Source organism: Bacillus sp. CR71 (assembly GCF_003429245.1).
GTDB lineage: Bacteria > Bacillota > Bacilli > Bacillales > Bacillaceae_G > Bacillus_A > Bacillus_A thuringiensis_S.
The window spans coordinates 5039530-5127983 of record NZ_CP031748.1 but is presented as its reverse complement, the minus strand read 5'-3'; the positions used below and the strand labels follow the sequence as shown (position 1 = coordinate 5127983).

Here is an 88454-nt window from a genome sequence, read left to right as displayed (position 1 = left end):
TGAGAAGAGTCATCTTGCTTAGAGTTTTGCTGTTTCTCTTGAGAAGAGTCATCTTGCTTAGAGTTTTGCTGTTTCTCTTGAGAAGAGTCATCTTGCTCGTTATTTTTACCTTTAGTATGTTTCATACTTCTAGTCTGTTCTTTGTTATCGTCATCTGGATTGTTAGACTGCTGCTCCCAGTTATCGGCTTCTTTTGCCTCTGTTGTATTTGATTTTTTTTTCTTACGAAACCAATTCCAAATCATATGTATGCCCTCTTTAATTGTGTAATATAGTGCTATTTTGTGGCTAATTTTGTATATTATTCATTTATTTATGAAAAGAAGGAGGAGATTGGTTTACATAGAAAAAAACCTTTAGTAAGCATTTCATACTATAACGGGGAGAGGGAGAGTCTGTGCAAATTGTAAAAAAGGAGAAGTTTGTTTTAAAAGAATTTACGTTTGAAAATGGTAGGGAAATTCCTGTTCAAATGGGGTACGAGACATATGGTACGTTAAATAGAGAAAGGTCAAATGCAATTTTGATTTGTCATTACTTTAGTGCAACAAGTCACGCAGCGGGGAAATATACAGTGCATGATGAGGAGCTTGGTTGGTGGGATGGGCTCATCGGACCTGGAAAAGCAATTGATACAAATAAGTATTTTGTTATATGTACAGATAATCTTTGTAATGTGCAGGTGAAGAATCCATATGTGATTACAACGGGACCGAAATCAATTAATACAGAAACTGGAGAAGAATATGCAATGGATTTTCCGGTTTTTACATTTCTTGATGTAGCTCGTATGCAATATGAGTTAATAAAAGGTATGGGAATTTCAAGGTTACACGCTGTAATGGGACCTTCAGCAGGAGGAATGATTGCGCAGCAATGGGCTATTCACTATCCTCATATGGTAGAGCGGATGATTGGCGTTATTACGAACCCACAAAATCCAATTATTACGTCTGTAAACGTAGCACAAAATGCGATTGAGGCAATTCAACTGGATCCAAGTTGGAAAGATGGAAAATACGGAGAAGAGCAGCCGATAAAGGGGCTTCATTTAGCAAATAGAATGATGTTTATGAATGCGTTTGATGAGCATTTTTATGAAATGGCATTTCCTCGTAATAGTATAGAGATAGAACCTTATGAAAAGTTTTCTACATTAACATCATTTGAAAAAGAGATAAATAAAGCGACATATAGAAGTATAGAGTTAGTAGATGCAAATTCATGGATGTATACTGCGAAGGCAGTTTTATTGCATGATATTGCACATGGGTTTTCTTCACTAGAAGAATCTCTTTCTAACATAGAAGCGAATGTACTTATGATTCCGTGCAAACAAGATTTGCTTCAGCCGCCACGTTATAATTATAAAATGGTAGACATTTTGCAAAAACAAGGAAAATATGCGGAAGTGTATGAGATAGAAAGTATAAATGGGCATATGGCAGGAGCATTTGATATTCATTTATTTGAAAAGAAAGTTTATGAATTTTTAAATCGGAAAGTATCTAGTTTTGTGTAGGAAATAAATTATGTGAAAAAGGTGCAATATGTGTAGTAGGCACCTTTTTTTACATGATTTGTAGACGGAATATATATGTAGCGATTGCTATGCCGAAGAACGCTATACTAAGTAATAGAAATAAGAATGACATTTCTTGGGGAGATTTTATCTTTTTATTATTTTGCATACTAAGTGCAATAATTGCAGCGATTAAGAACACAATGCCCATAATGAAAAGAAAAAGCGACATTTTAATCGACTCCTTTCATAAAACAAGTATATTGAGGATACAATGTGCTAGTTATGTTTGTAAAGAATAAGTTTTGCGAGAAAATTGAGAAATAGCTTTTCGATTCTTTGCGTTCTTTCTTTTGCATGCTAAAATTGGTAGAGAATGTTTGTGGAAAAGAAACTAAAGGTTTTATTGTATATAAGGAGGAACTACATATGACAGAAGTTAAAACAATTACTACAGAAGAGGTACAAGTGCGTTTAGAAAATGGAGAAACGTTATTTCTAGTAGACGTAAGAGAAGATGAAGAAGTAGCGGCAGGAAAGATTCCAGAAGCTGTACATATTAAAATGGGCGATATCCCACATAAAGTAGACTTCTTTAATAAAGAGAATGAATATATCTTTATTTGTCGTTCAGGAATGCGCAGTGAAAATGTATGTCATTATTTAAATGAGCAAGGATTTAAAACAGTGAACATGGTTGGCGGTATGCTTCAATATGAAGGTGAAACGAAATAGTTAATAGTTAAAAACTTGAAACGAGTCTGTTTCAAGTTTTTTTCTTTTGCATACAGTATAAAAAAGGAGGAGGAGTAAATGGGGGTTAATTTGCGTAAAGTAAAAATTATTAATAATACAGGAGCTGTTAATGTTGGTGACTGTTATGATATCTCGCCTTTAGCTGTGGCGAAAGTATATGCAGGAGCTGGAGGATCGAGTGCGGCTATTTTTTTAAATGGAAAAAGACAGCCAGAAGCGGTGATTAGAACATCGGTATTTCTTCCGCCTTTGGCAACGAGTACACGTACGTTAGGTTCATAAAGGAAAGGTAGAGTGTAATTATGCCTGCGCATATAAAAGAGTTTGTTATTGTTAATAATACTGGGAATATATTTACAGGTGATAATTTGAGTGATACTTCATTTACTGCTACGAAATCGTATAGTGGTTCAATGGGGTGTACTTGGATTGATGTTGTTACAGTAATAGGGACAGAAACGAAGCTTTGTTTACAGCCGGGAGATTCGGTGACGACGACATATACAAGGGGCACCCCTGCTGGTACTGTAACAGGAACAAATATGGGGCAAAGTGTAAATACATCGGGTATAGCGCAAGCTGTCCCTAATACAGATAATATGGATTCAATTGCAGGACTCCCTTAAGGAATTAAGGGAGTTTTATTTATTTGAAATAAAAATAGTCTTGGAGATTATTTTTGTAAATAGATTAAGAAGAGGTTTATTTATTATGAAAAAGACGGTTTGTAGGTGGTGAAAGTGTGAAGAATCGTGATAATAAAGGGAAACAACAATCTAATTTTAGAATTCCACCAGAACTTATTGGTCCTACTTTTCCTCCTGTTCCAACTGGATTTACGGGTATAGGGATTACTGGTCCAACAGGTCCACAAGGTCCGACTGGACCGCAAGGACCGAGAGGATTTCAAGGTCCAATGGGAGAGATGGGTCCGACTGGACCTCAAGGTGTGCAAGGGATTCAAGGTCCAGTTGGACCAATAGGTGCAACTGGACCAGAAGGGCAGCAGGGAGCACAAGGATTGAGAGGACCACAAGGAGAAACTGGAGCGACAGGACCTCAAGGTGTGCAAGGGTTACAAGGTCCGATTGGTCCAACGGGAGCGACTGGGGCACAAGGTATACAAGGGATACAGGGATTGCAAGGGCCAATTGGAGCGACAGGACCTGAGGGACCTCAAGGAATTCAAGGCGTCCAAGGGTTACCGGGTGCAACTGGTCCACAAGGAATACAAGGAGCACAAGGGATACAAGGAACACAAGGACCGAGTGGAAATACAGGTGCAACCGGAGCAACGGGTCAGGGGCTAACAGGTCCGACTGGAATAACAGGCCCAACTGGGATAACTGGACCATCTGGAGGACCTCCTGGCCCGACGGGGCCAACTGGTGCGACAGGTCCGGGTGGCGGACCGAGTGGGAGTACAGGTGCGACTGGAGCAACGGGGGATACTGGGACTACAGGAAGTACAGGTGTAACAGGAGCAACGGGAACTACAGGTCCGACTGGAAGTACGGGAGCACAGGGCTTGCAAGGAATACAAGGTATTCAAGGGCCAATTGGCCCAACAGGTCCAGAAGGACCGCAGGGGATTCAAGGTATTCCTGGTCCGACAGGAATAACTGGTGAACAAGGAATCCAAGGGGTTCAGGGGATTCAAGGAGTAACAGGAGCAACAGGAGATCAAGGTCCACAAGGTATACAGGGGACTATAGGACCTCAAGGAGCGACAGGGGCAACAGGAGATCAAGGTCCACAAGGTATTCAAGGAGTACCAGGTCCATCAGGAGCAACAGGACCACAAGGTGTTCAAGGGATACAAGGTCCGATGGGTGATATAGGACCAACAGGTCCAGAAGGCCCAGAGGGACTTCTGGGCCCGCAAGGAATACAAGGAGTGCCAGGACCAGTTGGAGCAACGGGTCCAGAGGGTCCTCAGGGGATACAAGGTATTCAAGGACCGGTAGGAACAACAGGCCCACAAGGTCCACAAGGAATACAGGGAATACAAGGTGTGCAAGGGATAACGGGAGCAACTGGAGTACAAGGAGCAACTGGAATTCAAGGGATACAAGGGGAAATAGGAGCAACGGGTCCAGAGGGTCCCCAAGGAGTGCAAGGTGCTCAAGGGGAGATTGGTCCAACAGGTCCGATGGGTCCCCAAGGTGTGCAAGGAGTACAAGGAATTCAAGGAGCGACGGGCGCACAAGGAGTGCAAGGTCCACAGGGAATTCAAGGAATCCAAGGTCCGACGGGGGCAACAGGAGATACAGGAGCAACAGGTGCGACAGGGGAAGGAACTACAGGCCCAACTGGAATAACGGGAGCAACAGGGGTAACGGGACCTTCTGGAGGACCAGCAGGACCGTCCGGCCCAACAGGGCCATCAGGTCCGACGGGAGTAACTGGTCCATCGGGTGGACCACCTGGCCCGACAGGAGCAACTGGTGCGACAGGAGTAACAGGGGATACTGGTGCGACAGGCTCAACTGGAGTGACAGGAGCGACAGGAGAAACGGGAGCAACCGGAGTGACAGGGTTACAAGGTCCTCAAGGAATACAAGGTGTGCAAGGAGATATTGGTCCAACTGGTCCGCAAGGGATACAAGGTCCGCAAGGGATACAAGGAGTAACTGGTGCGACAGGAGATCAAGGACCACAGGGAATCCAAGGCCCGCAAGGAATCCAAGGTCCAACCGGTCCCCAAGGAATTCAAGGGGAACAAGGCCCTCAAGGGATTCAAGGAGCAACCGGAGCCACGGGAGCACAAGGCCCACAGGGGATTCAAGGAATTCAAGGGATCCAAGGTCCGACCGGTCCTCAAGGCCCAACAGGAATACAAGGGGTACAAGGAGAGATAGGTCCAACCGGTCCTCAAGGTGTGCAAGGATTGCAAGGTCCCCAAGGTCCTACAGGGGACACAGGGGCAACGGGAGCGCAAGGTCCCCAAGGAGTTCAAGGGATACAAGGCCCAACGGGAGCTACAGGAGCAACAGGAGCGACAGGTCCACAAGGAATTCAAGGCCCGCAAGGAATCCAAGGCCCAACAGGGGCTACAGGAGCAACAGGTTCCCAAGGACCAACTGGAAATACAGGTCCAACAGGTTCACAAGGAATACAAGGTCCAACTGGTCCAACAGGAGCTGGAGCAACCGGAGCAACAGGAGCGACCGGGGCGACTGGAGTCAGTACAACTGCAACATATGCATTTGCGAATAATACATCAGGAAGTATTATTTCTGTTTTGTTAGGTGGCACGAATATTCCGTTACCAAACAATCAAAATATTGGACCAGGAATAACCGTTAGTGGTGGAAATACTGTATTTACAGTTGCGAATGCAGGAAACTATTATATAGCCTATACAATTAATTTAACGGCAGGATTACTTGTAAGTTCCCGTATAACTGTAAATGGCAGTCCGCTTGCGGGAACGATAAACTCTCCGGCAGTGGCTGCAGGTTCATTTAGTGCAACAATAATCGCTAACTTGCCTGCTGGAGCTGCAGTTAGTTTACAATTATTTGGAGTAATTGCGTTGGCTACATTATCTACGGCAACGCCAGGGGCTACTCTAACGATTATTAGATTAAGTTAATAAGCAGAAAACCTTGAAACTTTTATGTTTCAAGGTTTTTTTATCCTTGTATCTGGAAGTAAACCTCATTAACCAGGGGGAGTGGATACCCTCTAATTATTTAAAGTTTCACTTTATTCCCTTGAGCAAAAACATCGCAGTTCGAAAATATATTATAATAGAATGAAAAGAAAGAAATTTGGCAGAAAGGGAGGGTGGCGATGCAGGAGATGGTTAAAGATTTTTTTGGACGCCCACTTCAAGATTTACGTATATCTGTCATTGATCGTTGCAATTTTAGATGTACATATTGTATGCCGGCGGAAATATTTGGGCCAGATTATGCTTTTTTGAAAGATGAGTTTTTACTAACTTTTGATGAAATTGAGCGTTTGGCAAAATTATTTGTTAACATCGGTGTACGAAAAATTAGAATTACTGGCGGTGAGCCACTGCTTCGTAAAGATTTAACAAAACTGATTGCACGTCTCGTGAAAATTGATGGGCTAATAGATATAGGGTTAACGACAAATGCTATCCATTTAACGAAACAAGCGAAGGCATTAAAAGAAGCTGGATTACATAGAGTGAATGTTAGTTTAGATGCGATAGATGACGACATATTTAGGAATATTAATGGTCGAAATATTAATACGAAACCGGTGATTAAGGGAATTATAGCAGCTAAAGAGGCGGGGCTGGAAGTAAAGGTAAATATGGTTGTGAAAAAAGGGATGAACGATCATCAAGTACTTCCGATGGCTGCGTATTTTAAAGAGCAAGGAATCACGCTTAGGTTTATTGAGTTTATGGATGTTGGTAGTACAAATGGGTGGAATTTTGATCAAGTGGTTACAAAACGAGAATTGATTGAGATGATTCATAAGGTGTATCCGCTTGAGCCAGCTGAAGTCCATTACTTTGGTGAAGTTGCGAAGCGATATCGGTACGTTGGAACAAATGTTGAAGTTGGTTTTATTACATCTGTTTCTGAGTCATTTTGTGCCTCTTGTACGAGGGCAAGAATTTCGGCAGATGGAAAGTTTTATACGTGCTTATTTGCGACAGAGGGTTTGAATGTAAGAGAACTTCTTAGAGGAAATCTTTCGGATGAGGAGTTATTAAGTGTTATACAAGATGTATGGATGAATAGAAAAGATAGGTATTCGGATGAACGGACAGAAGAAAGTGCAAAAAATCGTCCGAAAATCGAAATGTCTTATATAGGAGGATAAGAAAGGGGGCTATCGCATGCAGGAGCGATATTCAAGACAAATATTATTTTCTGGTGTTAGAGAAGAAGGACAGAGAAAAATAAGAGAGAAGCATGTGCTTATTATTGGTGCTGGTGCTCTCGGTGCGGCAAATGCAGAAGCGATTGTTAGAGCAGGTGTTGGAAAAGTAACGATTGCTGATCGTGATTATGTAGAATGGAGTAATTTACAAAGACAACAACTATATACGGAAGAAGATGCAAAGCAGTATAAACCGAAGGCGATAGCGGCTGCAGAACATTTACAAGCGATTAATTCTGAGGTGGAAATAAATCCAGTTGTGACGGATGTAACGGTGCAAGAAATGGAAGAGCTAGTGCGTGATGTAGATTTAATATTAGATGCGACAGATAATTTTGAAACGCGTCTTCTTATTAATGATATTTCACAAAAGTATAATATTCCGTGGATATATGGTGGGTGTGTCGGAAGTTACGGAGTAACGTATACAATTTTACCAGGGAAAACACCGTGTTTTCGCTGTTTAATGGAGCATCCGGCGAGCGGAGCAACATGTGACACAGCTGGTATTATACAACCGGCAGTACAATTAGTAGTTGCGCATCAAATTACGGAAGCGCTGAAAATATTAGTAGAAGACTTTGGGGCGCTTCGTGAAACGATGTTATCATTTGATCTTTGGAATAATCAACAGATGGCATTTAAAGTGAATAGGCAGAAAAAAGATACTTGTTTATCTTGCGGAAGGTTACGTACATATCCGAGTTTAACATTTGAAGCACAAACAAAAACAGAAGTGTTATGTGGGCGAAATACAGTACAAATTCGCCCGGGTGTGCGGAAGAATTTTAATTTAGAAGAAATTAAAAAGCGCTTACAAAGAAGTGTAGAGATAAAGGCGACACCTTATCTATTATCATTTCCGGTAGAAGAATATCGTTTTGTTTTATTTACAGATGGCAGGGCGTTCATTCATGGGACGAATGATATGAATGTAGCGAAAAGTTTATATGCAAGATATATAGGTTGAACCTAAAGGAAATCCTTTAGGTTCAACGGAGAGAGGATTATGAATTTCTCGTATAATCTCCACTTTTTCCACCTGTTTTTTCAAGTAAGTATGTTTCGCCGATAATCATACCTTTATCGACAGCTTTACACATATCATACACAGTAAGAGCGGTAGCGGAAGCAGCTGTTAAAGCTTCCATTTCAACACCGGTGCTACCTTCTGTTTTAACTTTTACTTCAATGAGTAAACGATATTGTTCTTCTGATTGTTTCCAATCAAAAGAAACGTCAACACCTTTTAATAATAAAGGATGGCACATTGGGATAATATCAGAAGTTCGTTTCGCAGCCATAATGCCTGCGATTTGCGCAACTGCTAATACGTCACCTTTCCCAATTTCATTGTGAGAGATTTTATCGTAAATTTCTTTCGTAACGACAATGCTAGAGCACGCAATTGCTGTTCGAACGGTTGCTTTTTTGTCGCTTATATCAACCATTTTTGCGCGTCCTTGGTCATTAAAATGTGTAAATGAAGACATGGAATTCCTCCTTGAAGTAATTTCTATTGAATACATAAAGTTTAATCGAGATAAAAAAAATTGCAAATATGAGGTGAGAAACGATGGTAGAAAAACGAATTCCAATTCAAGTTGCTGAAGCAGTAGAACGGGTAATGAAATATGCGAAGCATGGTGAAGTAGAAGAAATTTCTATTACGGAAAGTTACGGGAGAATTCTCGGGGAAGATGTTGTCTCAGATCATGACGTTCCTCATTTTGATCGTTCCCCTTACGACGGTTTCGCCATTCGAGCAGAAGATACGAAAGGAGCAACCCAAGAGAATCCAGTTGAATTTGAAGTAATAGGAGAGATCGGGGCGGGTTCTGTTTTTTTAGAAGAAGTAGGAGATTTTGAAGCGATTCGAATTATGACAGGAGCAGCTATTCCAGAAGATTGCAATGCAGTTGTAATGCTAGAGCTGACAGAAGGATTTGAGAAGAACGGAAAAACATATATGAAGTTAAAACGCCCTTTTAATAACGGTGACAATGTGTCGTTTAAAGGAGAAGATATAAAACAAAATCAAGTTCTCGTTAAGAAAGGTGTGGCAATTAATCCAGGAGTTGCGGCCTTACTAGCAACGTTTGGATATAGCACTGTGAAAGTTATAAAACAGCCTGTTGTCGGTATTGTAACGACAGGGAGTGAATTATTAGAAGTACATGAGCCGTTAGAACCGGGGAAAATTAGAAATAGTAACTCGTATATGATCGCAGCTCAAATTATGAAAGCTGGCGGGAAAGTTCGTTATTATGGTCAACTCGCGGATGAGTTAGATGCATGTTTTACAGCTATTCAATTAGCGATGGATGAGGTCGACATTTTAATTACAACTGGCGGTGTATCGGTAGGAGATTATGACTACTTACCAGCTATTTATGAAAGGTTACAGGCGAATGTACTCTTTAATAAAATAGCCATGAGACCTGGAAGTGTAACGACAGTAGCTGAATTTGATGGGAAGTTACTTTTCGGTTTATCAGGAAATCCGTCTGCTTGTTATGTAGGCTTTGAATTATTTGTGCAACCAATTATAAAAACGTATTTGTATGCGAAGGAACCTCACGTATATAGAGCGGATGCTATTTTACAAAAAGATTTTCCAAAGCCAAATCCATTTACTCGTTTCGTAAGAGCAAACGTAACGATTGTGGACGGGGCGTTACAAGCGATGCCGGTCGGTTTAGATAAATCGAGTGCAGTATCTTCACTTGCAGATGCGAATGCTTTTATTGTGTTACCTGGAGGAACGAGAGGATTTGAGACCGGGATGAAAGTATCTGTATTATTGTTAGAGCACTCTGAGGGATGTGATTGGCCATGGGCAAAGCCACTTCAATCTTACAAATAGTAGGATATCAAAATAGCGGAAAAACAACGCTTGTGGAGAAAATAGTGCATGCATTAGCTGAACGGGAAATGAAGGTTGCTACCATTAAACATCACGGGCACGGAGGTTTTCCAGAAGTAGCGCAAAAAGATAGCGAAAGACACCGTAAAGCTGGTGCTGTCGTAAGTAGTGTAGAAGGTGCTGGATTGCTTTCACTTTCTTCACTAAGAAAGAAATGGTCCTTGCAAGAAATTATTCGCTTATATGAGTTTTTTGAAGTGGATACAATTTTAATAGAGGGCTATAAAAAAGAGAACTACCCGAAAGTAGTGTTACTTCGTTCTGCGGAAGACGTTGAGCTTTTACATAAAGTAGAAAATATAGTAGCGATTATTACGTGGTATGATGCCCCGGCAAATATACGAGAAGAATATAAAGTATTTCATATAACAGAAGAAGAGTTGTACATAGACTGGTTTTTACAAACGGTTAGGAGTGCGAAATGACAAATACATATTATGAAGTAATTAATACAGAAATCTCGATTGAAGAGGTAACGAAGAAAGTGATTCGACGTGAATGCGGTGCTGTTACAACATTTATTGGAACCGTTAGAGAGTTTACGAAAGGGCGTCGTACATTATACTTAGAGTATGTTGCTTATAAGACGATGGCAGAAAAGATGCTAGAGAAAATTGGCCTGGAAGTGAAAGAGAAATGGCCGGATACATATGTTGCGATTACACATCGCATCGGTACGTTGCAAATTTCTGATATAGCGGTTGTTGTTGCTGTTTCAACACCACACCGTAAAGCGGCTTATGAAGCGAACGAATATATTATGGAACGCATAAAACAAATTGTTCCGATTTGGAAAAAGGAGTTTTGGGAAGATGGTGACTCATGGATTGGTGATCAATTAGAAAAAACACCATATCCGGCGGGAGAGCCTGGGAAGGAGCTATAAGTATGATTCGAGTATTGTTATTTGCGCACTTGCAAGAAGAAGCAGGGACAAGTGAATTACAAATAGAGAAAGAAAATATTACGGTTGCAGAGTTAAAAGATGTTGTTGCGAAAGAATATAATGTACCAGTTTCAGAGCCAATTATGGTTGCGATTAATGAAGAATACGCAAATGAAGATGACAGGGTCCAATCTGGTGATGTTGTTGCACTAATTCCACCAGTGAGTGGTGGTTAATATTGGATTCATTAAAACGACTTTCCTAAGTAGGGGAAGTCGTTTTTTTATGGCGTTTTTGAGAACACTAACTTATAGGATAAGGAGGACGTTATGAAAAAAATATGTGTAATTATTACAGTGATATGTTCTATCTTTTTCTCTTCTCCAAGTGATTCTTTCGCGAAAGAATCAAGGGAACAGCTTTTAGAGAGTGCTTTATTGAATAGGTACTATTCGGTTATTAGACAAGTGACAAAAGATCAATATGAATGTGATTCAGTTATAAATATAAAGCGTCTCGGCAGGAAAGATGAATTTGTTCCTAGATTTGAAGTGACGCTACAATTTCTTACTTTTCAAGGGGCGCATAATCCCCCAAATGACAAAGTTACACTTACTTTGGAGGATTATTTAGATCATATAAAGGTAAAAAATGTGGAGCGAGAAAAGAATGTTTCTAATGATGTTGTAGAAAAGATTTGTGCTCGCAAAAAAGAAAAAATGAAAGCTCATTCTAATGATTGAGAGTGGTAACTTATTCCGCTATTTTGCGGGATGATTAAAGTTTCAATTTATGACATTTTACAGAGAAAGGTAATGGGCGATGGATATATTTTTAGCAATTTTACCAGCTATATTTTGGGGAAGTATTGTGCTATTTAATGTAAAACTGGGCGGGGGACCGTATAGTCAAACGCTCGGAACAACGTTTGGAGCACTTATTTTCTCAATTGTTGTTTATATTTTTATGAAGCCAGTATTAACACCTACCGTTATTGGAGTTGGAGTTGTTTCAGGTTTATTTTGGGCGCTTGGTCAGGCGAATCAATTAAAAAGTATTGATTTAATGGGTGTTTCGAGGACGATGCCAATTTCAACAGGACTTCAATTAGTTGCGACGACTTTATTTGGCGTTATCGTATTTCATGAATGGTCCACGACAATATCGGTCGTCCTTGGGATTTTAGCGCTCGTTTGTATTATTATCGGTGTTATTTTAACATCGCTTCAAAGTGAAGAAGAAAAAAATGCAGAGCAAGCAGCAAACTTTAAAAGAGGTATCGTAATTTTATTAATTTCAACAGTCGGTTATTTAGTTTACGTAGTAGTGATTAGACTATTTAACGTAGATGGTTGGTCAGCTTTGTTGCCACAAGCAGTTGGTATGGTGTTAGGTGGGATTTTGCTTACCTTTAAACATCAGCCATTTAATAAATATGCAATCCGAAATATTATTCCAGGATTAATTTGGGCAGCTGGAAATATGTTTTTATTCATTTCGCAGCCGCGTGTTGGAGTCGCAACAAGTTTCTCGCTATCGCAAATGGGAATTATTATTTCCACGCTTGGTGGGATTCTTATATTAGGTGAAAAGAAAACGAAACGCCAATTAACGGGTATCGTTGTCGGTATCGTTTTTATTATTGCAGCCGGAATTATGTTAGGTATAGCCAAAAGTTAAAGGAGGTATAGAAATGTATAGTGATTTAGCAGGGAAAGTTGTCGTTATTACAGGATCAGCAACTGGTCTCGGAAGAGCGATGGGAGTGAGGTTTGCTAAGGAAAAAGCGAAAGTGGTTATTAATTATCGCTCACGAGAATCAGAAGCAAATGGTGTGTTAGAAGAAATTAAAAAGGTAGGCGGCGAAGCGATTGCTGTAAAAGGTGATGTAACGGTCGAATCAGATGTTGTGAATCTCATTCAATCTGCTGTGAAAGAGTTTGGTACGCTTGACGTTATGATTAATAATGCAGGGATAGAAAACGCGGTACCGTCGCATGAAATGCCGCTTGAAGATTGGAATAGGGTAATTAATACAAATTTAACAGGTGCTTTTTTAGGAAGTCGTGAAGCGATTAAATATTTTGTAGAACATGATATTAAAGGGTCTGTCATTAATATGTCTAGTGTTCATGAGAAAATTCCGTGGCCACTATTTGTGCACTATGCAGCAAGTAAGGGTGGTATTAAACTGATGACAGAAACGTTAGCGCTAGAATATGCGTCAAAAGGTATTCGAGTAAATAATATTGGGCCAGGTGCAATTAATACGCCGATAAATGCAGAAAAATTTGCTGATCCAAAGCAGCGTGCTGACGTAGAAAGTATGATACCGATGGGCTATATTGGAAAACCTGAAGAAATTGCAGCGGTAGCAACTTGGCTTGCTTCTTCAGAGGCGAGTTATGTAACGGGAATTACGCTATTTGCAGATGGTGGAATGACGTTATATCCATCGTTTCAAGCTGGGCGTGGGTAATATGAAAAGGACAAAGAGTTTTATCTCTTTGTCCTTTTTACAAAAAAAATAGCGTTCAGCTATTTTAAATTTAATGATTAATTGTATCTTGAAGAAATTCTGTTGCTTGATGTTCAGTAACATTTTGTACGAGCGCGACTTCGCTAATCATCATTTTTCGGGCATTATCTAGCATTTGTTTTTCGCTCGCATTTAATGTTCTCTCTTTATTACGGCGAAGTAAATCCCGAACCACTTCTGCGCTATCTTGTAAATTGCCATTTTTCATTTTTTCCATATTCATTGTATATCTTTGTTTCCATGAGAGTGATGGGTCTGACTCCCCGTTTTGAAATTCAAGAAGTATATCATCTAACGTACCTCGATCAACGATATAACGAATACCTGATTTTTTTAATTGTTCCATCGGAAGCATTACTTGCATATCTTTACTAATGATGCGTATCACACAATATTGACGTGAAGTACCTAATATTTCTTTCTCTTCAATTGCTTCGATAATTCCTGCACCGTGCATTGGATAAACGATTTTATCACCAATTTGAAACAAATCATCCACCTCCATATGTGGTAACCACTTTTAATGATAGCATACGTATGTAAAAATGTCAAATTTTATATAATAACATAATATTTATATTCGAGTCAATAAGGTAAAGTGCTTTTTTTATGTTTTTTTGGGGATTTTATTTATAGTGATTTTTTTAGAAAAATAGTACAGGTGAAGAAAGAAGGCATATCCACTTATTTTTAAGCATAAAATGTAAAAGCGCTAATACAATATACCTAAATCCGTTCTTTGCAAAGGAGGGAGAGAAGGTGGGGCGCACAATAAAAATTGATATTACAAATAAAGTTGTAGCTAAATTTAGACCAAATTATTTGGAATTATATACGAGTAAATTTATGATAGGTAAGTTTTATGTCTATACTGAAGATAAAAAATATGTGTTAGAAGACGGATATATATATGAGAATGGAAAGTTTTATCGCATCATAGATACGCACCGTGGCAATAATCAAGCGGCGGAGGGCTGCGATCTAGGATGGTGTTAACATGATTCGTGTGAAAGTGTTTGATGAAAGTCACGAAAAAGACTTAGAAGACGCTGTGAATGTTTTTTTGAAAAAGATTGATGATAGCAACTTTGTAGATATTAAGTACCAAGTTGGTGTTTCCATTAACGACGATGAAAACCAAATTTATTGTTTTTCAGCAATGATCGTTTATAAAGCATAAAAAAGAGCTGGCTCATCCAGCTCTTTTTTATGTTTTATGTTGGGACAACATGTGTCGGTAATACGTTCATAATAGATTGGGTTGTGCCTGATTTCTTTGTCGTTAAAAGAGGCTCCACTGTTTCATGGTTTTGGGCATCTTTACACATACCAAGGTGATAACGATCACCTAAAAATGGATCAATATAAAAACCGTTTTTGAATACTTTATCATTCGGATGTTTTTCATGATGAATATCAGAGCAGTTAATGCAATAGAACATAGCGTTCAACCCCTTTTTATTTTGTTTGAAAAAAGTGAGTCGGTAGTCATTTCGCTCCTAAGGAAATGTTGAGGAGAAGAGAAATAACTACCTACTCAAATGGTGGGCATATTCCTTCTGATTTGTCATATCTCGCGTATTGTCCCTGAGGGAAGGAGGAGAGACGAAGTACGCATGATATAAGTAAGGCACTTCTTTCAATATGAATGATGGAGTTTCATGTTGAGAGAAGTTTTTATTTTGTATTGCCTTTGTGAGTATATTATGAGGAAATGCTAAGAGGGTGTTTGTCCTGTTGAAAAAATGTTGAGAATTTCTCAACAGTAAAAGAATTAGCGTTGACATGAAACCAAAAGGTGTTATATCATCAAAGTACAACCAAAAGGTGTTATGTTATAACGCGGAGTAAAGGAGAATGAAAATGGAACAACAAAATACATTAAATGATATTAAACAAACAATCGTTTTTAACGCGTCTATTCAAAAGGTATGGAGTGTAGTATCAACTGCAGAAGGGATTGCGTCATGGTTTATGCCAAATGATTTTGTATTAGAGGTAGGACATGAATTTCATGTGCAATCACCATTTGGGCCATCACCATGTAAAGTGTTAGAAATTGATGAGCCAAACCATTTATCTTTCTCATGGGATACAGATGGCTGGATTGTTTCATTTAATTTGAAAGACTTAGGAGATAACAAAACAGAATTTACGTTAATTCACGGCGGCTGGAAACATCCTGATGAAATTCTTCCGAAAGCAAATGCGAAGAGCTCTATTATTCGCGATAGAATGAGCGGTGGTTGGGTAGCGATTGTAAATGAAAAACTGAAAAAGGTTGTCGAAGGCTAAGTGTCCTCGTCAGCAGCGAAATATGATGTATTTCAAGCAATTGCTGATCCAACCCGCCGAGAAGTAATACGGTTATTAAGTGACAAAGAGTTACCGATTTCCAAAATAACGGATCATTTCCCGATGAGTCGTACTGCGGTTGTAAAGCACCTTCATATTCTTTCGGAAGCGAATTTAGTAAGTGGAAGAAAAAGCGGAAGAGAGAAGATATATCGTTTGCATCCAGAACCATTAGAAGAATTACAACAGTGGCTCTCGTATTATGAGCGTTTTTGGGATAATAAATTATCCATGCTGAAACATATTGTGGAGAATGAAGAGTAGATGTTATGTAAAAAGGATGACCAAAATGGTCATCCTTTTTATTGTTGCTCACTTGTTTGTGTAGCTGGCTTTAATAAAATCCAAGCGATAATTAATGTACATACTGCTAATACGAAAGTGCTCATATAAATGACGTGTACGCTTGATGCTAATGCGGATTGTGATTCGGTTACTACGTTTGCTGTAGTACCGCCATGTCCACCAGATACAAGATCAAGATTTTTAATACCACGTGCGTGAATCATCGTATTGAAGATTGTACCGAATATTGCAGCACCTAACGTTTGACTAAATGTATTAATAAATGTGTTTAAACCAACAGCTGTTCCGCGTGTATGAGCTGGGACTGCTGCTTGAATTGTTACCATATAAATCGGTGTCACAAGCCCCATTCCTAAGCCGAATAATCCAACTGCTACATAAATAAGGAACGATGGTGAATTGGTTGATAGTGTAAATAATAAGAACGTAGCGACTGATAAAATGCTAGCCCCAAGTAAAATGATTTGTTTCGTTTTTAATTTGCCTACTAAGTTACCAGAGAAAATAGCGCCAAATGTCCACATAACAGGGATTGGCATTAAAATAAGTCCAGCTTCTGTAGCGTTTTTTCCTAATACACCTTGGCTCCAGATTGGTAGGTACATTGTAATACTAATAATCATTGCGCCAGCAATAAGAGTTAATATATTTATCGTAGATAATGTACGGTTAGAGAAAAGTGTTAAAGGAATTAATGGTTCCGGAGATTTTTTCTCGATGAACAAGAAAATAATGAATGAAATAGCGGCAAAGATTAATAGGCCGATAATTGTCATGTCTCCCCAGTTTTGCTTACTGCTACCTGTTAATAATGCATATAGTAGAGCGATTGTACTTAATGAAAAAACTGTTGCACCAAGATAATCGATATGGTGTTTAGCGGGCTTAATAGATTCTTTGTAGTAAATTGCAATCATTAAGCAAGCGATAATTCCAAATGGAACGTTTAAGAAGAAAATATAGCGCCAAGAAAGGGAATCAACTAAAAATCCACCTACTAACGGTCCGATAACACCGGATACACCCCAAACGGCACTCATCCAACCTTGTGCTTTCGCGCGGTCTTTCGCTTCGCTATATAAGTCTCCAATTATCGTCATTGTGATTGGCATAACAGCACCAGCACCGATACCTTGAAGAGCGCGGAAGAAAATTAATTGTTCCATCGATGTAACGACTCCGCAAAGTGCAGAACCGACTAAAAAGATTGTAGCTCCGATCAGTAAAACTTTTTTACGGCCGAATAAATCAGCGAGCTTTCCGTATATTGGAGTCGAAACAGCTGTTGCAAGCATATAAATTGCATATACCCAACTAACAAGTTCGACGCCTGACAAATCACTCGTTATACGAGGGATTGCTGTACTAACAATCGTTCCTTCTACCGCAGAAAGAAACGTCATTAACATTAAAGACATCATGACTTTTTTTCTCATTTGTTTTCCCCTTACCCTTTTTTAAATATTCAACAATATAAAATATAAAGGTACTAAGGTATATAAAGCAACAAAAAAGCAATGGAAAGTTACATGGAGCAGATGTTTGTCGCTTCTTGTCGGTAAGTCGATATATTTGAGAAATCGCCGATAATGATTTCATGGCAATATTAAAAAAAGAAACAGGAATCCCTGTTTCTTTTTTAATATTGCATTTTCGCGTTTTCTCCAGCTGTCGTTCCAGCAATTCTACCAGTAACGAGGGCTGATGTAATATTATAGCCACCAGTATAACCGTGGATATCAAGAACTTCTCCGCAGAAATATAAGCCGTTCGTGAATTTAGAAGACATTTCTTTCGGATTAATTTCTTTCACGGATACACCTCCGCCAGTAACGAATGCTTTTTCAATTGACTGCGTACCATTTACATTCACAGTAAACTCTTTAAAGTCTTTCACAAGTGCACGAATCTTTTCGTGAGAAACTTGTCCAGCTTGTTCACTACCGTCAATTTCATTTTTTTCTAATAAGAATAGGAAGTAACGTTCAGGGACATAACCTTTTAAAACGTTTTTAATTCCTTTTTTCGGATCTTCTTTCATTTGTTTCAGCATGCGCTGAAATAGTTGCTCACTATTTTCCTCTGGCAATGCATCAATACTCATTTGTATTGTGTTCGTTTTAAACTTTTTCAGTGCTTTCACGACGAATTGACTACAGCGAAGAGCAGCAGGACCAGATAGGCCGAAATGAGTGAAGAGCATGTCCATTTTGTGAGAAATGATAGCTTTTCCTTTCGGGTTTAATACGCTTAAGTTTATATCACGTAAAGCAAGACCTTGTAATGAGCGATCACGTATAAACGGCTCGTTTGACAGGATAGGTACTTCTGTTGGGAATAATTCTGTAATTGTATGACCTGCTTTTTCAGCCCAAGCGTATCCGTCTCCAGTGGAACCAGTTTGAGGAACGGATTTTCCGCCAACAGCGATAACGACATGATTTGTTTCTAACACTTCGCCTGTTTGCAGTACAACTGCCTTCGTTTGACCATTTTCATATTCAATCGTTTCAACAGGCGTATTTGTACGGATTTTTACACCTAAGTCTTTTAATCGTGTTAAAAGTGCATCTACAACAGATTGCGCTTTGTTTGACACGGGGAACATGCGACCGTGGTCTTCTTCTTTCAATTTAACACCAAGATTTTCGAAGAATGTAATAATATCTTCATTATTAAAAAGAGAAAAAGCGCTGTATAAGAAGCGACCGTTTCCTGGTATATGTTTAACAATTTCATCAAGTGGTAGACGGTTCGTTACGTTGCAGCGTCCGCCACCAGAAATCGCAAGTTTACGCCCAAGTTTATTTCCTTTATCAAGAAGCAGGACATTTGCGCCTTCTTCTGCAGCACCAATTGCAGCCATTAGCCCAGAAGGACCGCCGCCGATGACAATAACATCATAATGCATAATATATCGACCTCATTTTCTACATTTCCTGCCTAAAAGAATAGCATGTTTTCCGTTAAAAGAAAAATAGAGTGAAGTACTGCTTAATGAGAGAATTGTGGTACAATACAAAAGTTAGAGTTCAGCACTATCCTGCTATTTGTAGGCGATAAGACTAAAACCTCAAGATTTAGGAGAAGTAAATAGGGAGTCTGTTAGCCTGTAAATGCTCGAATGGTTCAACTAATAATCAGTGGAGAAGAACACCCCACTGATTAAAGTTTCATTTTATGTAGATGTAGGAGGATTTTTGTATGTCCGATTCGAAATTTCTGCGCGGAACGCTTATTGTTACGCTAGGGACATTTTTAGTAAAGTTCTTAGGCATGATTTACGTCTTCCCGTTTCATGCATTAGTAGGTACAGAAGGCGGAACGCTCTATACATATGGATACATTCCATATACGATCTTTTTAAGTATCGCAACGGCAGGTGTGCCGCTTGCTGTTTCAAAATTTGTTTCCAAATATAATGCGCTTGGCGATTATAAAACGAGCCGGAGAATGTTCCGCTCGGGAATGGTTATGATGATAGTAACAGGAGTTCTTTCGTTCCTAGTACTGTACATGACGGCACCGTTGTTTGCAGAAGCGATGCTTGGTAAACAAAGTATACACAATAATGTAGGAGAAGTTACGACCATCATTCGTCTTGTAAGTTTCGCACTTATTGTTGTACCAGCAGCGAGTTTAATTCGTGGTTATTTCCAAGGTCACCAGTCTATGGGACCAACTACCGTTTCACAAATTATTGAACAAATTATTCGTATCGTCTTTTTATTAGCAGGTAGTTTTATCGTTATTAAAGTACTTGGCGGTACAGTTGCAACAGCAGTTGGAGTAGCGACATTTGCTGCGTTCGTTTCAGCGGTTGGAGCACTCGGTGTGTTAATTTGGTACTGGTTAAAACGTAAAAAATATTTGGATCAATATTTAATTGAACAAACTGTACCAGAATCAACAGTAAGTACTGTTCAATTGTTTAAAGAGTTATTCGCATATGCGATTCCTTACGTTGTAATTGGGTTAACAATTCCTTTATATCAACAAATTGATACATTGACATTTAACTCAATTATGCAGGCGATTGGTCAAGGTGATATCGCAGAGCGAGCGCTGGGTATTTTCACAATGTGGACGCATAAGTTAATTATGATTCCTGTATCACTTGCAACAGCGTTTAGTTTAACGCTTGTACCAGCAATTACAAAATCATTTACTGAAAAACAATACCGCTATTTGAAATTACAAATTACACAAACATTCCAGGCAAATATGTTTTTAACATTGCCAGCAGTTATCGGTATTTCAACACTTGCATATCCAATTTACACGGCTTTCTATGACTCAGATCCATTAGGTGGACAAGTATTAATGTGGTATGCACCAGTTGCATTGTTATTTGCTTTATTTACAGTAACAGCGGCAATTCTTCAAGGGATTAATCAGCAAAAGCATGCAATTGTCGCGCTTATTATGGGTGTTATTTTGAAATTTGTATGTAACGTAATCTTTATTCGTTATTTCGGTACAGTAGGAGCAATTCTAGCGACCGCAGTTGGTTTCTTAGCTTCTGTTTGGTATACAAATCGACAAATTAAAAAATACGCACACTATTCATTCGGTGTTGTATATAAAAGAACATTCCAAATTGCAGTACTGACACTTATAATGGTCGTTGCTGTAAAACTATCACAATGGCTTCTATCCTTCATGATTTCGCCTGATGGCCGTATTGGTGCTCTTATAACAGTTGCGATTTGTGCAGGTATTGGTGGTCTTGTTTACGGATTGTTAGCAATTCGCACAGGAGTACTTGAAAGAGTATTTGGCGGAGAAGCATTAGATAAAATTCAACGTAAACTTGGTAGTAGATTTAAAATAAAGTTGAAATCAAGAGGGGCGTAATTACGTCCCCTTTTCTATGATAAATAAAGAAGGTGAAAAGCGTGAGATTAGATAAATTATTAGCGAATATGGGATATGGAAGTAGAAAAGAAGTAAAGAAATTATTGAAAGATGGCGTTGTGAAAATTGATGGAACGCCAGTAAAAGATGCGAAAGTTCATGTAAATGTAGAAGAGCAAGAAGTTATGATTCACGGTGAAGTTGTGGAATACAAAGAGTTTGTTTACTTAATGATGCATAAACCACAAGGTGTTATTTCAGCGACGGAAGATGATAATCATGAAACAGTAATAGATTTATTAGAATTAGAAGATGCAATCTTTGATCCGTTCCCAGTTGGACGACTTGATATCGATACGGAAGGTTTCTTATTGATAACAAATGATGGGAAGTTATCACATCAATTATTATCTCCGAAAAAGCATGTGCCGAAAAAATATTATGCACACGTTGCAGGAGTAGTAACAGAAGAGGATGTAAAAGAGTTTGCTAAAGGTGTTATCTTAGACGATGGCTATGAAACAAAACCAGGTACGCTTACAATATTGAAAAGCGATGATATTTCCGAAATTGAGCTTGTGATTACAGAAGGGAAATTCCATCAAGTGAAGCGTATGTTTGAAGCGGTAGGGAAAAAAGTAGTCTACCTAAAGAGAACGGAGATGGGTCCGTTAGTATTAGATGAAGAACTAGAACTTGGACAATACCGAGAGCTAACAGATGAAGAAGTAGAAATGTTAAAAACATATCAAGTAGATACTGAAAAGTAGTACCTTTATAGGTACAGAAAAAACCCCTTTCTAATAGTTAGAAAGGGGTATGTATTTATTTACATACAATTATTTTTTGTTATGAGGTCATTCTCACTTTCTTTCCTGTTGTTGTCCACTTACCGCGGCAAGGGCTATACACGAGTTCATTAAACTGCAACACATTTAGATCACGTTGTATCGTTCGCGGTGTGATCCCGAACTCATCTACAAGGTCTTTCGTCGTTACCGTTCCGTTTTCATTGATGTACATATAAATTGATTTAATGCGTGTTAGCATACGAGTAGTTGTAGGTTTCAAGAGAAAACCACTCCTCTACTAGTTTTTTTGACCCCATTCAGGAAAGAAGGTCGTTACTACCATTGTACTCTACATGATAAAATTCATGCTTTAATCTACTTAAATTTTACAAAAGTTTAACAAAAATTCATATAGAAAAATATTGGTAGTTGACATTGTATATATGGTCAGTCAACTAACACATAAAATTCTACGTAAAACGCCAAATTCCTGCAAATTTTTTTGAAAAAATAAAAGAAAAACTAATAAGAAATGTCTGAAATATTACAATTGTTCGGTATTTAGTTTTCGTGTATGGCATAAGGGATTTCGGTTTGCTATGATGAAAGAGATAATATAGTGAAGGATGGATGCGTGATGTCAGCGATTAATTGGACAGAAGAAGTTGCAAAACGAAAAGATGATTTAATTCGTGATACACAACAATTTTTACAAATTAAAAGTGTATGGGAAGAAGAATCGGCGAAAGAGGGCGCACCATTCGGTGAAGGGGTAGAAAAAGCGCTATCTTTCATGTTACATAAAGGAGAAGCTGAAGGTTTTGCTTCTAAAAATTTAGAAGGATATGCAGGTCATCTTGAAATGGGACAAGGAGAAGAATTAGTAGGTATTCTTTGTCACGTTGATGTTGTACCAGAAGGAGATGGCTGGACGACTCCCGCATATAGTGCGGATATTCGCGATGGAAAGATTTTTGCACGTGGTGCAATTGACGATAAAGGCCCAACGATGGCAGCATATTATGCGATGAAAATTGTGAAAGAATTAGGCTTACCTCTTTCAAAACGTGTTCGTATGATTATAGGAACAGATGAAGAAAGCAATTGGAAATGTGTAGATCACTACTTTAAAAACGAAGAAATGCCAACAATCGGTTTTGCACCAGATGCAGATTTTCCAATTATTAATGCAGAAAAAGGAATTTCTGATATACAAGTTGTGCAAAATGGTAGTGAAGAGAAAAAAGGTACATATGAACTTGTTTCATTTGATTCAGGGCGACGTTTAAATATGGTTCCTGATTTTGCAGAAGCGGTTATTACAGGAGAAGATGTAAATGCACTTACAGTAGCATATGAAGAGTATTTACAAACTGCTAAAAAAATAGGGGAATCGACTATAGAAGGTAATACAGTGACGTTGCAAATAAAAGGAATTTCAGCGCACGGATCTACTCCTGAAAAAGGAGAAAATGCAGGTTTATTATTAGCAAACTTCTTGACTACAGTTTCACTTGATGGAAAAGCAACTGCATTTGCGACATTTGCAACAGAAACATTTACTGGTGATATTTTGGGTGAAAAAGCTACTATTGCTTATAAAGATGAAATTAGCGGTCCGTTAACAGTGAATGTTGGTCGCCTTTCTTATACGAAAGAAAACGGTGGTAACTTAGGGCTAAACGTACGTTACCCAGTTACAACTAACTTTGAAGAAACAATTGCGAAGTTGAAAGAGTATGTTGGTACGCATGGATTTGAAGTAGCTGACTATTCTAATTCACGCCCGCATCACGTTGATAAAGACCACGTATTAATTCGTACGTTACAACGTGTATATGAAGAACAAACAGGTGAAAAAGCAGAACTATTAGCAATTGGCGGAGGTACTTATGCTCGTTCATTAAAAGCTGGTGTGGCATTTGGACCGCTATTCCCTGGAAAGGAAGAACTTGCGCATCAAAAAGATGAGTACATTGAAATTGAAGACTTATTAAAAGCAACAGCAATTTATGCGCAAGCAATTCATGAATTAGCGAAGTAAAGTGAAACTTTAATCGCCGATATATGAATAATGACCGCTCTCTACTTTAGAGGGCGGCTTCTTTTTAATTGAATGAGATAAGAAAGAAAAGCAACAATAGAAAGAAGGAGACGGTGTACATGGATAGGCATTATTTTGTCGCAATTACGTTACCAAATCATATAAAAGAAGTGCTGTCTAACTATAAAGAGGATACGAATGAGAAATTACCATTTCGCTCGTGGGTACATAAGGAAGATTATCATATTACCCTTTCCTTTTTAGGAGGTGCGACAGAAGAACAGTTAAAAGGGATAAAGAATGGATTACAAACACTTATAAAAACAAAAGAACTATCGTTCACGTTACAAGGTTTTTCAACGTTTGGTAGGGAAGATCAGCCCCGTATTCTTTGGGCGAAGGTAAGTGAGAATCATGATTTGTTTCAGTTACAAAAGCAAGTACATGCCATTTGTGAAGAAAATGGTTTTTCTCTAGAAACACGCCCGTATCATCCACATATTACTGTTGCTCGTAAATGGATAGGAGAAGAAAAGTTTCATTTAGAAAGTATAAAAGAAGTGCCTGAAATATCATTTCAAGCAGATACAATTACTTTATACGAATCCCACGTGAAAGAAACCCCGAAGTATAAATCGATTGCTGAAATAAAATTACAAAAATAGAATGTTGAAAACGTTTTTTATGCAGGTGAATATACTATAGAGAAGAATGGAGTTACTGTATAGAGTCTTGTTGATAAGAAAAGCCTTATCATTTGCAGCTCATTTTATCTCGCCTGATTGGTGAAGGCTAATAATAAGTGAGGATGGGAAAATTTTCTCGCTCATTAAAGTTTCACTTTATTTTAACTTTGAGAATGATGGTGATTTTTTTATGTTGAAAGTAAAACGTCCATTTGATGCCTATTTAGATGAAATGAATAAAATTACAATTTTGCTCCCACATGCGTATGGAACAAGTCGGACATTTCGTTTGCAAGAAGGAAGTAATGTGAAAGATTTACCGATTGCTCATACTATTGCACTTCCAGATGCAACGAAGTATGAGTGCTTTATAGAAGAGCCGCTAGATGTGGGGAAGTATTATACAGTACGAGATGAACGGAATGAAGAAACGGATTTACAAATAGGTGCTGTTATTCGAACAACAATTTTCGATGAAAAGTATTATTACGAAGGTACAGATTTAGGTGCTGTGTATCAAAAAGAAGAAACGACATTTAAAGTATGGGCTCCAACCGCAAGGCTTGCGAAAGTAAGAATTTATAAGAGTGATAAAGAATATACCGATCATGAAATGTACAGAGAAGAAAACGGAGTTTGGATTCAAACATTACAAGGGGATTTAGACGGAGCATGCTATACATTTCTTGTTTGTATTAATTTAATATGGAACGAAGCTGTGGATCCTTATGCAAAGTCGGTGACGGTAAACGGCAAACACGGTGTTGTTATCGATTTAGAAAAAACGAGTGTAACAAGACGAGAGGGATTACCACCATTACAATCAATGACAGATGCCATATTGTATGAACTGCATATTCGTGATGCGACTATACATCAAAATAGTGGAGTGAGTCAAAAGGGAACATATAAAGGATTGATGGAAGAGGGAACAACGGGACGGAACGGGACGTTAACAGGGTTGTCTCATATAAAAGATTTAGGTGTTACACATGTTGAACTATTACCTTTATATTGTTTCGGTGGTGTAGATGAGGCGAATCCTTCGTCCGCCTATAATTGGGGGTATAATCCATTATATTACAATGCACCAACAGGATTTTATGCTACAAATCCCTCTGATCCGTATAACAGGATAGTTGAGTGCAAACAACTAATTGAAACATTTCATGAACAAGGTATTAGGGTGATCATAGATGTTGTATATAATCATGTTTATGAAAGAGAGCTATCATCATTTGAAAAGCTTGTTCCAGGCTATTATTTTCGTCATGGTGAAGATGGTATGCCTTCTAATGGGACGGGAGTCGGAAATGATATAGCGTCTGAACGGAAAATGATGAGGAAATTCATTGTAGAGTCTATTTTATATTGGCTTACTGAATACAATGTCGATGGATTCCGATTCGACTTAATGGGAATTTTAGATGTTGATACAATGAATGTGATAGAAAAAGAAGTACGAAACATAAAACGAGATGCTTTATTATTAGGAGAAGGATGGGATTTACAAACACCACTTCCTGCCAAAGAAAAAGCAACGTTAAATAATGCGAAGAACATGCCGCATATTGCGCAGTTTAATGATCAATTTCGTGATGGGATAAAAGGGAGTACATTTCATATAAACAAGCGTGGTTTTGCATTTGGTGGGTCTGTAGACTGTAATCATTTGCAGTATATTGCAGCAGGAAGTCTTTTAAGTATGAAAGAAACAGGGCTGTTTCTAGAGCCGGCGCAAAGCATTAATTATGTAGAATGTCATGATAATATGACGATGTGGGATAAACTAGTGCGCAGTAATGAAGAATCAGAAGCGATTTTGAAAAAACGTCACCTGCTAGCGAGCGCAATGGTTATTCTTTCACAAGGCATTCCTTTCTTACATGCAGGACAAGAGTTTTATCGTACGAAGAAAGGAAATGAAAATAGTTATAATGCAAATGATGAGATCAATCAATTAGATTGGGATCAAAAAGAGAAAGAGATAGAGACTGTTAACTATATAAAAGGTTTAATTGCGATTCGTAAAGAGCATGGGGCATTCCGATTACAAAACGCAGACCTTATAAAAAAACATATGACTTTTTTACAAACATCTACAGAAGTACTTGCATACCACCTGCAAAATGTAAAATCGTTTGGACCGTGGAAAGAGATTGTCGTTTTATTTAATAGCGGTTTAGAAGCTAAAACGGTGCAACTTCCGAAAGAAGAAACGTGGCATGTGTTAGTAAACGAAAACGAAGCGAAAATAGATCCAATTTCTTCATTTAGAGGAAAGGAACTTAGGCTCGCTCCAATTAGCACGTATATATTGACGATAATGTGACAAATCGCTACTTGACGATGAGAATGTAATAAATGTAGAATTGACAAAGGTGACGATTTTGATAAGTTGTCATTCTATGACAGGTTTTGTAAAATAAAATAGAGGATTTTTGGCCTAGGCTAATTTTTCTTTTCATTTACAGTAAAATATATGAATCCACAACATGTGTAGAAATGTTGCGGTTTTTCTTTTCATAACTATAAAAGATAAGGATTTGTTAACGGGTAATGAATATGGAATGGTTGGAACAATTATTAGGAAAAGAGTGGAGTCTTGTACCGGCTGGTGGAGTAACGGGCGATGCATATATTGCGCAAAACGGACAACAGAAGTTATTTTTAAAGCGGAATACATCGCCCTTTTTAGCGGTATTGTCAGCAGAAGGAATTGTTCCAAAATTACTTTGGACAAGAAGGGTAACGAATGGTGATGTAATTTCTGCTCAAAAATGGCTTCCGGGACAGAAGCTAGAGCCAGAGGATATGAAACTAGAACGTGTTGCGAAACTTTTGAAGAAAATACACTCCTCTAAAGCGCTTGTACAGATGATTCAAAGACTTGGGAAGCAGCCGCTTCACGCACAAGAGTTATTACAACAACTGCAACTCGTTTTAAGAGGAGATATAAGGGATGATGCAACAATTCAGCAAGGCCTTCAATATTTAATGGGTTCATTAAAAGCTATTGAATACAATGAATTTGTTGTATGCCATTGTGATGTAAACCATAACAATTGGATATTGTCGGATGAAGATGAGTTGTTTTTAATTGATTGGGATGGAGCTGTAATTGCTGACCCGGCTCTAGACCTTGGTATGTTATTATATTGGTACATTCCGCGCCAGGAGTGGAGTGAGTGGCTCGGTTTTTATGATATTGAAATGGATGAATCGCTGCTTAGGCGTATGAGATGGTATGTGATAGCACAAACGATTTTGTCTATTCAATGGCATACAACAAAAAAACAGCAAGCAGAAGCTGAATATTGGCATCAATATTTACAGCAACTACTTGCTTCAGAATAATACTTAAGAAAAATTGTCCATTCCAGCAATCCACTGAGTAAGTTGTTCTTGATTATTGGAAATATGGTTGTCCAAATTAGAGGAAGATTTACCCGATTGACTATAAGAATATACATCGTTTAGCATTGTTTTAGCGTCACTACTTATATTATCGTTTGCGAGTAACGATTGAATGAGGCGCTCTAATTGCTCGCATTCTGAAACTGTCCCGCAGCAATCACTTTGGTGGTTGACTAAAATATCTTTCAGCACTTCTAATTGATGTTGTTGATTAATTGGCATGAACGGATCATCCTTTCGATTGTTTTTCTCTTCAAATGTAAGAGAAAAAGCTGTTTCGTCATGGAATGTTTAATGCTGTATGTAGTTTTTATCAAAATGGTACATCTTATACTTGAAAGAAACGGACCGAGTGCTCGTACGTACTTGGTTTTTTGTTTGGTAGATTAATTAAAAAAAGAAAGAAGGAATTATTCCTTTAAAATAGTTTTGTAAAGAGAGGGAGACATCTATGCGTTTAAGACATAAACCATATGCAATGGATCGAATTAACGAGTATTCACATATCGTAATCGGAAACCCAGAGGAGCGCGCTGGTAACTGGAAAGAAGTATTTGGAAATGAACAACCAATTCATATTGAAGTAGGTACAGGTCGTGGCCGCTTTATGTATGATATGGCAAAAGCGAATCCACATATTAATTATATTGGAATTGAAAAATTCACAAGTGTTGTTGTAGATGCACTTGATAAATTAATTGAAGAAGAAGTGCCGAACTTAAAGTTAATTAATAAAGATGCTGAAGATTTAACAGTTTTCTTTGCAAAAGGTGAGATTGATCGCGTTTATTTAAACTTCTCAGATCCATGGCCAAAGAAGCGTCATACGAAGCGTCGTTTAACGTATAAAACGTTTTTACGTAATTATGAAGAAGTGTTAGTAGAAGGCGGAGAAATTCATTTTAAAACAGATAACCAAGGTTTATTTGAATATTCTCTTATGAGTATGGCTGAGTATGGTATGTTACTAACGTACTTAAGCTTAGATCTTCATAACAGCGACTTTGAAGGTAACATCATGACTGAATACGAAGAGAAATTCTCTAGTAAGGGTCATCGTATTTACCGAGTTGAAGCAAAATATCGTACAGAGCCTATGCAGTAATGCATAGGTTTTTTTATGCCTAAAATAATCAGAATTTTATGTTAAGATTAATTAAAAGGGGGATGTGTAATGGAACAGTTACAAATTGGAGATATAAAAGTAACGTGGTTAAAAGGCGGAAATACACATTTAGATGGAGGCGCAATGTTTGGTGTTGTGCCGAAAGTACTTTGGTCACGTAAATATAAACATAATGACACAAATCATATTTACTTACGAACAGATCCGTTACTTTTACAAACGAAAGATGGAAATATGCTCATTGATTCAGGAATAGGAAACGGTAAGTTGAATGAGAAGATGAAACGAAATCAAGGTGTAACAGAAGAATCATCGGTTTATGAATCGTTAGAAAAACAGGGATTAAAGCCTGAAGATATTCAATATGTTTTAATGACACACCTTCATTTTGATCATGCATCTGGTCTAACAAAATGGGAAGATGATCACCTTGTACCGGCATTTCCAAATGCGAAAGTTTACGTAAGTGAAACAGAGTGGAATGAAATGAGGAATCCAAACATTAGATCACGTAATACATATTGGAAGGAAAATTGGGAGCCAATTGTAGATCAAGTTGTTACGTTCCAGCAAGAAATAGAAATTACAGATGAAATCAAGATGACGCATACCGGTGGTCATAGCGATGGACATGCAGTTATCGCTTTGGAGAGTCAAGGAGAAACGATGCTACATTTAGCAGACCTATTGCCGACACACGCGCATCAAAATGTATTATGGGTAATGGCATACGATGATTATCCGATGACTTCGATTGAAAATAAGCAAAAGTGGATGAAGTATGGTGCTGAAAAAGAGGCGTGGTTTACGTTTTATCATGACGCATATTATCGTGCTGTGAAGTGGAATGAGGAAGGACATATTGTAGAAAAAATAGAACGGAAAACGAGTATAGAAGCTTAAAAAGAGGAGATTGTTCCATCATATTTGTTGGAGCAGCTTCTTTTTTATTATCGGATTTTGTCGGTAAGTCGATATATTCGGAAAATCGCTGATATAATTTTAATCAATACCCACAATTTCAAAAAAATAAGAGGTTCACCTAATGGGAACCCTCCTTTTTATGCTGCTATAACTTCTAAAACAGTACCTGTTTTAGCATCAACTAAAAATTCAAATCGTTCTTGTATATCATCTAACATTGTTGTAAGACCGCCGCGATAAACTTCATATGCGACATCATATTTTTCAAATGTCTCTGGAACCATATGTACCCAAGAGCCAGTAATTTCACCTTTATGACTTAATGCTTGTTTCACCATTTTCAATGCTTTTTCTGAAGAAATATGGGATTGTTCTTGTACTTTGTTTGCAACGAGATAACCAGCTGCGAACCCAACGCCAAGACCTGCTACTAAACCTTTCCAACTCATATATTCACCTCAATTCTATAAAATAAAAATAGTGTACCAATAATAATTATAAAGCAAATACAGTTAAAAAAGAAGAAACTAGAAACATTTCGAAAATTTCGTTACAATAAAAGAGGTATTCTACTAAGGTTTGAAAGAAGGGGACTTCGTGAATAAAGAGACATTACAATTATTTCGTACGTTAACAGAATTACAGGGGGCATCAGGTTTTGAACATGATGTACGCCGTTTTATGAAACAAGAATTAAGCAAATATGCGGATGAAATTGTACAAGACGGTTTAGGTAGCGTATTTGGTCTGAAAAAAGGGGACGAAACTGGCCCGCGTGTTCTTGTAGCAGGTCATATGGATGAAGTAGGTTTCATGGTTACGCAAATTACGAAAAACGGAATGCTTCGTTTTCAAACGTTAGGCGGCTGGTGGAGCCAAGTTTTATTAGCACAGCGTGTACAAGTTATGACGAAGAATGGTCCTGTTATTGGAGTTGTTGGTTCTATTCCTCCTCATTTATTAAGTGACGCGCAACGTGCAAAACCGATGGATATAAAAAATATGTTAATTGATATAGGTGCAGATAGTTATGAAGATGCGATTGAAATTGGTGTAAAACCAGGACAACAAATCGTGCCGATTTGCCCATTCACACCGATGGCAAATGAGAAGAAAATTATGGCGAAAGCTTGGGACAATCGTTACGGATGTGGTCTTGCAATCGAATTGTTAAAAGAATTAAAAGATGAAACATTACCAAATACATTATATTCTGGTGCTACTGTACAAGAAGAAGTAGGCCTTCGCGGAGCGCAAACAGCTGCAAATATGATTCAACCAGACATTTTCTATGCGCTTGATGCAAGTCCAGCAAACGATGCATCTGGTGACAAAACGCAGTTCGGTCAATTAGGAAAAGGTGCTCTTCTTCGTATTTACGATCGCACGATGGTAACACATAGAGGAATGCGCGAATTCATTTTAGATACAGCAGAAACAAACAATATTCCGTACCAATACTTTATTTCACAAGGTGGTACAGATGCGGGCCGTGTACATACAAGTAACTCTGGTATCCCATCAGCAGTAATTGGTGTTTGTGCACGCTACATTCATACACATGCTTCAATTTTACATGTTGATGATTATGCAGCGGCGAAAGAATTAATTACGAAGCTTGTAAGAACAACAGATAAAACGACGTTAGAGACAATTAAGAATAACGCGTAGAGAAGAAGGGCGAAAAACCCTTCTTTTTTTAGGTTGAATAGATGACCCAGCGATGATTGGGAGCGGTCAGTGCTTAATTGGTGTTCGAATGATGTATGAAGACTCCAAGTAGGAAGTGAGAGGAAGGCTGTTTTTGTTTTCGAAGACGGTAATGTTGCTAGAAAAAACCTTCTTTTTTAGGCTGAATAGATGACTTGGTGATATGTGGTAGTGGTTGATACTTAATTCGTATCTGATGCGGATATTAGAATAGAATGATGAATTTTTATAGAGGTGAACGAAATGAAAGTAGTAGTTGGATCGAAGAATAAAACGAAAGTTGGTGCTGTGGAGAAGGTTTGGAAAGATGCTACAATTACATCTCTCTCTGTTCCTTCAGGAGTAGCAAATCAGCCGTTTTCAGATGAAGAGACGATGCAAGGAGCGATTAATAGAGCGAAGCGAGCGCTAGAGGAAGGAGAAGCTCCAATTGGTATTGGGCTAGAAGGCGGTGTGATGAAAACGGAGCACGGTTTATTTATGTGTAACTGGGGCGCGCTAGCAACAAGTGATGGGAAAGTATTTGTGGCCGGAGGAGCGCGTATTACGTTACCAGACGATTTTTTAGCACCTCTTGAAGATGGTAAAGAATTAAGCGAAGTGATGGAAGAGTTTGTACATAGAAAAGATATTCGTAGTCACGAAGGAGCGATTGGTATTTTTACAGATGATTATGTCGACCGCACGGAATTATTTGTACACGTTGTTAAGTTACTTGTTGGGCAATATAAGTATGACAAAAAGCAAGCATAAACCTTGCACCATGCGCGATGTATGGTAGTATAAAAGAAAGATTATAACATGAAAAATGCACTCGTTAGAGGAGGAAATATAGATGAAGTCATTAGAAAGCATGGAGCAATTCCAACAATTAAAAAATGAAGAGAATGTAGTCTTTATGTTCTCAGCAGAATGGTGCCCAGACTGCCGTTTTGTAGACCCATTTATGCCAGAAGTAGAAGAGAAATATAGTGATTTCTCATTTTACTATGTAGATCGTGATGAGTTTATTGATCTATGTGTAAAATTAGACGTATTTGGCATTCCGAGCTTTGTAGCGTACAATAAAGGTGAAGAAACTGGTCGCTATGTAAACAAAGATCGTAAAACACAAGAACAAATCGAAGAGTTCATTGAAGGTTTAAAATAAGGCAATTTGCCAATTGAATTGTAAAACAACCTCTACCTTCGCGGGGGAGGTTATTTTTTTGGAAGGGAGGAAAAAGAGATGAAGATGACAAGTAAAAAGATGAAAGACGAGTTAATGAAGAAATTATCTCGTCCAGAGTGGGACTTTCAGTATGATAGCGAGAAAGAGGTTCTACGTATAGAACAGAAAGACTCGAAAAAAGGTATTAACGTATCACTTCCAGGAGTTGTAGCAAAATGGGAAGTGAACAAAGAAAAGGCAATTGAAGAAGTTGCTTATTACGTACAAGAAGCGCTAATTGCGATGCATAAAGAAGAAAATAGCGGAGCAAAAATTTTACCTGTTATTCGTTCTACTTCTTTCCCGAAACAAGCAGAAGAAGGAAATCCGTTTATTATGACGGATCATACGGCGGAAACACGTATTTACTATGCGTTAGATTCGAATAAAACGTATCGACTAATTGATGAACGTCTGTTACAAAAATTAGAACTTACAGAACAGCAAGTGCGTGAAATGGCATTATTCAACGCACGCTCATTAGGTTATGAATTTAAACAAGACACAGTAGCGGGTAATACATTCTACTTTTTAAACACAAATGATGGGTATGACGCGACTCGTATTTTAAACGAATCGTTACTACAATCGATGCGTGAAAAGATTTCTGGTGACATGGTTGTTGCTGTTCCTCACCAAGATGTATTAATTATTGCTGATATCGTCAACGAAATCGGTTATGATATTATTGCACAAATGACAATGAAATTTTTTGCCGAAGGGCATGTTCCGATTACATCACTTTCATTCGTATATGAAGATGGAGAATTTGAACCAATCTTTATTTTAGCGAAAAATCGGAAGAAGACAGATGGAAAAGAGAAAGGATGAACGAAGTGAACGTTTTTTACAACCTTGAAGGAATTGGTGACACTTTAATTGTTGCCTTACAAGATATTACTTTAGAGAACCGTACTTTTGATCGCAAAGGAGATGTTGCACGCGTATACGATCGTGAAAGCAATATAACAGCAGGATTCAACATCTTTAATGCATCTTCTTATTTAGAAGTAACAGAAACAGGAAACCTTACATTAACGAAAGAGCTTGTAGAGAAAATCAACGAAGTTTTAGCGAAGAATGGCTTTGAAGAAACAGTAGAAGCAGATCTTTCTCCGAAATTTGTTGTAGGCTATGTAGCTGAAAAAGAGAAACATCCAAATGCTGATAAGCTAAACATCTGTAAAGTAGAAATCGGTACAGAAACATTACAAATCGTATGTGGTGCACCAAACGTTGATGCAGGACAAAAAGTTGTCGTTGCGAAAATCGGCGCTGTAATGCCAAGCGGTATGTTAATTAAACCGGCTGAACTTCGCGGTGTTCCTTCTTCTGGAATGATCTGCTCTGCACGTGAATTAGAGCTTCCAGACGCTCCACAAGAAAAAGGTATTCTTGTATTAGAAAATAGCTTTGAAGTTGGACAAGAGTTTAAATTTTAATTGATATAAGAAAAGAGAGGTTGTCCTTTTGGACAGCCTCTCTTTTCTTTTTGTCATTCTTTATCGGTAAGTCGAAATTTCTTGTTGAATCGTTGATATATTGAGAGTTGTGATAGATATACTCAAAAAATCGTAAATATGATAAGAATGTCACCTTTTTTCTTAAAATCTATATTGTATTTTATAAACAAACTAGTTAAAATTTAGAAAAATAGAAGGGGATAGACGTATGAAACAACAACCAAAAATCGCAGAACTTCTAAAACGAATTGAAACTTCAAAACAGCAAGATGTTGAGCTAGGTACTTATGAAATATATGTGTTTAGTGAAAGTGAATTAGAAAAAGGACAAATCGGTTACCGATATGATAAACATAAAAATTCATTAATAAGTGAAGAAAACGGAAAGTGGCAAGAAGGATGGATTGCAATTGGATATGAAACGGATATGGGTGATCCAGTTTTCGTAAATATAGATGATAACGCTTATCCGGTTTATACTGCAGAGCGTGGTACAGAAACGTGGCATCCTGTTTATATTGGAAATATGGATGAGATTATAGGGCAATTATAAGAAAAACTTTGAATCCGGTGCAAAGTGATGGGAGAGAAGTATGAAGTATATAAAAATAATGAGCATGATTGCATTCATTGGAATATATATGGCTGGTTGTTCACAAGAGCAGCCGAAAAAAGAAACTACATCTTCTATACAAGAGAAAAGAAAAGATACCAAAGAAGACGCACCGGTAGAAAAGCAGCAAGAACAAGAAAAGAACGAAGAATCGCAAGCAATTAAAACGAATGAGCAAGTGGAGCATAAGCAGGAGGAAGTGCCGACTGAAGAAAAGATAGAGGAAACTACACCGGTGCTGCCAACTGAGCAACCAATGCAAAATAATGAACAAAAAGTAGAGAGTAATGAAAAACAAGAGAAGTTTCTCGTCGTTATTGATCCAGGGCATCAACAAAAAGCGAATTTAAATTTAGAGCCGATTGGGCCAGGGGCAACAACACAAAAATATAAAGTCACAGATGGTACAACTGGTGTTGTGACGAAAAAAAGAGAGGCCGTACTTGTATTAGAAATGGCTTTCGTATTAAAAGAAAAGTTAGAAGCGAAGGGAATGCAAGTATTAATGACGAGAACGTCACAAGACGTTGATATAAGTAATAAAGAACGGGCGACATTCGCAAACAATCATAAGGCAAATTTATTTTTACGTCTTCATGCAGATGGTTCTGAAAATCCAAACCAAAGTGGATTTGCTGTATTGACGCCAGCAGAAGACAGTCCGCATACGAAAGAGATTTATGCGGAAATCCTTCAAATCTCTCAAATGATTGTAAATAAAATGAGGGAGAACCAGCAAGTGAAAGTAAATGGAATTAAATTCAGGGATGATCTTTCTGGATTTAATTGGTCCAAAGTACCTGGTGTACTATTAGAACTTGGGTTTATGTCAAATCTTGAAGAAGATAAAAAATTATCTGACCCGCAGTATGTAAATTCTTTATTGCAAAGTGTAACGGATAGTATAGATGCATATCGGAAGCGTAAAGCTTAAGCGCAGTCTTACATGAAAGGCTGCGTTTTTCCATATGAAACACTCGTAAATTAGAATATTGTGGATAAATATGACATGCTTAATTTTACCTGCACTTTTTGCCGAATGCTGATACAATAAAGGATGTTACTATTTAGTAGAAAGAGTGGTAAGCATGTTAGATTGGATGAAAAAGTTGTTTAACAAAGAGGAAGAACAAACAGCGTTGAATAAAGAAGTACAAAAGCAAATTGAAAGTCAGCCGAAAATTCCTCGTGTAAACCACTACACTGAAGCAAGAGAAGCACAAATGGCAAGTAGGAATGCAGGTAAATGCCGTTTTCCTTTAGTACCGGATAATGGGTTCGATGAAGAGGATGAAAGAGAAGTAGATCACTTCGAAGAACAACCTGTTCAAGGAGTAACATATGAAGAACCGACTGCTCAAAGAGGAATACAGGTGGAAAGAAGCAGACGACCGTATGTGGAAAAGGTAGTTTCTACATATGAAGAACCGGAAGTACAATATGAACCGGTGCGAGAGGCTGTCGTTAAAAAGGCATCTGCACCTTCGCAAGAGAGTAACCGTAGACCATTTCGTCCAACAGAAATGATTTCGCCAATTTATGGATATAATCGTCCTTCAGTAGAGAAAAAGGTTGAAAAGCAGGAGGAAGTAAAAGAAAGAGAAGATCTTGAAATATCTGTAGAGGGCAAAGCAGTTGTTGATGCATGGTTAGAGAAAAAAGGATATACATTATCAGATTTCTCAGAAGGGCAAGCAACGTCTTCTTCGCCTAGTCATGAATCGGTTGGTCAACAGGATAAAAAGCAAGAAAAATCAGTTGTTGATCAATGGCTAGAGAAAAACGGTTATGAAATCGAACGCCAAGAGCCTTTAGTAGAAGAAAAAGAAGTAGTGGTGTTAAACGAAAACAATCTACAAGAAGAATTAGTGGCTTCTAAAGTAGAGCACGAGGATACAATATTATCAGAAGAAATTAAACGTAATACAGAAATAAAACAACCTACTATTGAAGTGGAAAAGCAAGCTCCAGAAGAATCAGTGATTGTCAAAGCAGAAGAAAAACTTGCAGAAACAATCATTGTGGAAATACCAGAAGAGCCAGAAGAAGTGGAAGTAATTACAGAAACAGAAGAGCCAGAAGAAGTGGAAGTAATTACAGAAACAGAAGAGCTAGAAGAAGTAGAAGTAATTACAGAAACAGAAGAGCTAGAAGAAGTAGAAGTGATTGCAGAATCAGAAGAAGTGGAAGTAATTGCAGAAGCAGAAGAGTCAGAAGAAGTAGAAGTAATCGCAGAAGCAGAAGAGTCAGAAGAAGTGGAAGTAATTACAGAAACAGAAGAGCCAGAAGAAGTGGAAGTAATCGCAGAAGCAGAAGAGTCAGAAGAAGTGGAAGTAATTGCAGAAACAGCAGAGCCAGAAGAAGTGGAAGTAATTGCGGAAACAGAAGAGCTAGAAGAAGTAGAAGTAATTGCAGAAACAGAAGAGCCAGAAGAAGTGGAAGTAATTGCGGAAACAGAAGAGCTAGAAGAAGTAGAAGTAATTGCAGAAACAGAAGCACAAGAAGAAGTGGAAGTAATTGCGGAAACGGAAGAGTCAGAAGAAGTAGAAGTAATTGCAGAAATAAAAGCGCCTGTAGTAGAGACATTTGTAGCACTTGAGGAAATTCAGCAAGAAGATGAAGCGATTGAACAAAAGAGTGAATTCATACATGTAGCTGAGGCTGATGAACAGACAAAGAACGACGTTCAAAGCTTTGCGAATGTTTTACTTGCAGAAACAGAAGAAAATAAACGAGTTGTAGAAGAAGCGCCAGTCGCAGAAGAACAACGAGTTGTAGAAGAAACACCAGTCGCAGAAGAACAACGAGTTGTAGAAGAAGCGCCGGTCGCAGAAGAACAACCAGTTGTAAAAAAAGAAGAACCAAAACGTGAGAAAAAGCGTCATGTACCATTTAATGTTGTTATGTTGAAACAAGATAGAACACGATTAATGGAAAGACATGCAGCTAGGGCAAATGCAATGCAGCATTCTGTTAATGTACGAGTAGAGAATAGACCAGTGCAACAAGTAGTAGCAGAACCACAAGTGGAAGAACAACCAATGCAGCAGGTGGTAGCAGAACCACAAGTGGAAGAACAACCAATGCAGCAGGTGGTAGTAGAATCACAAGTGGAAGAACAACCAATGCAGCAGGTGGTAGTAGAATCACAAGTGGAAGAACAATCAGTGCAGCAAGTAGTAGCAGAGCCACAAATGGAAGAACGCCCAGTGCAGCAAGTAGTGGAAGAGCAAGTACAAAAGCCAATTTCAAGTACGGAAGTACAAGAGAAAGCATATGTTGTAAATCAAAGAGAGAACGATATGCGAAATGTATTGCACACACCACCGACATACACTGTTCCGCCATTAGCGCTGTTGTCGATTCCGCAGCAATCAGCGCTAGATAATACAGAATGGTTAGATGAGCAAAAAGAATTATTAGATACAACGTTTAATAATTTTCATGTTGGAGCACATGTTATTAATGTATCGCAAGGGCCAGCAGTAACTCGTTTTGAAGTGCAACCAGACCCAGGCGTGAAAGTAAATAAAATTACCAATTTAAGTGATGATATTAAGTTAAGTTTAGCTGCGAAAGATATTCGTATTGAAGCGCCGATTCCAGGGAAGAGTGCGATTGGAATTGAGGTTCCAAATAAAGAAAGTAAGCCAGTATTTCTTCGTGAAATTTTAAGAAGTCCTGTATTCACAAAGAGTGAATCACCGCTTACTGTTGCGCTTGGACTTGATATTTCAGGTGATCCAATTGTAACAGATATTCGAAAAATGCCGCACGGACTTATTGCGGGTGCAACGGGTTCAGGTAAAAGTGTGTGTATTAACGCGATTTTAACGAGTATTTTATATAAAGCGAAACCGCATGAAGTGAAGTTAATGTTAATTGATCCGAAGATGGTTGAGCTTGCACCATACAATTCTGTTCCACATCTTGTAGCACCTGTTATTACGGATGTAAAAGCAGCGACAGCGGCTTTAAAGTGGGCAGTCGAAGAGATGGAACGCCGTTATGAATTGTTTGCGCACGCTGGTGCTCGTGATTTAACTCGTTACAATACGATTGTAAGTGAGCGAGAAATTCCAGGAGAAACATTACCTTATATCGTTATTGTCATTGACGAGTTAGCCGACTTAATGATGGTAGCACCTGGTGATGTTGAGGAAGCGATTTGTCGTATTGCGCAAAAAGCACGTGCTTGTGGTATTCATTTATTAGTAGCGACGCAGCGTCCATCTGTAGATGTTATTACAGGTTTAATTAAGTCAAACATTCCAACGCGTATTGCGTTTACTGTATCATCTCAAGTTGATTCGCGTACGATTATTGATATTGGAGGCGCGGAGAAATTACTTGGCCGTGGTGATATGTTATTTTTAGGGAACGGTACATCTAAGCCAGTTCGTGTACAAGGTGTATATGTATCGGATGATGAGATTGAAAAGACAGTTGATCATGTGAGAAAGCAAATGAAGCCGAATTACTTATTTAAGCAAGAGGATTTATTAGCGAAAACAGAACAGGCTGAGTCGGAAGACGAATTGTTCTTTGAAGCATGTCAATTTGTTGTAGAACAAGGGGGAGCGTCCACATCTTCTGTACAGCGAAAATTCCGCATCGGTTATAATCGCGCGGCACGTCTCATTGAGGAGATGCAATCGCAAGGAATTATTTCTGAAGCAAGAGGGACGAAGCCAAGAGATGTCCTTATTTCTGAGGATGAATTCGCTGCTATGCAGGAAACGAATGTATAGTCCACGGTTTTGCTGTATACTAATAGAAAATGTTGGATAGTAAAGTAGGGAGTAAAGCGACATGAAAGAAATTGAATTAAAATTAAAAGGTGAAATAAATCGACTAACAAATAAAACATTTAAATTTGACGAACGAGTTGGAGAAGGTTGGTTCTCCGCGGTTTACTTTTTAAAAACTAGAGAAATTATTGAAGAATTTCGCCCGAAAAGTGTTGTAACGATGCAATTTTTCCAAAAAGAAAATGCAGTTCTTTGCGGAACAGATGAAGTAATTGCATTGCTACAAACATTCGCTAAAAATCCTGAGGAACTTGAAATTAACTCTTTAAAAGATGGCGATAAAATTAGTCCATTTGAAACAGTGTTAACAATTCATGGTCCTTATGAGAATTTCGGATTTTTAGAAGGTGTTATTGATGGGATTTTAGCTCGTCGTACATCGGTTGCAACAAACGTATATAATGTTGTCCAAGCTGCGCGTAGTGTAGATAAAGAAAAACCAGTTATTTTCATGGGAGATCGTGACGATCATTATACACAACAAGCTGGTGACGGTTATGCAGCATACATCGGAGGTATGAGCGCACAAGCGACGCATGCAATGAATGAATGGTGGGGCAGAAGTGGTATGGGAACAATGCCTCACGCATTAATTCAAATGTTTAATGGTGATGTTGTAGAAGCGGCAAAAGCATATCATAAGAAATTTCCAGAAGATGAATTAGTTGTACTAATTGATTACAATAATGATGTTATTACAGATGCACTTCGTGTAGCGCGTGAATTTGGATCAACATTAAAAGGTGTGCGTGTAGATACGTCTCGCACAATGATTGATCAATACTTTATTCGCCACCCAGAAGTACTTGGAACATTTGATCCACGTGGTGTAAATCCATCTCTTGTATTTGCACTTCGCAAGGCGCTTGATGAAGAAGGATTCCAGCATGTAGACATCGTTGTAACTGGTGGATTTGATGAAAAGCGTATTCGTGAATTTGAAGCTCAAAAGGTACCTGTTGACATATATGGGGTAGGGAGTAGCTTGTTAAAAATGAATATTGGCTTTACTGGTGATAATGTAGAATTAAATGGGAAACCAGAAGCAAAAGCTGGTCGTAAATATCGTCCAAACCCACGTTTAGAGCGTGTTCAATTAGAAAAAAGAGAAGATATGTAAAAGAGAGAAAAACTGATAGGTGATTGACCCTATCAGTTTTTCTGTTATCATAGTATAGCGGCTTCTTTTTTGCTATAATGGACTTGTTATGGACATATAAAGAAGTACGTACGAGTTTATCCTGATAAGTGAAGGGAAAGAATAACCTCACTACATCAAAAATGTATGATGATTACCAAAATAAGAAAAGATTCATATACTGTCTTATAGATAGGCCGTTGTATTAGTTCGAAATGTTGGAGGTTCTTTAAGATGACAGTTTACCATTTTGTAGGAATTAAAGGAACAGGAATGAGTTCATTAGCGCAAATTCTTCATGATATGAAGCATACTGTTCAAGGGTCTGATTATGAAAAGCGTTTCTTTACACAAACAGCGTTAGAAAAGCGTAGTATCTCGATCCTTCCTTTTGATAAGAATAATGTAGAAGAAGGACAAGTGATTATTGCAGGAAATGCATTTCCTGATACGCATGAAGAAATCGTAGCAGCAAAAGAATTAAACATCCCAGTACATCGTTACCATCACTTCTTAGGTGACCTTATGAGCCAATACACAAGTGTTGCTGTAACTGGTGCACACGGAAAGACATCAACAACAGGTTTGTTAGCCCATGTAATGCAAGGTGCACATCCTACATCTTACCTTATTGGAGATGGAACAGGGCATGGGGTAGAAAATAGTAAGTATTTTGTATTTGAAGCTTGTGAGTATCGTCGTCATTTCTTGTCTTACAATCCAGACTATGCAATTATGACGAATATTGATTTTGATCATCCAGATTATTTTGCAGACATCAATGATGTATTCAGTGCATTCCAAGAGATGGCATTGCAAGTGAAAAAAGGCATTATTGCATGTGGAGATGATGAAGAACTTCAAAAAATTCAAGCGAAAGTACCTGTTATTTTCTATGGATTTGGAGAAGATAATGATTTCCAAGCACGTAACATCCAAAAGAGAACAGATGGCACGATATTCGATGTATTCGTTCGTAATACGTACTATGACACGTTCAAAATTACAGGATACGGCAATCACAGCGTATTAAATGCGTTAGCAGTAATCGCACTTTGCCATTATGAAAACGTTGATGTAGAAGCAGTAAAACATCAATTAACAACTTTTGAAGGCGTAAAACGTCGCTTTAATGAAAAGCCGATGGGAGAGCAAGTTATTATCGATGACTACGCACACCATCCGACAGAAATTAATGCAACGATTGAAGCAGCTCGTCAAAAACATCCAGAGCGTGAAGTTGTCGCTGTATTCCAGCCGCATACATTCTCACGTACAGAAAAGTTCTTAGATGAGTTCGCTGAAAGCTTAAGCAAAGCTGATCAAGTATACTTATGTGATATTTTCGGATCAGCACGCGAAAACAAAGGTGAATTAACAATTGAAGATCTGCAAAAGCGTATTGATGGTGCAGAACTAATTACAGATACAACAACGGATGTATTAAAGAAACATAAAAACGGCGTTCTAATTTTCATGGGCGCAGGTGACATCCAAAAATTCGAAGCAGCTTACGTAAAAGAAGTTCAAGTTGCAGAGAAATAATAGAAAAGACGCATAGCTGTGGCTGTGCGTCTTTTTTTGTTGTGTTCAACTTTTATCCCGCATTAACGTGCAATAAGACCCCCACTGATTAAAGTTTCACTTTATTTATGTATTGACCTAGAGCTAACTCTAGGTTGTAAGATGAAAATGTAAAAACAAGGGGGAGAGAACATGTATAAAATCGGCGAAGTAGCAGAATTAACAGGGATGAGCATTCACACTTTGCGCTACTATGAGAAATTAGGTTTATTACCACCACCAACGCGAAATAGCGGTATTCGTCAATATACAGAAGGCGATGTACGTTTATTAAAATTTTTATATTCATTAAAACAAACTGGGATGTCATTAGAAGAGATAGCTGAGTTTGCAAGTGATGGGTGCATTATAGAGGAAATTAGGCAGAAGAAAGAGGAAGTACCAGCGAAAGTAAAAAAGAGAATTTCCATTTTAACAACTCACTTGGAGCGATTAAAAGAACAGCAGGAACAATTGCAAAAAGTTGTTCAGCTAACGGAGGAGAAGTTAGAAATTTATTACGGTTTTCTAGAAGAAAAAGACTTGGAGGCCGGCAATGAAAAATAAAGTATATACGCAGTTATTAGGTTTTGCGATATTTACTGGTGGGACATTTAATGCTTCGAAATATGCGGTGCAGTATTTCGAAGCAATTCATATAGCAGCATGGCGTTTTGGGATTGCTGCATTTGTGATGTTATGTTTGTTAAAAATACGAAAAGATTTTGATTTGGAAGTATGGATGCAGAATAGGACCTATTATCTTTTGCTAGGTATTGTTGGTGTATTCGGCTTTAACTTCTTTTTCTTTTTAGGAATGAAATATACAGAAGCTGTTAATGGTGCACTTATTATGGCGACAAATCCTCTCGTTACGACGCTGTTAGCAAGTGTCATTTTACGAGAGAAAATTGTGAAGCGCCAAGCAATTGGAATGTTACTTGCACTAATTGGCGTTGTTTTTGTACTTACACAAGGTTCGTTTACAATACTACAACATTTATCATTTTCAAAAGGGGATTTTTATATTTTATTAGGGAATATTTGCTGGGCGTTATACGGCGTGCTAGGCAGAAGGTTTATTAAAACTGGTAATCCAATACAAACGACGACATATACGATGACTATTGGTGCACTTGCCTTTATTATCATATCTTCTACACAAAAAAGTATAGTACCAGTTTTAGAAATTCCTTGGTTGGCATGGGGAGCGATTCTCTTTATGGCAATTGGAATGAGTGTGCTTGGTTACTTATGGTGGAATAATGGAATTGCTCAAATTGGGGCAGCAAGGACATCTTTATTTTTTAATCTAGTGCCTGTTGTTACAATACTTATTTCTTTTATTGAAGGAGTCAATATAACATCTGCACAATCTGTAGGAATGATATTAGTTATTACGGGAATATTGTATTCTTCTGGTTTTATACAAAGAAAATCAAAAGAAAGTGTTAATATTTAACTTTTTACATCTAAAAATGTTAGAATAATAAGAAAAATAAAAAGGGGACTAAAAAACATGTTCACACTTCGAGTAGATGACGAAATCGAACTACAATTACTAGAAAAACATCATAAAGAAGAATTATATCAATTAATAGACCAAAACCGTAATCATTTACGAAAATGGCTTCCTTGGGTAGATGGGACAAAATCTGCTGATGCTTATGATGAGATTTTTCCGATGTGGTTAAAGAAATTTGCAGAGGGAGACGGTTTTGAAAGTGGTATACGTTACAAAGGAAAGCTCGTTGGGATGGTAGGTATTCATCCAGTGAGCTGGGGGAAGAAAGCCGCGAGTCTTGGGTATTACCTTGCAGAAGATACTGGAGGAAAAGGCGTTATGACGCGTAGCGTGAAGGCTGTGCTTCAATATGCATTTGAGAATTTAAAATTAAATAAAATGGAAATCCGATGCGGTGTTGAAAATGTGAAAAGTCGCGCTATTCCAGAGCGTTTAGGGTTTAAGTTAGATGGTATTTTACGAGATGAAGAATGGTTATATGATCATTTCCATGATGTCGCTGTATATAGTTTATTAGCTTCAGAGTGGAAAGAAATTCGATGAACGAGAAAATTCGTATTGTTCCGTATGAAAGTACGTTTCAAGAGGAAGTAGTAGATCTTATCGTTCATATTCAGCAAAAAGAGTATAATGTTCCCATTACGAAAGAAGAGCAATCTGATTTACTTGAAATAGAAACATTCTATCAAAAGGATCACGGAAACTTTTGGGTAGCAATTCATGATGGTAAAGTAGTTGGAACAGTAGCTTTATTAGATATTGAGAATCATCAAGTAGCGCTAAGAAAAATGTTCGTACAAAAAGAGTTTCGCGGAAAAGAATGGGGCGCATCACATATGTTGCTTCAAACAGCAATTTCATGGGCTGAGGATAAAAAATTGAAAGATATTTACTTAGGAACAACAATAAAATTTTTAGCGGCACATCGTTTTTATGAAAAGAATGGTTTTCAAAGTGTGAGTATAGATCAGTTGCCGAAAAATTTTCCAGTGTTACAGGTAGATAAGAAATTTTATAGGTACATTGTGAAAAAGGTCATTTAGAAATGGCCTTTTTCTATGAACTAAAATGGAAATAGTGGTATAATTTGGATTAGGGGGTGTAGGTATGAACTTTCCAATTCAAAGAAGTAAGTCAGTAGTCATTTTTGTTTGTCTTACGTTAGCTTTTATGTGTATATATCCAATTGTCATGCTTTTCACTAATAAAGCGCATTGGATGTCAGCGTTGATTGGGATGGGTTTATGCTTCATTGTAAATGTACCACTCGTTTGGGAAGTATTTATTAAAAAACATAAAGTAGAAAATGGCGTATTAAAGTACGGTATTCTAAATGATGATGTTGTATTAAAAGATATAAGAGTTGTTCGTCAAGTTGGAAAGTATCTTGAAATTACGACGAATGCATATAAAGTACATATGGTTGCGATGCCGCAAGATATGAATGAATTTTTGGCGCTTATCGAGAAAGAAAATCCACATGTGAAAATAGAAATGGTAGGGAAGAAATAAAAAAACGCTCGGAGAAAATTCCGAGCGTTTTTATTATTTTAAGTTCTCTGGGTTTAAAGCTTCTAATTCAGGTACAACGAAGCGTCCGTCTTTACGGATTAGTACGTCGTCAAAGTAAATTTCGCCGCCGCCGTATTCAGGGCGTTGGATGCATACTAAATCCCAGTGGATGTTCGAGTTGTTGCCGTTCCATGCATCGTCGTAAGCTTGTCCAGGAGTGAAGTGGAAGCTGCCATCGATTTTTTCATCGAATAGGATGTCTCCCATTGGATGTAAGATGTATGGGTTTACGCCGATTGCGAATTCACCAACGTAGCGTGCGCCTTCGTCTGTATCAAAGATTTTGTTAATGCGTTCTGAATCGTTTGCAGTTGCTTCAACGATTTGACCGTTCTCGAACTTAAGTTGTACATTTTCAAATGTATAACCGTTGTAAGGAGATGGTGTGTTGTAAGAAACTGTACCGTTAACAGAGTCACGAACTGGTGCAGAGTATACTTCACCATCTGGAATGTTTAAATGACCTGAGCATTTAATTGCTGGAATGTCTTTAATAGAGAATGTTAAGTCAGTTCCAGGACCAGTTAAACGAACTTTATCTGTTTTATTCATTAATGTAACAAGGCTATCCATCGCCTTATCCATTTTACCGTAGTCTAAGTTACAAACTTCGAAGTAGAAGTCTTCGAAAGCTTCTGTGCTCATTTTAGCAAGCTGTGCCATAGAAGCATTTGGGTAGCGAAGAACAACCCAACGTGTTTTTGGAACGCGAATATCTCTATGAACTTTTTTCCCAACTGTTTGGCCATGAACTTTCATGCGCTCACTTGGAACGTCAGCCTGTTCATTAATATTATCGCCAGAGCGAAGACCGATATAAGCGTCCATGTCTTTCATTACGCTTGCTTCATATGCAGCGATTTGTTCGAAATGTTCTTCAGTAGCACCCATTAATAAAGAGCGATCTACTTGATGATCTTTTAAAGAGACGAATGGGAAACCACCAGCTGCATATGCTTCTTTTACAAGTGCAGTTACAAGTTCTTTTTGTAAGCCAAAGTTTTCAATTAATACTTTTTCACCTTTTTGTAAGCGGATAGAGTAGTTAATTAAATTGTATGCTAACTTTTCAATACGTGGATCTTTCATATGTAAAGCCTCCCTACTAATTATGTATCCTCTCCTATTGTAACCTACTTAGTGGAATTTGTTGAATGATTTATGTTACAGTTAACGAATAAGTATGAAAATTCTAATGATGAGATAGGGATTAGAATGAAACGGAAAATGATTGTATAATAGGGGAAAGTATGAAAAAGATAAAGGAAGTGATGAAATGCAAGTTCTTTTATATGTAAGTGCGGCTATTATCGCGGTTGCTTTCGCAGTATTAGTAGTGTATGTATGCAGAACGTTGTTATCGGTTCAGAAGACGTTAGAAAACGTTGCAAGCACGTTAGAAGGTTTAGAAAAACAAATGCAAGGAATTAGCGTAGAGACAGAGCAATTATTACATAAAACGAATGCGTTAGCTGATGATATTCAACAGAAGTCACAGTCATTAAATAAAGTGGTAGCGGGTGTAGATGGGATTGGAACGACAATCCAATCCTTAAATACGAAGCTTCGTAATGTATCAGACTCTGTAACGGACGAAATTGAAAATAACGCTGATAAAGTAGCGCAAGTTGTACAGTGGAGCAGTGCGGCGATTGAAGTATACAATCATTACCGTGCGTCGAGACAAGAGAAGAAGGTTGAAAAAGAAGAGCGTAAATTAGAAAGAATTGAGAAAAACGCTGAAAAGAAAGAGAAGCGCTCTAGATTTCGTATGAGAGGTGAATCGTGATGAATATGACAAAGCTTGAAACAATTGAAGAGCTTGAAGTCTTAGTAGAAAAGAATGAGCCGTATGTTCTTTTTAAACATAGTACGACATGCCCGATTAGTCACGGTGCATACACAGAATTTCAAGCGTATTGCAGTGAAGAAAGAGAAGTGCCAGCGTATTACTTATACGTACAAGATGCAAGAGATGTGTCAAATCGTGTTGCAGAACAATACAGTATTAGACATGAATCCCCGCAAGTGTTATACATAAAAGATGGGATGGTAGTATGGAATACATCTCATTGGAATATTAAAAAAGATGCTTTAGAAGAGAATATAAAGTAAAAAGAAGCAAGCTAAAGGTGCTTGCTTCTTTTTTTTTGTTTTTGTTGAAATATATTTAGTGGTACACTATTAATAGTTCAAACTAAATAACTAGATTGTTGAAAGTAGGTTTTAAGTAATGAAGAAAATGGCATTATCCTTCGCAGTCGTAAGTTTATTACTGGGAGCTTGTAGTAACAATAGTAATACGATTAGTAAGAAGGATGAAGTTATACAAAAAGATACAAAAGAAAAAAGTATGATTCCGAGAACTGCTGTTTCTAAAGATTATTATAGAACTGTTATTCCTTTAAAAGAACAAAAGGTTATTAATACAGCTAATATAAAAACAAATTCTAAATTAGATTTAGCAGAGTATGAAAATGGTTTAATAAATATTGCAACGCAGCAATTTGATACAGAGAGTCACGTACTGCAATTAAATCAGTATATTCCAGAGAAACTAGTTGATGAACTAGTTGCGAAAGTAGAAGCGCCAGTTTTGACGAATATTATAGAACAAGACTATTTTGGAAAACAGAATTCAAATGAATTAAGTTTATCTGGTGTTATGATTGGCTTAGCTATGTCTTCAAGTGTATCGAATGAAGAAGCTATGTCTAAAGGGTCTGAAGTTGCTAAACAACTTATTGAAGCTATTAACAAAAATGATAAATATAACAAATCTCCAATTACGTTTGCTATCTTTAAGCAAGAAAGTACAAGTTCTTTAAAAAATGGTACGTATATTGCTAGTGCTACTGTTCAAAAGAATGATATGAACCTTGGAAATTGGAGTACAATTGATGAAAAGTCGTATTCATATCCTTCTGATGAATTTACACAAGCACATGGAGAAGATAATACAAAAATAAATAACTTTGCTAAGGAAATAAAAGGTTTTTCTAATGGAGATTTTATTCCAGTCAATGCAAAAGTTTCTTATAAGAAAGATCAAATGGATACATTAAATATGAATATTGTTATTAAATATAACGGTAAAACAGAATTAATGGCTCTTACCCAATTGGCTGTTCAAGGTATGTTAGACAAATTGCCTAAAGATGCGAAAGTACAATTACAGATCAAGTCCGAGAGTAAAATTGAGGCCGTTATTATAAAAGAGAAAAATAGTGATAAACCGTTTGTTTCCTTCTTGTAAAAAAGACAGTATGTAAACTGTCTTTTTTTATTTTAAATGAAAATATAAAAGGTTTTTTGATGGTAATTCATTGCTGTATATCGTGTGACAATCGTATATGTATCAACTATAATAAGTTATCTTAAAAAAGTAATATATAGGGATTTGAAAGAGATGGCTTTCTTATGGCATCACAACAATTAGGTCGTTTACGTTCTGAAATTGATCAACTTAATTTACAAATATTAGAGTTACTAAACGAAAGAGGTCGTCTCGTACAAGAAGTTGGTAATTTAAAAGAAGTATAAGGTGTGAAACGTTTTGATCCTGTACGTGAAAGTAATATACTGGATTTAATTGCAGAGAATAATAATGGTCCATTTGAAACTTCGACTTTATAACATATTTTCAAACAAATTTTTCAAGTTGGTTTAAAGTTACAAGAAGAGGATCATCGTAAAGCACTACTTGTTTCTTGTAAGAAAAAAACAGAAGATACGATTGTTGAAATTAATGGTGAAAAAATTGGTAACGGAAATTAGCATTTTATTATGGGACCGTGTGCAGTGGAAAGTTATGAACAAGTACGCCAAGTTGCTGAAGCAATGAAAGAGCAACGCGTAATACGCTTGATATTTCCGCTGTACCGATTTTAAAGAAAGAGACACATTTACCTGTCGTTTTTGATGTAACGCATTCTACAGAGAGACGTGACCTTCTCTTACTAACTGCAAAAGCAGCGATGGCAATTGGTGCAAACGCAATTATGGCTGAAGTACATCCAAATCCAGCTGTAGCTTTATCAGATGCGGCGCAGCAAATGAATATCCCGCAGTTCAATGATTTTATGAATGAATTAAAATCATTTGGAAGTAAATTATAAAAACTTTTAATGAGCTGTTCCAAAAAGGCATTTTGGGACAGCTGTATAGCGACTGTCATTGTCGATTTTTGTTGGGAAGTTGGTATATTAAAAAAATCGCTGATATAATTAGAGTTGTGGTCGATATATTTGGGAAATCGCCGATATATTTCGAGTTACGGTTCATATATTCGAAAAATCGCCGATATAAATTTCATTTACTATCGTACTGCTTAAAATAAGATTTCTACTTAGGAAATATCTATTTTTTTACAAAAAATGCCCTTTTTTCATAAAAAATACGAAAATACGAGAAAAGAAGCGAATTTTTTCGAAACTTTTGCGGGAAAATATTGTATGAGCCTGCGTTTATATCGTATCATTAGTAAAAGGAAGAACTCGGGACGATTGGTGGCATCTGCAAATAGAGTTGATGTCTTTTTTTCATTCAAGTAACCGATACATAAAAATAGATAACAAAAATAGAAGGAGTGTGCGATGAGATGAACGTAACAATCTATGATGTAGCGCGCGAAGCGAACGTTTCAATGGCTACCGTATCACGCGTTGTGAACGGTAACCCAAATGTAAAGCCTACAACAAGAAAGAAAGTATTAGAAGCAATTGATCGTTTAGGATACCGTCCAAATGCGGTAGCACGTGGACTAGCAAGTAAGAAGACAACTACGGTAGGTGTTATTATTCCTGATATCTCAAATACGTTTTATGCAGAACTTGCACGTGGAATTGAAGATATCGCAACAATGTACAAATATAACATCATTTTAAGTAACTCTGATCAAAACAAAGAGAAAGAGTTCCATCTATTAAATACGATGCTTGGAAAACAAGTGGACGGAATTGTTTTCATGGGTGAAGATATTACAGACATTCACATTGAAGAATTTAAAAAATCTCCAGTACCAATTGTATTAGCAGCGTCATTTGATGAGCAAAATGAAACGCCATCAGTAAATATTGATTATACACAAGCAGCTTACGATGCAATGAAGCACTTTATCGAGCAAGGACATAAGCGTATCGGTTTCGTCTCTGGTCCATTCATTGATAAAGCGGGAAGCGCGAAGAAGTTACAAGGTTATAAAAAAGCTTTAGAAGAAGAAGGTATTTCATATGATGAAAATCTTGTAATCGATGGAGATTACACATATGACTCAGGTATCGAAGCATTCGAAAAGCTTTGGAGCAATGATGAAAAGCCAACAGCAATCTTCGTGTCTTCTGATGAAATGGCACTAGGTGTAATCCATGCAGCACAAGATGCTGGATTAAACGTACCAACTGACGTAGAAGTACTTGGTTTCGATAATACACGCCTTGCATTAATGGTTCGTCCGCAGCTTTCAACAGTTGTACAACCGATGTATGATATCGGTGCAGTAGCAATGCGTCTATTAACAAAGTATATGAACAAAGAAAAAGTGGAAGATCACACTGTTATCTTACCTCACCGTATCCAATTTAGAGATTCAACGAAATAAGTATAAAAAAGCTCACAGCGATTGCTGTGAGCTTTTATTCATATTCAGGATAATATTTTTCAATTACTGTATCTACAGTTTCATTTTTCTTAACGTGTAAAAATCTTGCGTACAATTCTTTTCCAGTTTCAAATGGCGTATCGTCTAATTCAAACACATGTAACACTTTTCGGAACGTCCATGTGATTTGCTCATCATACATATTATCGTATGTGTGCTCCGATTGTATAGCTATCTTTTCACCTAGTTCATGAGCTTCTTCTAAACTGTTTGCTTTAACAAGAATAATACTTTCTTCAAAAAGTGTATCGTGATTCTCTTCATAATGCTCATCCATTTTCATAGGATGAGGCTCACCAGAATGAACAGACTCAAACAATAATTTTACAGCGTACATATTATGCTGCATGTTTCACCTTATAAATAATACTTGCGACAAGCGAAGCAGGTATTGTAAATACGTTACTTTGATAATGGTAATGCACTTGGGATTCTTCATAAGACATGTTGTCATATAGTTCGTTTTGTGAGACACTCATTTTTTTCTGTTTTTCTTTGAGTATTTTAATGTAGTTGTACTGTATTGGGACGAGAATGATGAAATAAGCTAATACGATTAGTGAAATCCAAATCATTATGAACACTCCCTTACAAAGAATATTTGTATATGGTAATTATATCAATTTATATGAGGGATATCCATATTTTTCTAGTGGTCAATTTCTTTTCCAAAATGCAAAAAGTTCTTCAGCGCTTCGTAAATTATGTTCAAGGCATGTTTGTGCAGTACGTTTAAAATTTTGTATTAAATGCTCTAGCCTAGAAGAATCATAGTGCTTTGCTTTTCCATCTACAATCGTTTTATCTTTTTTTTAAGTTAAGTGATATTTTTAGCAAAGTTACATTTGTTTCTATTTGTACAACTTCCATGTAAAAAAAATTTTGTCTAAGTCGATTGTAATATAATCAAATCGCTCTACTTGTTTAAAATATCCTACAATATCATCTTCCAATTGAAATCCTCCCTAGTATATAGCTTACCTGGAAGAGTTCTCTATAGATTATATGATTCCTTGTTATATGTCACATAAGTGTAAAAATAACTATTATAGGGCAATGTCATGTATAATAGAAAGAAAAGGCTTGTGAGGGGGGAAAAGAGATGATCGTTCTTTGGATAATTACGCTTTGTATGACTGCTATTTTTGCATATATGACGTTAAAACAAAATGGTTTAAAGCGATTTGTTCCAGGAAGTATTCTTGCAGGAATTGCCCTTATCACGTATGTAATTTCTATTTTTATTGAAAGTGTATCAGTAGATATGAGCAAAAGTTTAATGTTTATTGGTATTACACTATTTGCAGGTAGCATTATGGTACTTATGGTTGCTGGTATTATTTTATTTATTCATATGAATTCGGAAACGTTATAGCATATAGAAAAGGCATGTCCCGAGGGACATGCCTTTTTATCCGTTCAATTATGCTCTATCTTTAGAAGAATTTTGTTGTTTTAATAAGTCGCGAATTTCGCCAAGAAGAACTTCTTCTTTTGTTGGTTCTGGAATTTCTTCCTCTTTTTCGTCTTCTTTTTTAGATGTTAGTTTGTTGAAAACTTTAATAAACATAAAGATAGAAGCTGCGATAATTAAGAAATCAAAAATTGTTTGGATGAAGTTACCATACATAACAGCTGATTTACCGTATCCAAAGTGCAAATCTGTAAAGTTAACGCCACCTAATACCATACCAAGTAATGGTGTAATAATGTCTTTTACTAAAGAACTAACGATTTTACCGAATGCAGCACCGATTACAACCCCGACAGCTAAATCAACGACATTCCCTTTGAAAGCGAACTTTTTAAACTCGTTCCACATGTGTCAATCCCATCCTTTCCACGATTCATTATGAAATTTATAATTCCTATCAACATATTTTATAGAAATTTACGAGAGAAATAAAGGGGAAATGGGAATGAAAGTAAATTCTGAAAAATGTATCCGTTTTAATTTTTGTTTACATCATCTAGTAAAGATTGTAGCATTTGCTGCGTTTTTAATCCTTCTAATCCATCTACAACAGGCTTTGTATCTCCGTGTACACATTCAATAAAATGATGAACAGCATCTTCAAAACCACGTTGTTTTAACGTCGTATCCCATGATGGAGAACCGCTTTGTGAAACTGAGTTTTCCTGTTCAATTTCAAATGTATTCATATTTTTTACGCGAATGATTTTCCCTGGCGTTACAAGTTCAATTTGTTCTAAATTTGTACCGGCATGGCGATGCATTGCAGTAGAAAGTAACAGTCCACTTGGAGTTGTATATGTATGATGTCCGTAAAGAAGTTCATTCTTTTCATTGATTTGCATCATATTGTGAACGACGTTAAGGTCATCATTAGCGAACCAGCGAGCAGTATCTACAATGTGTAAATAATCATCTAACATAGTGAAGTCGTACGTATATGGCCCGACTTTATTTGTGCGATGCTTTTCAATTCGAATCCATGAAATATCATGAGCCTGTTCTTTGGCAGCAACATACATAGGAACGAATCTGCGATTAAATCCGACCATTAACTTTCGGTTATACTTCTCGCTCAACTCGACTAGTTGCTCAGCTTGTTCCACAGTAGCTGCTAACGGCTTATCAACATAAACGTCGATTCCTTTTTTCAAAAGCTCAGAAACGATTTCATAATGCGATGCAGTTGAACTATGAACGAAGATTGCATCACATTCCGAAGCTAACGTTTCAATAGAATGAAAGTCTTGAATTCGGTATTGCTGGCAAACTTGTTTTCTTTTCTCTGCGTTAGGTGTAAACGCCCCGACAAAGTTCCAATCTGTTTCTTTTGTAAGTGTTGGAAGATAGGCCTTTTGCGCAATGCTACCAAGTCCAATCATCCCAATTTTAGGTTTATTCATATGTATTCCCACCCTATTAATATTGATGTAACGGCTTAAATGTAGCATAGGATGGGGGAGGAAGGCAAAGATAAGCTTTTTACTTATTTCCTTCTAACAAAATTTTCTCTATCTCTGCAAAATTATGAGCGCGAGCATGCTCTAACGGGGTAACACCATCATTATCTGGAATATTTACATCTGCACCGTGCTCAATAAGAAGGCGAATGACTTGTTGCTGTGTTTCGTTTCCGTTACTTAGTACGATAGCTTCCATTAAAGCTGTCCATCCTAGGTTATTTACATGATTTACATCAATATTTGTTCGAGTGAGGAGTTCTTTTATAACGTCAATATAGCCATGTTCTGAGGCTGGGATAAGAGCTGTTCCGCCGTAACGATTTGTAATCGTAGGATCTGCACCAGCATTAATTGTTAGCTTTAAAATGTCTAAGTAACCTTCCGCACCGGCGTATAGAAAGGGATTGTTTTTCATGTCATCTTGGATATTTACGTCAGCACCAGCTTTGATAAGTGCTTTTGCGGTTTTTACATCATTTTTGTATGTAGCAATCATAAGAGGGGTACGTCCTTGATTATCCGTCGCATTTATATTTGCACCTTGTTTTAGTAAAGATATAACAGTATTCGTTTCATTTTTTTCAGTAGCTGCTAGTAGTGCAGTCTCCATGTTTGTCATCTCCTTTTTGACTTCTTGTTCTTGCGAGCATCCTTGTAAAAAAATTACGCAACATATCATACTGAATGTTTTTTTGAACATGGAATTTCAACCTCCTAATTTCAACTGTAAAATAGGAACATTAAATTTTTATAAACTGACGCTAAAATTACTATAAAATCGCTTGAGTATTTGAACATATATTTTTATGCTTATGAATATGAAGGATGGGTAAAGTGAGGATGTAACATATGTCTATTAAAACAAGGTTTTTATTTTCTTATATTGCTGTAATTCTCGTTTCTATTACGCTCATATTAGTCGCGGGATTTTTAATTGTTTTTTCAATAACAGGTGATTTGGAAGCAGTGAAAAATTTCTATAAAAGTTCTTACATTCAAAAGCCGCTTACACCAGAAGAAGAAAATGCCTATCTTGAATTAAAATTAGCGGCAAAGCAACATCAATCTCAATTATTAGATAAATCGTTCGTTTCATCAATTGAAAAAGAAGGTGTGAAAATAATTGTAAGAAAGGGAGAAAACATTTCTTATGCTAATAAGGGATTTGAAAGTTCGACTTTAACAGAAGCCCTTCCGAAATTTGAAGCGGCAAATATTAATAGTCGTGGTACAACGGAACTAGGCGAGACATTTTATCGATATGTAAAGTTTGATTTTTATTTTCCAGAGAAAGAAGAAGGGAGTATATTTGTACTAAAAAAGCAAAGTTCATTTGTAGATCTTACACAAAAATTATTTCCAATCTTATTCGTATCGCTTTTACTATTAGCCATTTTACTCATTGGTTTATTAAGTTATCTTGTTTCAAGAAGTGTAATAAAACCAATTTTTGTATTGAAAGGTGCAACGGAGAAAATTAAAGAAGGAAATTTAGATTTTCAAATGCCAGTTACATCGCACGATGAAATAGGTCAATTAAATCAAGGATTTGAGGAAATGAGGAAGAAGTTAAAGGAATCGATTGAAGTACAAACGCAGTATGAAGAAAATCGAAAAGAACTTATTTCAAACATATCGCATGATTTAAAAACACCGATTACATCTATTATCGGATATGTAGAAGGAATAAAGGACGGGGTAGCAAATACGCCAGAAAAAATGGATAAGTATTTAACGACAATTCATACGAAGGCAAAACATATGGACACACTCATTGATGAACTCTTTTTGTTTTCGAAGCTCGATTTAAATCGAGTTCCATTCCAATTTGAGACAGTTGAATTAAATACGTTTATGCAAGAATTAATAGAAGAGATGCAGATGGATTTAAGTGAAGAAGGTATAGAAATTAACTTACAATTACATTCATCGCCATTATATGTAACGGCTGATTGCGAAAAGATAAATAGAGTTATATCAAATTTAATTCATAATAGTGTGAAGTACATGGATAAAGAAGAGAAGAAAATTACCGTAACAGTATCGAGTGATAACAATAAAGTTATTGTGAAGGTGATAGACAATGGATCAGGTATAGAATCTGATACGCTACCGTATATCTTTGAACGTTTTTATCGTGCAGAACAATCGCGAAATTCTAGCACAGGTGGAAGTGGACTTGGTTTAGCAATAGCGAAGCAAATTGTTGAAGAACATGGCGGGGAAATTTGGGCGGAAAGCGAGCTTGGTAAAGGCACAAGCATTTTCTTCTCATTGGAAAAAGTAGAGGAATGTGGTGAGTAAATTGAAAAGAATTTTACTAATAGAAGATGAAGTAAGTATTGCAGAATTACAGCGAGATTATTTAGAAATTAATGATTTCCAAGTTGATGTAGAGCATTCAGGAGAAACAGGTTTACAAATAGCCCTGCAAGAAGACTATGATTTAATTATTTTAGATATTATGCTTCCGAAAATGAACGGATTCGAAATTTGTAAACAAATACGTGCTGTAAAAGATATTCCGATTCTACTTGTTTCAGCAAAAAAAGAAGATATAGATAAAATTCGCGGGCTCGGATTAGGAGCGGATGATTATATAACGAAACCGTTTAGCCCAAGCGAATTAGTCGCAAGAGTAAAAGCGCATATTGCTCGTTATGAAAGATTATCAGGAAATGTAAGTAAGCAACGTGATACGCTATACATTCACGGAATTTCTATCGATCAACGAGCGAGGAAAGTTTTTATAAACAATGAAGAAGTGGCATTTACAACGAAGGAATTTGATTTATTAACATTCTTTGTCACACATCCAAACCAAGTATTAAATAAAGAACAGTTATTTGAACGCATTTGGGGATTAGATTCCGCTGGTGATTTAGCCACTGTTGTCGTCCACATTAGAAAGCTACGTGAAAAAATTGAAAGAGATCCTGCCCACCCGCAATATATTGAAACAGTATGGGGAGCTGGTTATCGTTTTAATGTGTAGGGAACCTGTCAAAGTTTTGGCAGGTTTTTTTGTATGTGATCAAAAGGGGATAATAGGTAATTTATGTTAAAATATAAAGAGAGATAAAACATAGGAGAGTGTGAGAGGGCGTGCTACATTTTGGGGGATACATTAAAAGATAATAAATCAAACAAGGTTTTAAAGATTGGAACTAATATTGTACTTATCTTATTAATTATTGGTGCAATACAAATGTTTTATGATGAAGATTCTAAGAATGATCATTTGGGTTGGTTATTTATGATGGTCTTTTTTGCAATTAAAATAATTTCTAGTTTTATGATAAGTTTAAAAGAAGGAGATAAAAAGTCAGTATTTATTGATTTAGGTTTAATGATTTTTTCTGTTCTTCTTTTGGTTGTTACTAGTGTGAAATATTTCTTTTGAAAAACCTCATAGTCTTATAGAGGCTGTGAGGTTTTTGTTGGAAAATTAACTTGCGACCTTAATATGCTATTTTAGAGTTCCTTGTTGCAATGATTTATAAAATATTTGAGTAGTAGAAGTAAACTGAGCAGCTTCTTCTAAAAAAGGATAATGGTTGCTCTCCTCAAATGTCACAAAAGTAGAATCGCATATACCCTCATGTATCTCGATGGAATATTGAATAGGACACTGCACATCGTGTCTTCCACACATAATTAGTGTTTTTGTTTTTATAGAAGGTAAATACTCCCTTAAATCAAATGAAGGATATTCATTGGCGAAAGCATTCATCCGGCTAACGGACATTGTTTTTTTGATTGGTTTACAAAAATAAGAGTTGTAGTTTTCTGGTTTATACAATGATAATTTTGTTCTCTTAGTAGATAGTTCTTTCCGTTCTTCACTTGTAAGGTGAGGGCTTTTTAAGTTTTCGATGAGCTCTTGCATATAATGAAACTGTGAATGTTCTGGATGATAAATACAAAATGGTGTTTCGGTATAGTTACTTGCTGCAGCGCCTGCTACGACTAATGATTGTAAGGAATTTGGATATGTAATCGCATATAAAAGTCCAAGCATACCACCTGTTGAATGACCAGTGAAATGCCATGTTGGGAGTTGTAAAGCTTCCCGTATTGCTTCTAAATCGTGAACCGTTTCAATCATACTTAATTCGTTTTCTGACTGGGCGGTTACAGAGCTACCAGCATCTCGTAAATTAATGAGAAATACACGATGCGTAGCAGTGAAAACATCTGCAAAGTAATCACCAGTTTCATTAAATTGTGAATAGTGATGTGTAATACAAAGCGGTTCGCCATTTCCTTTTGTAAAGAGTTCAAATGTGCCGCGTTTTGTGGGGATCATTTGTTGTGTCCACATAATATCACGTCCTTTTTTCATAAAAGTTGGACCGGTTAATTATTAAATAAAATATATCGGCGCAACTCGAAACATATCGACTTACCGACAGTAGTCGACAATAAATAAAAGGAGGCTATTCAAAAACGAGCCTCCTTTTCGTTTAGTACAAAGATTTTGTCATATTATTCCGAATAATTTCAAGGGATTTCGCTACAGTTAATGCATTCTTTTCTTCAATTTCTGGTTTACGGGGGATAGGTTTATACATGTTGTCTGGATCTTCCCATGTGAGGGGAAGTTCTGTTTCGGCTTGTCCTTTCCAAGCGTCAATCCATTCTGGAGGGAGATAACCCGAGATGTTTTGGATGTTGTTCATTTCGAGCCAAATAAGTGCCCAAGCTCTTGGTACGACGCGCCAATGGTCATAGCCACCGCCGCCGACAGCGATCCAGCGACCGTCGCAATATTCATTAGCAATTTCACGAGCGAGCTTCGGTATTTCGCGGTAAATATTCATGGTTGCACAAAGGTGTGTAAGTGGGTCGTAGTAATGTGCGTCGGCACCATTTTGCGTTAAAATAATATCCGGTTTAAAGTACGCTGCAACTTCTTTTACAACTGTTCGATATGATTTTAGAAAGGATTCATCTTCTGTAAAAGCATCCAGTGGAACGTTAAAAGAATAACTATAACCATTACCTTGTCCACGTTCGTTTACAGCGCCAGTTCCAGGGAATAAATAGCGACCAGTTTCATGTAATGAAATGGTGCATACGTTAGGATCATCATAAAACGACCACTGCACGCCATCACCGTGATGAGCGTCTGTATCAATATATAAGACGCGTAAACCGTATTTCTTCTGAATATACTTCATTGCGATGGAGCTATCGTTATAAATACAAAAACCAGATGCCTTGCCACGGAAGCCGTGATGTAAGCCTCCACCTAAGTTAAGTGCGTGTTTTACTTTTCCGGAAAGAACAGCATCGACAGCTGTTAACGTACCGCCAACGAGCAATGCGCTTGCTTCGTGCATATTTGGGAACATCGGTGTATCTTCTGTTCCTAGTCCATATGTCATCGCAATTGATTTTTCTAACTTTCCTTCTCCAGCACGTTTTACCGCATTTATGTACTCCTCTGTATGAACGTAGGCAATCTCTTCATCTGTAGCCATCCGTGGTGAGATGATTTGAGAGGGAGAGATGAAACCACCCTTTTGTAATAAATCATACGTAAGTGTGACGCGCAGTTGGTTAAAAGGATGATCAGGGCTAAATGAATAGCCCCGAAAGTCATCCGAATAAATAAACGCGCTACTCATGCTTGCATCCCCATGATGTTCGGCCATAATACGCGATAGCCTTCTGCTTCAAGTGCATCAATCACTTTTAGAGGATTCATCGTTTGAATGCGGAAAACAAGTACTTTATCATTCTCATCTTTTGCTGGGTAGACGAGAACGCTCACGATATTTATTTGTAAATCACTAAAAATAGCAACGACTTTTCCAAGAATACCAGGTTCATTTTTTACTTGAATTTCAATTTGTGAACTCGGTTGATGTGCTCCTGTTAATTTTACTAACGTGTGCAGTACTGTAGATTCTGAGATTATTCCAACTAACTTCCCAGCTTTTGTAACAGGAAGACAGCCAATTTTATTTTCAAAAAATAAAGTAGCAATTTCCTCAACGAAATCGAGAGGGTGGCAAGTCATTACAGGATGTTTCATAATAAGTTCAAGCGGTTGCTGTAGCATATCGAGTGAAACTTGTTCATCTAGAATAGACGGACTTGCATCTCTTACATCCCGATCAGAAATAATGCCTACGACGTGATTATTTTGATCGACAATTGGAATGTGCCGAATTCCTTTCGTGCGAATCGTTCGGATTGCTGTTTCGATTGTATCGTTTGGATGTAGTGTAACTACATTTTGATTCATAATTTCTTCTACAATCATTCCAGTTGCCCCCTTTATTAATACATAAAACGATTGTGAAAACGTAGACGATCAAAAGCTTGAATAGAATCCGTATCAACGCGTTTACCGATGCGGACCATTAAACAGTTGGCGGGATGTGAACAAATTTCAGGATCGTCTGTAGCCATCCATTGTAACCCGCCGGCATTCATCATCTTTTCCATTACTTTTCGGTATTCCCAAACATTTAATCCTGTTTGTTTCAAATCCCAGTGCCAATAATATTCAGTCGTCAATATAATGTAATCTTCCATATAATCGTCCATCATAGAAACCTCTAGTAAGTTCTTTCCGACAGAACTCCCGCGGAAGGCTGGAACTACTTCAATTGCCCCAAGCTCAATTAAGTTTTCTATTTTTCCTTCTGACCATCGTTCAAGTGGATCAGGATATAAATATGTAACATATCCAACAATCATCTGGTCATGTCTAGCAATAATGAGTCGAGCTTCTGGTAATTTAGAAATTTCGACAATTGCTTTATATTGCTGTTCAGCAGGACGAAATGCAACTAAATCTGGATGAAATTCATACATTTCAAGATTATGTGTAGAGACAGGACCTTCAATAATTAAAGTGCCTTTCGCTGTTTTTAAGTTTCTAGCATTGTATATTTTTTTATGAATCAATGTATTGCTCACCACCTTGAGGGTTTGTGAATCTATTAATATCGTACTTTATAATATATGCGATGTGAATCGAATTTTGTCATTAAAAATTTGTCTAAAAACCAACAAATATACTGAAAATTTTAAATAATATCATTATAATAGATAATAGAATACATAGGAGGGGGATGTAAAGTATGAAAGTAGAAACGCTTCCTGTCATTAAAGGAGAAAATAATTTGCCGAATTATGATGAGGCATACGCGAATTTTAACTGGGAAGAGGTTAATAAAAACTTTACTTGGAATGAAACAGGCCGAGTAAATATGGCGTATGAGGCAATTGATAAGCATGCGAAATCCGATCGAAAGAATAAAGTAGCTCTTTATTATCAAGATGGATCGCGAAAAGAGAAATATACATTTAAGGAAATGAAGGATTTTTCTAATAAAGCAGGAAATGTCCTGAAAAATTATGGCGATGTAGAAAAAGGCGATCGCGTTTTTATTTTTATGCCACGTTCTCCAGAATTATATTTCGCACTTTTAGGTGCAGTGAAATTAGGAGCAATTGTTGGACCGTTATTTGAAGCATTTATGGAAGGTGCGGTTCGCGATCGTTTAGAAGATAGTGAAGCGAAGGTGTTAATTACAACGCCTGAGTTATTAGAGCGTGTACCATTAAATGATTTACCTGCTTTAAAAACAGTTTTTCTTGTTGGAGATAATGTAGAAGAAGGCGGTAAAACGGTAGCGTTCAATCCTTTATTTGAACAAGCTTCAAAAGAATTACATATTGAATGGTTAGGCCGTGAAGATGGTTTAATTCTTCACTATACGTCTGGTTCTACTGGTAAGCCAAAAGGTGTGCTTCATGCGCAAAATGCAATGGTTCAGCACTATCAAACGGCGAAATGGGTATTAGATTTAAAAGAAGACGATGTATATTGGTGCACAGCTGATCCAGGCTGGGTAACGGGAACTGCTTACGGTATTTTCGCACCGTGGTTAGTTGGAGCGTCAAATGTTATTTTAGGTGGGCGATTTAGTCCGGAAGCTTGGTATGAAGCACTGCAAGATTACGGTGTAACAGTTTGGTATAGTGCACCGACAGCGTTCCGTATGTTAATGGGAGCTGGACAAGACGCAATTAAAAAATATGACTTATCACAAGTTCGTCACGTATTAAGCGTTGGTGAGCCGTTAAATCCAGAAGTAATTCGCTGGGGTATGAATGCATTTGGACTTCGTATTCATGATACGTGGTGGATGACAGAAACAGGTGGACAAGTTATTTGTAACTACCCTTGTATGGAAATCCGTCCAGGTTCAATGGGTAAACCCATTCCAGGTGTAAAAGCAGCGATTGTTGATAATGAAGGAAATGAAGTTCCTCCATACACAATGGGTAACTTAGCAATTGCGAAAGGTTGGCCATCTATGATGCGCGGGATCTGGAATAACCAGCAAAAGTATGAATCTTATTTCATGCCGGGAGATTGGTACGTATCAGGTGACTCTGCCTATATGGATGAAGATGGATACTTCTGGTTCCAAGGACGTATTGACGATGTAATTATGACGTCAGGTGAGCGCGTTGGTCCGTTTGAAGTAGAAAGTAAATTAATCGAGCATGCTGCTGTTGCAGAAGCAGGTGTAATTGGTATTCCTGATCCAGTGCGTGGCGAAATTATTAAAGCATTTATCGCACTTCGAGCAGGATACGAACCATCTGATGAATTAAAAGAAGAAATTCGTCAATTTGTAAAGAAAGGCCTAGCAGCTCATGCAGCGCCACGACAAATTGAATTTAGAGATAAATTACCGAAAACGAGAAGTGGTAAAATTATGCGCCGCGTATTAAAAGCGTGGGAGCTGAATTTACCAACAGGTGACTTATCAACGATGGAAGATTAAGAGAGGAAGGTCTGAACGAAAAAATGTTCAGGCCTTTTTTATGTTATTGTTAACTTATATATATAAGTTAACGGGGGTAGTATGATGAAAACAGAAAAAGAAAAGATGATACTAGGAGAAATGTATATACCGGCTGATCCAGTTTTAGTACAAGAAAGAGAGCAAGCACGTATATTAACGAGAAAATTAAATGATACGCCAGAAGAGCAATTGAAAGAGCGTAGCGAAATCATAAAAGAATTATTCGGAACGACAGGAGATAATATTCATCTTGAATCTTCTTTTAGATGTGATTACGGCTATAACATTCACGTTGGCGAAAAGTTTTACGCGAACTTTGACTGTACAATTTTAGACGTATGCCCGGTGACGATCGGAGTGAATTGTATGTTAGCTCCAGGTGTTCACATTTATACAGCAACGCACCCACTCAATCCAATTGAGCGTATAAGCGGATCAGAATACGGAAAACCAGTTACAATTGGCGATAACGTATGGATTGGCGGAAGAGCAATTATTAATCCAGGTGTAACAATTGGAGACAATGCGGTGATCGCATCTGGTGCTGTCGTAACGAAAGATGTGCCTAATAATGTAGTAGTTGGCGGGAATCCTGCAAAGATTATAAAAAAACTAAAATAATATTTGAACGAAGTGCCTTCCTCGTCTGTATACATTTATGAAAGAATAGATGAGGGAGGCTTTTTTATATCTAATAAATTACTCTTTGCGACGTTGTAAAGGATTGACAAGAAGGGAAACCTGACCTCTATTTGACACGCCTATATAAATGATGGTATAAAGAAAAGTATATGAATAATTGAGCGTGGAAAGGGAGAAGTAGTGATCATTTCCCTGTTTTAGAGAGCTGATGGCCGGTGAAAATCAGCACATAGATGATCGCGAATTACGCCCCTAGAGCATCTTTTTTCGATTGAATTGTATTCAAAAGGGAAGAGACGGTGCTAAGCCGTTATGTAAATAAGGTGGTAGGCTTTTTTTGGTCTGCAACTAGGGTGGTAACGCGATAATCAAAATCGTCCCTTATTTGAAGGGGCGATTTTTTTATGTTTTTAACCTTCACGCCAGTAATGAACTTAAAGGAGAGTATGTAGGATATGGGTATTTTACAAGATCTTGAATTTCGCGGTCTAATTAATCAGCAAACAGACGCTGAGGGCCTTGAGCAATTATTAGAAAAAGAAAGCGTTAAATTATACTGTGGTTTCGACCCGACAGCGGATAGCTTACACATCGGTCATATGTTACCAGTATTAATGTTACGTCGTTTCCAATTAGCTGGTCACCAACCAATCGCACTTGTTGGCGGTGGTACTGGTATGATCGGTGACCCAAGTGGTAAAAAAGCAGAGCGTACATTAAATACGAAAGATACAGTTGCTTACTACACAGAAAGCATTAAAAACCAACTTTCAAACTTCTTAGAGTTCGAAAACGTGGACAACCCAGCAACAATGGCTAACAACTATGACTGGCTTGGTAACTTAGATGTCATTTCATTCTTACGCGATATCGGTAAAAACTTCGGTTTAAACTATATGTTAGCAAAAGATACAGTAGCATCTCGTTTAGAAACTGGTATTTCATTTACTGAGTTTAGTTATATGATTTTACAATCATACGACTTCCTAAACTTATACCAACACCATAAGTGCCGCCTACAAATCGGTGGTAGTGACCAATGGGGTAACATTACAGCTGGTCTTGAATTAATCCGTAAATCAGAAGAAGATGCGAAAGCATTCGGTTTAACAATTCCACTTGTTACTAAATCTGACGGTACGAAGTTTGGTAAAACAGAAGGCGGCGCAATTTGGTTAGACCCAGAGAAAACGACTCCTTACGAGTTCTACCAATTCTGGATTAACACAGATGACCGCGACGTTGTTAAATACTTAAAATACTTCACATTCTTATCTCATGAAGAAATTCTTGAGCTTGAAAAGCAAGTAGCTGAAGCGCCAGAAAAACGTGCAGCACAAAAAGCATTAGGTGCAGAAATGACAAAACTTGTTCACGGCGAAGAAGCATTAGAGCAAGCGATTAAAATTTCAGCTGCATTATTCAGTGGTTCTGTAGCAGAACTAACTGCAAGCGAAATCGAACAAGGATTCAAAGACGTACCATCTGTAGAACGTACTGCAGAAGATACAGTATTAATCGACTTACTTGTAGAAAGCAAAATCTCTCCATCAAAACGTCAAGCACGTGAAGATGTAACGAATGGCGCAATCTACGTAAACGGTGAGCGTACACAAGCATTAGACTACGTTGTAACAGAAAACGACCGCATCGAAGGTAAATTCACAATCATTCGCCGCGGTAAGAAGAAATATTTCTTAATTCGTTACTAATAAATAAAAAGCTTTGAGGAAATTCCTCAAAGCTTTTTTGTTTTAATCTCCTTTTCGAGTTCATACGGAAATCACATGTAAGCGGTATGATAAACGTATAACAATTAGAAAGGAGTGGTAAAACGAAATGTCACTAGAAGCGTTGATTATTTTTTCTTTGCTAAACGCGGGTCAACTTGCAGAGAATTCGAAGGTTGATATACATAAAGAGCAGAAAGATGCTTATGTATATGTTCAAAAAGAGGAAAATAAATAACTTTAATATATATAAATAAAAGCTACTCGAAGTAACTGTTTTGGTGTCTTCGGTAGCTTTTTACATACATTATGAATAAATAGGAATCAATTCTCGCTTAAAATCTTCGTACATTTCAAAGGCAATTTTCATGATTTCTTTGAGTTCATCGTAACTGTGGAAGCATGGACGAAGTATTTTTTCTGTATCATTGGATAATACGTCTACAAACATAGCCCAAGATGTTCCAGTTCTAACTTCACCAGTGTGCCATGCCTCCCAAATAAATTCAACGAGTCCATATTTCAAGCTAATATTGAACCTGAAAGTATAGATATCTTTGTTTTTTACTTCTCCTACTCTAAAAAAGTTTTCTTTTTTCATAAAACGAGCTTTATAGCCAAGAGACTCAAATACTTCAATTGCTTTTTCATTTTCATAGTTTTCAAATGTATTTTCTCTATCTGGAAATTGTTTTGATAAGGACTTGTATCTCTCGGTAAAATTAATTTTCTCAAGTACTTCCTGTATTTCTGGTTTCAATGAATATGTCATTAATTATTCCTCCCTAAATCTAATCTCGATATCATATTTGTCTTTTGCTCGCTTTATATATTCATCTATTTTTCTGAAATTTTTATTAGATACTGGAATTTCTAAAATATGTTTTCCTTTTAGTAATTGCCCATCTATTTCTCTATACTTATTTGAACGAATCTTAGTGCCAATAGCATATTTATCCTTCATTTCTTTTAAATACTTCTCAAAAGTTTTAATATCAATATCTTCTAAATCTGTTGCTTTTCTAGAAATGATTTCCCCTTTACGTGGATTATATGAATCTAATCTTTTACCGTTACTTAGTTGAATCTCATCATGTGGATACCATTCGTTTTTTTGAGCAGTTTTATTAAACTTATTTCCTCTTGCCATAGGTGAATCTTTTGTCCAATAATCACTTGCTTCTTTCCAGTTCAATCTATCTTTAGGTACTTTACCGTCTTTTGCTTTTCTAACGCAATATTCCGCATATTTTAATTCTAAATCAGATTCGACAAACTTACCATCTTTTAAAAGATTTTTAGAGGAACCCCCAGAAGAAGACTGAAACCTTTGCAAAGTATCGATACTATTTTGAACGGTATTATACCATACAAATGCACCATGTGTAGCAACACCTGCTCCAGCGGTTGTAAGAGCTAAATCAGCTGGGATAACAATTGGTGATGCTGCCCCGAAAGTTACTCCTTCTAACAATACGGTTCCAACATTTGATCCTGTTACAATAGCTATACCGCCCAAAATTTCAAAAATAGATCCTACCCCTGATACAAAATTCCCCACAAGATTTCCGACTTGAAAGGTTGTTTTGTTTTCTAATTCATTGCCCATTGGTAATTCTACGCCTGTAAAGTTTTCAGCAGCTGAATTACAAATTCCTTGGAAGAATTCCCAAGCGCCAATAGCTGTTTTTTGGTACCACGGTCTATTAGCTTCTTGTTCCTGCAAAGCCATTTTTTCTTCAATTTCTTTTTTTATTTCGGCTTCTTGGACTCTTTCCTCTGCAATTTTTTGAATAGAGGTTATCCATTCCATATTCAACCCTTGTGTACTAAATGCACCACTGACGGGACTAAAACCTTTTCCGCTTTGTACTTCAGCTAAACCTGTCGTGATACTAGCGGCTAATTGAATCGCTGTATTATAGTTATCACTAGATGTTTGATTAAATTCATATAGGTGCTCTAGCTTTTCTTGAAGTTTACGCCTCATGTCAGCAAATAGATTTACTATAGCGTCCATGCCCGAGATAGGCATAGCTTGATTGATTGCTTCCGTACTTGCTATCATTCGGTCAATTTCTCGAATTTGTTCTAATATCTCCTGTTCGATAACATCTGTAGAAGCTACCTGTGATTGAAAGTCTCTTGGAAAAGCATCATTTTGACGGATTAATTCTTCGCATAAGTAAATGATTCCTTGTGCTAACGGACGAAAGGTTTGTAAGAAATATGCTTTTGCACTGCTATATGTTTGTCCTTGTAGAACAGTATCCAATGCAAAAGCGTCAATAGAATGAATAATTTGTTCCATTCCTTGAATAGTAGCGTTACAGAAAGCGTTCATACTTTCTGTTTGAGCTTGAACGGAGAGAATTAATCCAAAAGATTAACGGTGCTTGAAAATGATGTTTTTGATGGTAATAGCATTTTGGAAGAACTGTCAAGTGAGTATCAATTAAGCTTACGTGAAGATATGTTTGAAGCATTGACTGGTTTAGAAGAAGGTACGCTGGCTAACTTTAGAAATGATAGATCTAATGTTGTGTTAGCACTGAAAAGAAATACTAAATCGAATAGAACAGTATAAATAAAAAAAGAAACACTGAATGGGTATATATTTCATTCGGTGTTCTTTTTTTATTTTCAATTAGTATTTTGAACCCCCCTATCAAAAACTAAAATTTCCTCTCTGGAGAGGATAGGTAGCGTAGGGGCATCTCTATCGTTAGGCAACACAAAAAAAGGGGGGTGTGAAATGTCTACGAAAATCTATAAATTATTACATAATAAAAGCCACAACTCATATGAGTGTGACTTAAATGTTTTTATTCAGCCTCAGCCTCGAAGCGTAAAGTGATGAAAACTCAAATGAAACCATAAGATATCTAGCAGGATTTATTTTCCTAGATTTGAAATTGTTATATCAATTTCGTTTCTTTTTGCAGTGTTTAAAGCGTTGCTTAGTAAATCTAAAAAAGTTGTACCTGTTGGAGTAGCGTGATAATTGGCTAAACTAGTTGTTTTATTAGGGATTTTATTTCCCCAAGGTGGCTGTTTCTCTATGTGCTCAATATCCCAGATGACTTCTGTAGGAGGGAATTCACTTAAAATTTTTCTTATCTCTTCTACATTTTGAAGTGCTTCTTCTGTGTCCTCCCAACGTAACTTGTCGAAATATAAATTCTTCATTAATAGTGGGTACTTAGTGCCCCAACCTTCAGACTCTGTATGATAAGACATGGTTGAAAAAAAGCTATGTAAAAAATCAGGGTGTCCTGTTTCATAGAAAAATATATCTACTTTAAATCCTACTGCCATTAATATCAATCCTCGCGCTTAAATATTACGTTTTTAATGAATAATTACATAAATCAATAAAAAGAAGAACGTTTATCCTCACTACAAGGCGTTCTTCTTTTTTTATTTTATTCGTCGTCTTCAAAATCGCGTAAGCTATCTAGCAATTCTGTAAAAGATGAACAAACAGGGTAAATTGCTTCTTCCATCTCTTCTTCCTCATGATCCCAAAATACAACGGTTGGGGCTTCGGGATTATTTCGGTAATCAAAGCATAGAAGGTTACCAAACGGGTCCCTAGCAAAAGGGTATACTTTATCAACTAATCTATCTTTTATACCTTCATAGTTTTGGACAATCGAATATTTATCTTCTATATGAAGAGTTAAGAGGTCACTGAATACATTTTCATCTTGTCCTGGTACATCAAATACTTTTGGATTAGGGTATCCCCCGTCATATTTCTTCACGCACGCAACAAAATCGTTGGGTAATTTAATATTAAAATATTGTTCTGCCTTTTGGATTTCTTCGTCTGTAACTGGTGTTTTACTCATAAAGGACCATGTAATATTGTTCATTTTTGCCACTCCTTATTTATCGCTATCTTTTCCCCAAATTCTATAGCCACCTGTATGGCCAGTATCGTGATGTATCTGATAATCTACAAGTTGCATTCTACCAGTATCTTGATGGTGATGCCATGTGTAATGCTTTGGTGTTTCGCCTTGTTTAAACATTTGAATTTCTTCTTTCGTAAATCTTGAAGCTAAATCAGGGTCTTTTATTATTTGTTCGTATAATGCTTTACTACATTTTCTAAAATGTGTTGTTCTAGATTTTTTTAAGTCTGCCTCTTTTAGGATTACCTCACCCTTAGATTTAAAAATAGGGAACCCATCTGCATCATACGGAATACCTGTAACAGGGTGTTTGTCTCCTGCCAACTCACCTTTTCTTAATCTTATTGTCTTAGGGCCATTTGGACCTTCATAAGTATATGGAGCTGCTTTCTGCAAATACTGTTGGATACTTCCAACTCCTGCATATGAGAAAGAATTTCCAGGTTTTAATTCATAGTTGTTTAATATATGCAATGCATTTCTGTATGCAGGGGAATTAGTTATAAGGGATTTCCCTTTAATAAGACTTGTCATAGCAGATGCTTTACCTACTTGTCCAATTTTATCTAGACCTTTGCTACCAATAAACCCTGTGAGTAGCGAGGTGATTGCATAAGCTGCATAATGTTCTCTACTTTTCATATCCCCATTCCAGAATTCATTCATGAATGAATCGGATAGGGCATTCCATGCCGCAGGTAGAGTTTCTTCATAATTTACGATTGTATCTTTCATGTTTAACCAGGTCTCTTTATCTCCTAAAGCAACAAATCCGTCCCATGCATCTACAACCCCATCTACAACCCCAGTAGAAATCCCAGTCCACGCATCATTCAAGTCCTTTTTATTTTTATCCCAAAAGGTCTCTTCTGATTTTGGCGGAATTTTGCCGCACATTGCCCCTTCTGCAATTGAATTATCAGCCTGACGCGTCCTATCTTCTGCAATCGCTTGAATAGAAGCTACCCAATCCATATTCAATCCTTGTGTACTAAATGTACCACTAGCAGGACTAAAACCTCTCTCACTTTGGACTTCAGCAAGACCCGTCGCAATGCTAGCGGCTAATTGAATTGCTGTATTATAGTTATTACTAGATGTTTGGTTGAACTGATACAAATGATCTAACTTTTCTTGAAGTTTGCGCCTCATGGCAATAAAAAGATTTACCATAGCGTCCATGCCCGAAATTGGCATAGTTTGATGGAGTGCTTCTGTACTTGCTATCATTCGGTCAATTTCTCGAATTTGTTCTAATATTTCTTGTTCAATAACATCTGTTGAAGCTACCTGTGATTGAAATTGACTTGGAAAAGCATCGTTCTGATGAATTAATTCCTCACATAAGTAAATGATTCCTTGTGCCAAAGGACGAAAAGTTTCTGCAAAGAATGCTTTTGCGCTATCGTATGTTTGCCCTTGTAGAACAGTATCGCTTGTAAAAGCATCAATCGACTGAATAGCTTGTTCCATACCTTGAATAGTAGCGGTACAGAAAGCATTCATACTTTGTGTTTGAGCCTGTACTTCCCCTAAATACATATTTAAACTCAAAAATCTCCCTCCTTTAATAAGTAAATTATACCGATTTAAGGAGATAACTGTAAATATTACATTGTAATGAGTTTATTAGAGGTATTAATATTCCTAAAAGCGAGCTTATCCATATTCCAATGGAAAGGGGAGTAAAGAACTAGTGGTATTAAATAATTTAAAAAATAAAAAAGTGAACGAGTATGAAAAAATTCGTTCGCTTTTTTTACCCTTTATAAATGTAATTCATAATCTCCGTTAATAATATTTGGTTTTCAAAACATTTCTTCGTACAGACTAACATGTTTTGAAAAGCCATTTTTTAATGCTTTATTTTGCATTATTAGTGACAAATAAAAAAAGCCCAGGCCCCTTGATAAACAAGGTTCCTAAGGCTTTTAATACTACTCTTTGCAGAGTACCGAGATTAACGAGAGTAGAACTCTACGATTAATGCTTCGTTGATTTCAGCTGGTAACTCAGCACGCTCAGCGTGACGAGTGTAAGTAGCTTCTAATTTGTCAGCATCGAAAGTTAAGTATTCTGGTACGAAGTTGTTAACTTCGATCGCTTCTTTAACAACAACAAGGCTGTTAGATTTTTCGCGAACGCTGATAGTTTGGTTAGGTTTTACACGGTAAGATGGGATATCTACGCGAGCGCCATCAACCATGATGTGACCGTGGTTTACTAATTGGCGAGCTGCACGACGAGTGCGAGCTAAGCCCATACGGTAAACTAAGTTGTCAAGACGAGCTTCAAGAAGGATCATGAAGTTTTCGCCGTGCTTACCAGGCATTTTACCTGCTTGGTCAAATGTGCGACGGAATTGACGCTCAGTCATGCCGTACATGTGACGAAGTTTTTGTTTCTCTTGTAATTGTAAACCGTATTCTGAAAGTTTCTTACGTTGGTTAGGACCGTGAGGACCTGGTGCGTAAGGGCGTTTTTCTAATTCTTTTCCTGTGCCGCTTAGAGAGATTCCAAGACGACGAGACAGTTTCCAAGCTGGACCTGTATAACGAGCCATAGTTGACTCCTCCTTTAAAAATGTTTTTATTTACGTAAAATAAAAACAGACGTAATCGATATTTACGGGCATTTTGTTTTCATGTACCTTCGCTCCAGCAGCAGGGAGTTACGAGATACACCTCCGTAGAGGAACAAAATACAAACGATAAACTCACATTACAAGGCTGCCTTTTTATTTTACACAAACGCTATTATATCTTTTACCCAGAGTTTCGTCAAGCGAGTACGTTTTTGTTTTATGCATATAAATTTTGGAAATTAATATAAGAAGGAATTTAAAACAATATAAAAGAAGAGATAGAAACACAAATAAAACGCTTACATAAAATGTAGTAAAAACGTTCATCAGTTTTTATTGGTGAATATGCGGGATAAAAACATAAAGGGGATGTTTTTATGAAAAAGAAGCATATGGAGACAGCGTTAATTCATCACGGTTATACACCTGAGGAACATAAAGGAAGTTTAACACCACCTTTATTTCAAACTTCTACATTTACATTTGAGACTGCGCAGCAAGGAGAGGCGAGTTTTGCGGGAGTGGATCCATCTTATATTTACTCACGGCTTGGAAATCCAACTGTGAAATTATTTGAAGAACGTATGGCGGTGTTAGAAGGAGGAGAAGAGGCACTTGCCTTCGGATCTGGTATGGCAGCTATTTCAGCAACTTTAATTGGTTTTTTAAAGGCTGGAGATCATATTATTTGTTCAAACGGATTATATGGGTGTACGTACGGTTTTTTAGAAGTGTTAGAAGAAAAATTTATGATTACGCATTCGTTTTGTGACATGGAGACAGAGGCTAATATTGAAAATAAAATTCGTTCGAATACAAAGCTTATTTTCGTTGAAACACCGATTAATCCAACAATGAAATTAATCGATTTAAAACAAGTGATTCAGGTTGCGAAGCAAAATGGCTTACTTGTCATTGTTGATAATACGTTTTGTTCGCCTTATTTACAAAGACCGCTTGAGCTTGGCTGTGACGCTGTTGTGCATAGTGCGACAAAATATATTGGTGGCCATGGTGACGTTGTAGCGGGTATAACGATTTGTAAAACGAAAGCGTTAGCTGAAAAGATTCGCCCGATGCGAAAAGATATCGGCGGTATTATGGCGCCGTTTGATGCGTGGTTATTATTACGCGGGTTAAAGACTTTAGCAGTAAGAATGGATCGTCATTGTGATAATGCAGAAAAAATTGTATCGTTCTTAAGAAAACATGATGTGGTAGAAGAAGTTTGGTATCCAGAAGGGGAGTTAGCATCTCGTCAAATGAAACGCGGGGGCGGTGTTATTTCTTTTTCAGTAAAAGGCGGAAAAGAAGAGACGCAAGCGTTTATTAATGATCTTCACTTTATTACAATTGCGGTAAGTTTAGGCGATACAGAAACGTTAATTCAGCATCCAGCAACGATGACGCACGCTGCGATTCCGGCTGAACTAAGAAAAGAAATGGGCATTTTCGATAATTTAATACGCTTATCGGTCGGTTTAGAATCGTGGGAGGATATCGTTTCTGATTTAGAGCAGGCATTAAAGAAAATATCTACTGTTAATCAATAAAAAAAGAGTGAGCTATCGGTTTTGTACAGGACGTACTAAGTCGATAACTCGCTCTTTTCTTTTTACATATGTTTTAGGAGTGTCTCCACAAACTTTTCTAAATAGCGCTGATCTACTTCATCAAAACGATTTTTTTCAGGACTATCAATGTCAAGTACACCAATGACAGCTCCTTCTTTCACAATCGGTACAACGATTTCCGAATTAGAAGCACTATCGCAAGCGATGTGACCTGGGAATTGGTGAACGTCCGCTACAAGCTGAGTTGTTTTCGTTTCAGCTGCTACGCCGCAAACGCCTCGTCCAAATGGAATGCGTACGCAAGCAGGCATTCCTTGGAACGGTCCAAGGACAAGCTGATTTCCTTCTGTTACATAAAAGCCAACCCAATTAACGCGATCTAAAAATTGGTTTAATAATGCGGACGCATTTGATAAGTTTGCGACTACGTTTGATTCGCCAGTTAATAACGCATCCAGTTGTTTAATTACTGTCTCATATTGCTGCACGCGAGATCCTGCATAACTTTCTTTAGTAAACATGGAAACAGCTCCTTTTTTATCGAGATGTGTAAAATATTAGCAAAATACGATGTATTTCACATGACTTTGTCGATAGAAAATTAAAGGAATTTGTCTTAAAAGTCAAGAAATTTAAACTATAGCTGTTCATTGAGAGGAAGTGAGCGCATGAAGCAGACGAAACAAAAAGTAATTGATGCGGCAATATCGTTGTTTAATACGAAAGGTTATGATGGAACGTCGGTGCGAGACATTGCAAAGCGAGCGGATGTGAATGTAGCGAATATTTCATATTATTTTGCTGGGAAGCAAGGTTTATTAGAACAGCTTATTACTGATTTTTTAGAAGGTTATATTCATGTGATTGAAATTTCGTTTGAACAGAGAGAGTATTTGTCGACTAAAGATGTGATGGTGCAAATGGTGCGTGGGATGTTACGATATCAATTTGAAAATAGAGAACTAACACGTTTCTTCTACCGAGAGCTTTCGCTTGATACGACATTAATTCGTGAAGTGATGACCGTTTATTTTTCTAAAGAAAGATATTATATAGAGCAAATTATTAGGCAAGGACAAATAAAACAAGAATTTCAGAAAGTATCATTTACAATGTTTATGACGCAATTAAAAGGCATGATAAATATGCCGTTTTTATATCCACAATATATATCAGAAGTACTGCATTCTTTCCCGTCTGAGACATTTTTCATAGAAATGTACACGAAAGAGATTGAGCAATGGATGGAACAAGCATTATGTAAAGCGAATATGTACCATGAATGGCCAAGAGCTGTTCATATGTGAAGAATCCCCACCTAACGAACTGAGGTGGGGAGTTTTATGTTTATTTTTCTTTGCCATAAATTGTTACATAATAGCGCGATAATTGTTAACGTTGCTCCAGCGATTTCAATTTTATCGACTGTATAACCTCGAAAGATAGAACCGATCAGTGCAAGAATAGGAACTAAATTCATAAATAATATGCCGTTAATAGATGAAATATAGCGATTTCCCATATTCCAGCAAAATACAGCGATAACTCCTGCGATAATCGACATATAAAAGAGCTCAAAACGAACGCTCACAACTTTACGCAGTGACGGCATAGTAACTATATTTGTGTACGTTAAGAAAGTAACAATAACGATGAGTGAAATGGAGCCAAATAAACAAGTTAATGTCGTGTACCTAAGTGGTGACCAGGATTGAAAACGAGCACCTCCGTTTGTATAAATGACCCAGCAAGTAACGCCGCATAGCATTAATATGTTTGTCGATAAGTGGCTTGCAGCTCCAAATAATAAGTGAATATTTCCTTTTGAAATGACAAGCATCACACCAAGTAATGCAACGAACATACAAAGAAATGTGTAGTTTTGTGGGCGACGATTTTTCGTTACCCATTGCAGTGATAAGGCGATCAGTGGCATAAGAGACTGAATCATAGCTGCATGAATTGCTCCGGAAGGTCCAGCAAGTTGTTGTCCGTAGAAAACGAGAAAACCATATCCTGCGAAACCGACTGTCCCGTAAAAGAACAGAGAAAGTGTTCTTTTTTCTAAGCGGAGTGAAGTCTTCCCTTCAGTAATTAATAGCAAAATAAGAAAAATAATAGCTGCTGATCCATAGCGAATCGTTGTGAAGAAGAACGGATCGATAAATTGCAGAGCATTTGCCATTACAGGAAACATAAATCCCCAGGCAGTGACGGCGAGTAAGCATAGAAAGGATCCGAGTAGCATTTGTTTTTTGTTCAAGAGTATCTTTCCCCTTTGCATTTCGTTATAGTAAGTTGATGAAATAAGTATAAAGAGTAATTGTTTATAGGAGGAAATATCGATTTCTTATAACGGTTATAACTTTTTGTTAGAGGTGTGTACGATGGATTTGGAGGCAGTACGATCGTTTATCGAAGTGAAGCATACGCGAAGTTTATCAAAGGCAAGTAAAATTTTACATATATCTCAACCAGCGCTTAGTAAGCAAATTCGAAAGTTAGAAGCGGATTTAGAGGTTACTTTACTTAAGCGTTCTGCGCAAGGAGTGGAGTTAACGGAGGCAGGAGAGTTATTTATAAAAAGAATGCTACCGATTTTGGAACAAATAAATGAAGTGAAAACAGAAATGAGGGGGTATCAAGAGAACCGAAAGTTTTCAATTGGTATACTACCGAGTTTAGCAGAGCATTACATATTAGAGTGTAAAGATGTATTAGGTGATGAGCTCGAAGTAGAGTGGCAAATCGGACATACGGAAGTATTAAGAGATTTATTTAAAGCGCGGGAGATCGACGCGATGTTCATCGATTCAGTAGTAGAAGGTGCTACGTATATAAAAGAAGTGCAACAAGAGAAAATTGTTTGTGTCATTTCAAATAATCATCCGTATAAAGAGAAGAAAGTCATTCAAATAGAAGAGCTGCAAAATGAAAAATTAATTGTATATCCAGAAATATGCGATGTAAGGAAAATGATTATGAACATGTTTCATGAGATAGGTGTAAAACCAACTATAGCTGTGGAAACATCTTACGCAGAACCGATGCTTGCAATGGTAAAAGCTGGCCTTGGCATTACTTTACTTCCAGAAAGGGCAGTAGAGCAGTCTGTAAGGCAGGGAAATGTACATGGAATTTCTGTTGAACCACCACTCATGCGGAAAATTTATTTCGTATCTCATACGAAAGATTGTTTGTTATTACAATCATTTGAGGATAGGTAGTGAGGTAGGCGGAATATTGAGAAAGATTACAATCGCATTGAAAGAAACATGAAATTTTAAAAAAAACTAGGTCAAAAACAAGCCATTACATGGTATGATTAGTACATTGTTAGTTGTTAAATATAGGGGAATTCCCTTTTTATACATAATGCCTTCCATTTCATAAACGGAACGGACAAAAAAAGAGATATAACTAGGAGGCTTTTTTGCATGGATTCTATCCTGACGATCGTTATCATTGTAGTAAGCTCTATTCTAGTGCTGCTCATGATAGAGCTTGTGATAAGAAATCGTTCATATAAAGATATTGAAGCACTGGAGCAGTGGAAACAAGAGATAAAAGATAAACCTGTGGCAGATGAACTAAAACGGGTAAAAGATTTAAACATGACGGGTCAAACAGAAGAACTGTTTGGTAAATGGCGTGAAGAATGGGATGAAATTGTATCAACAACCCTTCCGAAAGCTGACAAAGATTTAGCGCAAGCGCGAAAATTCGCCTCGCAATTCTCCTTCCGAAAAGCAAAGCATGCGATGAACGAATCCATAAGTGGTTTAGATGACGCTGATAATCGTATTACAGGTGTTTTAAATGAATTACAGCAATTGTTAGAAAGCCATGAGAAAAATAGCTCGGAAATTGAAGGGTTACGTGATACATATCGTAGTATGAAAAAGAGTGTTCTTGCTCATAGACATATGTATGGGGCAGCAGAGCAGAAAATCGAAGAGATGCTAGACGCTGAATCTAATAAATTTAAAAGTTTTGAAGAAGCAACAGATAATGGTGACTACTTAAAAGCGAGAGAAATTGTTATTAGTTTAGAAGAAGGTTTAGCTGGTTTAGAAATCATTATTCACCAAATTCCAGATTTATTAGTAGAGTGTCAAGCGACGCTACCAGTTCAACTGGAAGATTTATTACAGGGTCATAATGATATGGTAAGACAAGGTTATGTATTAGAGTATTTGGAAGTCCCTAAAGAAGTTCGTGATATGACGACACAACTAAACACATGTTTAATGGATATACAGGAGCTTCATATAACAGAAGCGGCTGAAAAAGTGGAAGACTTAAAAACTCGTTTAGATGGTTTCTATGATCAACTTGAGCAAGAGGTGCATGCGAGACATTATGTGGAGCAAAAAACACTTTCTGTTTATGAAGACTTAGAAGAAATACGTATCGAAACGATTGAAACGAAAACAGAAACACAACTTGTGAAACAAAGCTATCAATTGCAAGATAAGGATATTGAATCTCAAAAAGTAATTGAAAAGCAAATGCACATTTTAACGAAACGTTTTGAAATGCTACAATTACGCGTTGCTGAACAAGATATTGCCTTCTCTATTATTCGTGAGGAACTAGAAGAGGTTTATGAGCAATGTGAAACGTTAAAAATACTTCATGCAGAATATAAAGAGATGCTGCAAACGATGCGTAAAGAAGAGTTTGAAGCGCGTGAGAAGTTACAAGAAATGCGAAATACTATTTTCGAAACGAAACGCTTTATGCAAAAGTCGAATTTGCCAGGTCTTCCAGAGAGTATTATGGAAGATTTAAAAAGAGGGCAAATGGCAATGCAAGCTGTATATGAACAATTAGAAGTGAAGCCGTTAAATATGAACGCTGTAAATAGCAGTTTAGAAGAAGCATACACAACTGTGAACGGTGTAGCTGAAATGACAGAAGAGTTAATTGGACAAGCGTATTTAGTTGAAAAATTAATTCAATACGGTAACCGTTACCGCAGTCATGATGAAAGCCTTGCAGAAAGCTTAAATTATGCGGAGAAATTATTCCGTGAATATCAATACGATGCAGCTTTAGAACAAGCAGCTTCTGTACTAGAGCAACTTGAACCTGGTGTTGTTCAAAAAATAGCTGAATATGTAGACAATGAACAAACCCTTTCATAAAGGGTTTGTTTTTTTGTGTAATTTTGCAGGCGATGTTGCTATAATGAATAGCGGAATACAGTAAGGTTATTCGTTTCAAAATAAAGTGAAACTGTAATCAGTGGGGGGGATTCATCCCCCACTGATTACTAGTTGAACCAATCGGGCATTTACGGGCAGTTGATCTCCTACCTAACTTCTTTGCTCTAGTTGAACTTTGAGGTGAGAGTCTTACTGCCCGTTAATGCGGGGTAAAGTGAAACTGTAATCAGTGGGGGGATCTCACTAATTATTATTATTCACTAATCGGGATAAAACGGAACCTTTGCGTAGTCTTAGCATAATGACACGTATTTATGATATGATTATATGATGTGATAGCGCTGAAAGGGGAAGAACCATGATCTATTTTGATAATAGTGCGACGACGAAGCCATATCCAGAAGCCCTTCAATCGTACGTGACGGTTGCTGGGAAATATTTTGGTAATCCTTCTTCTATTCATTCGCTTGGAGGAGAGGCAGAGCGTCTATTAACACAATCAAGAACGATTGCAGCGCAGCTTCTTCACGTTAAACCTTCTGAAATTATTTTCACATCAGGTGGAACGGAAGGAAACAACCTTGCGATTAAAGGGATAGCAATGAGGAATCGTTCGCGCGGCAAACATATCATTACAACAAATATTGAACACGCGTCTGTGTTTGAGGCATATAAGCAATTAGAAGAACTCGGATTTGATGTAACATATTTACCGGTTAACGAGCACGGTGTTGTATCGGTAGAGGATGTAAAACGAGCAATTCGTGAAGACACGATTCTTGTATCAATTATTCATGTGAACAACGAAACTGGAGCAATTCAGCCCGTTGCTGAAATTGGAACTTTATTATCGAATCATCCGAAAATAAGATTCCATGTAGATCATGTACAAGGGATAGGAAAAGTACCGCTTGATTTATATGCTTCTCATATTGATCTTTGCTCAATATCTGGACATAAATTCCACAGTGTAAAAGGAACGGGTCTTCTTTATATACGTGATGGCGTAAGATTAGATCCGATTTTATCAGGTGGTCAACAAGAGCTTAAGTATCGCTCTGGTACAGAGAATTTACCTGGCATTGTAGCGATGGTGAAAGCACTTCGCATGACAATGGAACAAGTGAAAGAAAAGGTAGCTCATTTGCAAGGTTTACAAGCGGAGCTTGTCAGCTTCTTTAAAGAGATGGAAGATGTGACGATTAATACATCGCTTGCATATGCAGCACCGCACATTTTAAATGTATCATTTGTTGGTTTAAAACCAGAAGTAGTCGTTCATGCTTTAGAAGAACACGGTGTATATGTGTCAACGAAATCAGCTTGTTCTTCAAAAGCAAATGAAGTAAGCAGAGTGTTAGTGTCGATGGGAGTGCCGCATGCAGCAGCTGCAAGCGCTATTCGTATTAGTTTGGCACCAGATAACACGATGGAAGAAGTAAAACAATTTGAAGGTATTGTAAAAGAGACAATGCCAAAATTATATGAAGTGATGAGGTAAAGAAATATGATGACATATGAATATATTTTAGTGCGTTACGGAGAAATGACGACAAAAGGTAAGAACCGTTCTAAATTTGTAAGCACATTAAAAGATAACGTGAAGTTCAAACTGAAAAAGTTCCCAAACATTAAAATTGATGCAACGCATGACCGTATGTACATCCAGTTAAACGGTGAAGATCATGAGGCAATCTCTGAAAGATTGAAAGACGTATTTGGTATTCATAAGTTTAACTTAGCGATGAAAGTACCATCAGAATTAGAAGACATTAAAAAAGGTGCATTAGCAGCTTTCTTACAAGTAAAAGATGATGTGAAAACATTTAAAATTACAGTGCATCGTTCTGATAAGCGCTTCCCAATGAAGACGATGGAGTTACTTCCAGAAATCGGTGGGCACATTTTAGAAAATACAGAGGATATAACAGTAGATGTTCATAATCCAGATGTGAATGTACGTATAGAAATTCGCAGTGGTTATAGTTATATTATGTGTGGTGAGCACATGGGAGCTGGCGGTTTACCAGTTGGCGTTGGTGGAAAAGTAATGGTACTTCTTTCTGGTGGTATTGATAGCCCGGTAGCAGCGTACTTAACGATGAAACGCGGCGTATCTGTGGAAGCAGTTCACTTCCATAGCCCACCTTTCACAAGTGAGCGTGCAAAACAAAAAGTAATCGATTTAGCACAAGGGTTAACGAAATACTGTAAACGTGTAACGCTGCACCTTGTTCCGTTTACAGAAGTGCAAAAAACGATTAATAAAGAAATCCCATCTAGCTATTCAATGACGGTTATGCGCCGTATGATGATGCGTATTACAGAGCAGATTGCTGAGGAGCGTAACGCACTTGCAATTACGACTGGTGAAAGTCTTGGACAAGTAGCAAGCCAAACATTAGATAGCATGCATACGATTAACGAAGTAACAAACTACCCAGTTATTCGTCCGCTTATTACGATGGATAAATTAGAAATTATTAAAATTGCTGAAGAAATCGGCACGTATGATATTTCAATTCGTCCATACGAAGATTGCTGTACAGTATTCACACCAGCTAGCCCGGCGACGAAGCCGAAGCGTGAAAAAGCAAATCGATTTGAAGCGAAATACGATTTCACACCGTTAATCGAAGAAGCTGTAGCGAACAAAGAAACAATGGTATTACAAACGGTTGAAGTAGTGGCGGAAGAAGAAAAATTTGAAGAACTTTTCTAAAACCATAAATTACCATATCTAAAACGTGTATGAAGTCATGTTGTTTATCACACTCTATACTCACAAGGAGGTGATACAACATGTCACGTAGCACAAATAAATTAGCGGTTCCTGGTGCTGAATCAGCATTAGACCAAATGAAATACGAAATCGCTCAAGAGTTTGGTGTTCAACTTGGAGCTGATGCAACAGCTCGCGCTAACGGTTCTGTTGGTGGTGAAATCACTAAACGTCTAGTTTCACTAGCTGAGCAACAATTAGGCGGTTACCAAAAATAATCCCATATGATGGCTTAGAAAGAGCGGGTTCTCTCGCTCTTTCTTTTTGTTGTTCATATTAGTATAAATTCATTTCGACAAAAGCATAAAAAAATTGTCAAAAGAAGAGGGTTCAAAATTTACTGAAAATTCTTTATTATATAAGGGAGGCATAAAGAAAAAGGAGGATGTTTATGAAGAGAGAGGAATTGTTGGCACCACCATCTTATAATTTAGTTTCAGAAATAGAGAAATATACAGACGATAAAGAGAAGCTTGCTTTAATTTGGCAAGATGATAAAGGGAATAGACGAGAAGTTACATATTTTGAATTAATGCAAGGTGCAAATAAAATTGGAAACGCTTTTATAAAAAGTGGCTTACAAAAAGGGGACAAGCTCCTTATTATGATGCCGCGTTTAATTGAAGCGTACATGACGTATATCGCTGCGATTAAAGCAGGATTTGTCGTAATTCCAAGTTCGGAAATGTTGCGTAAAAAAGATATCGAATATCGAATTGGACATGGCGAAGTAAAAGCGATAGTAAGCTATGAGCCGTACATTGGACAGTTTGATGATATAGAAGCAATGGAATCTCTTCAAAAATTCGTCCTGAGCGAGCAGTCAGTAGACGGATGGATCAATTTAAAAACAGCATTAGAAACAGAAAGTGACATGTTAGAAATGGCGAAAACAGATAAAGAAGATATGGTCTTTTTATCTTACACGTCAGGGACGACAGGAAACCCGAAAGGTGTCGTTCATACTCACGCGTGGGCATACGCTCATTTACGTACAAGCGCCCCGAATTGGCTCGGAATTGAAGAGAATGATGTTGTATGGGCAACGGCTAGTCCAGGGTGGCAAAAGTGGATTTGGAGCCCGTTTTTAGCAACTCTCGGTTCAGGGGCAACAGGATTTGTGTACAACGGCAAGTTTGAACCGAAAACGTATTTAAATTTATTAGACGATAATAAGGTGAATGTGCTTTGTTGTACACCGACTGAGTATAGATTAATGGCAAAGGTAGAAGATTTAAGCCAGTACAATTTAGAGGCGTTACATAGCGCTGTATCCGCAGGTGAGCCGTTAAATAGAGAAGTTATTGGAACGTTCCAAAAGCACTTTGATATTACAGTAAGAGACGGCTATGGGCAAACGGAAAATACACTACTTGTTGGTGTAATGAAAGGGATGGATATTAGACCAGGATCAATGGGGAAACCAACGCCAGGTAACCACGTCGATATCGTAAATGAGGAAGGTATTCCAGTTAAAGTAGGCGAAGTTGGTGATATTGCAGTTCACATTGAAACGCCGGCACTCTTTAAACAATATTATAAAGACGATGAGCGTACAGCGATGCAATTCCGCGGTGATTATTATATTACAGGTGATAAAGCGAAGAAAGATGAAGATGGCTACTTCTGGTTTGAAGGGCGTGGTGATGATATCATTATTAGCTCTGGTTATACAATCGGGCCGTTTGAAGTAGAGGATGCGCTTGTAAAACATCCTTACGTAAGAGAATGTGCGGTTGTCGCAAGTCCTGATGAAATTCGAGGAAGTGTCGTGAAGGCATTTATCGTATTAAGAGAGAATATAGAAAAGAACGAAGAAACATTAATTCCAACACTCCAACAACACGTCAAAGAACTCACTGCACCATATAAATACCCTCGCAAAATTGAATTTGTAGATGAACTACCAAAAACGATTTCTGGAAAAATTCGCCGTATTGAACTTAGAAAACAAGAGATGGAGATTCCGTCAAAATAATTTTGAAAACAGTGAAGTAAATAGTTGAATGAAATGCAAAACAATGATAATATAAAAACGAACACAAGTTCGATTTTATAAACTTAAAAAAGAGGTGTCCGTATGATTTTAGGTATTAATCCGTACTTAGTTTTAGATGGTAGTGGGCAAGAAGCTGTACAGTTTTATAAAGAGGCTTTAGATGCAAAAGTAGAAGTCATGCAAACTTTTGGTGACATGCCTGAAAATCCAGAATACCCGATTCCAGCTGAAGCGAAAGAGCGCGTTTTACACGCTACTTTAAAAGTTGGTAATACGGATCTTATGATTTCTGATACATTCCCAGGTCAAGGGCATGCAATCGGATCTCAAGTAACAATCGCAATTCAAATTAGTAATGCAGAAAAAGCAAAAGAAGTATTCGATAAGTTACAAGAAGGTGGAGAGGTTATCATGCCACTTCAAGAAACATTCTGGAGCCCAGCATACGGACAAGTAAAAGATAAATTTAATATTGAATGGCAAGTTACAACGTCTACTACTGAACAAAAGTAATTTTTAGAAAAGCACCATGTTTTGAAATGGTGCTTTTTTTTATACAATAAAATAAAGGAGATGGGATATATGAGAGAAATTTGGTATGGCGGCATCATTTACACAATGCGAGAAAAGAATGAAAAAGTAGAAGCTATTTATGTTGAAAATGGCATAATCGTTGATGCTGGGAGTAAGGAAGAATTAGAAAGTAGATATTCAAACGTTAAGTTGCAGGACCTAAAAGGAAAAACAATGATTCCGGGTCTCGTTGATAGCCATATGCATCTTATTGGGCATGGGGAGAGATTACTCCGTCTAGATTTATCAAATTGTACATCTTATGGTGAAGTGCTTACTCTTGTTCAGAAGCGAGTGGAAGAAGCACCAAAGGGATCTTGGGTTATTGGAGAAGGATGGAATGAAAATAACTTTACAGATACGAAAGATGTTCATGCGCGTGATTTAGATGAAATTTCGAAAGAACATCCCATTTTATTAAAGCGAGTTTGTCGTCACGTTACATGGGTGAATTCATACATATTGCAAGAAGCGAACATAACAGAAGCGACGCAAAATCCAAAAGGCGGGAAAATTGGCAGGGATTCATCAAATAAGTTAACAGGACTTTTATATGAACAAGGGCAAGAATTAATTAAACACGTTCAGCCAGAAATTGATGAAGCTTATTTACAAAGAGCTCTGCAAACAGCGATTAAAGATTGTTGGCAATATGGACTTGTTGGCGGGCATACGGAAGATTTAAATTACTATGGTGGCTTTAGAAAAACGCATAATGCGTTTTCTCACGTTATAAAAGAAATGCCATTTAAAGCACATTTGCTCGTTCATCATGAAGTAGCACAAGAACGAAAAGAATATGAAAATGAACATTATATTGAATTTGGGGCAATGAAAATTTTTTCTGACGGTTCTTTTGGCGGAAGAACAGCATTATTAAGTGAACCGTATGAAGATGCGAAGGAAACGAATGGGGTTGCAATTTTCTCACGTGAAGAACTTGCAGAATTAGTGAAGAAAGCACGAGACTTACATATGCCAGTTGCGATTCATACTATCGGTGACTTATCGCTTGAATATGTCATTAATGCACTCGAATTATATCCACCAGCAAAAGGGTTACGTGACCGTATTATTCATTGTCAGCTTGCTCGTGAAGAGTTGATTGAAAGAATGAAAAACTTGTCGGCTATTATCGATATACAGCCGGTCTTTCTTTCCTCAGATTTCCCGTCAGTCATTGAAAAACTAGGCGAGCGTCGTCTTCGTTATGCATACGCTTGGAAGACGTTACTGGAAGCAGGATTACGCTGCAACGGTGGGTCTGACGCACCAATTGAACAAGTGAATCCATTTTTAGGCATATATAGCGCTGTTACACGTAGAAGTTTTATTGACGATGTATGCTATATGCCTGAGGAAAGATTAACGGTATATGAGGCTGTTTCTCTATTTACAACAGGAAGTGCCTATGCAATCGGAAAAGAAGCGAAGCGAGGGCAAATTATAAAAGGATATGAAGCAGACTTTACGATATTAGACCGTAATATTTTTGAAATTGAGGCAGAAGAAATGAAAGAAGTACAAGCAGAAATGACCGTAATAGATGGCCAAGTTGTCTATAGAAAAGGTATGTAAAAATATATGAGCGATTATTGAAATATATCGACTTACCGACAAAAATAGTAACTAATAGTTAGAGAAATAAACAACCGCAGAATTATGGAATTCCATAATTCTGCGGTTATTTTAATTCTATAAAAACGTTCTTTGTACTTTTTCCCAGAAAGAGTTGTTTTTTAATTTAACTGTTTTAATTTGTTTATCGCTTAAGCGTACAACAGCTTTTTCCACTTGTTTAATGCTAAGCGCTTCGTTATCCATGCCGATAACAGGATAATCGTTACCGTCTGGTCTTAGTTTTAAAGTTAATGTACGTTCGTGATTTAAAATGAACGGTGAACCGAGCGTACGGTAAGTGTTGTTGTTTAAAGATGCTAGTTCGCTTACTTGGAAACATGGAATAAGTGGGTCAACAACTGCACCATGCAATGATTTATTGTAAGCTGTACTTCCTGTTGGGGTAGAAACTACTAAACCGTCCCCTCTAAATGTTTCGAAGTATAAATCATCAACGTGAACATCTACAACGAATGTTTTAATAATGCTAGAACGTAATGAGAACTCATTTAAACAATAGAAAGATGTACCATGATCTACATCTACCTGAATTGTTGGATATTTGCGCACTTCAATTTCATTTTTTGTAATTTCTTGAAGGGCTGTATCAATGTGATCAATGTGAAAATCGCAGTAGAACGAAGTTTCATCTTTCGTAGAAATCCCTGCGTATAAGCAATCTTCTCTAAAACCAGTTTTACGAACGGCTTGTAAGAAGGTTGCATCATCTCCAACACTGACGATAGCGTTTGCATTTTTTGGATGATCTAATATGGTAAATCCATTCTCTTCTAAAATACGATAGATTGGTTTCATTTTTTCAACGAGCGTTGCTTTGTCATCACCATAAAAGAAAAATAAATTGCGACGATCTGCCATTATGTATCCCTCCACTGCAGTTAAATTTTCTGTTTTTCGTGCTGCATATCATTAGAGTCCGTTCCCTGATGATATGTTCAAATAATATATTTCGATATAAATTGTCAAAATACCTTTTTATTTTTAGAAAAATTTTTATATTCAATCTTATAAAACTCTGTTTAACGATGAATAAACTTGTCGATAATGGGTATGGAGTGAAAGGATGATACGTATGAAGTGGCTCGTAATTGGAATAATAATTCTTCTCCTTTTTATTTTGCTTATACTATTGTCGAAAATATCGCTTAAGGTGACATTTTTATATTCAGAAATGGAAAAGCAATGTTTATTTCAAGTGAAAATATGGATGATTCGATATACATTTGATGTGTTGGAAAGAATTGAAAAACAGCAGAAAAAGACAGGACAGAAAATCGAAAAAGCTGAAGAGGACGGCGGACTAGATAATAAAATTATGGCGCAACTTGACAGTATTGGGGAACTGATAAAAAGGCTTCAAAAAGTTCATACTATCGTTAAAGATTTTCTCAAACGAGTGAAAATCAATGGTTGGAAATGGCATACGCAAATTGGAGCAGGCGACGCAGCTAGTACTGGAATTGTCACTGGATATGCATGGGGGACAAAAGGTATGGCTGCTGGAGTTGTCGGACAATATATGCATATTGTCGATGTACCAGAATTTGAAATTACTCCTGTTTTTCAAGGGAAGGGATTTGCATCAAGATGCGAGTTAACAGCATCTTTTCGTATATTCCGCACTATAAAAACAGCGATGAAATTGCTCATATTTATGAGGCAGCAAAAATCTGGTATGACAGAAAAATCTGTTCAAGCATAGGGGGGATATAGAATGGACCATCCAATTCAAGGTTTAATGACAACAGCAATGCAGCATTTAAAACAAATGACTGATGTAAATACAATTGTTGGTGACCCAATTAAAGCGGCAGATGGAAGTGTAATTCTTACTGTTTCGAAAGTAAGTTTCGGATTTGCTGCTGGTGGAAGTGAATTTGGTAGAGTAGAACATTCAGGCCGTCATCCATTTGGCGGGGGAAGTGGTGGAGGAGTTTCTATTAATCCTGTTGCCTTTCTTGTTATAAATGGAGATGGTGTGAAAGTATTGCACTTAGATAAACAAACACACGTCATCGATAAAATAATTGAATTAGCGCCACAAGCTGTTGATAAAGTGAAAGAAATGATGGATAAACGAAAAGAAGATGATCCTGAATTTCAAATTTAACGAATAAAGAAGCTAATCAATAGGTTAGCTTCTTTTATTTTTTTGTAAATAAAGCGATTTTATTTGCATTATCGATAGGGACAAACTATCATTTACATTGTACATATTTTGTTTAAATAAGGGAGGATTTTCAAGTGGCAAACGTAACTTTTAAAGGTAATCCAATGACTTTAGTTGGAACAGAAGTTAAAGTTGGCGATCAAGCGCCAAACTTCCAAGTATTAGCAAACGACTTATCTCCAGTAAGTTTAGAAACATACAAAGGCGAAGTAAAATTAATTAGTGTTGTACCTTCAATCGACACAGGTGTGTGTGATGCACAAACACGTCGTTTTAACCAAGATGCAGCAGGTATTGAAAACGCAAAAGTATTAACAATTAGCGCTGATTTACCATTCGCTCAAAAACGCTGGTGTGCAGCAAACGGTTTAGAAAATGTTGTAACACTTTCTGACCACCGTGACCTTTCATTCGGTGAAGCTTACGGCTTAGTAATGAAAGAACTTCGTTTACTTGCTCGTGCAGTATTCGTAGTAGATAGCAATGACAAAGTAGTTTACGTAGAATACGTAGGCGAAGGTACAAGCCATCCAAACTATGAAGCAGCATTAGAAGCAGCTAAATCTGCAAAGTAATGTGAAGGAAATGACCTCTTATAAAGAGGTCGTTTTTTCTCATAT

At 37.2% G+C, this 88454-nt stretch carries 95 protein-coding genes, 3 pseudogenes and 1 other annotated feature; of the genes and pseudogenes, 68 read left to right on the top strand and 30 right to left on the bottom strand.

Annotated features, from left to right (window positions below; all coding sequences use genetic code 11):
• A pseudogene (locus tag DOS87_RS25875) lies at nt 1–245 on the bottom strand (spore germination protein); the annotation flags it as partial.
• 152 nt (nt 246–397) lie between these two features.
• Between DOS87_RS25875 and DOS87_RS25870 the strand changes: the two are divergent.
• On the top strand, nt 398–1522 hold the full coding sequence (locus DOS87_RS25870; protein ID WP_098577828.1) for a homoserine O-acetyltransferase family protein: 1125 nt from the start codon (nt 398–400) through the stop codon (nt 1520–1522).
• A 49-nt stretch (nt 1523–1571) separates the two neighbouring features.
• On the opposite strand, the gene DOS87_RS25865 is transcribed toward DOS87_RS25870, so the two are convergent.
• Entirely contained in the window at nt 1572–1754 is a 183-nt protein-coding gene (locus DOS87_RS25865) for a hypothetical protein (RefSeq protein WP_000051780.1), read from the bottom strand.
• Between the two features lie 197 nt (nt 1755–1951).
• On the opposite strand from DOS87_RS25865, the gene DOS87_RS25860 reads away from it, so the two are divergent.
• The 6 genes from DOS87_RS25860 to DOS87_RS25835 all read left to right on the top strand — a co-directional run bounded on the left by DOS87_RS25860 (nt 1952) and on the right by DOS87_RS25835 (nt 8120).
• Complete coding sequence (locus DOS87_RS25860; RefSeq protein ID WP_000141224.1) at nt 1952–2257, top strand: rhodanese-like domain-containing protein; 306 nt, start codon at nt 1952–1954, stop codon at nt 2255–2257.
• A gap of 78 nt (nt 2258–2335) precedes the next feature.
• Complete coding sequence (locus tag DOS87_RS25855; RefSeq protein ID WP_000538719.1) at nt 2336–2560, top strand: spore germination protein; 225 nt, start codon at nt 2336–2338, stop codon at nt 2558–2560.
• Nucleotides 2561–2580: 20 nt separating this feature from the next.
• Entirely contained in the window at nt 2581–2904 is a 324-nt protein-coding gene (locus tag DOS87_RS25850; protein WP_001110864.1) for a hypothetical protein, read from the top strand.
• A 116-nt stretch (nt 2905–3020) separates the two neighbouring features.
• A complete protein-coding gene (locus DOS87_RS25845; protein WP_098577827.1) occupies nt 3021–5876 on the top strand; it encodes a BclA-related collagen-like exosporium protein in 2856 nt (951 codons plus the stop codon).
• Nucleotides 5877–6076: 200 nt separating this feature from the next.
• Nucleotides 6077–7090, top strand: a complete 1014-nt coding sequence (moaA, locus tag DOS87_RS25840; RefSeq protein ID WP_001157112.1) for a GTP 3',8-cyclase MoaA — start codon at nt 6077–6079, stop codon at nt 7088–7090.
• A 16-nt stretch (nt 7091–7106) separates the two neighbouring features.
• A complete protein-coding gene (locus DOS87_RS25835; protein ID WP_001158115.1) occupies nt 7107–8120 on the top strand; it encodes a molybdopterin-synthase adenylyltransferase MoeB in 1014 nt (337 codons plus the stop codon).
• Between the two features lie 37 nt (nt 8121–8157).
• On the opposite strand, the gene moaC is transcribed toward DOS87_RS25835, so the two are convergent.
• Nucleotides 8158–8643 (bottom strand): cyclic pyranopterin monophosphate synthase MoaC, encoded by a 486-nt coding sequence (moaC, locus tag DOS87_RS25830; RefSeq protein WP_000094146.1) that lies wholly within the window; start codon nt 8641–8643, stop codon nt 8158–8160.
• Between the two features lie 83 nt (nt 8644–8726).
• Here moaC and glp point away from each other — a divergent pair, with 83 nt between their 5' ends.
• The 7 genes from glp to DOS87_RS25795 all read left to right on the top strand — a co-directional run bounded on the left by glp (nt 8727) and on the right by DOS87_RS25795 (nt 13441).
• Nucleotides 8727–10016 carry a molybdopterin molybdotransferase MoeA gene (glp, locus tag DOS87_RS25825; RefSeq protein WP_000229703.1) on the top strand — a complete coding sequence of 430 codons (1290 nt, stop codon included), beginning with the start codon at nt 8727–8729 and terminating at the stop codon, nt 10014–10016.
• The gene (gene mobB, locus DOS87_RS25820) at nt 9980–10501 is read left to right on the top strand and encodes a molybdopterin-guanine dinucleotide biosynthesis protein B (protein WP_002081993.1); all 522 of its coding nucleotides are present in this window, start codon (nt 9980–9982) and stop codon (nt 10499–10501) included. Before glp ends, mobB begins: the two co-directional genes overlap by 37 nt.
• Complete coding sequence (gene moaE / locus DOS87_RS25815) at nt 10498–10962, top strand: molybdopterin synthase catalytic subunit MoaE (RefSeq protein ID WP_000185947.1); 465 nt, start codon at nt 10498–10500, stop codon at nt 10960–10962. The genes mobB and moaE overlap by 4 nt, the downstream gene beginning before the upstream one ends.
• 2 nt (nt 10963–10964) lie before the next feature.
• On the top strand, nt 10965–11198 hold the full coding sequence (gene moaD, locus DOS87_RS25810) for a molybdopterin converting factor subunit 1 (RefSeq protein WP_000621773.1): 234 nt from the start codon (nt 10965–10967) through the stop codon (nt 11196–11198).
• A gap of 93 nt (nt 11199–11291) precedes the next feature.
• Entirely contained in the window at nt 11292–11705 is a 414-nt protein-coding gene (locus DOS87_RS25805; protein WP_000717657.1) for a DUF3888 domain-containing protein, read from the top strand.
• 79 nt (nt 11706–11784) lie between these two features.
• Complete coding sequence (glcU, locus tag DOS87_RS25800) at nt 11785–12642, top strand: glucose uptake protein GlcU (protein ID WP_000350863.1); 858 nt, start codon at nt 11785–11787, stop codon at nt 12640–12642.
• Nucleotides 12643–12655: 13 nt separating this feature from the next.
• On the top strand, nt 12656–13441 hold the full coding sequence (locus tag DOS87_RS25795) for a glucose 1-dehydrogenase (RefSeq protein ID WP_000286680.1): 786 nt from the start codon (nt 12656–12658) through the stop codon (nt 13439–13441).
• Between the two features lie 70 nt (nt 13442–13511).
• Here the strand turns inward: DOS87_RS25795 and DOS87_RS25790 are convergent, their stop codons facing one another.
• Nucleotides 13512–14006, bottom strand: a complete 495-nt coding sequence (locus DOS87_RS25790) for a CarD family transcriptional regulator (protein WP_000451446.1) — start codon at nt 14004–14006, stop codon at nt 13512–13514.
• A 254-nt stretch (nt 14007–14260) separates the two neighbouring features.
• Between DOS87_RS25790 and DOS87_RS25785 the strand changes: the two genes are divergently transcribed.
• On the top strand, nt 14261–14497 hold the full coding sequence (locus DOS87_RS25785; RefSeq protein WP_000533804.1) for a DUF2553 family protein: 237 nt from the start codon (nt 14261–14263) through the stop codon (nt 14495–14497).
• Between the two features lies 1 nt (nt 14498).
• The gene (locus tag DOS87_RS25780) at nt 14499–14681 is read left to right on the top strand and encodes a sporulation protein Cse60 (RefSeq protein WP_000621751.1); all 183 of its coding nucleotides are present in this window, start codon (nt 14499–14501) and stop codon (nt 14679–14681) included.
• Between the two features lie 34 nt (nt 14682–14715).
• On the opposite strand, the gene DOS87_RS25775 is transcribed toward DOS87_RS25780, so the two are convergent.
• Nucleotides 14716–14943, bottom strand: coding sequence for a DUF3973 domain-containing protein (locus DOS87_RS25775; protein ID WP_098577826.1), 228 nt, complete (start codon nt 14941–14943; stop codon nt 14716–14718).
• Nucleotides 14944–15364: 421 nt separating this feature from the next.
• On the opposite strand from DOS87_RS25775, the gene DOS87_RS25770 reads away from it, so the two are divergent.
• Together DOS87_RS25770 and DOS87_RS25765 are read left to right on the top strand one after the other, a co-directional pair.
• Nucleotides 15365–15796, top strand: coding sequence for an SRPBCC family protein (locus DOS87_RS25770; protein ID WP_000437764.1), 432 nt, complete (start codon nt 15365–15367; stop codon nt 15794–15796).
• Nucleotides 15797–16120, top strand: coding sequence for an ArsR/SmtB family transcription factor (locus tag DOS87_RS25765; RefSeq protein WP_000098837.1), 324 nt, complete (start codon nt 15797–15799; stop codon nt 16118–16120). It abuts the gene before it with no gap.
• Between the two features lie 38 nt (nt 16121–16158).
• Here DOS87_RS25765 and DOS87_RS25760 read toward each other — a convergent pair whose 3' ends face one another.
• Nucleotides 16159–17598, bottom strand: a complete 1440-nt coding sequence (locus DOS87_RS25760) for an MDR family MFS transporter (protein WP_001228024.1) — start codon at nt 17596–17598, stop codon at nt 16159–16161.
• 203 nt (nt 17599–17801) lie between these two features.
• Entirely contained in the window at nt 17802–19073 is a 1272-nt protein-coding gene (locus tag DOS87_RS25755; RefSeq protein WP_000558871.1) for a BaiN/RdsA family NAD(P)/FAD-dependent oxidoreductase, read from the bottom strand.
• 293 nt (nt 19074–19366) lie between these two features.
• Between DOS87_RS25755 and DOS87_RS25750 the strand changes: the two genes are divergently transcribed.
• Together DOS87_RS25750 and DOS87_RS25745 are read left to right on the top strand one after the other, a co-directional pair.
• On the top strand, nt 19367–21019 hold the full coding sequence (locus tag DOS87_RS25750) for a putative polysaccharide biosynthesis protein (RefSeq protein ID WP_001284026.1): 1653 nt from the start codon (nt 19367–19369) through the stop codon (nt 21017–21019).
• A gap of 41 nt (nt 21020–21060) precedes the next feature.
• Nucleotides 21061–21789, top strand: a complete 729-nt coding sequence (locus DOS87_RS25745; protein WP_001234949.1) for a pseudouridine synthase — start codon at nt 21061–21063, stop codon at nt 21787–21789.
• 79 nt (nt 21790–21868) lie between these two features.
• Here the strand turns inward: DOS87_RS25745 and DOS87_RS25740 are convergent, their stop codons facing one another.
• Nucleotides 21869–22090, bottom strand: a complete 222-nt coding sequence (locus tag DOS87_RS25740) for a DeoR family transcriptional regulator (protein ID WP_000805512.1) — start codon at nt 22088–22090, stop codon at nt 21869–21871.
• A 357-nt stretch (nt 22091–22447) separates the two neighbouring features.
• Between DOS87_RS25740 and pepV the strand changes: the two genes are divergently transcribed.
• The 4 genes from pepV to DOS87_RS25720 all read left to right on the top strand — a co-directional run bounded on the left by pepV (nt 22448) and on the right by DOS87_RS25720 (nt 27897).
• A complete protein-coding gene (pepV, locus tag DOS87_RS25735) occupies nt 22448–23854 on the top strand; it encodes a dipeptidase PepV (protein WP_001274235.1) in 1407 nt (468 codons plus the stop codon).
• Between the two features lie 119 nt (nt 23855–23973).
• On the top strand, nt 23974–24519 hold the full coding sequence (thpR, locus tag DOS87_RS25730; protein ID WP_000373845.1) for an RNA 2',3'-cyclic phosphodiesterase: 546 nt from the start codon (nt 23974–23976) through the stop codon (nt 24517–24519).
• Between the two features lie 211 nt (nt 24520–24730).
• Nucleotides 24731–26872 (top strand): type I pullulanase, encoded by a 2142-nt coding sequence (gene pulA / locus DOS87_RS25725; RefSeq protein WP_000921762.1) that lies wholly within the window; start codon nt 24731–24733, stop codon nt 26870–26872.
• A 227-nt stretch (nt 26873–27099) separates the two neighbouring features.
• Nucleotides 27100–27897 (top strand): phosphotransferase family protein, encoded by a 798-nt coding sequence (locus tag DOS87_RS25720; RefSeq protein ID WP_002162466.1) that lies wholly within the window; start codon nt 27100–27102, stop codon nt 27895–27897.
• A gap of 3 nt (nt 27898–27900) precedes the next feature.
• Here the strand turns inward: DOS87_RS25720 and DOS87_RS25715 are convergent, their stop codons facing one another.
• Entirely contained in the window at nt 27901–28179 is a 279-nt protein-coding gene (locus tag DOS87_RS25715) for a YtzH-like family protein (protein ID WP_001122235.1), read from the bottom strand.
• Between the two features lie 229 nt (nt 28180–28408).
• On the opposite strand from DOS87_RS25715, the gene trmB reads away from it, so the two are divergent.
• Nucleotides 28409–29062: a tRNA (guanosine(46)-N7)-methyltransferase TrmB gene (gene trmB, locus DOS87_RS25710; RefSeq protein ID WP_001239383.1), complete on the top strand. Its 654-nt coding sequence runs from the start codon at nt 28409–28411 to the stop codon at nt 29060–29062.
• Nucleotides 29063–29131: 69 nt separating this feature from the next.
• A complete protein-coding gene (locus DOS87_RS25705) occupies nt 29132–29986 on the top strand; it encodes a YtnP family quorum-quenching lactonase (RefSeq protein WP_000436873.1) in 855 nt (284 codons plus the stop codon).
• A 158-nt stretch (nt 29987–30144) separates the two neighbouring features.
• On the opposite strand, the gene DOS87_RS25700 is transcribed toward DOS87_RS25705, so the two are convergent.
• On the bottom strand, nt 30145–30456 hold the full coding sequence (locus tag DOS87_RS25700; protein ID WP_000118541.1) for a PepSY domain-containing protein: 312 nt from the start codon (nt 30454–30456) through the stop codon (nt 30145–30147).
• 148 nt (nt 30457–30604) lie between these two features.
• Here DOS87_RS25700 and DOS87_RS25695 point away from each other — a divergent pair, with 148 nt between their 5' ends.
• From DOS87_RS25695 to DOS87_RS25625, 15 genes are all read left to right on the top strand, one after another.
• Nucleotides 30605–31678, top strand: coding sequence for a M42 family metallopeptidase (locus tag DOS87_RS25695; RefSeq protein ID WP_001031517.1), 1074 nt, complete (start codon nt 30605–30607; stop codon nt 31676–31678).
• 282 nt (nt 31679–31960) lie between these two features.
• On the top strand, nt 31961–32470 hold the full coding sequence (locus DOS87_RS25690; protein ID WP_000869954.1) for a DUF84 family protein: 510 nt from the start codon (nt 31961–31963) through the stop codon (nt 32468–32470).
• An 82-nt stretch (nt 32471–32552) separates the two neighbouring features.
• The gene (locus tag DOS87_RS25685) at nt 32553–32867 is read left to right on the top strand and encodes a thioredoxin family protein (RefSeq protein ID WP_000838193.1); all 315 of its coding nucleotides are present in this window, start codon (nt 32553–32555) and stop codon (nt 32865–32867) included.
• 78 nt (nt 32868–32945) lie between these two features.
• Nucleotides 32946–33758: a DUF1444 domain-containing protein gene (locus DOS87_RS25680; RefSeq protein WP_000784606.1), complete on the top strand. Its 813-nt coding sequence runs from the start codon at nt 32946–32948 to the stop codon at nt 33756–33758.
• On the top strand, nt 33755–34369 hold the full coding sequence (gene ytpR / locus DOS87_RS25675) for a YtpR family tRNA-binding protein (protein WP_208730139.1): 615 nt from the start codon (nt 33755–33757) through the stop codon (nt 34367–34369). The genes DOS87_RS25680 and ytpR overlap by 4 nt, the downstream gene beginning before the upstream one ends.
• Nucleotides 34370–34598: 229 nt before the next feature.
• Nucleotides 34599–34943, top strand: coding sequence for a hypothetical protein (locus tag DOS87_RS25670; RefSeq protein WP_000813351.1), 345 nt, complete (start codon nt 34599–34601; stop codon nt 34941–34943).
• A gap of 40 nt (nt 34944–34983) precedes the next feature.
• Entirely contained in the window at nt 34984–35937 is a 954-nt protein-coding gene (locus DOS87_RS25665) for an N-acetylmuramoyl-L-alanine amidase (RefSeq protein WP_142330478.1), read from the top strand.
• 154 nt (nt 35938–36091) lie between these two features.
• Nucleotides 36092–39754 (top strand): DNA translocase FtsK, encoded by a 3663-nt coding sequence (locus DOS87_RS25660; RefSeq protein WP_208730138.1) that lies wholly within the window; start codon nt 36092–36094, stop codon nt 39752–39754.
• Between the two features lie 61 nt (nt 39755–39815).
• Entirely contained in the window at nt 39816–40934 is a 1119-nt protein-coding gene (locus DOS87_RS25655) for a nicotinate phosphoribosyltransferase (protein WP_000658372.1), read from the top strand.
• Nucleotides 40935–41186: 252 nt separating this feature from the next.
• Entirely contained in the window at nt 41187–42497 is a 1311-nt protein-coding gene (murC, locus tag DOS87_RS25650) for a UDP-N-acetylmuramate--L-alanine ligase (RefSeq protein WP_000219469.1), read from the top strand.
• 171 nt (nt 42498–42668) lie between these two features.
• A complete protein-coding gene (locus DOS87_RS25645; protein ID WP_000276608.1) occupies nt 42669–43082 on the top strand; it encodes a MerR family transcriptional regulator in 414 nt (137 codons plus the stop codon).
• Entirely contained in the window at nt 43072–43977 is a 906-nt protein-coding gene (locus tag DOS87_RS25640; RefSeq protein ID WP_000792471.1) for a DMT family transporter, read from the top strand. The genes DOS87_RS25645 and DOS87_RS25640 overlap by 11 nt, the downstream gene beginning before the upstream one ends.
• Nucleotides 43978–44034: 57 nt before the next feature.
• Complete coding sequence (locus tag DOS87_RS25635) at nt 44035–44583, top strand: GNAT family N-acetyltransferase (protein ID WP_098425263.1); 549 nt, start codon at nt 44035–44037, stop codon at nt 44581–44583.
• Nucleotides 44580–45083, top strand: coding sequence for a GNAT family N-acetyltransferase (locus tag DOS87_RS25630; RefSeq protein ID WP_098425264.1), 504 nt, complete (start codon nt 44580–44582; stop codon nt 45081–45083). Before DOS87_RS25635 ends, DOS87_RS25630 begins: the two co-directional genes overlap by 4 nt.
• Before the next feature lie 64 nt (nt 45084–45147).
• On the top strand, nt 45148–45552 hold the full coding sequence (locus DOS87_RS25625) for a PH domain-containing protein (protein ID WP_001010622.1): 405 nt from the start codon (nt 45148–45150) through the stop codon (nt 45550–45552).
• A gap of 33 nt (nt 45553–45585) precedes the next feature.
• Here DOS87_RS25625 and DOS87_RS25620 read toward each other — a convergent pair whose 3' ends face one another.
• Nucleotides 45586–46701: an aminopeptidase gene (locus DOS87_RS25620; protein WP_000654729.1), complete on the bottom strand. Its 1116-nt coding sequence runs from the start codon at nt 46699–46701 to the stop codon at nt 45586–45588.
• A gap of 187 nt (nt 46702–46888) precedes the next feature.
• On the opposite strand from DOS87_RS25620, the gene DOS87_RS25615 reads away from it, so the two are divergent.
• From DOS87_RS25615 to ccpA, 5 genes and pseudogenes are all read left to right on the top strand, one after another.
• Entirely contained in the window at nt 46889–47401 is a 513-nt protein-coding gene (locus tag DOS87_RS25615) for a DUF948 domain-containing protein (RefSeq protein ID WP_001197721.1), read from the top strand.
• Entirely contained in the window at nt 47401–47727 is a 327-nt protein-coding gene (gene ytxJ, locus DOS87_RS25610) for a bacillithiol system redox-active protein YtxJ (RefSeq protein WP_001057469.1), read from the top strand. Before DOS87_RS25615 ends, ytxJ begins: the two co-directional genes overlap by 1 nt.
• Before the next feature lie 118 nt (nt 47728–47845).
• A complete protein-coding gene (locus DOS87_RS25605) occupies nt 47846–48868 on the top strand; it encodes a CamS family sex pheromone protein (protein ID WP_098578059.1) in 1023 nt (340 codons plus the stop codon).
• Between the two features lie 164 nt (nt 48869–49032).
• Nucleotides 49033–49730, top strand: a pseudogene (gene aroA / locus DOS87_RS30660) (chorismate mutase).
• A gap of 482 nt (nt 49731–50212) precedes the next feature.
• On the top strand, nt 50213–51211 hold the full coding sequence (gene ccpA / locus DOS87_RS25585) for a catabolite control protein A (RefSeq protein WP_001103303.1): 999 nt from the start codon (nt 50213–50215) through the stop codon (nt 51209–51211).
• Nucleotides 51212–51245: 34 nt separating this feature from the next.
• On the opposite strand, the gene DOS87_RS25580 is transcribed toward ccpA, so the two are convergent.
• The 3 genes and pseudogenes from DOS87_RS25580 to DOS87_RS25570 form a co-directional block, all read right to left on the bottom strand.
• On the bottom strand, nt 51246–51608 hold the full coding sequence (locus DOS87_RS25580; RefSeq protein WP_043311718.1) for a DUF4288 domain-containing protein: 363 nt from the start codon (nt 51606–51608) through the stop codon (nt 51246–51248).
• Between the two features lies 1 nt (nt 51609).
• Nucleotides 51610–51846 carry a DUF3949 domain-containing protein gene (locus DOS87_RS25575; RefSeq protein ID WP_000637885.1) on the bottom strand — a complete coding sequence of 79 codons (237 nt, stop codon included), beginning with the start codon at nt 51844–51846 and terminating at the stop codon, nt 51610–51612.
• A gap of 81 nt (nt 51847–51927) precedes the next feature.
• A pseudogene (locus tag DOS87_RS25570) lies at nt 51928–52224 on the bottom strand (hypothetical protein).
• A 149-nt stretch (nt 52225–52373) separates the two neighbouring features.
• Between DOS87_RS25570 and DOS87_RS25565 the strand changes: the two are divergent.
• Nucleotides 52374–52646 (top strand): DUF3917 domain-containing protein, encoded by a 273-nt coding sequence (locus tag DOS87_RS25565; protein WP_000636586.1) that lies wholly within the window; start codon nt 52374–52376, stop codon nt 52644–52646.
• A 48-nt stretch (nt 52647–52694) separates the two neighbouring features.
• Here DOS87_RS25565 and mscL read toward each other — a convergent pair whose 3' ends face one another.
• The 3 genes from mscL to DOS87_RS25550 all read right to left on the bottom strand — a co-directional run bounded on the left by mscL (nt 52695) and on the right by DOS87_RS25550 (nt 54908).
• Nucleotides 52695–53093: a large conductance mechanosensitive channel protein MscL gene (gene mscL / locus DOS87_RS25560; protein ID WP_000267015.1), complete on the bottom strand. Its 399-nt coding sequence runs from the start codon at nt 53091–53093 to the stop codon at nt 52695–52697.
• A gap of 128 nt (nt 53094–53221) precedes the next feature.
• The gene (locus tag DOS87_RS25555) at nt 53222–54148 is read right to left on the bottom strand and encodes a Gfo/Idh/MocA family protein (protein ID WP_001039702.1); all 927 of its coding nucleotides are present in this window, start codon (nt 54146–54148) and stop codon (nt 53222–53224) included.
• A gap of 79 nt (nt 54149–54227) precedes the next feature.
• Nucleotides 54228–54908 carry an ankyrin repeat domain-containing protein gene (locus DOS87_RS25550; protein WP_000475120.1) on the bottom strand — a complete coding sequence of 227 codons (681 nt, stop codon included), beginning with the start codon at nt 54906–54908 and terminating at the stop codon, nt 54228–54230.
• 149 nt (nt 54909–55057) lie between these two features.
• On the opposite strand from DOS87_RS25550, the gene DOS87_RS25545 reads away from it, so the two are divergent.
• The 3 genes from DOS87_RS25545 (at nt 55058) to DOS87_RS25535 (ending at nt 57611) form a co-directional block, all read left to right on the top strand.
• Complete coding sequence (locus DOS87_RS25545) at nt 55058–56512, top strand: HAMP domain-containing sensor histidine kinase (RefSeq protein WP_000023861.1); 1455 nt, start codon at nt 55058–55060, stop codon at nt 56510–56512.
• 1 nt (nt 56513) lies between these two features.
• Nucleotides 56514–57203, top strand: a complete 690-nt coding sequence (locus tag DOS87_RS25540) for a response regulator transcription factor (protein ID WP_003280338.1) — start codon at nt 56514–56516, stop codon at nt 57201–57203.
• Nucleotides 57204–57323: 120 nt separating this feature from the next.
• A complete protein-coding gene (locus DOS87_RS25535; RefSeq protein WP_000502925.1) occupies nt 57324–57611 on the top strand; it encodes a hypothetical protein in 288 nt (95 codons plus the stop codon).
• A 66-nt stretch (nt 57612–57677) separates the two neighbouring features.
• On the opposite strand, the gene DOS87_RS25530 is transcribed toward DOS87_RS25535, so the two are convergent.
• The 4 genes from DOS87_RS25530 to acuA all read right to left on the bottom strand — a co-directional run bounded on the left by DOS87_RS25530 (nt 57678) and on the right by acuA (nt 61132).
• Nucleotides 57678–58553: an alpha/beta fold hydrolase gene (locus DOS87_RS25530; RefSeq protein ID WP_139788849.1), complete on the bottom strand. Its 876-nt coding sequence runs from the start codon at nt 58551–58553 to the stop codon at nt 57678–57680.
• A 121-nt stretch (nt 58554–58674) separates the two neighbouring features.
• Nucleotides 58675–59841 (bottom strand): acetoin utilization protein AcuC, encoded by a 1167-nt coding sequence (gene acuC / locus DOS87_RS25525; protein ID WP_000092825.1) that lies wholly within the window; start codon nt 59839–59841, stop codon nt 58675–58677.
• Nucleotides 59838–60482, bottom strand: coding sequence for an acetoin utilization AcuB family protein (locus DOS87_RS25520; RefSeq protein ID WP_000634583.1), 645 nt, complete (start codon nt 60480–60482; stop codon nt 59838–59840). Before DOS87_RS25520 ends, acuC begins: the two co-directional genes overlap by 4 nt.
• A 17-nt stretch (nt 60483–60499) precedes the next feature.
• Nucleotides 60500–61132, bottom strand: a complete 633-nt coding sequence (acuA, locus tag DOS87_RS25515) for an acetoin utilization protein acetyltransferase AcuA (RefSeq protein ID WP_000581392.1) — start codon at nt 61130–61132, stop codon at nt 60500–60502.
• 176 nt (nt 61133–61308) lie between these two features.
• Between acuA and acsA the strand changes: the two genes are divergently transcribed.
• From acsA to DOS87_RS25495, 4 genes are all read left to right on the top strand, one after another.
• The gene (gene acsA, locus DOS87_RS25510; RefSeq protein ID WP_000862049.1) at nt 61309–63027 is read left to right on the top strand and encodes an acetate--CoA ligase; all 1719 of its coding nucleotides are present in this window, start codon (nt 61309–61311) and stop codon (nt 63025–63027) included.
• An 81-nt stretch (nt 63028–63108) separates the two neighbouring features.
• Nucleotides 63109–63669, top strand: coding sequence for a maltose acetyltransferase domain-containing protein (locus DOS87_RS25505; protein WP_079246030.1), 561 nt, complete (start codon nt 63109–63111; stop codon nt 63667–63669).
• A 176-nt stretch (nt 63670–63845) separates the two neighbouring features.
• Nucleotides 63846–64075: a binding site (T-box leader), on the top strand.
• Nucleotides 64076–64145: 70 nt separating this feature from the next.
• Nucleotides 64146–65402 (top strand): tyrosine--tRNA ligase, encoded by a 1257-nt coding sequence (tyrS, locus tag DOS87_RS25500; protein ID WP_098578058.1) that lies wholly within the window; start codon nt 64146–64148, stop codon nt 65400–65402.
• A gap of 127 nt (nt 65403–65529) precedes the next feature.
• The gene (locus tag DOS87_RS25495; RefSeq protein ID WP_000050940.1) at nt 65530–65658 is read left to right on the top strand and encodes a hypothetical protein; all 129 of its coding nucleotides are present in this window, start codon (nt 65530–65532) and stop codon (nt 65656–65658) included.
• Between the two features lie 69 nt (nt 65659–65727).
• Here the strand turns inward: DOS87_RS25495 and DOS87_RS25490 are convergent, their stop codons facing one another.
• Together DOS87_RS25490 and DOS87_RS25485 are read right to left on the bottom strand one after the other, a co-directional pair.
• Entirely contained in the window at nt 65728–66192 is a 465-nt protein-coding gene (locus tag DOS87_RS25490) for a hypothetical protein (protein ID WP_000222511.1), read from the bottom strand.
• 3 nt (nt 66193–66195) lie between these two features.
• A complete protein-coding gene (locus DOS87_RS25485) occupies nt 66196–67764 on the bottom strand; it encodes a T7SS effector LXG polymorphic toxin (RefSeq protein ID WP_098578057.1) in 1569 nt (522 codons plus the stop codon).
• A gap of 48 nt (nt 67765–67812) precedes the next feature.
• Between DOS87_RS25485 and DOS87_RS25480 the strand changes: the two genes are divergently transcribed.
• On the top strand, nt 67813–68007 hold the full coding sequence (locus tag DOS87_RS25480; RefSeq protein ID WP_239482593.1) for a hypothetical protein: 195 nt from the start codon (nt 67813–67815) through the stop codon (nt 68005–68007).
• A 308-nt stretch (nt 68008–68315) separates the two neighbouring features.
• Here the strand turns inward: DOS87_RS25480 and DOS87_RS25475 are convergent, their stop codons facing one another.
• The 4 genes from DOS87_RS25475 to rpsD all read right to left on the bottom strand — a co-directional run bounded on the left by DOS87_RS25475 (nt 68316) and on the right by rpsD (nt 71903).
• The gene (locus DOS87_RS25475) at nt 68316–68738 is read right to left on the bottom strand and encodes an immunity 70 family protein (protein ID WP_098578056.1); all 423 of its coding nucleotides are present in this window, start codon (nt 68736–68738) and stop codon (nt 68316–68318) included.
• 107 nt (nt 68739–68845) lie between these two features.
• Nucleotides 68846–69298, bottom strand: a complete 453-nt coding sequence (locus tag DOS87_RS25470) for an SMI1/KNR4 family protein (protein ID WP_001060036.1) — start codon at nt 69296–69298, stop codon at nt 68846–68848.
• 12 nt (nt 69299–69310) lie between these two features.
• The gene (locus DOS87_RS25465; protein WP_098578055.1) at nt 69311–70894 is read right to left on the bottom strand and encodes an HNH endonuclease; all 1584 of its coding nucleotides are present in this window, start codon (nt 70892–70894) and stop codon (nt 69311–69313) included.
• 406 nt (nt 70895–71300) lie between these two features.
• Nucleotides 71301–71903: a 30S ribosomal protein S4 gene (gene rpsD, locus DOS87_RS25460; RefSeq protein ID WP_000135320.1), complete on the bottom strand. Its 603-nt coding sequence runs from the start codon at nt 71901–71903 to the stop codon at nt 71301–71303.
• A 398-nt stretch (nt 71904–72301) separates the two neighbouring features.
• Here rpsD and megL point away from each other — a divergent pair, with 398 nt between their 5' ends.
• Nucleotides 72302–73477, top strand: a complete 1176-nt coding sequence (gene megL, locus DOS87_RS25455; protein WP_086390951.1) for a methionine gamma-lyase — start codon at nt 72302–72304, stop codon at nt 73475–73477.
• A 62-nt stretch (nt 73478–73539) separates the two neighbouring features.
• On the opposite strand, the gene DOS87_RS25450 is transcribed toward megL, so the two are convergent.
• Nucleotides 73540–74019: a GAF domain-containing protein gene (locus DOS87_RS25450; RefSeq protein ID WP_000494340.1), complete on the bottom strand. Its 480-nt coding sequence runs from the start codon at nt 74017–74019 to the stop codon at nt 73540–73542.
• A gap of 147 nt (nt 74020–74166) precedes the next feature.
• On the opposite strand from DOS87_RS25450, the gene refZ reads away from it, so the two are divergent.
• Nucleotides 74167–74805, top strand: coding sequence for a forespore capture DNA-binding protein RefZ (gene refZ / locus DOS87_RS25445; protein ID WP_000814915.1), 639 nt, complete (start codon nt 74167–74169; stop codon nt 74803–74805).
• An 11-nt stretch (nt 74806–74816) separates the two neighbouring features.
• Here refZ and DOS87_RS25440 read toward each other — a convergent pair whose 3' ends face one another.
• Nucleotides 74817–75761, bottom strand: a complete 945-nt coding sequence (locus DOS87_RS25440) for a DMT family transporter (protein WP_001036055.1) — start codon at nt 75759–75761, stop codon at nt 74817–74819.
• 124 nt (nt 75762–75885) lie between these two features.
• On the opposite strand from DOS87_RS25440, the gene DOS87_RS25435 reads away from it, so the two are divergent.
• The 8 genes from DOS87_RS25435 to DOS87_RS25400 all read left to right on the top strand — a co-directional run bounded on the left by DOS87_RS25435 (nt 75886) and on the right by DOS87_RS25400 (nt 85601).
• Complete coding sequence (locus DOS87_RS25435; RefSeq protein ID WP_000362542.1) at nt 75886–76725, top strand: LysR family transcriptional regulator; 840 nt, start codon at nt 75886–75888, stop codon at nt 76723–76725.
• 210 nt (nt 76726–76935) lie between these two features.
• Entirely contained in the window at nt 76936–78648 is a 1713-nt protein-coding gene (gene ezrA, locus DOS87_RS25430) for a septation ring formation regulator EzrA (protein ID WP_000377314.1), read from the top strand.
• A gap of 379 nt (nt 78649–79027) precedes the next feature.
• Nucleotides 79028–80170, top strand: coding sequence for a cysteine desulfurase family protein (locus tag DOS87_RS25425; RefSeq protein ID WP_000638973.1), 1143 nt, complete (start codon nt 79028–79030; stop codon nt 80168–80170).
• 6 nt (nt 80171–80176) lie between these two features.
• Complete coding sequence (gene thiI, locus DOS87_RS25420) at nt 80177–81391, top strand: tRNA uracil 4-sulfurtransferase ThiI (RefSeq protein ID WP_000989272.1); 1215 nt, start codon at nt 80177–80179, stop codon at nt 81389–81391.
• Nucleotides 81392–81471: 80 nt separating this feature from the next.
• Nucleotides 81472–81669 carry an alpha/beta-type small acid-soluble spore protein gene (locus DOS87_RS25415; protein WP_000091640.1) on the top strand — a complete coding sequence of 66 codons (198 nt, stop codon included), beginning with the start codon at nt 81472–81474 and terminating at the stop codon, nt 81667–81669.
• A gap of 173 nt (nt 81670–81842) precedes the next feature.
• Nucleotides 81843–83429 carry an acyl-CoA synthetase MbcS gene (gene mbcS, locus DOS87_RS25410; protein ID WP_000817728.1) on the top strand — a complete coding sequence of 529 codons (1587 nt, stop codon included), beginning with the start codon at nt 81843–81845 and terminating at the stop codon, nt 83427–83429.
• A gap of 102 nt (nt 83430–83531) precedes the next feature.
• Nucleotides 83532–83963 carry a VOC family protein gene (locus DOS87_RS25405; RefSeq protein ID WP_000600350.1) on the top strand — a complete coding sequence of 144 codons (432 nt, stop codon included), beginning with the start codon at nt 83532–83534 and terminating at the stop codon, nt 83961–83963.
• Nucleotides 83964–84032: 69 nt separating this feature from the next.
• Nucleotides 84033–85601, top strand: coding sequence for an amidohydrolase (locus DOS87_RS25400; RefSeq protein ID WP_001207086.1), 1569 nt, complete (start codon nt 84033–84035; stop codon nt 85599–85601).
• A gap of 117 nt (nt 85602–85718) precedes the next feature.
• Here DOS87_RS25400 and DOS87_RS25395 read toward each other — a convergent pair whose 3' ends face one another.
• A complete protein-coding gene (locus DOS87_RS25395) occupies nt 85719–86522 on the bottom strand; it encodes an NAD kinase (RefSeq protein ID WP_000785183.1) in 804 nt (267 codons plus the stop codon).
• A 205-nt stretch (nt 86523–86727) separates the two neighbouring features.
• Between DOS87_RS25395 and DOS87_RS25390 the strand changes: the two genes are divergently transcribed.
• From DOS87_RS25390 to tpx, 3 genes are all read left to right on the top strand, one after another.
• Nucleotides 86728–87366, top strand: coding sequence for a DUF2953 domain-containing protein (locus DOS87_RS25390; protein ID WP_000620652.1), 639 nt, complete (start codon nt 86728–86730; stop codon nt 87364–87366).
• A 12-nt stretch (nt 87367–87378) separates the two neighbouring features.
• Nucleotides 87379–87774: a GerW family sporulation protein gene (ytfJ, locus tag DOS87_RS25385; protein ID WP_000350007.1), complete on the top strand. Its 396-nt coding sequence runs from the start codon at nt 87379–87381 to the stop codon at nt 87772–87774.
• Between the two features lie 134 nt (nt 87775–87908).
• Nucleotides 87909–88409: a thiol peroxidase gene (gene tpx, locus DOS87_RS25380; RefSeq protein ID WP_000024527.1), complete on the top strand. Its 501-nt coding sequence runs from the start codon at nt 87909–87911 to the stop codon at nt 88407–88409.
• Nucleotides 88410–88454: the final 45 nt, after the last annotated feature.

Coding starts and splice junctions, on each gene's coding strand:
- DOS87_RS25865 (WP_000051780.1), bottom strand. CDS start 1,754: ATGTCGCTTTTTCTTTTCATTATGGGCATTGTGTTCTTAATCGCTGCA.
- DOS87_RS25860 (WP_000141224.1), top strand. CDS start 1,952: ATGACAGAAGTTAAAACAATTACTACAGAAGAGGTACAAGTGCGTTTA.
- DOS87_RS25855 (WP_000538719.1), top strand. CDS start 2,336: ATGGGGGTTAATTTGCGTAAAGTAAAAATTATTAATAATACAGGAGCT.
- DOS87_RS25850 (WP_001110864.1), top strand. CDS start 2,581: ATGCCTGCGCATATAAAAGAGTTTGTTATTGTTAATAATACTGGGAAT.
- moaA (WP_001157112.1), top strand. CDS start 6,077: ATGCAGGAGATGGTTAAAGATTTTTTTGGACGCCCACTTCAAGATTTA.
- DOS87_RS25835 (WP_001158115.1), top strand. CDS start 7,107: ATGCAGGAGCGATATTCAAGACAAATATTATTTTCTGGTGTTAGAGAA.
- moaC (WP_000094146.1), bottom strand. CDS start 8,643: ATGTCTTCATTTACACATTTTAATGACCAAGGACGCGCAAAAATGGTT.
- glp (WP_000229703.1), top strand. CDS start 8,727: ATGGTAGAAAAACGAATTCCAATTCAAGTTGCTGAAGCAGTAGAACGG.
- moaE (WP_000185947.1), top strand. CDS start 10,498: ATGACAAATACATATTATGAAGTAATTAATACAGAAATCTCGATTGAA.
- moaD (WP_000621773.1), top strand. CDS start 10,965: ATGATTCGAGTATTGTTATTTGCGCACTTGCAAGAAGAAGCAGGGACA.
- DOS87_RS25805 (WP_000717657.1), top strand. CDS start 11,292: ATGAAAAAAATATGTGTAATTATTACAGTGATATGTTCTATCTTTTTC.
- glcU (WP_000350863.1), top strand. CDS start 11,785: ATGGATATATTTTTAGCAATTTTACCAGCTATATTTTGGGGAAGTATT.
- DOS87_RS25795 (WP_000286680.1), top strand. CDS start 12,656: ATGTATAGTGATTTAGCAGGGAAAGTTGTCGTTATTACAGGATCAGCA.
- DOS87_RS25790 (WP_000451446.1), bottom strand. CDS start 14,006: ATGGAGGTGGATGATTTGTTTCAAATTGGTGATAAAATCGTTTATCCA.
- DOS87_RS25780 (WP_000621751.1), top strand. CDS start 14,499: ATGATTCGTGTGAAAGTGTTTGATGAAAGTCACGAAAAAGACTTAGAA.
- DOS87_RS25775 (WP_098577826.1), bottom strand. CDS start 14,943: ATGTTCTATTGCATTAACTGCTCTGATATTCATCATGAAAAACATCCG.
- DOS87_RS25770 (WP_000437764.1), top strand. CDS start 15,365: ATGGAACAACAAAATACATTAAATGATATTAAACAAACAATCGTTTTT.
- DOS87_RS25760 (WP_001228024.1), bottom strand. CDS start 17,598: ATGAGAAAAAAAGTCATGATGTCTTTAATGTTAATGACGTTTCTTTCT.
- DOS87_RS25755 (WP_000558871.1), bottom strand. CDS start 19,073: ATGCATTATGATGTTATTGTCATCGGCGGCGGTCCTTCTGGGCTAATG.
- DOS87_RS25750 (WP_001284026.1), top strand. CDS start 19,367: ATGTCCGATTCGAAATTTCTGCGCGGAACGCTTATTGTTACGCTAGGG.
- pepV (WP_001274235.1), top strand. CDS start 22,448: ATGTCAGCGATTAATTGGACAGAAGAAGTTGCAAAACGAAAAGATGAT.
- thpR (WP_000373845.1), top strand. CDS start 23,974: ATGGATAGGCATTATTTTGTCGCAATTACGTTACCAAATCATATAAAA.
- pulA (WP_000921762.1), top strand. CDS start 24,731: ATGTTGAAAGTAAAACGTCCATTTGATGCCTATTTAGATGAAATGAAT.
- DOS87_RS25720 (WP_002162466.1), top strand. CDS start 27,100: ATGAATATGGAATGGTTGGAACAATTATTAGGAAAAGAGTGGAGTCTT.
- DOS87_RS25715 (WP_001122235.1), bottom strand. CDS start 28,179: ATGCCAATTAATCAACAACATCAATTAGAAGTGCTGAAAGATATTTTA.
- trmB (WP_001239383.1), top strand. CDS start 28,409: ATGCGTTTAAGACATAAACCATATGCAATGGATCGAATTAACGAGTAT.
- DOS87_RS25705 (WP_000436873.1), top strand. CDS start 29,132: ATGGAACAGTTACAAATTGGAGATATAAAAGTAACGTGGTTAAAAGGC.
- DOS87_RS25700 (WP_000118541.1), bottom strand. CDS start 30,456: ATGAGTTGGAAAGGTTTAGTAGCAGGTCTTGGCGTTGGGTTCGCAGCT.
- DOS87_RS25690 (WP_000869954.1), top strand. CDS start 31,961: ATGAAAGTAGTAGTTGGATCGAAGAATAAAACGAAAGTTGGTGCTGTG.
- DOS87_RS25685 (WP_000838193.1), top strand. CDS start 32,553: ATGAAGTCATTAGAAAGCATGGAGCAATTCCAACAATTAAAAAATGAA.
- DOS87_RS25680 (WP_000784606.1), top strand. CDS start 32,946: ATGAAGATGACAAGTAAAAAGATGAAAGACGAGTTAATGAAGAAATTA.
- ytpR (WP_208730139.1), top strand. CDS start 33,755: ATGAACGAAGTGAACGTTTTTTACAACCTTGAAGGAATTGGTGACACT.
- DOS87_RS25670 (WP_000813351.1), top strand. CDS start 34,599: ATGAAACAACAACCAAAAATCGCAGAACTTCTAAAACGAATTGAAACT.
- DOS87_RS25665 (WP_142330478.1), top strand. CDS start 34,984: ATGAAGTATATAAAAATAATGAGCATGATTGCATTCATTGGAATATAT.
- DOS87_RS25660 (WP_208730138.1), top strand. CDS start 36,092: ATGTTAGATTGGATGAAAAAGTTGTTTAACAAAGAGGAAGAACAAACA.
- DOS87_RS25655 (WP_000658372.1), top strand. CDS start 39,816: ATGAAAGAAATTGAATTAAAATTAAAAGGTGAAATAAATCGACTAACA.
- murC (WP_000219469.1), top strand. CDS start 41,187: ATGACAGTTTACCATTTTGTAGGAATTAAAGGAACAGGAATGAGTTCA.
- DOS87_RS25645 (WP_000276608.1), top strand. CDS start 42,669: ATGTATAAAATCGGCGAAGTAGCAGAATTAACAGGGATGAGCATTCAC.
- DOS87_RS25640 (WP_000792471.1), top strand. CDS start 43,072: ATGAAAAATAAAGTATATACGCAGTTATTAGGTTTTGCGATATTTACT.
- DOS87_RS25635 (WP_098425263.1), top strand. CDS start 44,035: ATGTTCACACTTCGAGTAGATGACGAAATCGAACTACAATTACTAGAA.
- DOS87_RS25630 (WP_098425264.1), top strand. CDS start 44,580: ATGAACGAGAAAATTCGTATTGTTCCGTATGAAAGTACGTTTCAAGAG.
- DOS87_RS25625 (WP_001010622.1), top strand. CDS start 45,148: ATGAACTTTCCAATTCAAAGAAGTAAGTCAGTAGTCATTTTTGTTTGT.
- DOS87_RS25620 (WP_000654729.1), bottom strand. CDS start 46,701: ATGAAAGATCCACGTATTGAAAAGTTAGCATACAATTTAATTAACTAC.
- DOS87_RS25615 (WP_001197721.1), top strand. CDS start 46,889: ATGCAAGTTCTTTTATATGTAAGTGCGGCTATTATCGCGGTTGCTTTC.
- ytxJ (WP_001057469.1), top strand. CDS start 47,401: ATGAATATGACAAAGCTTGAAACAATTGAAGAGCTTGAAGTCTTAGTA.
- DOS87_RS25605 (WP_098578059.1), top strand. CDS start 47,846: ATGAAGAAAATGGCATTATCCTTCGCAGTCGTAAGTTTATTACTGGGA.
- ccpA (WP_001103303.1), top strand. CDS start 50,213: ATGAACGTAACAATCTATGATGTAGCGCGCGAAGCGAACGTTTCAATG.
- DOS87_RS25580 (WP_043311718.1), bottom strand. CDS start 51,608: ATGTACGCTGTAAAATTATTGTTTGAGTCTGTTCATTCTGGTGAGCCT.
- DOS87_RS25575 (WP_000637885.1), bottom strand. CDS start 51,846: ATGATTTGGATTTCACTAATCGTATTAGCTTATTTCATCATTCTCGTC.
- DOS87_RS25565 (WP_000636586.1), top strand. CDS start 52,374: ATGATCGTTCTTTGGATAATTACGCTTTGTATGACTGCTATTTTTGCA.
- mscL (WP_000267015.1), bottom strand. CDS start 53,093: ATGTGGAACGAGTTTAAAAAGTTCGCTTTCAAAGGGAATGTCGTTGAT.
- DOS87_RS25555 (WP_001039702.1), bottom strand. CDS start 54,148: ATGAATAAACCTAAAATTGGGATGATTGGACTTGGTAGCATTGCGCAA.
- DOS87_RS25550 (WP_000475120.1), bottom strand. CDS start 54,908: ATGTTCAAAAAAACATTCAGTATGATATGTTGCGTAATTTTTTTACAA.
- DOS87_RS25545 (WP_000023861.1), top strand. CDS start 55,058: ATGTCTATTAAAACAAGGTTTTTATTTTCTTATATTGCTGTAATTCTC.
- DOS87_RS25530 (WP_139788849.1), bottom strand. CDS start 58,553: ATGAAAAAAGGACGTGATATTATGTGGACACAACAAATGATCCCCACA.
- acuC (WP_000092825.1), bottom strand. CDS start 59,841: ATGAGTAGCGCGTTTATTTATTCGGATGACTTTCGGGGCTATTCATTT.
- DOS87_RS25520 (WP_000634583.1), bottom strand. CDS start 60,482: ATGATTGTAGAAGAAATTATGAATCAAAATGTAGTTACACTACATCCA.
- acsA (WP_000862049.1), top strand. CDS start 61,309: ATGAAAGTAGAAACGCTTCCTGTCATTAAAGGAGAAAATAATTTGCCG.
- DOS87_RS25505 (WP_079246030.1), top strand. CDS start 63,109: ATGATGAAAACAGAAAAAGAAAAGATGATACTAGGAGAAATGTATATA.
- tyrS (WP_098578058.1), top strand. CDS start 64,146: ATGGGTATTTTACAAGATCTTGAATTTCGCGGTCTAATTAATCAGCAA.
- DOS87_RS25495 (WP_000050940.1), top strand. CDS start 65,530: ATGTCACTAGAAGCGTTGATTATTTTTTCTTTGCTAAACGCGGGTCAA.
- DOS87_RS25490 (WP_000222511.1), bottom strand. CDS start 66,192: ATGACATATTCATTGAAACCAGAAATACAGGAAGTACTTGAGAAAATT.
- DOS87_RS25485 (WP_098578057.1), bottom strand. CDS start 67,764: ATGAACGCTTTCTGTAACGCTACTATTCAAGGAATGGAACAAATTATT.
- DOS87_RS25475 (WP_098578056.1), bottom strand. CDS start 68,738: ATGGCAGTAGGATTTAAAGTAGATATATTTTTCTATGAAACAGGACAC.
- DOS87_RS25470 (WP_001060036.1), bottom strand. CDS start 69,298: ATGAACAATATTACATGGTCCTTTATGAGTAAAACACCAGTTACAGAC.
- rpsD (WP_000135320.1), bottom strand. CDS start 71,903: ATGGCTCGTTATACAGGTCCAGCTTGGAAACTGTCTCGTCGTCTTGGA.
- megL (WP_086390951.1), top strand. CDS start 72,302: ATGAAAAAGAAGCATATGGAGACAGCGTTAATTCATCACGGTTATACA.
- DOS87_RS25450 (WP_000494340.1), bottom strand. CDS start 74,019: ATGTTTACTAAAGAAAGTTATGCAGGATCTCGCGTGCAGCAATATGAG.
- refZ (WP_000814915.1), top strand. CDS start 74,167: ATGAAGCAGACGAAACAAAAAGTAATTGATGCGGCAATATCGTTGTTT.
- DOS87_RS25435 (WP_000362542.1), top strand. CDS start 75,886: ATGGATTTGGAGGCAGTACGATCGTTTATCGAAGTGAAGCATACGCGA.
- ezrA (WP_000377314.1), top strand. CDS start 76,936: ATGGATTCTATCCTGACGATCGTTATCATTGTAGTAAGCTCTATTCTA.
- DOS87_RS25425 (WP_000638973.1), top strand. CDS start 79,028: ATGATCTATTTTGATAATAGTGCGACGACGAAGCCATATCCAGAAGCC.
- thiI (WP_000989272.1), top strand. CDS start 80,177: ATGATGACATATGAATATATTTTAGTGCGTTACGGAGAAATGACGACA.
- DOS87_RS25415 (WP_000091640.1), top strand. CDS start 81,472: ATGTCACGTAGCACAAATAAATTAGCGGTTCCTGGTGCTGAATCAGCA.
- mbcS (WP_000817728.1), top strand. CDS start 81,843: ATGAAGAGAGAGGAATTGTTGGCACCACCATCTTATAATTTAGTTTCA.
- DOS87_RS25405 (WP_000600350.1), top strand. CDS start 83,532: ATGATTTTAGGTATTAATCCGTACTTAGTTTTAGATGGTAGTGGGCAA.
- DOS87_RS25400 (WP_001207086.1), top strand. CDS start 84,033: ATGAGAGAAATTTGGTATGGCGGCATCATTTACACAATGCGAGAAAAG.
- DOS87_RS25395 (WP_000785183.1), bottom strand. CDS start 86,522: ATGGCAGATCGTCGCAATTTATTTTTCTTTTATGGTGATGACAAAGCA.
- DOS87_RS25390 (WP_000620652.1), top strand. CDS start 86,728: ATGATACGTATGAAGTGGCTCGTAATTGGAATAATAATTCTTCTCCTT.
- ytfJ (WP_000350007.1), top strand. CDS start 87,379: ATGGACCATCCAATTCAAGGTTTAATGACAACAGCAATGCAGCATTTA.